Source organism: Haladaptatus ordinarius (assembly GCF_054177595.1).
In genome coordinates this window covers 1-103834 of record NZ_JBPEHH010000003.1, presented here as the reverse complement: position 1 = coordinate 103834, position 103834 = coordinate 1, and the positions used below count along the sequence as shown (strand labels likewise).

General features: G+C 62.6%; 107 protein-coding genes and 3 pseudogenes. 53 read left to right on the top strand and 57 right to left on the bottom strand.

Annotation, left to right across the window (positions count from 1 at the left end):
* A pseudogene (locus ACR3FF_RS02700) lies at window positions 1-560 on the bottom strand (RNA-guided endonuclease TnpB family protein); the annotation flags it as partial.
* Window positions 561-898: 338 nt separating this feature from the next.
* On the opposite strand from ACR3FF_RS02700, the gene ACR3FF_RS02695 reads away from it, so the two are divergent.
* Entirely contained in the window at window positions 899-1666 is a 768-nt protein-coding gene (locus ACR3FF_RS02695) for an HVO_0234 family beta-propeller protein (RefSeq protein ID WP_458185813.1), read from the top strand.
* Here ACR3FF_RS02695 and ACR3FF_RS02690 read toward each other — a convergent pair.
* The gene (locus ACR3FF_RS02690) at window positions 1660-1818 is read right to left on the bottom strand and encodes a hypothetical protein (RefSeq protein WP_458185811.1); all 159 of its coding nucleotides are present in this window, start codon (window positions 1816-1818) and stop codon (window positions 1660-1662) included. The genes ACR3FF_RS02695 and ACR3FF_RS02690 overlap by 7 nt on opposite strands.
* 425 nt (window positions 1819-2243) lie before the next feature.
* On the opposite strand from ACR3FF_RS02690, the gene ACR3FF_RS02685 reads away from it, so the two are divergent.
* From ACR3FF_RS02685 to ACR3FF_RS02675, 3 genes are all read left to right on the top strand, one after another.
* Window positions 2244-3095: a ribose-phosphate diphosphokinase gene (locus ACR3FF_RS02685; protein ID WP_458185809.1), complete on the top strand. Its 852-nt coding sequence runs from the start codon at window positions 2244-2246 to the stop codon at window positions 3093-3095.
* Window positions 3096-3215: 120 nt separating this feature from the next.
* On the top strand, window positions 3216-3503 hold the full coding sequence (locus tag ACR3FF_RS02680; RefSeq protein ID WP_458185807.1) for a HalOD1 output domain-containing protein: 288 nt from the start codon (window positions 3216-3218) through the stop codon (window positions 3501-3503).
* Window positions 3504-3586: 83 nt separating this feature from the next.
* Window positions 3587-4369, top strand: coding sequence for a TrmB family transcriptional regulator (locus tag ACR3FF_RS02675; protein WP_458185805.1), 783 nt, complete (start codon window positions 3587-3589; stop codon window positions 4367-4369).
* 18 nt (window positions 4370-4387) lie between these two features.
* Here the strand turns inward: ACR3FF_RS02675 and ileS are convergent, their stop codons facing one another.
* On the bottom strand, window positions 4388-7579 hold the full coding sequence (gene ileS / locus ACR3FF_RS02670; RefSeq protein ID WP_458185803.1) for an isoleucine--tRNA ligase: 3192 nt from the start codon (window positions 7577-7579) through the stop codon (window positions 4388-4390).
* 224 nt (window positions 7580-7803) lie between these two features.
* On the bottom strand, window positions 7804-8280 hold the full coding sequence (locus ACR3FF_RS02665; protein ID WP_458185801.1) for a hypothetical protein: 477 nt from the start codon (window positions 8278-8280) through the stop codon (window positions 7804-7806).
* A gap of 147 nt (window positions 8281-8427) precedes the next feature.
* Between ACR3FF_RS02665 and ACR3FF_RS02660 the strand changes: the two genes are divergently transcribed.
* Both ACR3FF_RS02660 and ACR3FF_RS02655 read left to right on the top strand, forming a co-directional pair.
* Window positions 8428-8823, top strand: a complete 396-nt coding sequence (locus tag ACR3FF_RS02660; RefSeq protein WP_458185799.1) for a DUF6176 family protein — start codon at window positions 8428-8430, stop codon at window positions 8821-8823.
* A gap of 160 nt (window positions 8824-8983) precedes the next feature.
* On the top strand, window positions 8984-9760 hold the full coding sequence (locus ACR3FF_RS02655; protein ID WP_458185798.1) for a nucleoside phosphorylase: 777 nt from the start codon (window positions 8984-8986) through the stop codon (window positions 9758-9760).
* Between the two features lie 34 nt (window positions 9761-9794).
* Here ACR3FF_RS02655 and ACR3FF_RS02650 read toward each other — a convergent pair.
* From ACR3FF_RS02650 to ACR3FF_RS02630, 4 genes and pseudogenes are all read right to left on the bottom strand, one after another.
* A pseudogene (locus tag ACR3FF_RS02650) lies at window positions 9795-10316 on the bottom strand (DUF7978 family protein).
* A 99-nt stretch (window positions 10317-10415) separates the two neighbouring features.
* Complete coding sequence (locus ACR3FF_RS02640) at window positions 10416-11003, bottom strand: uracil-DNA glycosylase (RefSeq protein ID WP_458185793.1); 588 nt, start codon at window positions 11001-11003, stop codon at window positions 10416-10418.
* 24 nt (window positions 11004-11027) lie between these two features.
* On the bottom strand, window positions 11028-11588 hold the full coding sequence (locus ACR3FF_RS02635) for an endonuclease dU (RefSeq protein WP_458185791.1): 561 nt from the start codon (window positions 11586-11588) through the stop codon (window positions 11028-11030).
* 1 nt (window position 11589) lies between these two features.
* Window positions 11590-11775: a DUF5786 family protein gene (locus tag ACR3FF_RS02630; RefSeq protein ID WP_458185789.1), complete on the bottom strand. Its 186-nt coding sequence runs from the start codon at window positions 11773-11775 to the stop codon at window positions 11590-11592.
* A gap of 84 nt (window positions 11776-11859) precedes the next feature.
* Between ACR3FF_RS02630 and ACR3FF_RS02625 the strand changes: the two genes are divergently transcribed.
* On the top strand, window positions 11860-12468 hold the full coding sequence (locus ACR3FF_RS02625) for an MBL fold metallo-hydrolase (RefSeq protein ID WP_458185787.1): 609 nt from the start codon (window positions 11860-11862) through the stop codon (window positions 12466-12468).
* Between the two features lie 45 nt (window positions 12469-12513).
* On the opposite strand, the gene ACR3FF_RS02620 is transcribed toward ACR3FF_RS02625, so the two are convergent.
* Together ACR3FF_RS02620 and ACR3FF_RS02615 are read right to left on the bottom strand one after the other, a co-directional pair.
* Window positions 12514-13572 (bottom strand): AAA family ATPase, encoded by a 1059-nt coding sequence (locus ACR3FF_RS02620; protein WP_458185786.1) that lies wholly within the window; start codon window positions 13570-13572, stop codon window positions 12514-12516.
* An 85-nt stretch (window positions 13573-13657) separates the two neighbouring features.
* The gene (locus tag ACR3FF_RS02615) at window positions 13658-15556 is read right to left on the bottom strand and encodes a DUF7282 domain-containing protein (protein WP_458185785.1); all 1899 of its coding nucleotides are present in this window, start codon (window positions 15554-15556) and stop codon (window positions 13658-13660) included.
* 296 nt (window positions 15557-15852) lie between these two features.
* On the opposite strand from ACR3FF_RS02615, the gene rnz reads away from it, so the two are divergent.
* From rnz to ACR3FF_RS02600, 3 genes are all read left to right on the top strand, one after another.
* The gene (gene rnz / locus ACR3FF_RS02610; RefSeq protein ID WP_458185820.1) at window positions 15853-16779 is read left to right on the top strand and encodes a ribonuclease Z; all 927 of its coding nucleotides are present in this window, start codon (window positions 15853-15855) and stop codon (window positions 16777-16779) included.
* 420 nt (window positions 16780-17199) lie between these two features.
* Window positions 17200-17721: a hypothetical protein gene (locus ACR3FF_RS02605; RefSeq protein ID WP_458185784.1), complete on the top strand. Its 522-nt coding sequence runs from the start codon at window positions 17200-17202 to the stop codon at window positions 17719-17721.
* 43 nt (window positions 17722-17764) lie between these two features.
* Window positions 17765-19756, top strand: coding sequence for a DUF460 domain-containing protein (locus tag ACR3FF_RS02600; RefSeq protein ID WP_458185782.1), 1992 nt, complete (start codon window positions 17765-17767; stop codon window positions 19754-19756).
* 6 nt (window positions 19757-19762) lie between these two features.
* On the opposite strand, the gene ACR3FF_RS02595 is transcribed toward ACR3FF_RS02600, so the two are convergent.
* Window positions 19763-19963: a hypothetical protein gene (locus tag ACR3FF_RS02595; RefSeq protein ID WP_458185780.1), complete on the bottom strand. Its 201-nt coding sequence runs from the start codon at window positions 19961-19963 to the stop codon at window positions 19763-19765.
* A 79-nt stretch (window positions 19964-20042) separates the two neighbouring features.
* Between ACR3FF_RS02595 and ACR3FF_RS02590 the strand changes: the two genes are divergently transcribed.
* Window positions 20043-21020 (top strand): tyrosine--tRNA ligase, encoded by a 978-nt coding sequence (locus ACR3FF_RS02590; protein ID WP_458185778.1) that lies wholly within the window; start codon window positions 20043-20045, stop codon window positions 21018-21020.
* A gap of 28 nt (window positions 21021-21048) precedes the next feature.
* Here ACR3FF_RS02590 and ACR3FF_RS02585 read toward each other — a convergent pair whose 3' ends face one another.
* Together ACR3FF_RS02585 and ACR3FF_RS02580 are read right to left on the bottom strand one after the other, a co-directional pair.
* Window positions 21049-21252 carry a DUF7470 family protein gene (locus ACR3FF_RS02585; protein WP_458185776.1) on the bottom strand — a complete coding sequence of 68 codons (204 nt, stop codon included), beginning with the start codon at window positions 21250-21252 and terminating at the stop codon, window positions 21049-21051.
* A gap of 49 nt (window positions 21253-21301) precedes the next feature.
* Complete coding sequence (locus ACR3FF_RS02580; protein WP_458185775.1) at window positions 21302-21721, bottom strand: GNAT family N-acetyltransferase; 420 nt, start codon at window positions 21719-21721, stop codon at window positions 21302-21304.
* A 100-nt stretch (window positions 21722-21821) separates the two neighbouring features.
* Between ACR3FF_RS02580 and eif1A the strand changes: the two genes are divergently transcribed.
* The 5 genes from eif1A to thsA all read left to right on the top strand — a co-directional run bounded on the left by eif1A (window position 21822) and on the right by thsA (window position 27438).
* Window positions 21822-22106, top strand: coding sequence for a translation initiation factor eIF-1A (eif1A, locus tag ACR3FF_RS02575; protein WP_458185774.1), 285 nt, complete (start codon window positions 21822-21824; stop codon window positions 22104-22106).
* A gap of 887 nt (window positions 22107-22993) precedes the next feature.
* The gene (locus ACR3FF_RS02570; RefSeq protein ID WP_458185772.1) at window positions 22994-23659 is read left to right on the top strand and encodes a nitroreductase family protein; all 666 of its coding nucleotides are present in this window, start codon (window positions 22994-22996) and stop codon (window positions 23657-23659) included.
* Between the two features lie 41 nt (window positions 23660-23700).
* On the top strand, window positions 23701-24564 hold the full coding sequence (rio1, locus tag ACR3FF_RS02565) for a serine/threonine-protein kinase Rio1 (protein ID WP_458185770.1): 864 nt from the start codon (window positions 23701-23703) through the stop codon (window positions 24562-24564).
* Window positions 24565-24981: 417 nt separating this feature from the next.
* Window positions 24982-25530 carry a KH domain-containing protein gene (locus ACR3FF_RS02560; RefSeq protein WP_458185769.1) on the top strand — a complete coding sequence of 183 codons (549 nt, stop codon included), beginning with the start codon at window positions 24982-24984 and terminating at the stop codon, window positions 25528-25530.
* A 231-nt stretch (window positions 25531-25761) separates the two neighbouring features.
* On the top strand, window positions 25762-27438 hold the full coding sequence (gene thsA / locus ACR3FF_RS02555; RefSeq protein WP_458185819.1) for a thermosome subunit alpha: 1677 nt from the start codon (window positions 25762-25764) through the stop codon (window positions 27436-27438).
* A 72-nt stretch (window positions 27439-27510) separates the two neighbouring features.
* Here thsA and ACR3FF_RS02550 read toward each other — a convergent pair whose 3' ends face one another.
* The 3 genes from ACR3FF_RS02550 to lrp form a co-directional block, all read right to left on the bottom strand.
* Window positions 27511-27831, bottom strand: coding sequence for a DUF7344 domain-containing protein (locus ACR3FF_RS02550; protein ID WP_458185767.1), 321 nt, complete (start codon window positions 27829-27831; stop codon window positions 27511-27513).
* A gap of 113 nt (window positions 27832-27944) precedes the next feature.
* On the bottom strand, window positions 27945-28601 hold the full coding sequence (locus ACR3FF_RS02545; protein WP_458185766.1) for a helix-turn-helix domain-containing protein: 657 nt from the start codon (window positions 28599-28601) through the stop codon (window positions 27945-27947).
* A gap of 38 nt (window positions 28602-28639) precedes the next feature.
* Entirely contained in the window at window positions 28640-29098 is a 459-nt protein-coding gene (gene lrp / locus ACR3FF_RS02540; RefSeq protein WP_458185764.1) for an HTH-type transcriptional regulator Lrp, read from the bottom strand.
* 124 nt (window positions 29099-29222) lie between these two features.
* Between lrp and glnA the strand changes: the two genes are divergently transcribed.
* Window positions 29223-30593: a type I glutamate--ammonia ligase gene (gene glnA, locus ACR3FF_RS02535; RefSeq protein ID WP_458185762.1), complete on the top strand. Its 1371-nt coding sequence runs from the start codon at window positions 29223-29225 to the stop codon at window positions 30591-30593.
* On the opposite strand, the gene ACR3FF_RS02530 is transcribed toward glnA, so the two are convergent.
* Genes ACR3FF_RS02530 through ACR3FF_RS02520 form a run of 3 tightly spaced genes read right to left on the bottom strand, consistent with a single transcriptional unit; the run spans window position 30590 to window position 33831 of the window.
* On the bottom strand, window positions 30590-31441 hold the full coding sequence (locus tag ACR3FF_RS02530) for a phosphatase PAP2 family protein (RefSeq protein ID WP_458185761.1): 852 nt from the start codon (window positions 31439-31441) through the stop codon (window positions 30590-30592). The two genes, glnA and ACR3FF_RS02530, sit on opposite strands and share 4 nt — an antisense overlap.
* Window positions 31442-31443: 2 nt before the next feature.
* The gene (locus ACR3FF_RS02525) at window positions 31444-32688 is read right to left on the bottom strand and encodes a YihY/virulence factor BrkB family protein (RefSeq protein WP_458185760.1); all 1245 of its coding nucleotides are present in this window, start codon (window positions 32686-32688) and stop codon (window positions 31444-31446) included.
* 36 nt (window positions 32689-32724) lie between these two features.
* The gene (locus tag ACR3FF_RS02520; protein ID WP_458185758.1) at window positions 32725-33831 is read right to left on the bottom strand and encodes a tRNA (guanine(26)-N(2))-dimethyltransferase; all 1107 of its coding nucleotides are present in this window, start codon (window positions 33829-33831) and stop codon (window positions 32725-32727) included.
* Between the two features lie 791 nt (window positions 33832-34622).
* On the opposite strand from ACR3FF_RS02520, the gene ACR3FF_RS02515 reads away from it, so the two are divergent.
* The gene (locus tag ACR3FF_RS02515; protein ID WP_458185757.1) at window positions 34623-34967 is read left to right on the top strand and encodes a hypothetical protein; all 345 of its coding nucleotides are present in this window, start codon (window positions 34623-34625) and stop codon (window positions 34965-34967) included.
* Between the two features lie 11 nt (window positions 34968-34978).
* On the opposite strand, the pseudogene ACR3FF_RS02510 reads toward ACR3FF_RS02515, so the two are convergent.
* A pseudogene (locus ACR3FF_RS02510) lies at window positions 34979-36220 on the bottom strand (RNA-guided endonuclease InsQ/TnpB family protein).
* Window positions 36221-36545: 325 nt separating this feature from the next.
* On the bottom strand, window positions 36546-37208 hold the full coding sequence (hisH, locus tag ACR3FF_RS02505; protein WP_458185755.1) for an imidazole glycerol phosphate synthase subunit HisH: 663 nt from the start codon (window positions 37206-37208) through the stop codon (window positions 36546-36548).
* Window positions 37209-37521: 313 nt separating this feature from the next.
* On the opposite strand from hisH, the gene ACR3FF_RS02500 reads away from it, so the two are divergent.
* The 3 genes from ACR3FF_RS02500 to ACR3FF_RS02490 all read left to right on the top strand — a co-directional run bounded on the left by ACR3FF_RS02500 (window position 37522) and on the right by ACR3FF_RS02490 (window position 41576).
* Window positions 37522-39735 carry an outer membrane protein assembly factor BamB family protein gene (locus ACR3FF_RS02500; RefSeq protein WP_458185753.1) on the top strand — a complete coding sequence of 738 codons (2214 nt, stop codon included), beginning with the start codon at window positions 37522-37524 and terminating at the stop codon, window positions 39733-39735.
* Between the two features lie 57 nt (window positions 39736-39792).
* Window positions 39793-41064, top strand: a complete 1272-nt coding sequence (locus ACR3FF_RS02495) for an inorganic phosphate transporter (protein ID WP_458185751.1) — start codon at window positions 39793-39795, stop codon at window positions 41062-41064.
* A 68-nt stretch (window positions 41065-41132) separates the two neighbouring features.
* Complete coding sequence (locus ACR3FF_RS02490) at window positions 41133-41576, top strand: universal stress protein (RefSeq protein ID WP_458185749.1); 444 nt, start codon at window positions 41133-41135, stop codon at window positions 41574-41576.
* A gap of 56 nt (window positions 41577-41632) precedes the next feature.
* On the opposite strand, the gene hisG is transcribed toward ACR3FF_RS02490, so the two are convergent.
* Complete coding sequence (hisG, locus tag ACR3FF_RS02485) at window positions 41633-42481, bottom strand: ATP phosphoribosyltransferase (RefSeq protein ID WP_458185817.1); 849 nt, start codon at window positions 42479-42481, stop codon at window positions 41633-41635.
* 96 nt (window positions 42482-42577) lie between these two features.
* Here hisG and ACR3FF_RS02480 point away from each other — a divergent pair, with 96 nt between their 5' ends.
* The 3 genes from ACR3FF_RS02480 to ACR3FF_RS02470 all read left to right on the top strand — a co-directional run bounded on the left by ACR3FF_RS02480 (window position 42578) and on the right by ACR3FF_RS02470 (window position 46143).
* Window positions 42578-43870 (top strand): amidohydrolase, encoded by a 1293-nt coding sequence (locus ACR3FF_RS02480; protein ID WP_458185747.1) that lies wholly within the window; start codon window positions 42578-42580, stop codon window positions 43868-43870.
* Window positions 43871-44061: 191 nt separating this feature from the next.
* The gene (locus tag ACR3FF_RS02475) at window positions 44062-44727 is read left to right on the top strand and encodes a hypothetical protein (RefSeq protein ID WP_458185746.1); all 666 of its coding nucleotides are present in this window, start codon (window positions 44062-44064) and stop codon (window positions 44725-44727) included.
* A 132-nt stretch (window positions 44728-44859) separates the two neighbouring features.
* Entirely contained in the window at window positions 44860-46143 is a 1284-nt protein-coding gene (locus ACR3FF_RS02470; RefSeq protein ID WP_458185744.1) for an adenosylhomocysteinase, read from the top strand.
* A gap of 68 nt (window positions 46144-46211) precedes the next feature.
* Here ACR3FF_RS02470 and ACR3FF_RS02465 read toward each other — a convergent pair whose 3' ends face one another.
* The gene (locus ACR3FF_RS02465) at window positions 46212-47045 is read right to left on the bottom strand and encodes a formate/nitrite transporter family protein (RefSeq protein ID WP_458185742.1); all 834 of its coding nucleotides are present in this window, start codon (window positions 47043-47045) and stop codon (window positions 46212-46214) included.
* Between the two features lie 89 nt (window positions 47046-47134).
* Here ACR3FF_RS02465 and hjc point away from each other — a divergent pair, with 89 nt between their 5' ends.
* Window positions 47135-47623, top strand: coding sequence for a Holliday junction resolvase Hjc (gene hjc / locus ACR3FF_RS02460; protein WP_458185740.1), 489 nt, complete (start codon window positions 47135-47137; stop codon window positions 47621-47623).
* Window positions 47624-47676: 53 nt separating this feature from the next.
* Here hjc and ACR3FF_RS02455 read toward each other — a convergent pair whose 3' ends face one another.
* Window positions 47677-48357, bottom strand: a complete 681-nt coding sequence (locus ACR3FF_RS02455; protein WP_458185738.1) for an SWIM zinc finger family protein — start codon at window positions 48355-48357, stop codon at window positions 47677-47679.
* A 305-nt stretch (window positions 48358-48662) separates the two neighbouring features.
* Between ACR3FF_RS02455 and ACR3FF_RS02450 the strand changes: the two genes are divergently transcribed.
* Window positions 48663-48890, top strand: a complete 228-nt coding sequence (locus ACR3FF_RS02450) for a DUF7472 family protein (protein WP_458185736.1) — start codon at window positions 48663-48665, stop codon at window positions 48888-48890.
* Window positions 48891-48941: 51 nt separating this feature from the next.
* On the opposite strand, the gene ACR3FF_RS02445 is transcribed toward ACR3FF_RS02450, so the two are convergent.
* Window positions 48942-50021, bottom strand: coding sequence for a DNA primase large subunit PriL (locus ACR3FF_RS02445; RefSeq protein ID WP_458185734.1), 1080 nt, complete (start codon window positions 50019-50021; stop codon window positions 48942-48944).
* Between the two features lie 144 nt (window positions 50022-50165).
* Between ACR3FF_RS02445 and ACR3FF_RS02440 the strand changes: the two genes are divergently transcribed.
* Complete coding sequence (locus ACR3FF_RS02440) at window positions 50166-50753, top strand: DUF7474 family protein (RefSeq protein ID WP_458185732.1); 588 nt, start codon at window positions 50166-50168, stop codon at window positions 50751-50753.
* Between the two features lie 20 nt (window positions 50754-50773).
* Here the strand turns inward: ACR3FF_RS02440 and ACR3FF_RS02435 are convergent, their stop codons facing one another.
* Window positions 50774-51517: a DNA polymerase sliding clamp gene (locus ACR3FF_RS02435; protein WP_458185815.1), complete on the bottom strand. Its 744-nt coding sequence runs from the start codon at window positions 51515-51517 to the stop codon at window positions 50774-50776.
* Between the two features lie 197 nt (window positions 51518-51714).
* Here ACR3FF_RS02435 and ACR3FF_RS02430 point away from each other — a divergent pair, with 197 nt between their 5' ends.
* Window positions 51715-51864, top strand: a complete 150-nt coding sequence (locus tag ACR3FF_RS02430) for a hypothetical protein (RefSeq protein WP_458185730.1) — start codon at window positions 51715-51717, stop codon at window positions 51862-51864.
* Between the two features lie 117 nt (window positions 51865-51981).
* Window positions 51982-52740 (top strand): RlmE family RNA methyltransferase, encoded by a 759-nt coding sequence (locus tag ACR3FF_RS02425; protein WP_458185728.1) that lies wholly within the window; start codon window positions 51982-51984, stop codon window positions 52738-52740.
* A 5-nt stretch (window positions 52741-52745) separates the two neighbouring features.
* Here the strand turns inward: ACR3FF_RS02425 and ACR3FF_RS02420 are convergent, their stop codons facing one another.
* The 3 genes from ACR3FF_RS02420 to ACR3FF_RS02410 are packed head-to-tail and all read right to left on the bottom strand — an operon-like array spanning window position 52746 to window position 56153.
* Window positions 52746-53471 (bottom strand): queuosine precursor transporter, encoded by a 726-nt coding sequence (locus ACR3FF_RS02420; RefSeq protein WP_458185727.1) that lies wholly within the window; start codon window positions 53469-53471, stop codon window positions 52746-52748.
* Window positions 53464-53637: a ribbon-helix-helix domain-containing protein gene (locus tag ACR3FF_RS02415; RefSeq protein ID WP_458185725.1), complete on the bottom strand. Its 174-nt coding sequence runs from the start codon at window positions 53635-53637 to the stop codon at window positions 53464-53466. Before ACR3FF_RS02415 ends, ACR3FF_RS02420 begins: the two co-directional genes overlap by 8 nt.
* A 47-nt stretch (window positions 53638-53684) precedes the next feature.
* A complete protein-coding gene (locus tag ACR3FF_RS02410; protein ID WP_458185723.1) occupies window positions 53685-56153 on the bottom strand; it encodes a twin-arginine translocase subunit TatC in 2469 nt (822 codons plus the stop codon).
* 94 nt (window positions 56154-56247) lie between these two features.
* Between ACR3FF_RS02410 and tatC the strand changes: the two genes are divergently transcribed.
* The gene (tatC, locus tag ACR3FF_RS02405; RefSeq protein ID WP_458185721.1) at window positions 56248-57105 is read left to right on the top strand and encodes a twin-arginine translocase subunit TatC; all 858 of its coding nucleotides are present in this window, start codon (window positions 56248-56250) and stop codon (window positions 57103-57105) included.
* A 238-nt stretch (window positions 57106-57343) separates the two neighbouring features.
* Here tatC and larE read toward each other — a convergent pair whose 3' ends face one another.
* Window positions 57344-58219, bottom strand: coding sequence for an ATP-dependent sacrificial sulfur transferase LarE (gene larE / locus ACR3FF_RS02400; RefSeq protein WP_458185719.1), 876 nt, complete (start codon window positions 58217-58219; stop codon window positions 57344-57346).
* Between the two features lie 103 nt (window positions 58220-58322).
* On the opposite strand from larE, the gene ACR3FF_RS02395 reads away from it, so the two are divergent.
* The 4 genes from ACR3FF_RS02395 (at window position 58323) to ACR3FF_RS02380 (ending at window position 62283) form a co-directional block, all read left to right on the top strand.
* The gene (locus tag ACR3FF_RS02395; protein WP_458185717.1) at window positions 58323-58658 is read left to right on the top strand and encodes a hypothetical protein; all 336 of its coding nucleotides are present in this window, start codon (window positions 58323-58325) and stop codon (window positions 58656-58658) included.
* Window positions 58659-58749: 91 nt separating this feature from the next.
* A complete protein-coding gene (locus ACR3FF_RS02390) occupies window positions 58750-60768 on the top strand; it encodes a MutS-related protein (protein ID WP_458185716.1) in 2019 nt (672 codons plus the stop codon).
* A 152-nt stretch (window positions 60769-60920) separates the two neighbouring features.
* Entirely contained in the window at window positions 60921-61079 is a 159-nt protein-coding gene (locus ACR3FF_RS02385; RefSeq protein WP_458185714.1) for a DUF1059 domain-containing protein, read from the top strand.
* Between the two features lie 73 nt (window positions 61080-61152).
* The gene (locus ACR3FF_RS02380; protein ID WP_458185713.1) at window positions 61153-62283 is read left to right on the top strand and encodes an ORC1-type DNA replication protein; all 1131 of its coding nucleotides are present in this window, start codon (window positions 61153-61155) and stop codon (window positions 62281-62283) included.
* 329 nt (window positions 62284-62612) lie between these two features.
* On the opposite strand, the gene ACR3FF_RS02375 is transcribed toward ACR3FF_RS02380, so the two are convergent.
* Window positions 62613-63299 (bottom strand): SDR family NAD(P)-dependent oxidoreductase, encoded by a 687-nt coding sequence (locus ACR3FF_RS02375; protein ID WP_458185711.1) that lies wholly within the window; start codon window positions 63297-63299, stop codon window positions 62613-62615.
* 85 nt (window positions 63300-63384) lie between these two features.
* Between ACR3FF_RS02375 and uvrB the strand changes: the two genes are divergently transcribed.
* A complete protein-coding gene (gene uvrB, locus ACR3FF_RS02370; protein WP_458185709.1) occupies window positions 63385-65451 on the top strand; it encodes an excinuclease ABC subunit UvrB in 2067 nt (688 codons plus the stop codon).
* A 93-nt stretch (window positions 65452-65544) separates the two neighbouring features.
* Here uvrB and ACR3FF_RS02365 read toward each other — a convergent pair whose 3' ends face one another.
* Window positions 65545-65751 (bottom strand): hypothetical protein, encoded by a 207-nt coding sequence (locus ACR3FF_RS02365; RefSeq protein ID WP_458185707.1) that lies wholly within the window; start codon window positions 65749-65751, stop codon window positions 65545-65547.
* 388 nt (window positions 65752-66139) lie between these two features.
* Between ACR3FF_RS02365 and ACR3FF_RS02360 the strand changes: the two genes are divergently transcribed.
* Together ACR3FF_RS02360 and ACR3FF_RS02355 are read left to right on the top strand one after the other, a co-directional pair.
* A complete protein-coding gene (locus ACR3FF_RS02360) occupies window positions 66140-66583 on the top strand; it encodes a glycoside hydrolase family 32 protein (protein WP_458185705.1) in 444 nt (147 codons plus the stop codon).
* A gap of 179 nt (window positions 66584-66762) precedes the next feature.
* The gene (locus tag ACR3FF_RS02355; protein WP_458185703.1) at window positions 66763-67731 is read left to right on the top strand and encodes a TSUP family transporter; all 969 of its coding nucleotides are present in this window, start codon (window positions 66763-66765) and stop codon (window positions 67729-67731) included.
* Window positions 67732-67772: 41 nt separating this feature from the next.
* Here the strand turns inward: ACR3FF_RS02355 and ACR3FF_RS02350 are convergent, their stop codons facing one another.
* From ACR3FF_RS02350 to ACR3FF_RS02325, 6 genes are all read right to left on the bottom strand, one after another.
* Window positions 67773-68924 (bottom strand): SPFH domain-containing protein, encoded by a 1152-nt coding sequence (locus ACR3FF_RS02350; protein WP_458185701.1) that lies wholly within the window; start codon window positions 68922-68924, stop codon window positions 67773-67775.
* A gap of 177 nt (window positions 68925-69101) precedes the next feature.
* Window positions 69102-69548 (bottom strand): MOSC domain-containing protein, encoded by a 447-nt coding sequence (locus tag ACR3FF_RS02345; RefSeq protein WP_458185700.1) that lies wholly within the window; start codon window positions 69546-69548, stop codon window positions 69102-69104.
* A 79-nt stretch (window positions 69549-69627) separates the two neighbouring features.
* Window positions 69628-70791 (bottom strand): acyl-CoA dehydrogenase family protein, encoded by a 1164-nt coding sequence (locus ACR3FF_RS02340; protein ID WP_458185699.1) that lies wholly within the window; start codon window positions 70789-70791, stop codon window positions 69628-69630.
* 156 nt (window positions 70792-70947) lie between these two features.
* Window positions 70948-71382, bottom strand: a complete 435-nt coding sequence (locus ACR3FF_RS02335; protein WP_458185697.1) for a DUF7344 domain-containing protein — start codon at window positions 71380-71382, stop codon at window positions 70948-70950.
* 39 nt (window positions 71383-71421) lie between these two features.
* Window positions 71422-72156, bottom strand: a complete 735-nt coding sequence (locus tag ACR3FF_RS02330; RefSeq protein WP_458185695.1) for a type 1 glutamine amidotransferase — start codon at window positions 72154-72156, stop codon at window positions 71422-71424.
* Window positions 72157-72390: 234 nt separating this feature from the next.
* Complete coding sequence (locus ACR3FF_RS02325; RefSeq protein WP_458185693.1) at window positions 72391-73764, bottom strand: class I adenylate-forming enzyme family protein; 1374 nt, start codon at window positions 73762-73764, stop codon at window positions 72391-72393.
* Between the two features lie 992 nt (window positions 73765-74756).
* Between ACR3FF_RS02325 and cofC the strand changes: the two genes are divergently transcribed.
* The gene (cofC, locus tag ACR3FF_RS02320; RefSeq protein WP_458185691.1) at window positions 74757-75368 is read left to right on the top strand and encodes a 2-phospho-L-lactate guanylyltransferase; all 612 of its coding nucleotides are present in this window, start codon (window positions 74757-74759) and stop codon (window positions 75366-75368) included.
* A gap of 42 nt (window positions 75369-75410) precedes the next feature.
* Here cofC and ACR3FF_RS02315 read toward each other — a convergent pair whose 3' ends face one another.
* Window positions 75411-76898 carry a sodium:solute symporter family protein gene (locus tag ACR3FF_RS02315; protein WP_458185689.1) on the bottom strand — a complete coding sequence of 496 codons (1488 nt, stop codon included), beginning with the start codon at window positions 76896-76898 and terminating at the stop codon, window positions 75411-75413.
* A complete protein-coding gene (locus ACR3FF_RS02310) occupies window positions 76895-77107 on the bottom strand; it encodes a DUF3311 domain-containing protein (RefSeq protein WP_458185687.1) in 213 nt (70 codons plus the stop codon). Before ACR3FF_RS02310 ends, ACR3FF_RS02315 begins: the two co-directional genes overlap by 4 nt.
* A 340-nt stretch (window positions 77108-77447) precedes the next feature.
* On the opposite strand from ACR3FF_RS02310, the gene dnaG reads away from it, so the two are divergent.
* On the top strand, window positions 77448-78830 hold the full coding sequence (gene dnaG / locus ACR3FF_RS02305) for a DNA primase DnaG (RefSeq protein WP_458185685.1): 1383 nt from the start codon (window positions 77448-77450) through the stop codon (window positions 78828-78830).
* Between the two features lie 36 nt (window positions 78831-78866).
* On the opposite strand, the gene ACR3FF_RS02300 is transcribed toward dnaG, so the two are convergent.
* Both ACR3FF_RS02300 and ACR3FF_RS02295 read right to left on the bottom strand, forming a co-directional pair.
* Window positions 78867-79289 carry a GNAT family N-acetyltransferase gene (locus tag ACR3FF_RS02300; RefSeq protein ID WP_458185682.1) on the bottom strand — a complete coding sequence of 141 codons (423 nt, stop codon included), beginning with the start codon at window positions 79287-79289 and terminating at the stop codon, window positions 78867-78869.
* Window positions 79286-80602, bottom strand: a complete 1317-nt coding sequence (locus ACR3FF_RS02295; protein ID WP_458185681.1) for a DUF92 domain-containing protein — start codon at window positions 80600-80602, stop codon at window positions 79286-79288. The genes ACR3FF_RS02300 and ACR3FF_RS02295 overlap by 4 nt, the downstream gene beginning before the upstream one ends.
* Window positions 80603-80740: 138 nt before the next feature.
* Here ACR3FF_RS02295 and ACR3FF_RS02290 point away from each other — a divergent pair, with 138 nt between their 5' ends.
* Window positions 80741-81349 carry an undecaprenyl diphosphate synthase family protein gene (locus ACR3FF_RS02290; protein WP_458185679.1) on the top strand — a complete coding sequence of 203 codons (609 nt, stop codon included), beginning with the start codon at window positions 80741-80743 and terminating at the stop codon, window positions 81347-81349.
* A gap of 48 nt (window positions 81350-81397) precedes the next feature.
* Here ACR3FF_RS02290 and uppS read toward each other — a convergent pair whose 3' ends face one another.
* A complete protein-coding gene (uppS, locus tag ACR3FF_RS02285) occupies window positions 81398-82315 on the bottom strand; it encodes a polyprenyl diphosphate synthase (protein ID WP_458185677.1) in 918 nt (305 codons plus the stop codon).
* Between the two features lie 135 nt (window positions 82316-82450).
* Between uppS and ACR3FF_RS02280 the strand changes: the two genes are divergently transcribed.
* The 8 genes from ACR3FF_RS02280 (at window position 82451) to ACR3FF_RS02245 (ending at window position 87401) form a co-directional block, all read left to right on the top strand.
* Window positions 82451-82645, top strand: a complete 195-nt coding sequence (locus ACR3FF_RS02280; RefSeq protein WP_458185675.1) for a cold-shock protein — start codon at window positions 82451-82453, stop codon at window positions 82643-82645.
* 115 nt (window positions 82646-82760) lie between these two features.
* Complete coding sequence (locus ACR3FF_RS02275) at window positions 82761-83162, top strand: DUF5778 family protein (RefSeq protein WP_458185673.1); 402 nt, start codon at window positions 82761-82763, stop codon at window positions 83160-83162.
* Between the two features lie 96 nt (window positions 83163-83258).
* Window positions 83259-84557, top strand: a complete 1299-nt coding sequence (gene hemA / locus ACR3FF_RS02270) for a glutamyl-tRNA reductase (RefSeq protein WP_458185671.1) — start codon at window positions 83259-83261, stop codon at window positions 84555-84557.
* A 314-nt stretch (window positions 84558-84871) separates the two neighbouring features.
* The gene (locus tag ACR3FF_RS02265; RefSeq protein ID WP_458185670.1) at window positions 84872-85204 is read left to right on the top strand and encodes a DUF5789 family protein; all 333 of its coding nucleotides are present in this window, start codon (window positions 84872-84874) and stop codon (window positions 85202-85204) included.
* 481 nt (window positions 85205-85685) lie between these two features.
* A complete protein-coding gene (locus ACR3FF_RS02260) occupies window positions 85686-85961 on the top strand; it encodes a 4a-hydroxytetrahydrobiopterin dehydratase (RefSeq protein WP_458185669.1) in 276 nt (91 codons plus the stop codon).
* A complete protein-coding gene (gene lwrS, locus ACR3FF_RS02255; protein WP_458185667.1) occupies window positions 85961-86332 on the top strand; it encodes an LWR-salt protein in 372 nt (123 codons plus the stop codon). Before ACR3FF_RS02260 ends, lwrS begins: the two co-directional genes overlap by 1 nt.
* 142 nt (window positions 86333-86474) lie before the next feature.
* Window positions 86475-86948 carry a pyruvoyl-dependent arginine decarboxylase gene (locus ACR3FF_RS02250; protein ID WP_458185666.1) on the top strand — a complete coding sequence of 158 codons (474 nt, stop codon included), beginning with the start codon at window positions 86475-86477 and terminating at the stop codon, window positions 86946-86948.
* A gap of 57 nt (window positions 86949-87005) precedes the next feature.
* Window positions 87006-87401, top strand: a complete 396-nt coding sequence (locus tag ACR3FF_RS02245) for a DUF5811 family protein (RefSeq protein ID WP_458185664.1) — start codon at window positions 87006-87008, stop codon at window positions 87399-87401.
* Here ACR3FF_RS02245 and ACR3FF_RS02240 read toward each other — a convergent pair.
* Window positions 87382-87633 carry a DUF8015 family protein gene (locus ACR3FF_RS02240; protein WP_458185663.1) on the bottom strand — a complete coding sequence of 84 codons (252 nt, stop codon included), beginning with the start codon at window positions 87631-87633 and terminating at the stop codon, window positions 87382-87384. The two genes, ACR3FF_RS02245 and ACR3FF_RS02240, sit on opposite strands and share 20 nt — an antisense overlap.
* Before the next feature lie 54 nt (window positions 87634-87687).
* Complete coding sequence (infB, locus tag ACR3FF_RS02235; protein WP_458185662.1) at window positions 87688-89487, bottom strand: translation initiation factor IF-2; 1800 nt, start codon at window positions 89485-89487, stop codon at window positions 87688-87690.
* Between the two features lie 222 nt (window positions 89488-89709).
* Here infB and ACR3FF_RS02230 point away from each other — a divergent pair, with 222 nt between their 5' ends.
* Together ACR3FF_RS02230 and ACR3FF_RS02225 are read left to right on the top strand one after the other, a co-directional pair.
* Window positions 89710-89955, top strand: coding sequence for a PRC-barrel domain-containing protein (locus ACR3FF_RS02230; protein ID WP_458185660.1), 246 nt, complete (start codon window positions 89710-89712; stop codon window positions 89953-89955).
* Entirely contained in the window at window positions 89955-90419 is a 465-nt protein-coding gene (locus ACR3FF_RS02225) for an NOB1 family endonuclease (protein WP_458185659.1), read from the top strand. Before ACR3FF_RS02230 ends, ACR3FF_RS02225 begins: the two co-directional genes overlap by 1 nt.
* Here ACR3FF_RS02225 and ACR3FF_RS02220 read toward each other — a convergent pair.
* The 4 genes from ACR3FF_RS02220 to pan2 all read right to left on the bottom strand — a co-directional run bounded on the left by ACR3FF_RS02220 (window position 90416) and on the right by pan2 (window position 94924).
* Entirely contained in the window at window positions 90416-91180 is a 765-nt protein-coding gene (locus ACR3FF_RS02220) for a CPBP family intramembrane glutamic endopeptidase (protein WP_458185658.1), read from the bottom strand. The genes ACR3FF_RS02225 and ACR3FF_RS02220 overlap by 4 nt on opposite strands.
* A 32-nt stretch (window positions 91181-91212) precedes the next feature.
* Window positions 91213-91890, bottom strand: a complete 678-nt coding sequence (locus ACR3FF_RS02215; RefSeq protein ID WP_458185656.1) for a BGTF surface domain-containing protein — start codon at window positions 91888-91890, stop codon at window positions 91213-91215.
* Window positions 91891-91977: 87 nt separating this feature from the next.
* The gene (locus ACR3FF_RS02210) at window positions 91978-93270 is read right to left on the bottom strand and encodes a glucose-6-phosphate isomerase (RefSeq protein ID WP_458185655.1); all 1293 of its coding nucleotides are present in this window, start codon (window positions 93268-93270) and stop codon (window positions 91978-91980) included.
* A gap of 433 nt (window positions 93271-93703) precedes the next feature.
* Window positions 93704-94924, bottom strand: coding sequence for a proteasome-activating nucleotidase Pan2 (gene pan2 / locus ACR3FF_RS02205; RefSeq protein WP_458185653.1), 1221 nt, complete (start codon window positions 94922-94924; stop codon window positions 93704-93706).
* Between the two features lie 234 nt (window positions 94925-95158).
* On the opposite strand from pan2, the gene ACR3FF_RS02200 reads away from it, so the two are divergent.
* On the top strand, window positions 95159-95923 hold the full coding sequence (locus ACR3FF_RS02200) for a M14 family metallopeptidase (protein WP_458185651.1): 765 nt from the start codon (window positions 95159-95161) through the stop codon (window positions 95921-95923).
* A 7-nt stretch (window positions 95924-95930) separates the two neighbouring features.
* On the opposite strand, the gene ACR3FF_RS02195 is transcribed toward ACR3FF_RS02200, so the two are convergent.
* On the bottom strand, window positions 95931-96971 hold the full coding sequence (locus tag ACR3FF_RS02195) for a dipeptide epimerase (protein WP_458185649.1): 1041 nt from the start codon (window positions 96969-96971) through the stop codon (window positions 95931-95933).
* Entirely contained in the window at window positions 96968-97981 is a 1014-nt protein-coding gene (locus ACR3FF_RS02190; RefSeq protein WP_458185648.1) for an N-acetyltransferase DgcN family protein, read from the bottom strand. The genes ACR3FF_RS02195 and ACR3FF_RS02190 overlap by 4 nt, the downstream gene beginning before the upstream one ends.
* 133 nt (window positions 97982-98114) lie before the next feature.
* Between ACR3FF_RS02190 and ACR3FF_RS02185 the strand changes: the two genes are divergently transcribed.
* A complete protein-coding gene (locus tag ACR3FF_RS02185; RefSeq protein ID WP_458185647.1) occupies window positions 98115-98999 on the top strand; it encodes a homoserine kinase in 885 nt (294 codons plus the stop codon).
* A gap of 38 nt (window positions 99000-99037) precedes the next feature.
* On the opposite strand, the gene ACR3FF_RS02180 is transcribed toward ACR3FF_RS02185, so the two are convergent.
* From ACR3FF_RS02180 to ACR3FF_RS02170, 3 genes are all read right to left on the bottom strand, one after another.
* Window positions 99038-99925, bottom strand: a complete 888-nt coding sequence (locus ACR3FF_RS02180; RefSeq protein ID WP_458185646.1) for a Vms1/Ankzf1 family peptidyl-tRNA hydrolase — start codon at window positions 99923-99925, stop codon at window positions 99038-99040.
* A gap of 58 nt (window positions 99926-99983) precedes the next feature.
* Complete coding sequence (locus ACR3FF_RS02175) at window positions 99984-100220, bottom strand: hypothetical protein (RefSeq protein ID WP_458185644.1); 237 nt, start codon at window positions 100218-100220, stop codon at window positions 99984-99986.
* A 94-nt stretch (window positions 100221-100314) separates the two neighbouring features.
* A complete protein-coding gene (locus ACR3FF_RS02170) occupies window positions 100315-100848 on the bottom strand; it encodes a DUF5815 family protein (protein WP_458185642.1) in 534 nt (177 codons plus the stop codon).
* 177 nt (window positions 100849-101025) lie between these two features.
* Here ACR3FF_RS02170 and ACR3FF_RS02165 point away from each other — a divergent pair, with 177 nt between their 5' ends.
* On the top strand, window positions 101026-101265 hold the full coding sequence (locus ACR3FF_RS02165; RefSeq protein WP_458185641.1) for a hypothetical protein: 240 nt from the start codon (window positions 101026-101028) through the stop codon (window positions 101263-101265).
* Window positions 101266-101286: 21 nt separating this feature from the next.
* On the opposite strand, the gene ACR3FF_RS02160 is transcribed toward ACR3FF_RS02165, so the two are convergent.
* The 3 genes from ACR3FF_RS02160 to ACR3FF_RS02150 are packed head-to-tail and all read right to left on the bottom strand — an operon-like array spanning window position 101287 to window position 103411.
* A complete protein-coding gene (locus ACR3FF_RS02160; protein ID WP_458185639.1) occupies window positions 101287-102954 on the bottom strand; it encodes a bifunctional N(6)-L-threonylcarbamoyladenine synthase/serine/threonine protein kinase in 1668 nt (555 codons plus the stop codon).
* Entirely contained in the window at window positions 102954-103088 is a 135-nt protein-coding gene (locus tag ACR3FF_RS02155; protein ID WP_458185638.1) for a 30S ribosomal protein S27ae, read from the bottom strand. The genes ACR3FF_RS02160 and ACR3FF_RS02155 overlap by 1 nt, the downstream gene beginning before the upstream one ends.
* Entirely contained in the window at window positions 103088-103411 is a 324-nt protein-coding gene (locus ACR3FF_RS02150; protein ID WP_458185636.1) for a 30S ribosomal protein S24e, read from the bottom strand. Before ACR3FF_RS02150 ends, ACR3FF_RS02155 begins: the two co-directional genes overlap by 1 nt.
* Window positions 103412-103834: the final 423 nt, after the last annotated feature.

The following is a 103834-nucleotide window of genomic DNA, read 5'->3' as shown; positions in this document are numbered from 1 at the left end:
AGTTTGGATTCACCGATATCGAAACCAATCGGAGTTGGGTCGTCCGGTACGTCTGGTTCCGCAACTTCGTATTCGACGGTGACATGCAAGACCCAGTTCTTCCGGTGTTCTTGGAGTCGAAACTCGCCGACCGTCACATCGTCGTTGAACAAGTCCGTCCACAGCTCCCGCTGAGCGGGGTTAATACGGAGCGGAATCCAGAAAGCGTTGCCACGGCCTGCCTGAGGAACGCGCCAACAGAACTCGTGCGTTCTGTCGTCGGACTGGTCGATATTCCATCCTTGGTTCGTGAATCGAACAGGATGGTCGTCTTCTATCTCCTTCGCGTTGTACGTCTTCCGAAGTTTTGGGACGTAACTTTTGAGGGCGTTTTTCGCATGCCCCGTCAGATTGTACGGCGTGACGATATCGTTGACCGCCGTTTGCGTGTCCGCGCCACTCTCGAAAGCGTCGTCAAGAGCGCGGCGGTACGTCGCCACGGTACGCTGAAGCCGATGCTCTTTGTGCGCCGTTGGTGGCGCGAGCGTGGCTTGGAGCGTTTTCGTGGCGGTTGCGGTCACACTTCACAGTACGAGTTAGTAATAGTTAAGACTATCTAATCACTAATCAAGAATAGAGATGCCAAACCTCAACGTCGAAGTAAGCGACGAAGAATACGAACAGCTAAGCGAAGTGAAAGACGCACACGGTCTTACGTGGCGTGGGTTGGTTATTCAAGGCGCGAAGGCCTTGGACACCGACGGACCGCTTAAGTAGGACAGACAGCCGGGCGACACACGTGCAAATGCCCAGCTAAACGAACGCGATTCAACCCCGCGCTAAAGCACGGGGTTTTCTCGCTACCACAAGATAATCGAAAACCCGAACGCTTTCCCTGGTTCGTGTCGCTCCATCGTGTATGAGCAGTATCGAGGAAAAGCGCGTCTACGGCGATCAGGTGGGAACGACTACCGTCTCCGTCGCCACCGAACTCGGTGTCGCTCGCGTCGAAGTCTCCGCGGACATCGTCGGTGAGTTCTCGATAGCCCATCGCTGTGTCGCCCGCGACGTGGCCGGAGGGGTCGGCACGCTCGCGGTCGCGACCGACGAAGACGTACTCGACGCCGAGTTCTCCCCGCTCAACTTCGGTTCCGCAGTTGCCGTCGGGTTCGATGGCGACGACCTGCTCGCAGCGGACGACGAGGGTCGACTCGCACGCTACGACGGTCAGTGGCACGAACTGGCGTCGCTCGCCGACGTGCGGGCTATCGACGGGAATCTGGTGGCGACCGCTGCGGGGGTCTATCAGGTCGCAGACGACGGTGTCCGGCACGTCGGACTGGACGACGTCCACGATGTCGCGACCGATGGCGTTCCACTCGCCGCGACGAGTGACGGTCTCTACTGGCTGGGCAACGGCTGGATGGACGCCGTAGACGGCGATTTCCGCGTCGTGAGCGCGACGAAAGAGACCGCCTACGCGGCGACCGACGACGCCCTGTTCCGTCGACACAACGACGAGTGGCGAGCGGTCTCGCTTCCGGTCACCGAACCGATTGCTGACGTGGCGTTCGGTGACGGGGTGTACGCAGCGACCGAGGACGGGACGTTTCTGGCGACGGTCGGGGACGGCTGGCGACGTCGCCATCTCGGCCTGAGCGGCGTGACGGCACTCGCGGTTCACTGATTCACGCCGAGTTCGTACAATCCTCGGTGTACCTTCCGAACGAGACCGAGACGGACGAGGTCACGCAGTCGGGTCTTCACCCACTCCTGTGTCACGCCGAGTTCCCGCGCGAGATAGGCGGGTGTCCCCCGACCGTCGGCGAGGAGGTTCAAGATTCCTCGTTCGACCGGCGAGAACTCGTCGTCGAGGCGGAACGTCTACTAGTAGTCTTTCCGTTTCCCGATATCGCGCCGTGTTGTCCGTCTCACCGAGGCGAAGTTCGTAGAGACCGCGGTACGGCTTGTCGGACATTTTTATTTTCATCAATACAAATATAATAGTACCGGGCAAAATAATATTTTGTAAGTTTCCTAAATGATTACTGCCTCGGCTTCTGGTCAACCAATACACTTTTGTTCCATAGATATTTATATTACATATACGATGGGAAGTATAGAAAATACACGAACGAAACAGGACGAAGACGAATCTGCGTCGAGCCGTCGTACACGACGTCACGTCGGAACCGTCCTCGGGCCATGAGGTCCGGGCGCACCGAGTGAAAACGAGTTTAACCCGGGATATCCAGTTCTTTCGTATGATACTCAGTGGGTCTGCCTCGCAGTCGCTGGCGGCCACACTCGCCGACGAACTCGACGAACCACTCGCGCCCGTAGAGTACCGGTCGTTCCCGGACGGCGAACTGCTCGCGAGTGCGCCCGGATTCGAAGGTGACCGTGCCATCGTCGTCGCGTCGACCGTCTCCAGCGACACGCATCTCGAACTGCTCCAGCTTCAAGATGCCGTCCGCGAGTGGGGTGCCCGAGAAGTCGTTACCGTCGTCCCGTACATGGGCTACGCCCGTCAGGACAAAGCGTTCGAACGCGGCCAGCCCATCTCCGTCCGGGCAGTCGCTCGCGCCATCAGCACGACCACGGACCGCGTACTCACCGTCAATCCCCACGAGGACGCCGTCTGTGAGTTCTTCGACGTGCCCGCCAGCCCCGTGGACGCCGCGGGCTGTCTCGCCACCCCGCTTCCCGCCGACCTCACCGACCCCGTCTTCCTCTCGCCGGACGACGGTGCGCTCGACATCGCCGAGACGGTGCGGGATTCGTACGGCAGCGGTACGACCGACTACTTCGAGAAGCGACGCCTCTCCGGGACTGAAGTCGAGATCACGCCCAGCGACACCGACGTCACCGGCAGAGACGTGGTCGTGACCGACGACATCATCGCCACCGGTTCGACCATGAGCGAAGCCGTCTCCCTCCTTCAGGACCGCGACGTGGGTCGCGTGTTCGTCACCTGCGTTCATCCCATGCTCGCGCAAAACGCCCGAACGAAACTCGCCCGGGCCGGCGTCGAAGCAGTGTACGGGACGGACACAATCGAGCGAGCAGTGAGTCAGGTGTCGGTCGCCCCCGCCATCGCGGATTCACTCTTTTGAATCGTTCACTCGCGGGCTCAATCGAACGCCGTTCACCAGGAAAATCACAAAACGTTCATACCAATGGGGGCAGTATGGTACACAGAATACACAGGTGGGAGACACCGCCGCATTAGTGCCATGATAGAAGATACAAACGAGTACGACGGAGAGATCGTCTATCGAGGTGAGTGGGATGACGAAAGCACACTCACCCCGAGTACGGGCGTCGCAAAAGCTCTCGAAGAACTCACAGACGCCAGCGCACCGTCGCTGTACGACGTCGTGAATCCGGATTCGCTCGACGCGCTGTTCCGCCCTCGGCACGACGGAAGTCCCCGAAGTTCCGGCCGAGTGAACTTCGATTACGACGGGTTCGCCGTCACGGTCGATGCGGACGGGTCGTTCGTCATCGAACGACCCGAGTAAGGCATTTTCGTCGTTCGTTACCATCGTTATCGAGTGTAACGAGCCGTCAGTGGCATATCCCCGTCTGCCTTACTCTGGAGGGAATGACCGATGCTGGATACGAAACTGAAACGGTCGAACTCCTCTCCGAACTCGGATTGACCGAGTACGAGGCCCGGACGTTCGTCGCGCTCTTGCAGTTGGGGGAGGGGACGGCGAAAGACGTCAGCGACGTCTCCGACGTTCCTCGAACGCGGGTGTACGACGCGGTCGAGCAGCTACACGACCGGGGGTTGGTGGACGTTCAGTACGGGTCTCCGCAGAAGTTCTGGGCCGTCTCGCGCGATACGAGCGTGCGAAAGTTCCAGCGTCGGTACGAGGGGAACATCGAGCATCTGTCCGACCTGCTCTCCGAACTCGAAACCGTCGAACGCGGTAGCCACGAACAACCCGGTGTCTGGACGGTCACGGGTCGGGAATCGGTCGAAGACCGCATCCGGGAGTTTCTGGACGAAGCGACGGCAGAAGTCGTCTGTATCTGTACCGACGAACGACTCACCGACGACATAGTCGAGAAACTGATCGAACTGAACGATGCTGGAGTCGACCTCCATCTCGGTGGCGTATCGACGAACCTTCGGGAACGAGTCGACGCCGACGCGCTCGACGCGACCGTCTTCCATTCGCCGTGGAAGTGGTCCGAAACGGCGGTCTCCCGACTGCTGATGGTCGATGGTGAGACGACGCTGGTCAGCGTGAAGGTCGACTCGTCGGACGCCGAGACTGCAATCTGGGGAACCGGGGAAAAGAACAGTCTCGTCGTCGTTCTGAAGGCGATTCTCTCGCATCGAATCCCGGACGATGGCGATTCGGACGCGACAGAGTGAGAACGGGCGGCGCTTCGATTACGCTTCGGCCCCGGCCAACGGCGCGATGGCGATGGTCATCTCGACGCCTTCGACGTCCCACTCCTTGCGGTGGCCGTCTTCGACCGACCCGACGCTCTCCGCGCGAACCTCCTCTGTTACGAGGTCCATGTGCCGCTCCACGAGTTCGGCCACGCGGTCGTCGTGGACGGCGAGTTCGAGGTGGATGCTTTCCTCGATGTCGAGGTCCAACTCCTTGCGCATCTCTTGGACGCGACGGATGACCTCGCGGGCGTAGCCCTCGCTCTCGATGTCCTCCGTGAGCGCCGTATCGACGTAGACGACGCCGAGGTCGTCGCCGTTCACGTCGAACGTCGTGCCGGTCACGTCGTCGGGCGTCTGCGTGACGAACTCGACCATCTCGTCGTCCAACTCGACTGTCTCGCCGAGGGCATCTTCGACCGCTCCTTCGAGCGCGGCCAGCGTGGGTTCGGTGACGCGCGCTTCGTTGAGCGCGTTCATCACCCGTCCGGCGTCGTCGCCGAACGTCGGGCCGAGCACGCTCATGTCCGCCTCGGCGCTGTAGGCGAGTTCGCCCCACTGCTCGTCCGGGGAGACCAGTTCCACCTCGCGGGCGTTCAGCCGGTCGGCCAGCAGATCGCTGTGATTCTCGACGGCCCGAACCACGCGTTCGTCGTCCGCGTCCACCACGATTCGAGAGACGGGCCAGCGGAGTTTCCGTTCCGCCTGCTGGCGGGCGTTCGCACCCGCTTCTTCGACGGCGCGGAGCACCGACACGTCGGTTTCCATCTCCTCGTCGAGCCAGAACTCGTCAGGTTCGGGCCAATCGAGCATGTGAACGCTGTCCGCCCCGTCCTCGCCCGTGAGATTCTGGTAGATCTCCTCGCTGACGAACGGGGCGTAGGGGGCGAGCAGGGTGACCACCTGCTGTAGGACGTGGTAGAACGTCGCGTAGGCGGCCTGCTTGCTCGTGCTGTCCTCTTCTTCCCACATTCGCTCGCGGACGACCTGGATGTAGAACCGGGAGACGTCCTCGACCACGAAGTCGAGGAGCACACGGAGCGCCCGGTCCTGGCGGTAGTCCTCCCACTGGTCGGTCATCTCCGTGGTCACGGTCTGGAGCCGCGAGAGCAGCCACTCGTCGACCAATTCGAGGTCGGCGTCTTTCACGTCCACGGCGTCCGGGTCGAACTCGTCGAGACGCATGTACGGCAGCGGGAACCGGAACACGTTCCAGAGGATGTTCAGGCTCCGTTGCATGTTCTGCATCTCGTCCCACGAGAAGCGCATGTCCTCGCCCTGCGGGTTCTGCGAGAGGAGGAACAGGCGCATCGGGTCTGCGCCGTGGCGCTCGATGGCTTCCTCCGGTGCGACGATGTTCCCGATGGATTTCGACATCTTGCGCCCGTCTTCCGCGAGCGCCCAGCCGTGCATCAGCACCTCGTCGTACGGCACTTCGCCGAGTGCGGCGGTGCCCATCCCGAGTTGCGACCAGAACCAGCCGCGCGTCTGGTCGTGGGCCTCCATGATGAGGTCGGCGGGCCACAGTTCCTCGAAGTCGTCTTCGTTGCTCGGGTAGTCGAGGGTGCCCCACGACGCCACGGAGGAGTCGAGCCACACGTCGAACACGTCGGGGACGCGGGTGTAGGTCGTGCCGTCTTTCGTGATGGTCAACTCGTCGACCGTCGGCCGGTGGAGGTCGACTTCCTCGGGGTCGACGTCTTGGTCTACCTGCTCGGCGAGTTCCTCACGGCTGCCGACGACCACCACGTCGTCCATGCTCCCGTCCCAGTCCGCGGGCGTCCAGATGGGGATCGGCACACCCCAGTAGCGCTGGCGCGAGACGTTCCAGTCCGGCGAGTTCGCCACGAAGTTGTAGAACCGCTCGTCGCGGGCCTCCTGTGGATGCCACTCGCTGTCCTCGATGTTGTCGAGGAGTTCGTCTTTGATGTCGGTGACCGTGATGAACCACTGGTCGGTGACTATCTGGAGGACGCCCGTGTCACACCGCCAGCAGTGGCCGTAACTGTGGGTCACGGTGCCGGACGAGAGCAGGTGGCCGTTCGCGTCGAGGTCGGCCATAATGTCGTCGTCGGCGTCCTTGACGAACTGTCCGGCGTACTTGCCGGCCTCTTCGTGGTAGACGCCGTCGCCGCCGACGGGACAGAAGATGTCGAGACCGAGTTCCGTCCCGCGTTCGAAGTCCTCCTCACCGTGACCGGGCGCGGAGTGGACGAGTCCCGTCCGGTCGGCTTCGACGTAGTCGGCGGTGTAGACCTGTAGCGTGCCCTCGCCTGCCGGGTGTTCCGGCACTTCTTCGTCCAGCGGATGGTCGTACTCCCAGCCGACCATCTCCTCGCCCGTGACCTCCTCGACGACCTCGTAGTCCTCGTAACGGCCTTCCTTCAGGACGCCTTCGACGCACTCCTCGGCGACGTAGAGGACCTCGCCCTCGCCGTCTTTTCGGGCTTCGACGCCGACGTAGTCCAACTCGCCGTCGACGGCGACGAAGGTGTTCGCCGGGACGGTCCACGGGGTGGTCGTCCAGATGACCAGGCTCCCCTCTCGGTCGCGGAGAGGGAACTTCACGTAGATGGAGGGGTCTTCGACGTTCTCGTACTCCACCTCGTTGTTGGCGATGGCGGTCTCACAGCGCGGGCACTGGCTGATAGAGCGCATCCCCTGCTCCACGAGGCCGCGCTCGTGCGCGCGTTGGAATCCCCACCACGCGGCTTCCATGTACTCGGGGTCGACCGTCTTGTACGGGTCGTCCCAGTCCATCCAGACGCCGAAGGACTTGAAATCGTCCTGGAGGCCGTCGAGCTGGTCTTCGGCGAACTCCTTGCACTCCTCGATGAAGTTCTCCATCCCGAACGCCTCGATGTCCTTCTTGTTCTCGAAGCCCATCTGCTCTTCCACCTTCGTTTCGATGGGAAGCCCGTGCATGTCGTAGCCGGGGCGGTCGGTCACGTCGTAGCCGGACATTCGAAGGTAGCGGATGTAGGCGTCCTTCAGCGACTTGTTCCACGTCGTTCCCATGTGCGCCGCGCCGGAGGTGTACGGCGGGCCGTCCACGAAGAAAAAGCGCTCTTCGCCCTTCCTGTTCGCCTTCGTCTTCTGGTAGGCGTCCACCTCGTCCCAGTACTCGAACACTCGGTCTTCGACCGAATGTGGTTCGTACTGGTCGTCTACTTCCTCGAATCTGCTCATGTGCGATGTGAGTGCTCCCGGCAATAAAGTGAGTTCGGTTATGCAGTCGACCTGTAATCCCCACCTCGGCGACTCTCGGCCGCCGCCGAACGGCCAGCGAACGGAGGCGGCGGTGCCAGCCAGGTGGAACTGTGCGCCGAGACCAGCGGTGACCCACGCCGATTTCGTGGCCTATCGACGGTCATCGAGAGGCCCTTTCGAGTGAACATATCAAGAGTGAGACCTCACTGGTAGCGGATCACGCTGGACTTTGCATTCACCGGAACGTCGCAGCGGTGTTCGTGTTCGTCGATGACGTACGTCGCGTCGACAGTTGCCGGCGTTGCCGCGACGAGCGCCTCGAACTCGATAGTCGACTCGCGGACGACCTCTCCCTCCCGGTCGAGGACGGTTTCGACCGAGACGAACGCGGCCCGGTCATCGCCCTCGACGGCGGACGTGATGCCACTGCTGACCTCGTCGGTGTCGTTTTCCTCGATGTACTCGACGTTCTCGTCGTCCTCGACCGTTCGAACCGTGACCTCGACGTCGTTTTCTCCCCGGGTGGGACCGTGCACTTCCCGCGTCGATTGTGACTCGTCGACCGCGTCGTCTCGAGAACCCGCCCGGGAAGGGCTCCCGAGGTATTCACCGAGAGAGCCACTGATGAGGGGGACTGACAGGACACTGCCCACCGTGGTCAGGTACGTTCGTCGTCCCATTAGTAAACTAAATGATATGATAGAGTATATGTTTTCTGTCGGAAAGGACCCCCGTCCTCTCATCCACACCGCCGAATCGCTCGTCGACAGAGAGCGTATCCACCGTTGCAAAACCTCTATCGTTCTCCGGAATCGACACGTAGGCCAATGACCGAGATTTTCATCCGGAAACAGAAGATTCGTCCCGGCAAGACAGAACGACTTCGCGAGTGGATCGGTGAGATGAACAGCAAAGCCGAAGCAGACGAACGAGGGGTTCGTGACATCTGGGCGGAAGAGAGCCTTCACACCATCTCGTTGTTCGTCGAACACGCCGAGGATGGGGATTACTTCGTCTGGTATCTCGAAGCCGACTCGATGGAGCAACTGATCGAGGCCCGGCGTGCCTCGACACACCCGCTGCACGACGTCGAAGACGAGATGATGCAGAAAGTGCTGGAAGACCCGTCGGAGGTCGGCGAGTTCGAACCGTTACTTCACGGCGTGAGTCCGGAGCGCTCTGCTGCGTTCGACGTTCGGCAGTACTCCGAGAGCACTCAGTAGACTCCCGGTCCGGATATTTCGCCGTGACGACGACGGACGTATCGAACGACGCGGATACTGACGGCGTCCGAACGAGTACTATCCCCTTCCGAACGAAGCCGGCACAGCCATCGCCCGTGCAAAAAATACATTACTGCGCTATCTGTATCTTCTCCGACAGATGACGTTTCCGAACCTGCCCGGGAAACACGCGGCAGAACCACTCGTCACCCCACAGAAGAACGCGGAGTACAAACAGAACAGAAGCGAGGGAGAGCTGAAAGAACCGCCGGAAGCGGTCGTCCTCTGTTACAGTCGCGGACTGATGGACTACTTCGTCGAGACCTACGACGGACGGGAGGTCGGCCACTACTACGGCAGGCTCTACAGTTTCGAGGATACCGACCACCGCGTCGGCGTCCTCGGAAACTTCGGCATGGGCGCCCCGACGACCGCGATGCTGATGGACGAACTCATCGCGGACGGCGTCGAAGCGTTCCTCTCGATTGGATTCGCCGGCTGTCTCGACGAGTCCATCGAGATGGGCGATTTCATCGTCTGCGAGAAGGCCATCCGCGACGAGGGGACGTCCCATCACTACGTCGAGTCCGAAAAGTACGCCCACGCGAGCGAATCGCTCACAAACGAGACGAAACGGCTGTTAGAACGCCGCGACGAACCGTTCCACGTCGGCCCCTCGTGGACGACCGACGCGCTCTATCGGGAGACGAAAACGGAAATCGAACGGTACGCCGACGAGGGCGTTCTCACCGTCGAGATGGAAGCGTCGGCGGTGTTCGCGGTGGCCGCTCACCGCGGCGTGGACGCGGGTTCGATGTTCGTCGTCAGCGATTACCTCGGGCGCTCCGACTGGGAGCCGAAGTTCCACCTGACGAGCGCCGATATGCAGCGTCTGGGCGATACCGCAAAAGAGATTCTCACGACCTACGCGAACTGAGGTCCGACGTCGCCCCGCTCACGCAGGCACGCTCTCAGCTCCGAGTGGCGACCGCTTTCCCGCCCATCCCGCCGAGACCGCCGAACACCGCGGGATAGACGACGCCGGCGAGCAACACCGCAGTCACGACGTCCGGTGCAATCGTCCCGTCACCGATTCCGTATCCGAACGCGAACGCGCCGGCGACCGCGAGCGGGAGATACCCGACGACGACGAGTGTGCCGACGACGCCACCGGCGTTCGGTGTCTCGATTCCAGAGAGGTACGCGACGGCGAACCCCGCCCCGAGGAGGAATAACGGTGGGAGCAGGTAGAGGTGGGTGAGCGACCCGTCGTCCGCGCTCGCGATGAAGTTCTCCGTGCGAGTCCCGCCGAATCCGGGAATCTCGGTGTCCACGAAGTGAGCGTTGTAAAAGAGCCACCCGACCGCTTGCTAGGCCAGAATCGGCTCGCCGCCGAACAATTCCGTGACGAAGTTGAACCCACGCAGTTGCTCCTCGACGGACCCTCGTTGCGTGACGTAGACAAGGAGGTAGCCCAGAAGGTAGGCTGTCACACCGACCGCCGCGCCGATTCCCGCCTTTCTTCCATCGACCCGTCGGTTAGACTCATGCAAATACATCCCTGGCAGACGAGAAATACCCAGCGACTTGCCTCAGAAGTCCCCGAGGCTCGATTGGCCGCCTTCCGCACCCGCCACCTTCGCCGCCTTCTCGATGGTGTTCTCGAACGTCGACTCCTGACTCCTGTCGTAGAGGGTCGCCGCCGGATGGACGCAGACGAGTACGTCGCGAACCTCGCCGCCGAGTTCGGCGTGTGCTATCGAACCTGCCTCGTTCGTCACTGCCACGTCGCGTTCGAGGAGGTGTTCGCTCGGAACTTTGCCGAGCGTGACGACGACCTCGGGGTTCACCTGCTCGATTTCCCGTTCCAGATACTCCCGGCAGTTGTCGAGTTCCTCCTTCGTCGGGTCGCGATTCTCCGGCGGCCGACAGCGCACGCAGTTGGTAATTCGCACGTCGGCCCGAGTGAGGCCGTGGTCGCGGAGCGCGTCGTCTAGCACCGACCCGCTTCTCCCGACGAACGGTTCGCCCTGTTCGTCCTCTCGTGCGCCCGGTGCTTCGCCGACGAACAACACGTCCGCGTCCTCTCGCCCGACGCCGTTGACGATCTGACTTCGGCAGTCGACCAGCGCTGGACACCGCTCGCACTCGATGACGTCCAGTCCCTCCATCGTTCCCATGCCCGTGGAGACGAGTGGAACCTATTAAATCTCCTCGGCCTGCCACTCGTCGGCGGCCCGCGCCGCCATTCGCGCGACCCGAAGCGGTTCTGGTCTGCCCCCTTCTGGCGTGAACGCCCGGACGATGTCACGCGCTTCACGCTCGTCTACGCCGACGCTCCTGACGAATATCGTCTGGTCGTTGACGGCGAGTTCTCGGCGCGAGGGCTGTCTGCGGTAGCGTTCGCGTCGCTGGGCGAGTTCGTCGCCCGAAAACTCGGCTTCGAGTGCGGCCTGGAGACCGTCGCTCTCCTCGAAGGTGACGGAGATGACGGGGCGTTCGACCGCCCGGTGGATGCGGTGCATATCGAGGACGTTGTACCACGCCAGCGCGATGCCACCGACGAGAACGTAGCGGACGTCTTCGCGGTCGAGACGCTCTGCGAGGTCGATTACCGACTCAGTTACGTCCGTCCCACCGACGGTGCAGGTTCCAAAAACGAAGCCATCGACGACTCTGCTCGCGCGAGTGACGACACCTGCGAGCGTGCTGGTCGAGCCATTGTACGACTCTGCGACCCCCAATGCCCGGATGCCGGGTTTCACGCTACTCGTCTTCTTCTTCTTTGATGTCCGAGAGCCGGTCCAAAAGCTCGTCGTTCGACGCACCAATCTCGAAGTCGACGCTCCCCTCGTGGGTGTGTTCCGACGTGTTTACGCCGTTGTCGTCGTCCAGGTCAGCGTCGTACTCTCGATTCTCTTGCTCGGACTCGTCGTAGCTCCCAAAACCCATGTGTACGTGACAGTAGGTTCTTCGGATACAAAAATTGCACGCCGCCCATCAAATCTTTGGAACGCGAGGGGGAAACGACTCGTCGTGCAAGTAATCAACGTCACTGCCGACGCCGAGACGTTCACCTGTAACGCCTACCTCGCGCTCGGCGACCACCCCGTCCTCGTCGACGCCGGAGCGATGCGGGGCGTCGTCGACGTGGTCCGTGAGCACACGGAGACGCTCGATACGGTCGTACTCACCCACCAGCACGGCGACCACGTCGAGCGACTCGACGCTGTGCTGGACGAGTTCGACGCCGACCTCGCCACGTACGGTCCACATCCCCGCCGCAGCGTCGCCGTCGAAGACGGTGACGCCCTCGAAATTGGTGACGAGGAGTTCGAAGCCATCCACACGCCGGGTCACGCCGACGACCACCTCGCTTTCGTTAGCGACTCGACCATCTTCAGCGGTGACGTGGTCGTCCACGACGACGGTGCCTTCGACTACGGGAGTTTCGGTCGTACCGACATGCCCGGGCAGTCTCGCGAGACACTCATCGAGAGCATTCGAAAAATCCTCGATAGGATGCCCGACTCGGTAGAGCACATGTACGCCGGACACGGCGGCGAGTTCCACGGAGACGTACGCGACGTCGTCGAAACGGCACTCGACCGTGCCGAGAAGCGCGAACCGAAGTATCCCGAGTGACGGGAACCTCCGTATCGAAACCGACTTCGACGCTCGTTCGTCTCGCTACTCCGGACCGAGTTCGGCCAACAGATGCGAGATGTGAAGTCTGTCGTTGGTCCCCTGCGCCAGGTCCCTGTCGGTCGCTGCTGCGAGCAAGATGGCCCCCGCGAGTGAATCTCCAGTGTACCGATTCGAGCGCCCGAACGCCTCGATAATCTCTTCGAGCACCTCCTCGCCGCTGTAGCCGTCGTCGATGAGGAGTTCGTCGAGCGCCTTGCGAGCGTCCGTGAACTCTCCGCGCTCTGCCTGTTCTATCATCTCTTCGACGCGTCCACGGATGCCGAACTCCCGAAGTACCTGGTAGGCGTCCGTGGTGACCGCACCCTCCTGTTCGTAGAGGAGTTGTGCGCCCAGAATCGCTTTTCTGAGGTCGCCTTTCGCGTAGCCCGCGACGAATCGCAACCCCATCTCGTCGTACTCCGCACCCTCGGCGTCGAGAATCGGTTCGAGGACGCCGACGATTTCGTCTTCGTCGGGTGCACGCATCGAGACGGGGAAACACCGCGATTTGATGGGCGGGATGAGCTTCGTCGGCTGGCGCGTCGTGATGACGAACTGCGTCGTCTCGTGGTACTGTTCCATCACCCGGCGGAGCGCCTGCTGGAAGTCCTCGCGGATGGCCTCGGCGTTGTCGAGCACGATAGTCTTGTACTCGCCGGAGGAGGGAGCGTAGCCCGCGTACTCTTTGAGCACGTGGTTTATCATCTCGCGTTTCGACCACTGGCGCTTGTACTTCTTGGACTTGCCCGACCCGCGGCGATACTGCTTCGAGAACTCCGTCTCGCCCTGCAGGAAGTTCGAGAACCGTGGGTCGTCACGAATCTCCTTTTTCGTCCGGTCGAAGAAGTCGGCGACGTTGATCTCCACGAGGTCGTTGTCCGGGTCGTCGTGTGCCTCGCGCGCAAGCGCCCGCACGGCGGCGGTCTTCCCGCTCCCCTCCGGGCCGTAGAGTACGAGGTTTATCGGCTCGTCTACCGCCCGCTCCAGATAGTCGCGTACCTCCGGCTGGGGTAGTTCGGAGAGGTCGGGCGCGTACGTTTCGGTCCACAGCGGCGACTCCATCGGACCATCCTACTCGGTCGTCGGACAAGAATCGGTCGGTTGCGCCGCGTGAAAGATGGTGCTGTCGAAAGCCGAAGCGACTCACTTACGCGGTCGTGGTCTCTTCAGCCGTCGTCGTCTCGTCGTCCGCGGCGGTGGTCGTCTCCGCAGCCGCCGTGGTCTCTTCTGCAACAGTCGTCTCTTCAGCCGCGGTCGTCTCCTCTGCAACAGTCGTCTCTTCGGCGACGGTCGTCTCTTCTGCAACAGTCGTCGTCTCTTCAGCCGCGGTCGTCTCCTCTGCAACAGTCGTCTCTTCAGCCGCGGTCGTCTCCTCTGCAACAGTCGTCTCTTCGGCGACGGTCGTCGTCTCTTCAGCCGCGGTCGTCGTCTCCTCTGCAACAGTGGTCGTCTCCGCTGCTGTCGTCGTTTCGGCGGGCGTGGTCGTCTCTTCTTCTTCCAGCGTTATCGCCGCGATTTCGCCGAAGTTGCGCGTGTAGACGCCGTGGGTGAAGGTACCGGGGTCGAGGTCGCTGGTGTCGACCTGGTAGGTCACGTCCACGCTTTCACCGGGACCGAGCGTGACGTTCTTGCGCTGAACCACCGTCCCCTCCAGCCGGAAGTCCACGGGTTGCGTGAGCTCCTGGTCGGTGGGATTGGTGACCGTCACGTTCACTTCGAGCGTGTCGCCGATGGTCGCGTTGAGCGGTGCTTCGAGGTTCTCCACGTCGAGGGACGGTCCGAGGTCGGAGACGTTCTCCACCTGACCGACCTCTTCTTCAGCCGCGGTCGTGGTCTCCTCGGCCGGTGTCGTCGTTTCCTCTTCTGCCGGCGTGGTGGTCTCCTCTTCAGCAGCCGTCGTGGTTTCTTCTTCAGCCGTCGTGGTCGTCTCTTCCTCTGCAGCCGTCGTGGTTTCTTCTTCTGCTGCCGTCGTGGTCGTCTCTTCCTCTGCAGCCGTCGTGGTTTCTTCTTCTGCTGCCGTCGTGGTCTCCTCGGCTGGTGTCGTCGTCTCTTCTTCAGCCGTCGTGGTTTCTTCTTCAGCCGGCGTGGTCGTCTCTTCTTCAGCCGTCGTGGTTTCTTCTTCAACCGGCGTGGGTTGCATCGTCGAAACGTTCAGGCTCGGCGGCAATTCCACGACGAACGTCACGTTCGAGATGGTGATGTCACGGAGGACGACGCGAACGGTGTCGAGGTCGCTCGGCACCGTCACCCCTTCGTCTTCCGCCATCCGTTGTGCTTCCTGGGCCGCCTTCTCGGCGTCTTCCTGTGAGACGTCCTGTCCACGCTGGACGATCTCCTGCGTCGATTCGTTCTCGAGCAGGGCCGTCAGGTTGACGCGAACTGTCTCGTCGCGCAGGTCCACATTGCTGACCGTCTCGGTGCGGTCGGGTTCGGTGCTGTCACCGACGACGAACGACCACTCCGCGATGCTCAGCGATTCGATTTGGAACACGAGCTGCTCGGGAAGCTGTCTGTCTGCCGCCGGCTCTTCGGGTTCTTCGACCAGGATTCGAGCGTCGTTGACGACGGCCGCTCCGTCCATGGTGTACGGACCGTCGACGGTTCCGTTCCCGATGACGAAGTCGTACACTCGGTTCTCGTTGGTGTCCTCGTGCGGCATCGCGATGAGCGTCGTGTTCTCCTCGATGGGGCGCGCGAGCGTCACGGTGACGTTCTCGTGTGTTCCCGGTTCGAGATACACGGAGTTACCGAGGACGCTCCCGATAGCATCCCCTTCGATTAAGGACTCGTCGTGGATAGCGACGAAACCGCCCTCAGGGACGGTCACCGACGAGATGACGACGGTTTCACCGTCGCTCTGCTGGTCGTCGAACGTTACGTTCGCTTCGGATTCGTTCGATTGAGATTCCTCCTGCAGGTCCGTAACCTGCGTTTCGTGTGCTGTATTCGTCTGCCCTGTGGCTCCCAGTGATACTGCAACACCGCCAGCGAGTATCACGAGAACTGCCACGATTGTGGCACTAACTGTTCTCGGAATGCGTGTCATATCTCCCTCCTCATCTGCGAACGAGGAGACGACGAGACGCCGGATAAACAGCTTCGACCGTTCACGGGATAGGCTGGCGATTCGAGCGGTTAGGGCAGTCCTGTCGCCGGACGGTCAGAAAACGACGGCAGGCAGAAACGCTGGCTTATAGCGTCGGACGACTGTTGGGGACGACTGTCGGTGTGCCCTCTAGGGAGTCCGCGAGCGTCCGCACCGACTCGTGTCCCGCAGTGTATCCCTCGCTGGCCCGACGCTTTCGAAGGCTGTTTAGTCGTCGGGGTTCGAATCCCGAAGGGATGTCGATGCGCGTGACCTTCCTCGGAACCAGCGGGGCAGTGCCGACGACGGAGCGAAACCCGAGTGCTATCCTCGTCAACCGAGAAGGCGACCGGCTCTTGTTCGACGCCGCCGAGGGCACCCAGCGCCAGATGATGCGCTTTGGAACCGGGTTCACCGTCTCGGACCTCTTCGTCACCCACCTCCATGGCGACCACGTCCTCGGGATTCCGGGACTCGTCCAGACGTGGGATTTCAACGACCGCGACGAACCGCTCACGATTTACACCCCGCGCGGAACCGGCGACGACATCGACACGCTCGTTCACGCCGTCGGCAACCAGCCCTCCTTCCCGATTCACATCACGGAAGTTTCGCCCGGCGAGGTGGCCGTCCAACGCGACGACTACGAAGTCCGCGCGTTCCGACCCGACCACGACACGAACGCCCTCGGCTACGCGCTGGTCGAAGACGACCGGAAAGGGCGGTTCGACCGCGAAAAAGCAGAAGAACTCGGCGTTCCGGTCGGGCCGAAGTTCCAGCAACTCCACGCGGGCACCCCGGTCGAACTCGAGGACGGTACGGTCGTTCGGCCCGAACAGGTCGTCGGCGACCCGCGTCCCGGTCGGAAGTTCGTCTACACCGGCGACACCCGACCCTCCGAGCAGGTCGTCTCGGTGGCCGAGGCGGCCGACCTGCTCGTTCACGACGCGACCTTCGCGAGCGACAGGGCCGACCGTGCGCGAAAGACCGCCCACTCGACCGCCGAACAGGCCGGGGAGGTCGCTCGGAAGGCCGGTGCAGTCCGACTCGCACTCACCCACGTCTCCTCACGCTACGCGGGTAACGTCTCTGCTCACCTCCGGGAAGCCCGCGACGCCTTCGACGGTGAGGTGTTCGTCCCCGACGACGGCGAGCTAGTCGAAGTTCCCTATCCCGACCAGTAGGACCGTGCCGGACGAGTACGTTGCTCCTCGTCGGATTTACCTGAATTGCAGGCGGGTAAGGCCCCTTCCGCAAGGAGCGCCGAAGGCGCGAGGAGGGAGGGGATACGCCCGCCGTCTTCGTTGTTCTTAGACGTGCGATAGCTTGATGTACTATCGACGAGAACTGGTACGGTGCGTGAGAGTAGAGGAGTTGAAAACGCAACTCCTCGCACGCACTGCGCAGTGCGGCAACGTAGGCATGGGACGGGCCGAGTCCACGCCTCCGGAGATTGAGACCGCTGTGGATTCCCAGTGAATCTGCAAGTCTTATCGTTGAACGAGGAAGCCCCCACCTCAAGAAGCGAGGGGTGAGTGACCCCGAGCGCGGTAGGTGGGGGTAGTTCACTGAAGACTTATGATTATTCGGTGACACGGTGGCTCATGCGCCGAGTCTACGGACTGGTCGGTTTCGGCGGCGTACTCGCGACAGCCATCGGCTACTTCTTCGGTGGGTTCGACGCTGCTGCCGTTTCCTGCGTCGGTTTCCTCCTCGGTGTCTGCGTCGTCTGGGCGTTGTTGGTCGTCGTCACCGTCGTCGGCGGAACACCGGAGAAGACGTCGCCGTGGCCGATACTTCCGCTTTCGTTCGGTCTGTTCGTGCTGGTCGTGTTCTCGGAGCTTTCGCCGTCGTTCGGTGCAGTACTGTCGTTCGAGCACGTCGTCGTATCGTTCCTCGTCGCCGGACTCGCTCTCGGGCGAGTGCGCGGTGCTCGGAGTGGCCTCCGTGACGGCATCGTCGTCGGTGGAACCGCCGGCGTCTGTTTCGTCTACGTCGCGATCTACAGTTCGTTTACGGCACAGCCGGGACTCTGGCTCGTCGTCCTCGGCTCGGGTGTCGTCGCACCGCTCGCCGGAGCCACACTCGTCGCAACGAGTGGGTTCCTGGGCGGTCTCGCACGGTGATTTCCGCGCCGGATTTATATTTCGAGGGTTCCTATCACGAACCGTGAGCGAGCGAACCAGCGCTCTTGACGCCCTCGTCTTCGGAGTCGACATCCAGAGCGGGGACGTACGGGGCGATTCTCCCTCCTACGCGCTCGTCGTCTACGACGGCGAGCAGATAGACCGCGACGTCGTCTCCGGTCGGAAACTCCGGCGACTCGTAGAGCGCGACGAACCCGCGCTCGTCGCGACCGACAACATGTACGAACTCGCCGCCGACAAGGACGCCCTCGTCCACTTCCTCCGAGGACTCCCCGCCGGAACTCGGCTGGTGCAGGTGACCGGCGCGGAGCGACCGGAACCTCTCTCACGGGTCACGTCTCGACACGGCGTTCCCTACGGAAAAGAGCCCATGCGCGAGGCGGAAGCGGCCGCCCGTCTCGCCGCGATGAACGTCGGCTACGAAGTGTCGGCGTTCACCGACACTACCCGCGTCAAGGTGTCGCGGGGGCGCTCGACCGGAAAAGGTGGGTGGAGCGAAGACCGCTTCACCCGGCGAATCCACGGCTCCGTGAAGGAGTGTTCTCGTGACGTGGAGTCGAAAATCCGGAGTGCGGGACTCGACTACGAGCGCGAGGTGACCGAGAAGTACGGCGGCTACGCGAACGCGGTCTTCGAAGTCGATGCCCGGCCCAGCGACATCCCCGTCTCGTCGCTCCGCTCGGGCGACGTGCGCATCGAAATCGACCGTCTCCGTCGAGACGGTATCGAGTTCGAACCCCTCGTCAAGCGCAGAGACCACGTCATCGTCGGTATTGACCCCGGGACGACGACGGCGGTCGCCCTGACCGACCTGGACGGTACCCTGCTCGACGTGTGGAGCACGCGAACCGCCGACACCGCCGACGTCATCGAGTGGATAATCGAGCGCGGGCGGCCCGTCGTCGTCGCGGCGGACGTGACACCGATGCCCGAGACCGTCGAGAAGATTCGCCGGAGTTTCGACGCCGCCCCGTGGACGCCGGAGAAAGACCTCCCGGTGGACGAGAAACAGCATCGAACGCGAAACGACGACTACGACAACGACCACGAACGCGACGCGATGGCCGCCGCACTGTTCGCGTTCGACGGTTACGAAGACCAGTTCCGGCGTATCGCCCGGAAGGTGCCGGCGCAGATGAGTCGCGGCGACGTGACCGCCCGCGTGGTCGCAGGCGACGAGAGCGTCGAAGCGGTGCTCGCCGACCTCTCGGACGACCCGGAACCCGAAGCGGACGACCCGGAACACACCCCCCGTGAACTCACCGCCGAGGAGAAGCGAATCAAGCAACTCGAATCGCAGGTCGAACGCCTCCAATCGCACACCGACGACCTGCGCGAGACGGTCGAGACGAAAGACGAGCGCATCGAGGAACTAGAACGCAAACTCTCCGAGGCCCGGCGGGAAGAACGCCGACAGGTCCGCGAGCGTCGGGAGATATCCCGACTCGAACGCGAGAACGACCGACTGGAGCGTGAACTCGACGAGCGTGACGAGACGGTGGCAGAACTGGAAGGCAAACTCGCTCGGCTCAAGGAACTGTGGAAACTCGACCACTCGAACTTCAGTGACGTCGCCGAGAAGAAAGCCGGACTCGTCGCGGTCAAACCCATCGACAAGTTCACCAACGATGCCATCGACGCGGCCCACGAGAGCTACGGGCTCACCGAGGACGACGTCGTCTACCTGCGGGACGCGAGTGGTGCGGGACGGTCGACTGCCGAACGGCTGGCCGACATCGACCCCCGCGTCGTGCTCAAGGCAGGCGGCATCTCGGACGTGGCAGACGACGTGTTGTTCGAACACGAGATACCGGTCGGCCCGGCGAGCGAGGTGACGATTCAGGAGGTAGACGAACTCGCCGTGGCGCGAGAGTCGGAAGTCGAGGCGGTCGTCGACGACTGGCACGAGCGGGCGGAAGCGCGACGGAAAGCGGAGAAGACCGAACAACTCGACCAGCTCATCAGCGAACACCGTGCAGAACGGCGGGCGGACGGACGCGGGTCGAGCAGGTAGATCGGATTAGCTCGTCCACTCGCCCGTGAGCGTTCGGAGGACGCTCAATCCCCAGACGACGACGCCGAAGCCGACCATCAGTATCGCTGCGTACAACAGGACGTACTCGTTCGTCGTGGTCCCGAGGTCCTGCCCGAGTCGGACTGCGGGGTACAGCGCGAGACCACCGACGACGACCAACCAGAGTCCGATTCGTGACGCGTTCATACTCCGCGTTTCGTCCCCGCCGACTTGTTCCTTGTCCAATGACGTAACCCTAAAGCCGCTGAACCATCTCTTCCCGCGCATGGATACCTACGAGCTAATCTCCCGGAACGCCGAGGAGTTGGTGACCGAAGAGGAGGTACGCGAACTCGCAGACGACCCCGACGGAAAGCGTGCCTACGTCGGCTACGAACCATCCGGCGTGCTCCACATCGGGCACATGCTGGGTGCGAACAAGCTCATCGACTTACAAGAGGCGGGCTTCGAAATCGTCATCCTGCTCGCGGACGTCCACGCCTACCTGAACGACAAGGGGACGTTCGAGGAGATACGCGAGACGGCAGACCGGATGAAAGAGCAGTTCATCGCCTACGGGCTGGACGAGGAGAACACGGAGTTCCGTCTCGGCTCCGAGTTCCAGATGGACGACGACTACGTGCTCGACTTACACTCGTTGGAACTGGAGACGACGCTCAACCGAGCAAAGCGCGCGATGGCCGAGATACAGAGCGGTGAGTCGACGAAAGTCTCGCAGGCCGTCTACCCCCTGATGCAGGCGCTCGACATCGTCTACCTCGACTTAGACCTCGCTATCGGCGGGATGGAACAGCGGAAAGTCCACATGCTGGCCCGCGATACCCTCCCGAGTATCGGCTACGACGCGCCGACCTGCCTCCACCACCCGCTCATCGCAGAACTCTCGTCTGGCGAAGGCAAGATGTCTTCGAGCGAGGGCGTCACCATCTCGATGCAGGATTCGACCGAGGACATCGAGGAGAAGGTCAACGACGCGTTCTGTCCGCCGACCCGCGATCCCGAGGGCGACCTCGAAAACCCCGTCCTGCAAATCTTCGAGTACCACGTCTTCCCGCGCTTCGAGCGCGTCGTGGTCGAACGCCCCGAGAAGTACGGCGGCAACCTGGAGTACGACGACTACGAATCGCTCGCCGTCGACCTGGAGAGCGGCGAACTGCACCCGGCGGACGCCAAGGGCGCGCTGGCGACGTACCTGGATGAACTCATCGAACCGGGGCGAAAGAAGATTCGACAGACGGAGTAAACGGTCGCAAGTGGAGAGTAACCGTCTTCTACTCGTATCCACCACCCATCATCCCCGCCATTCCGAAGCTCTCTAACAGTCCAGAAACCAATCCCCACGCGGTCAGGACGAAGCCGACGACGACGAGGGCGATTCCTGCTGCGATGACGAGACTTTCCACCGCGATAACACCGATTCCGCCGAGGAGTACGAGCAGGCCAACGACGCCCTTCGCACCTAGTTTCCCGAACATAGCGCGGAGTGTGTGTGGAACGGCCTTAAAAGTGGCAGTTACGGCGAAGCTACAACTCGGTCTCCATCACGTACCCCCATCGCTTCACACCGTTTTTCTCGTAGAACTGCTGGGCCTCTTCGTTTTCGAGCCGAGCGGCCAGTGCCACGTACTCGCACTCTCGTCGGCGTGCCCACTCCTTGACTTCCGAGAGGAGGGTCGTCCCGTATCCATCGTCCCTGTGTTCTTCGTCGACGACGAAATCGTGAATCCACGCGTGGCGGGCGTGGTGGAGCACTCGTTGGATGGAGACACCAGCGACGCCGACCAACTCGTCGTCCGCGAACAGCCCGACGAGTCGGTATCCCGATTCGTCTCGCCACGAGAGAATCTCTGATTCGCCCGCGTCCGTCCACAGTTGCCCGAGAATCGGAACTGCGTCCATCCAGTCGTCGGTCGTCGTCAGTTCTTTCGTCTCGGTGGTTGCCATGTCCGATACGATTTTTCTCCCCTTCCGTGACTCTTCGGATGAAGGGCTAGTCGTCGCACAGGACGGCGGATTTAAAGGTATCCCGCGCAAATACTGAGCCATGAGCGACAACAGCGGACGCAAAAACCTCCGCATGCCAGACGACGACGAGGTGTTCGCAACCGTCACGAACATGCTCGGTGCGAATCGCGTCAAAGTACGCTGTGCAGACGGGAAAGAACGAACCGCCCGGATTCCGGGGAAGATGCAAAAGCGCATCTGGATTCGGGAGGACGACATCGTGCTCGTCGAGCCGTGGGACTGGCAAGACGAGAAGGCCGACATCACGTGGCGCTACGACAAGCAGGACGCAGACCAGCTGCGAGAAGAAGGGCACATCCAATAGCACCTTTTTCTGCGGTCGGGAGGCGAGACGAACGCCGCGCGGCGTTCGTCTCGCCCTGCCTCCCTGGAAAAATCTGCACCAAAAGCCTTCGTCACCCCCTCCGGGGGTTCCTCGGCCCGGAAGATCTCCGATTTTCCGGTGAATCGCTCGCTCTTGGCGTCTGTGTCGCTTGCCGATTTCTGGCTGTCGTGTCACCTGCCGATTTCCGGTGGTCGTGTCGTCCATCTCTCGTCCCGTTGCTCGGTTTTTCGTTCGTCTCCTGTCGTCGCTTTCGACCAGTTCGAATCGACTCGCCATCTTCGAGGCGTTATGTAGAATCGAGGAGAAAGCCTCGCCCTTTTGCGCGGGGATGAATCCGACAAAGTACTCGACAACCGCCGCCGATAGCAGGGCCGGATATTCCACGAACGGTAAGATTAAGCGTTCTCCCGCCGTATCTATACTACCGACGTTCCCCGGTTTCGAGTTCCGGTCTTCGACCGTTCGACGGCTTCGTCGTCTCACTCGCCCGGGTAAGAAAGTCGAAGCCCAGTCCACCACGTCCGGGACTCCAGGTCGTCTGACGCTGCTGGTGGTACCCAGCAGGCTGAATACCCTGTCGCAGAGGGACGGACGGTATTCCGTCCCGATGAAACGCCCATTGAACATGGGTGGGAAGGCCGCTTGACACGGCTATACGCGCTGGAACGCACGTCCCTGGTCATAATTGGACGGCAACCGTTGAGGGAGGACGCGAAAGCGTACTTCGCTCCCGAGGAAACGCGCAACCTTAATATCCCCTTCGAGGAATCCTCGCGCTTTAGCGCGGGGAGGATGTCAACACACCCCAATCGGAAAGTGCCGCCGTTTTCCGGCTTCGGTTAACTGCGGAGCGCCTGGGTTCCGGTGTGTCTAGTGAACTCTCCTTCGAAGACCGTGAGATAGCCCACGACGCGGAGTTTCCCGACGCCATCGAGGCGCTTCGAACCCGCCGGTCGGGGCACAACTTCGACCCCGATGTCGATCTCGACGACGAAACGCTGGAGGAACTGATTCGAGATGCGGCACTCGCCCCGTCGTCGTACAACCTCCAACCCTGGGAGTTCGTCGCGGTCCAGGACGAGGAGCGACTGGACGAAATCGTGGAAATCGCCTACGGCCAAGAGCACATCCGAGATGCGGGTACCGCCATCCTCGTCGTCGGGCACACCGACGCGAAGACGGCAGACCGCGTCTTCGAGGAGTGGGTTGAGGCGGGACGGATGGACAGGGAGGCGGCCGAGCAGACGAAAGCGCAGTCGGTCGAGATGTACGACGACGACCGGTTCGGACGAGATTACGCGATTCGAAACGTCTCGCTCGCTGCCGAAAATATACTGCTCTCCGCGCACGCACGCGGGCTGGCCGCCACACCGATGATCGGATTCGACCAGGAGCGCATCGCCGAGTTTCTCGGCCTGCCCGACGACGAGATTCCGGTGATGCTCGTCGCAGTCGGTCCCAGCGGTGGCGAGGAGTCGGCGCGTCTCCCGCGGCGGTCGGTCGAAGAGATCCTCCACCGGGAGACGTACTGACGGGCCACGCTTTTACCCCTCCTCCTCATAGTCATGCGTAGATGAACGAGGAGTACGGATTGCTCGACCAGGAGAACGCGGAGACCCCCGGCGACGAGTGGGAGGAGATAGACGTTTCCGACACCGAAGCCGACCGAATCGCGCGTCGCCGTGACCGCGAGTTCGACCAGTTCAGAAAGCGGGTCAAAGACTCCGAGCAGTTCAAAGTCGAGCAGTCCGTCTTCGACGACGCGACCCTCGCGGCGCTCTACAAACTCGTTCAAGACGGATACGTCCAGGCGTTCGGTGGCCCCATCTCATCCGGTAAGGAGGCGACCGTCTACAACGCACTGGGCGACGACGACCACGAGGAGGTCGCGGTCAAAATCTACCGCATCAACGCCAGCAACTTCCGCGATATGCGCGAGTACCTCGTCGGCGATCCGCGTTTCGAGGAACTCGGCGGCGACAAAAAGCGCATCGTCATCGCGTGGGTTCGAAAGGAGTTCGCCAACCTCAAACGCGCCCGGAACGCCGGGGTTCGCGTTCCGGAACCCATCGCAGTCCAGCGAAACGTACTGGTGATGGAGTTCATGGGAAACGACGGCAGGCGCGCGCCCACACTCGCGGACGCGCGACTCGAAAACCCGGAAACCGCATTCGGCGTCGTTCGGGAGTACATGCGCCGACTGTACGACGCGGGTCTCGTCCACGGCGACCTCTCGGAGTACAACATCCTCGTCAGCAACGGCGAACTCTGTCTCATCGACGTCGGGCAGGCGGTCACCTTCCACCACCCCAACAGCGGTGAGTTCCTCACGCGGGACTGTGCGAACATCGCGTCGTTCTTCCAGCGACAGGGACTCGACGTTCGGGGCGACGAACTCGAAGCGTGGATTCGAGAGCACGCCGACCCCGAGAAGTAATCCCTGCGGAATCTCCTCGAAGGCCGAACCACCACGTTCGACGGCGAACGAGCACCGCGATTGAGCGATAGGCCGGTGACACAACCGCCAGAGTCGCCTGGTGACACAACCGTCAGAAATCAGCAAGCGACACGACCACCAAGAGCCAGCATACTCACCGGAAAATCGGAGATTTTCCGGGCCGACGAACCCCCGAAGGGGGTGAGGAGTGTCTTCGTGAGCGACGCGAGCGAAATGGCTCGGAAGTCGCACGCCCGCGGATCGTCAGCGAGCAGGAACGTCTTCCGGTGCTCTTGGTCCAGATTTTGCCAGGGAGGAAGGCCGAAACCAGCACCACGCGGCGCTGGTTTCGGCTCCCGACCGCAGCAAAAGGTGGCTAGGGAAGGGCTTAAACCGTCCCAGGTGGTAGGATTTTCCATGAAACACGTGACGATTCCGCAGGACCGAATCGGTGTTCTCATCGGTGAAGGTGGTGAAACGATGCGCGAAATCGAGAGCCGTGCAGAGGTGCGCCTCGATATCGACTCCGACGACGGGTCGGTTCGGGTCGAACAGACCGGTGACCCGGTTCGCGGGCTGAAAGCACCGGAAATCGTCAAAGCGATCGGCCGCGGGTTCGCGCCGGAAGACGCCCTGACCCTGCTCGAAGATGACCTGATGCTGTTCGACATCGTGAACATCGACGCCGCCGCCCGCAACAAAAACGACCTTCAGCGCCAGAAAGGCCGCCTCATCGGCGAGAACGGAAGAACACGCCAACTGATGGAGGAACTGACGGGCGCAGACGTGGTCATCTACGGGACGACGCTCGGCATCATCGGCCAGCCGAAACAGGTCGAAACGGTCAGAAGCGCCGCTGAGATGATTCTCGACGGGGCTCCTCACGGTGCAGTGTACTCGTTCCTCGAACGCAAGCGCAACGAGATGAAACGACAAGGGATGGAGTATCACCAGTATACGGGCTGACCGCTCACTCTCCCTCTCGCACGAAGCGTACCACCTGTTCGGCGACTGAAGACCGACACCGTCACACCGACCGCTACCACCGATTCGCGTCCTCTCCGTTTTCACTTATAAACCCTCTCTGTGACAGAGTAACACTCGCTTCCGTGCCACGTTTGGGGTGGACTCGCTGGTTCTTTCGGAAAGGTTTATATAGAATCGCAATCAACGAATCTGATGACTATGTCACAGCCAATGGGTAATCAGCCCCTCATCGTTCTTTCGGAGGACAGCCAGCGAACCTCCGGGCGCGACGCCCAGTCCATGAACATCACCGCCGGAAAGGCGGTTGCAGAGGCCGTACGTACCACACTCGGCCCGAAGGGAATGGACAAGATGCTCGTCGATTCGATGGGCGATGTCGTCGTCACGAACGACGGTGTCACCATCCTCAAAGAGATGGACATCGAGCATCCGGCGGCCAACATGGTCGTCGAAGTCGCCGAGACCCAGGAGGACGAAGTCGGTGACGGAACGACCAGTGCCGTCGTCGTCGCGGGCGAACTACTCCAGAAAGCTGAAGACCTCCTCGAACAGGACATCCACGCGACCACGCTCGCGCAGGGGTACCGTCAAGCCGCCGAGAAGGCCAAGGAAGTCCTCGAAGAGATGTCCATCGACGTGGACGCCGAGGACTCCGAGTACCTCCAGAAGATCGCCGCCACGGCGATGACCGGGAAGGGCGCAGAGAGCGCCAAAGACCACCTCTCCGAACTCGTCGTCGACGCCGTCCAGAGCGTCGCCGACGACGAGGGCATCGACACGGACAACATCAAAGTCGAGAAGGTCGTCGGTGGCACCATCGACAACTCCGAACTCGTCGAGGGCGTCATCATCGACAAAGAGCGCGTCCACGACAACATGCCGTACTTCGCCGAGGACGCCGACGTCGCCCTCATCGACAGCGCACTCGAAATCAAGGAGACGGAGATCGACGCCGAGGTCAACGTCACCGACCCCGACCAGCTCCAGCAGTTCCTCGACCAGGAAGAAAAACAGCTCCGCGACATGGTCGACGAACTGGTGGACGTCGGTGCGGACGTCGTCTTCGTCGACGGCGGCATCGACGATATGGCCCAGCACTTCCTCGCACAGGAAGGCATCCTCGCCGTCCGCCGCGCCAAATCCAGCGACATGGAGAAACTGGCCCGCGCGACGGGTGCTCGTCTCGTGAGCAACGTCGACGACATCACCGAAGACGACCTCGGCTTCGCCGGTAGCGTCGCCCAGAAAGACGTCGGCGGCGACCAGCGCATCTTCGTCGAGGACGTCGAAGAGGCCAAATCGGTCAGCCTCATCCTCCGCGGCGGTACGGAACACGTTGTGGACGAAGTCGAGCGCGCCGTCGAGGACAGTCTCGGTGTGGTTCGCGTCACGCTCGAAGACGGCAAAGTGCTCCCCGGCGGTGGCGCACCCGAGACGGAACTCGCCCTCGCCCTGCGTGACTACGCGGACAGCGTCGGAGGCCGCGAGCAGTTGGCCGTCGAAGCGTTCGCCGACACGCTCGAAATTATCCCGCGCACCCTCGCCGAGAACGCGGGTCTCGACCCCATCGACTCGCTCGTCGACCTGCGTAGCAAACACGACGGCGGCAACACAAGTGCAGGCCTCGACGCCTACACTGGTGACATCGTCGACATGGAAGAAGACGGCGTCGTCGAACCGCTCCGCGTGAAGACCCAGGCAGTCGAGAGCGCCACCGAAGCGGCCGTCATGCTCCTCCGCATCGACGACGTCATCGCTGCAGGCGACCTCAAGGGTGGCAGCACCGACGACGACGACGACGAAGGCGGCGCCCCCGGCGGTGCCCCCGGCGGCATGGGTGGCATGGGCGGCATGGGCGGTATGGGTGGCATGGGCGGTGCGATGTAACGCCGAGGATAGGTTTCACCCCCTCGTCGAAGACGCACTGTCCGACCGACCGTTCTCTCGTTTCGAACGCGATTATTTTTTCGGCGTTTCGTCCCCCGTCAGTAGAAGGTACGGTTCGATTCCCGCGCCGTATTCGGTAAGCGTGACGTCGGTTCCATCGACGAACACGAGGCCGGCGGCTTCGAGTTTCGGAAGGTGGGTGTGGTGGAGTTCGCCAGCAATCCGTCTGCGGTCGGCGTCCGGTTGCTCGCGTTCGATACTCCGTCGGAGGTTCGCCACGCTCACCGACCGCCCGTGGTCGAAGAGTTCACGGAGCACGATTCGTCGTCGTCGGCTAGCGAGGATGGAGAAACTGACGGATGGCGTGAGGGAGTCGGATTTCGTTGGTCGCATTGGTGGGCCGTCTGTCGCTGGAGACCATATGTGTCCGAGCGTCTGTCGACGGGCGAGAAATAGTAGTTACGGTAGCGCCCTTACTGTTGTCCTTACAAATCGGGGCTTTTATATTAGGGGTCCTCTCCCCCTTCGATAACTGTCTCCGCGACGAGGCGTGATTGTGCGCGTCGCAACCGCTCGGAAACGGATTGTTTGCTGACGCCGAGTTTCGAACCTAAATCCGCGAGCGTCGCGTTCCGCGGCACGTCGAAGTATCCGCCCTGGTGGGCGGCGACGAGTGCTTCCCGCTGTGGTTCCGTCAACTGAAACAGCATCTCGTCGTCGTTCGGCGTGTAGAGTCGCTTGAGGGAGAATTCGATGTCCTCGTGTTCACAGAACTGTTGGAACTCGACCAGTGCAGTCCGGTCGGGAAATCTAATTCGTCGTCGCCAGACGCCCGCCTTGCCGTGTCCCGCCATCGGAACGGCACCGAATTTCTGGTAGGCGGGATAGACGGGAAGGAGGTTCTCACGGTCGAGTTCGAGCCGATACAGTTTCCGCGCTTCGAAGTCTTCGACGACGGTGTGTGAGGCGATTGTGTCGTCACGGCGCAGGGCGTCGTCGAACGCCTCGAAGTCGCCTCCCGTCGCCCACACGATGAGCAGTGGCGTGTAGGCAGTCGCGACCATCTGCTGTTCGAGTTCGACGGTCATCTCCGGAACCGATTCGAGCGTCGACGTTAGCACGAGGGCCGGCGCACGAATCGTAAACTCCGCGATGACGCCCATGCGTAAAACGTCACGTCCGGTGACCTAAGAACTATTGGTCATTCGTCCACTTCGAGTTTGAACTGTTCGTGCTCGCTCGGCGCGTTCAACACGACGCTCGTGTTGCTCTCTTTGATATCGGGGTCGATGAGGAGCGTCTTTATTTGTTCGTTCATCCCGTCCGTATCGCGGAACTTCCCGATGGCGATGATGTCGTAGTCCCCCGTCACCTCGTAGACGCTTATCATCTGGTCGTGGTCTTGCAGTCGGTCGGTCACTTCGGGGAGCGCGTTTCCTTCGACTTTCAACTGGATGATGGCCGTCACGTCGTATCCCAGCGCGTCGTAATCGATGCGAGGTGTGTACCCCTGAATGACACCATTCTCTTCTAAATCCGCCAGATGATTCGAGATAGTCGTCACCGACACGTCCAGTTTCTCGGCGAGGCTTCGCAAACTCGCCCGTCCGTCACCGAGGAGTTCGTTTACCAGTCTCGCATCCAGATTTTCGTACGTCATTACACCAACCAACCCACTCCTCACATTAGAATTTAACGAATATCCAATTCTGGCCCAAAATTGCACAGTTGACCAACCGTTACTGTTTTAATGGTGGATGTATTTGCGTACAGTGTCGATAAAGATGACAGATGGAAATATTGCCACCAAAAAGGAGGCAGGCTTATCGAAAGAAGAGCAGGAGGTTCTAGACGAACTGGAGCGCGAGAACGTCGACTTCGTTCGCCTCCAGTTCACCGATATCACGGGGACGGTCAAGAACGTCAGCATCCCTGCCCACCAGGTCGAGAAAGCTTTCGACGAAGGAATCTGGTTCGACGGTTCGAGCATCGAGGGGTTCGCCCGTATTCAGGAAAGCGACATGCGCCTCGAACCCGACCCGTCGACGTTCACCGTTCTCCCGTGGCGCTCCGACGGCGACACGGCGAGTGCTCGTCTCATCTGTGACGTCGTGAACACCGACGGAACGCCGTTCGATGGTGGCCCCCGGCAGGTCTTGAAGCGCGTCCTCTCGAAGGCCGAACAGATGGGCTACACCGTCAGTATCGGCCCGGAACCCGAGTTCTTCCTGTTCGAGAAGGACGACGAGGGGAAAGCGACGACCATCCCCCACGACTCGGGCGGCTACTTCGACCTCGCACCCAAGGACATGGCGAGTGACGTGCGTCGTGAGGTCATTTTCACGCTGGAACAGATGGGCTTCGAAATCGAGGCCAGTCACCACGAGGTCGCAGACGGCCAGCACGAGATCAACTTCAAATACGACGACGCCCTCTCCGCGGCGGACAACATCGCCACCTTCCGCGCCGTCGTTCGTGCCGTCGCCGAACAGAACGACATCCACGCAACGTTCATGCCGAAACCCATCGCCGAAATCAACGGGTCGGGCATGCACTGTCACATCAGCCTCTTCGACGAGGACGGCAACGCCTTCGCGGACGACGACGACGAGTTCAACCTCTCCCAGACGGCCTACCACTTCATGGGCGGCGTCCTCGACCATGCCAAGGCGTTCACCGCCATCACCAACCCGACCATCAACTCCTACAAACGTCTCGTCCCGGGGTACGAGGCCCCCGTCTACATCGCCTGGAGCGACGTGAACCGCTCGGCGCTCATCCGCGTCCCCGACGCCGCCGGAACGAGTTCGCGGTTCGAGATTCGCAGTCCCGACCCGTCGTGTAACCCGTATCTCGCGCTGGCGGCCATCATCGAGGCGGGCCTGAACGGTATCGAAAACGAGTCCGACCCTGGCGACCCCGTCCGCGACGACATCTACGAGTTCGACGAGGAGAAGCGTGAAGAACACGGTATCACGATGCTCCCCGGAAGGCTCATGAGTGCGCTGGACGCGCTCGAAGAAGACGACGTCGTCCGGGAAGCCCTCGGCGACCACGTCACCGAGAAGTTCATCAAGGCCAAGAAATCCGAACACGACGAGTACAAGATGTACGTCTCCGGCTGGGAGAAAGAGAAGTACCTAGAGAAGTTCTAACTCGGTTCCTTTTCGACCGCTTTTCTACCGGCAATCTTCGGATACGCCAGTATTCCACCCTGCACGACCGCGTTGACTGCGAACACCGCGACTATCGGTAGCGACACTTCGAGACCAAGATACGACAGTCCGCCGAGTGCGAGAACGCCGCCGACCATTCTAGGAGCAGCGACCGCTTCCTCCGGCGGGCCGAGCGTCCACCACGTCAGGAGCGCCCCGGTCGTTCCGCCGAGTGCCGCGACCGAATCGAAAAGCGAGTCGAACGCGTGGGGGGTCTCGGAGGGCGTACTGAATGCGATTGCGGCGGCCGCGAGCGCGCAGACGACGGCGAGGCCGAACGCAGAGAGTGGCCGCCGGTTCAACCCCACGACGAGAACGACGAGGTAGGCGATTCCGACTCCGATTCCGAACACCACGTCGACGGTGAAGTGAACACCGAGAACGAGACGCGAGAAGGAAACGAGGCCGACGATGCCGGCCGCCGCCACCACTCGCATTCGCCGCGCCCAGTGGTCTATCGTCACCGCGAGCGACCCCCAGAACACGGTCGAACCGATGGCGTGTCCGCTCGGAAAGCCGTAACCGGTGGCGTAACCGAACTGGAGTGCACTGCGTGGACGGGGGAGCGCGAAAAACTCCTTCAGCGCGAGGGTGAGCGCGAGCGCACCAATCGTCGCGCCGATGACGAAACCGAACCGTTCGCGGTCGTCACTGAACCAGTAGAGGAGCGCGCCGACGAGGAACAGAAACCATGCGTCACCGAGTTGCGTTACGAACACGAACAGTTCCCGCGACCACCCGGGCAGAACGTCGTGAAGCAGTTCGACGATACCCCATCCTCTGGTCATCGTTACGAGCGCCAGTTTCGGATAGTTCCGCCGACGCGCGCCGGCATGCCCACCGCACTGACGCCGAAGCCGACCAGCACCATCAGGGTGTACAGGCCGAGCGTCGAGAGCCAAACGATGAGCATGGCGGCGATAGCCCACCCTCCGTCCAGATAGCGGAACGCCCCGACCGTCATCAGGGTTCCGTACAAGAGGACGAGGTACGGCCCCCACCCCCGCGCGTGCCCGCGCCGCATGCGCTTGCGGACGTATCGTTTCAGTTCCGACTCGAGTTCGGGTTTCTGAACCGTTCGCTCGTCGACATCGTGCTCGAACTCCTCGAACTCCGAGCGAAGACGTTCCACGTCGTCGTGCAGTTCGAGAATGTCCGGTGCGGACTGCTCTGTATCGTCGTTCATGTGCTCTCCTCGGTCTACCTGCTGTCTTTTCTTGGTTTCTCCCACGTCTTTAGTTTTCCTGAAGCCACTTCCGGCGAGGACGGCGTTCACGACTGCACCGAGAAGGAGGATTATCGACCCGAAGTAAAGCCACGTGACGAGCAGGAGGGCACCGCCGAGCACCCCGTACGCCGAAAACTGCGCCGCCGATTCGACGTACATCTGAAAGGCCACCTGCAGCCCGGTCCAGCCGACGGTCGCCACCACGGCACCGGGAACCGCCTCACGAAGCGTCACGTCCGTGTCCGGAAAGAAGTAGTACAGCGGGAGAAACACCGGCACGAGTGCAAACAGGAGGACGAGCGAGGTGAGCGTCCCCGTGAACGGAATCCACGAGAGCAGAGAGAGCACGAGATTGACGAGCGTGATACCACCGACTGCGAGGGCGATGACGACCAGCACGACGAGGGCGTCGTGAACCGTCTCGACGAACGATTCTTCCGGGTGGACGCCGTAAGCCCGCGAGAACGCTTCGTCGAGACCCCGAAACACCTTGAGGGTACTCCACGTGAGGACGAGGGCCCCGAGGACCGTCGCACTGCCACGTCCCGAGGCGTTAGAGAGGGCCTTTTGTACCGTGTCCCGTGCCTTGGGTGAGAGAAAGCTCTGGACGAGGCCGACGACGTCGGTGGCGAACGCGTCGCCGCCTACGAACGACGCGAGCGCGAGCGCCAACAACAGCGCAGGCAGTATCGAGACAAAGGCGTAGTAGGCGATGCTGGCGGCGAGAAACGTTATCTCCTGCTCACGCGCCCGCGATACGATCGCGCGTGCTGTTGCTGCTGCGCGTACTGGTGCTCCGAGATTCACGGGCAGTGTTTCGTCGAAATCGCACTAAAAATTTCGCTACGGTCGCGTCGCGTCTCGAATCGCCGCGACGCTCGCTTTCGTCTTGAACGTCGTCCCGCCGTAGTGGGTGCGCGAGGCATCGTACCCCGCGTCTCGCAGTCGGGCCAGGAACTCGTCCATACCGGAAGCTGACCGCGTCCACTCCTTGCAGAGGCGATGCTGGTCGTAGTGTGTCGGTTCGTGGAGTTCTCCTTCGAGCGTGTTCAGGAGCTTCGTGGCCCGTTTCGCGGTTCCCATCTCCTCGGCCACCGCTTCGCGGACGGAGGCGACGAACTCCGCGTCGTGGGTCGCGCCGAGCCAGACCGGCCCCGCGGTGACGACGCGGGTGCTCTCGCAGGCCGGACAGCGTTCGGGTGGGTCGGCGACGAGTCCGTGGTCGTACTCGCGGTGGAGACAGTCCTCGCAGTGGTAGAGGTGGCCGAGTTCGTCGACGGCGGCGTTCGCGTCGGTCGCGCTGTGGTCGAGTTCGAGGTAAGTGCGAACGTAGTGGTTCGTCGCGTGCGTGAGCAAGGGCGTCACACCGGCGTCGTAGCGCGCGGCGGTGCGCGCGAGCGCGGAGAGGAGGATGCGTACGCCCATCTCGGCGTGGTAGTCGGTGTTCCGCGGGATGGCGCTGTACTTTCTGACCCCGCTGTGGAAATGTGCGCCACAGAGCGGGGCGGTGTCGGTGGCCGTGACGCAGACGAGGTCGCGCGTGTTGGCGAACGCGGCGTCGGCGAAGGGGATGGGCGTCCCGAAGGGGTCGATGTCCACCACGTCGAACACCGACTCGTGCATGAGCGCATTGGCGTTCCGGTGGACGACCTCGCCCGAGAGGTCGTTGCGCGCGAAGTTCTCGCGGCAGAGTTCGACCGCCTCGGGGTCGATGTCGGCGCAGGTCACGTCCCACTCGTTCGCGGCGGCCCGAACCCCGCGAATGCCCGAGGCGGCCATCGCGTCGAGGTAGCTCTCCGCCCGCGGTTCGCGGTCGCGGTAGGTTCGCAGGACGGCCACCGTCAGGTCGCGGTTCAACTCCTGTACCGGGTTGAAGAACACGTCGTCGGTGATGGAGTCGCCCTCCTGTTCGGGGACGACCACCTCGACTCCTCCCTCGCGGACGTTCATGGTTCGCAGTCCGGGTCGCGGCGCGAAAAGGCATGCGGGTTCAACCGCGACAGCGATGGGAAAAGTCGTCTGGTGCTCGAGCACAGTCACGTTCACTGGGACGAGCGGTGATTGGGAACCGAGGACGAGGAGATAAACCAAACAGGGCTGTCGTGACTGCTGATGCTTGAGCAACGCCACGCTCTCACTCGGTCGGTCACTCGTGGCTACGCCGCTCGTTCCCTCCGTCGTTCACCCGTTGCCTCCAGGCCGCCAAAGTCGAGTCGGGCCGCTCGCGGCCCGACTCGGCACGTACCAACGGGATTCAGTGTGGCGAATGGCCGTCCTGCCACCGCGAGTCGCTGGCCGAGCAACCGCCAAAAGCGGCTGGTCGGCTTAGCTTGGCCGGGCGCGCTGGAGCGCGCCCGGCCTGCGGCCTGGAGGCAACGGGCGAACGAAGGGACGGACGGAGGAGGCGCGAAGCGCCTCCAAGGGGAGTTCCTGAGTGAGGGCGTGGCATTGCTTAAGCACTAGCACCGAACACGACTTCACCAAAACGGTCTCACACAGCAAGCGCCAACTCGTCCGGGCAGTACATTCCAGTACGTATCAGTACACTTCAGCACAGACGGTTCGGCTCACCGTCACCGATTACGTGACCAAAACTCGGCCCCTCTCCCCAGAAACGTCAACACCGAAGTGAACTTCTACCCGCTACCGGAACGAGTTTATTTCGCCCCTTCGAACCGATGGCCCGTGCGTTCGCTGTGTAACCAGGTTCGTCGGCCGCGCTCGCCCAGGGAGGGACCGCCGTGACTCCCGTCGAGCAGTGGCAAGTCGAACTGGCCGACGTCGGCAAACTCACGCCGGACGTCGTCCAGCATATCCTCGCGGTGCACGACGACCGGGGACGACAGGCCATCGAGGCGGTCTCCGAACGGCGAGTCAAAGAGTACCGGGATTTCGTGGTCGTCGTCGGCTTCGAGGACGAGTACATCGTCGAGGACGGCTGTACGTGCCGGGACAGCGAGTACAATCTCGACCCCGACGACCCAGCGGCGCTGTGTTGGCACGTCATCGCCGCGAAAATCGCTCGGCGAATCGGCGTGGTAGACCACCACGATATGTGGTACTCGGACGTACGCGAGTTCCTGTGAACTACCCTACCCTACTCGCTCACGGCTGACGCCGTTCGCTCCTTGAGGGTAGGGCTTCCTGCTTCCACGACGCGCTTTGCAGATACAGGCGTATCCACAGGGAGTGCAGTCTCCACAGGCGTTGATTCGGAGTATCCCACTCCTATGTCTTGCAGACCGCGAGAAAGAATGTTCCACGCCGCGTTCGCGTCCCTGTCCGCCTCAAACCCGCAGGCGGGACAGGAGTGTTCACGGACCCACAACGGTTTCTCCGTCGAAACGCCGCAGGACGCGCACTCGTTGGTCGTCCCTCTCGGGTTGACCGCCACGAAGTGCGTCCCCTCGCGCTCGCACTTGTATTCAAGTAACGAGAGGAACGTCCGCCACGCGGCGGAGGCGGTGTTACGACTGTTCGACGGAGACTCCATCATCCCTTTGACGTTCAGGTCTTCGACCGCTACGAGGTCGTACTCCCGAGCGTAGTAGTTCGAGAGCTTGTGCAAGAGGTCGCGGCGCTTCCGTCGGAGGTCGGCGTGACACTTCGCAACGCGCCGCCGTTGCTTCTCGTAGTTGTTCGACCCGTGTTGCTTCCGTGAGAGCTTCCGTTGCTCTCGCTCCAAGCGTTCACGTTCGTCCGAGAGGTTAAGTGACTCGACCGCCGTCCCGTCGGTGTCGTGAGCGTACTTGAGGATACCCACGTCGATACCGGCGCACTTCTCGGGATTCTCGGGCGGTTCGGGTGGTTCACGGTCCATTTCGACACCGAACGTGGCGAATCACTCGCCCGTCGGTTCCTTCTTGACCGTGACCTGCTTCACGGTGGCGTCGTTGGGGATGGCGCGGTGGAGTCGTATCGGTATGTCCGCGAGTTTCGACAGGGACAAGACAGTCTGACCGCCCTTCTTGTCAGGCTTGAAGCCAGACTGACTGTACGTGAAACTGAGAAACTCGCGTGGCGGCTTCCATTTGAGTTGGCCGACGCCGTAGCCGTTCTCTTTGAGCTTGGAGAGTCCTTTGAGGTTGTCGAACAGACGTTCCACGACGGTTTGGAGAACCTTCGAGTACACGTCCGTGAGGTCGTCCCACCACTTCTTGAGGTCGGGTAGCTCCGACCGCAGGGTGGTCATGGACGGCAGCTCATCGTGTTCGTCTTGGTACTCGTTGAGGCGGTAGAGCGTGTGGTTGTACAGTTGCCTACAAATGTCTCGGTGGCGGTCCAACTCCTCGCGGTGGGCGTCAGACGGCTTGAGACGGTACTTGTAGGCGTAGTACATAGTGCTACTCGTATTCCTCGATGTACTCGTCAAGTCGCTCGCGGATGAACGAGGAGAGATTCAAGTGGTGTTCCTGAATCCACTCGTGTTGGTCTTCTCGGAGCGTGATTGTGGTCCGTTTCACCGTATGCATAGTATATACTCTATGCACAAAAGTGTTGCGACTGTGGTGGCCTATGGGCCGGCCACCGAGGAGTGTATGAGAACTGTGCGGCGCTGTATCCCCTCCCTACTCCCTCGGCGCTTCGCGCCTCGGTCCTTGAGGAAGGGGATTAGCGCCTCAATTTAGCTAACTGGTCGTCGTTGGTTCGGAACCTGCGTCGCGTTACCGAGCGTTTTCACAGATGTCGACGAAGTTTCGGAGGATTCGAAGCCCCGTCTCGCCGCTCTTTTCGGGGTGGAACTGCGTTCCGAAGACGGTTCCCGACTCGTCGGCGACGATGCTGGGGAACTCGGTTCCGTAGTCGGTCGTCGCGACGATGGCGTCGTCGTCCTCGGGGATGGCGTAGTAGGAGTGGACGAAGTACGCGTACTCCCCGTCGACGCCGTCCACGAGTGGATGGTCACGCTCGACCGAGAGTTCGTTCCAGCCCATGTGTGGGACCTTCTGTTCGTCGTCGAATCGGACGTTCCGTCCGGGAATCAGGTCGAGTCCGGTCACGTCTCCCTCCCCCGCGTGTTCGGCTTCCTCGCTCGTCGTCAACAACATCTGCATGCCGAGACAGATGCCGAACACAGGGGTCCCGTCTTCTGCGGCATCGACGAGCGCACCACGATACGGTCCGGCGTTCTCGACGCCCTCGCGGAACGCACCGACGCCCGGAAGGACGATGCCGTCCGCCGTCTCGAACCGAGCGGGGTCGTCGGAAACCTCCACGTTCGCCCCCGCGCGTTCGAGCCCTTTGACGGCACTTCGGAGATTACCGAGTCCGTAATCGACGACGACGACCGATGCCGCTCGTTCGCGCTGGGCAGAACTCGCTTCCATGTCTGAGAGGACGGCTCAAGTTGGCAAGTTCTTTCCGCTTCACGAACGTCCGGGTGTCCGGTCTTCGTCGCGTCTTGACGCGCAGACGACTCCCCCTTCGTCGTCGGCACTGGGGGTCTCGGGACGTCCACCAACCTGTGTTTGTGGGCTGTCGGTGCATCCCCGCTCGCATCCCGGCGACCACGAGCGCACTGGCCTCCTCGATTCCGTCCGTGACCTCGACGACGCGCATCGGTGGTTCGACACCGATGCGAGACATATTTTTCGCCGAACATCTCTACCTCTAAATAACTCGACACCGTTCGATGCGAGTATGAATCCCTCGTCACCGCTGCTCTCCAGACGCGGATTTCTGACGGCTTCCGGAACAGTCGGCGTTGCCGCCGCAGTGGGCCGTGCCGAGACGACGCCCGCGAACGATTCGACAGGTGATCCACCGAAGCCGAGGTGGACGATACCGAGGCGGGATGGGTTCTTCCGGACGGTCGTAGCGGACGGGACGGTGTACGCGCTCGCCGCGTCGTCGACCAGGGCGGGCGACCCGAACCGCGCGAACGCCTATGCGGTCGATCTGTCGAGCGGCGAGAAACGGTGGTCGTCCACGTACCCGTCCGCGTCCACGCTCTCCGTCGAGGATGGCGTCCTCTCTCTCGTCGAGAGCGAGACCGACGAGCGAGGACCCAGGAATACCATCGTCGTGCTCGACGAGAAAAACGGTGAGGAACGCTGGCGACACTCGCTTTCGGGACGTCCCTCGCAGGTCGTTTCGGGACCCTCGAAGGTCGAAGTCGCAAACGGAACGGTCTTCGTGGGCGCCGAGTCTACGGTCGTCGCACTCGATGCGGAGTCGGGAGAGAAACGCTGGGAAGTCACACCGGAGGGAGACCGCGTCTACCGATTCGTTCACACCGAGTCGACGCTCTACGCCGGTACCGAAGACGGTGTCTACGCCTATTCGATTGCCGACGGAACGGAACGCTGGAGTTCGAACGACTCCGACCGGCACGACCTCTTTTTGCTGCTCGCGGACGAAAAACGGGTGTACTGTCTCGATACGAACGGACGGAACGTCTACGCCCTCTCGACCGAAAACGGCGCTGAGCAGTGGTTCGTCTCCCTCGGCAAGGAATCGTTTGCCTTTCCCATCTTGCACGAGGGAACGCTGTATCACTGGGGGAGCGTCCTGTCGGCGATAGACGTGACCGACGGGACGATGCGCTGGCAGTACGACGTGCAGGCCGAACGGGGTCTGCTCCGTCCCATCGTGGCCGACGGGGCGATATTTTCCAGGTCGTACGACGGTGTCGTCTACGCCGTGAACACCGACGGGTCGGAGCGGTGGACGTTCGACACGTCCGATTCGGACGTTCGCTACTACTGGGGCGACGTTCGTGACGGCACTGTCTACGTTATCAGTGACGGCGGTCTCTCCGCGCTCGCTGCCGACGACGGCACCCGTCGGTGGTTGTTCGAAACGGACTCCCCCGCGATGACGGTGAGTGTCACGGAAGAGTACGTCGTCCTCGGGACGCGAGACGGACTCTACGGCTTCGACCGCTCGAATCCGATTCTCTCTACCGTGCTCGACGGAACGACGGATTTCCTCACGTCCGGCGTCGGCCTCGCCCTCTCCGGAGTGCTGGTCGGAACCGGCGCGTTCGCGGCGTATCGCCGACTAAACGAGCGGGAAGGGTCGCCCCACGAACCGAACCCGGAACCCGACCTGGAGTACGGTCGCCTCGAACGCATCGACGAGGACGCGGTCACCGAAACCTACCGCGTCAGAAAGCGCACCGACGACGGCCCACGAGTCGTGTGGAAGAGACGCCTGACCGACCCGACGCTCGCCGAACCGTTCCGCGCGGCGGTCGAACGCTGGGCCGACCTGGGCGACCGGAGGGGCGTCGTTCCAGTGTGTGATTTCGGCGACGACTGGGTCGAACTGCCGGCCTACGAGGACGGGTCGCTGGCCGACTGTGACCGACCGCTGGCGGAGCGAATCGACGCGCTCTCCGCCGCCAGCGCATCCATCCACGAAGCCCACCGCGACGGACTGGTTCACGGCGGACTCACCCCCGAGACGATTCTCCTCGACGGCGACACGGTCCACATGAGCGACTGGGAACTCGCCACCGCACTCGCTGAACACCGCGACCCCTCGCCGTACGACGCCCCCGAACAGGTCCACCCCCGTGACAGTGACGGTAGCGGAGACAGTGGAGGTGGCAGAGACTGTGGTGGCGGAGATAGTGACGGAGCTGTCGACAGTGATGGCGGTCGTGAAGGGGATGTCGAGGGAGACCGCTCGGTGGACGAACGGACCGACGTGTATCGTCTCGGCGCTATCGCTCACTTCGTGATGACCGGGAAGGCCCCCGCCGACGGTGACCCGGACGTCGAGGACCGACCACTGTCGCCAGAGGTAGACGACGTGCTTTCGACGGCGATGGCGGACGACCCGGACGAGCGCTACCGGTCGGTCGTGAAGTTCGACGACATGCTCCGGTGGGCGGCGTTCCGCGCGTGACTCGGCGAGAAAGAACGAAATAGCTCGAAACCGTTGTCCGGTTCGGGGGTATTCAGTGTGGTCACTGCGTTACTGATAGTCGGTCTGTTCGTCGCTGCGTTCGTCGGGTACAACATCGGCGGTTCGTCCACGGGGGTCGCGTTCGGCCCCGCCGTGGGGAGTCGTATCATCGGCAAAGTCGGAGCGGCCGGTCTCTTCACCGTCTTCGCGCTCTGGGGTGGGTGGACGGTGGGGCGAAACGTCATCCAGACGATGAGCGACGGCATCGTTCCGGCGGGTCAGTTCACCCTGGAGACGAGCATCGTCGTCCTCTTTTTCGCCGGCTTCGCGCTCCTCATCTCGAACCTCTTCGGCGTGCCCGCGTCCACGTCGATGACCGCCGTGGGTGCTATCGTCGGGTTGGGACTCGCCGGCGATTCGTTGAACGAGTCGCTTATGTTCACCATCGTCTCGGCGTGGATCGTCGCACCCCTGACGGCGTTCTGGGTCGGATTACTCATCGGACGCTACCTGTATCCGCATCTGGACGCCCACTTTTCGTTCTCGCGAATCGAGGACGGATTGTTTCGTATCGACCGCTCGGGGCCGATTCCCCGGCCTGCACTCGGCCGTGGCGTCGGTACGCAGGACGCGGTAGGAGCACTGTCAGTGCTCGTCATTGCCTGCTACATGGGCTTCAGTGCGGGAGCGTCGAACGCGGCGAACGCGGTCGCACCCCTCGTCGGCAACGGGTCGATAACCATCGAACAGGGTATCTTGCTCGCCATCGGTGCCATCGGTCTCGGTGGGTTTACCATCGCACGTCGGACGCTCGACACCGTCGGCGACGGTATCACCGACCTCCCCATCCTGGCGGCGCTCATCGTCTCGCTCATCGGCGCGACCATCATCACCGTGCTCTCGCGTCTCGGTATCCCGGCGAGTCTGGCGGTGAGCACCACCTCCTGTATCATCGGTCTCGGGTGGGGACGGGCCAGTCGCGCGGTGACGCTCGCGGAGGCGGCGGATGTTGCGATGCAGCCGGAACAGACCCCCGACTTCGACCTCTCGTCCGGTGCGCTCACCGCCGAGACCAGCGAGACGGAGATGCCACCCGGCCCGACCATCGGCGAGGTCGCAGAGGGCGAGGTGCCCACCCCGCCCGCGTCGCGCGACGGGGGTGAGACGCCCGAGGTACCACCAATCGGCGAGGAGGAGTTCGAAGAACTAGCGGCCGAGAGCCTGTTCGACCCTGCGGCGGTGAGTCGAATCGTCGTGCTCTGGATACTCTCGCCGACGCTCTCGGCGGTCGGGTCGTACCTCCTCTTCGAACTCTTCTTGCTCGACTGATTCCGCGCCCGACTCGTGTCACTGACAGAGAAAATCGTTTTACTGGCTCGCAGTCGTCACCCCCCTACATGGGGGAACACGTTCTCGTCCCGCTCGATGGCTCACCAGCGGCCGAAGCCGCACTGGAGTACGCACTGACGTTGCCGGACGTGGAGATAACCGTCCTCACCGTGGTCAATCCGTTCGACATCGACCCGCTATCGCCCGGCTATCAGTCGCCACTGGGGAAGGCGGGGATGCCCGCCTACTCGACCGAGTGGTACGAAAAGGAGTGGGAGAACGCGAAGGAACTCCACGAGGAGATGCGCGAGATGGCGGGTGACGTGCCCTTCGAGAGCGTCGTCCTCATGGGACAACCGGCGAAACAGATAGTCAAGTACGCCCGCGAACACGATGTCGACCATGTCGTCATGGGGACACACGGGAAAGAAGACCTCGCGAACGTCCTGCTCGGGTCCGTGGCGGAGAAAGTTGCACACCGCGCCCCCATGATGGTCACTATCGTTCGTTGACCGGGGCAAGCGACCCGAGAGAGGAGACGCCACGCGTCGAACCGCGACTTCGTCGCTCAATCCACGAGACGCTCGATTTCGGTGACCAGGATGCCACTCGCACCGAGTTGCTTGACCTCGTTTATCGTCTCAAACACCTCGCGTTCGTCCACGACGGTGTGGATCGCAACTTTTCCGTTTCCGGCGATGTCCATCACGGTCGGGCCGCCGAGACCGGGCATCACGTCCCGAATCTCGTCCAGTTTGTCCTCGGGTGCGTTCATCATCAGGTAGCGTTTCCCCTCGGCGGAGATGACCGACTGGAGCGCCATCACCACCTGTTCGACCTTCTCGTCGTCGGCGACGTCTTCGCGGGCGAACAGTCGCACAGAACTCGACAGCACCTCGTCGATGATGGCGAGGCGGTTGACCTTCAGGGTCGTCCCCGTGCTCGTGATGTCGATGATGGCGTCGGCCATGTCGACGTGTGGAGTGAGTTCTGTCGCGCCACTGACCTCGACGATTTCGGGGGACACGTCGGTCTCGGCGAAATACTGTGCCGCGATGTTCGGAAACTCGGTGGCGACGGTCTTGCCCGCGAGGTCCGCGACGGCGTCGATGTCGCCGTCTTCGGGTGCGGCGAGCACGAGGCGACACTGCCCAAACTCGAGGTCGAGCAAATCTTCGACGTTACCGGGGCCTGCCTCCCGCATCTGGTCGAGGCCGGTGATTCCGACGTCAGCCGCGCCGTCGCTCACGTACTCCGGGATGTCGGCTGCACGAGCGAACAGCAGCGTCACGTCCGGGTCGACCGTGTTCGCGTACAGTTTTCGGTCTGCACCGTCCACGGTATGTAATCCTGCGTGTTCGAGCAGTTCCATCGACGGGTCGTGCAATCTGCCCTTGTTGGGGACGGCGATTCGCATCATCTCGGCGTCTGTCGGCCAGACTGATTACTCTTGCTTTCCCGGCGTGAACTGCAATCCACCAGAGTCATGCGCCGGGGCGGTCAACCTGGGAGCATGACGACACTTCGAATCACGGACGGGCAGGTGCTCCGACCGGACATGACCGTCGACCGGGCCGACGTGCTGGTCGATCAGGACGCGGGGACGATTCTCGCCGTCGGCGACGTTCCGGCGGCCGACGAGACGCTCGATGCCAGCGACGGCCTCGTGATTCCCGGCCTGGTCAACGCTCACTGCCACGCCGCGATGACGCTGCTCCGTGGTTATGCAGACGATAAACCCCTCGAATCGTGGCTTCGTGAGGACATCTGGCCGGTCGAAAACGCGTTGACGCCCGAGGACGTGCGCGCCGGCACCGAACTCGCCCTGCTGGAGATGATTCGGTCCGGTACGACGGGATTCGCGGACATGTACTTCCACGTCGAGGAGGTGGCCGACGCGGTCGAGAACGCCGGAGTCCGCGCTCGAATCGGTCACGGCGTCGTCACGGTCGGAAAGGACGAAGAGGCCGCCCGCGAGGACTTCGAAACCAGTCTCGAAATCGCTCGGCGATTCGACGGGGCGGCGGACGGACGCATCTCGACGGCGGTGATGCCCCACAGCCTCACGACCGTCGGTGAGCGATACCTGAACGAGTACGTCCCTCGCGCTCGCGAGATTGGCGTCCCGCTTCACTACCACGCGAACGAAACGCAAAGCGAGGTCAGGCCGCTCGTCGAAGACAGTGGTTTACGGCCGATGGAGTACGCCCGTGAGGAGGGGATGGCCGACTCCGAGGACTTCGTGGCACACGGCGTCCACCTGAACAGTACCGAAATCGACCTGCTCGCCGAGACGGGCACCGCCGTCGTCCACTGCCCCGCCTCGAACATGAAACTCGCCAGCGGGATGGCTCCCGTGCAGGCGATGCTGGACGCGGGCGTCACCGTCGGACTGGGCACGGACGGGACGGCTTCGAACAACGACCTCGATATGTTCGGCGAGATGCGCGACGCGGCGATGCTCGGAAAACTCGCCGCCAACGACGCCAGCGCGGTCAGAGCAGAGTCGGTCGTGGACATGGCGACCGCGGGGAGTGCCACCGCCCTCGAGTTCGCCAGTGGTCGCGTCGAGGAGGGTGCGAACGCCGACCTCGCGGTTCTCGACCTCTCTGCGCCCCACCTCACCCCTCACCACGACCTCGTGAGCCACCTCGTTTACGCCGCGCGTGGCAGCGACGTGAGACATACGATGTGTGATGGGCGCGTCCTCATGGAGGATAGAGACGTAGTAACTATAGATGACGAATCAGTGCGAAAAAATGCCGAAAAACGTGCGAAAGCGGCTGTAGGGCGCGCTACTGAGTGATTTTGTTTTTGATCAATATATTATAATTATTTTATTATAGGATATTATAGTAAATCCATATAAAGATGGAATTTAACGATTATGTCGTATTTTAAACTCTCTCTCTGACTATCTGAGCTGTCTATGTATGGATATAACAATCCAGAACGAGAATCGGGGTTTATGCTGTCGACCCCGCTTGGGGAATTTGCATGAATCCGAAAAGACTTGCACCGATACTCGCGGTGGCGCTCGTCCTCTCCGTCGCCGCACCCGCGTTCGCAAGTACCGGCGAAGAAGGAATGACGGTCGGCGTCTCTCAGAGCGACGTCGTCGTCGTGACGGTGACACAGAACGGGACCGCCATCGAGAACGCCTCGGTCAGCGTCGAGGCACTGAACAACTCCAACTACGCGGGTGAGGGTAGCTACACCACCGACGCGAACGGGACGGTTTCCCTGCCGACCCCCGCGAACAACACGACGGTCGAAGTCGCCGCGACGAAAGGCAACGTGAGCGATTCGACCACTGTGAGCCTGCTCGCATCGGAGGAGGAGTTCAACGACGACGCGTTCGGCCAGCAGGTTTTGGCCTTCGTCCACAAACTTCTCTCGGGTGAGGACGTGAAGCATCCGGGCCGCGTCATCTCCGACTGGGTGACCCAGAACACCCCCGGCGCTGACAAGAAACCCGACCACGCAGGGCCGAGCGACCACGACGAGAAGAACGGCGAGGAGAAAGCCGACGACCACCCCGGTAACGGACACGGGAAGGACAAGCACGACGCCGAGAAAGACGACGATGACGGTGAGGAAGACGACGATTCCAAGAAGGGAAACGGCAAGAACAACGGCCACGGTCACGGAAACGACCGCTGAAACTGACCGTCCGCTGACCGACTCCCGAATCCGACGGTCGGTATCGTCGAACGACTACCACACTGATAGTTTTCGACACGAGGGCTGACAGCCTTCGGTAGCGTTTTGGGTGCGGTCACCCATCTCCGAGACATGGCAGAGTATCCATCGATAAGCGAGCAGCTAGACGACGTCGAGACTGCTCGCGTCGAAGGACATCGGAAGATGGACTGGGCGCGCCAACACATGCCGATAATGACGGAGATTCGAAAGGATTTCGAGGCCGAACGACCCCTCGACGGCCAGCGAATCGGCATGGCGATGCACGTCGAAGCGAAGACCGCCGTGCTGGTCGAGACGCTCGCAGAAGGAGGCGCGGAGGTAGCCGTCACCGGCTGTAACCCCCTCTCGACCCACGACGATGTGAGCGCCGCACTGGACGAACACCCCAACATCACGAGCTACGCGAAGCGTGGCGTGGACGACGACGAGTACTACCAGGCCATCGAGGCGGTCATCGACCTCGAACCCACCGTCACGGTCGACGACGGGATGGACATGGTCGCCGCCATCCACGAAGACCACCCCGAACTCATCGACAGCGTCGTCGGCGGCTGTGAGGAGACGACCACGGGCGTCCACCGACTCCGCGCGATGGACGCGGACGGCGCGCTCGACTACCCCGTCTTCGCCGTCAACGACACGCCCATGAAGCGCCTGTTCGACAACGTCCACGGTACGGGCGAGTCCTCGCTCGCCACCATCGCCATGACGACTAACCTCTCGTGGGCCGGCAAGACCGTCGTCGTTGCTGGCTACGGCTACTGTGGCAAAGGCGTCGCCAAGAAGGCCGCCGGCCAGAACGCGAAGGTCGTCGTCACCGAAGTCGAACCGCGTCGCGCCCTCGAAGCCCACATGGAAGGCTACGAGGTCAAGCCGATGGCGGAAGCCGCGAAAGAGGGCGACGTGTTCGTCACGACGACCGGCAACCGGGACGTCGTCACCGAAGACCACTTCGAGGAGATGAAAGATGGCGTCTTGCTTGCCAACGCGGGCCACTTCGACATCGAAATCGACCTGACTCAGCTCTCCGACCTCGCCGTGGCCGAGCGAGAGGCCCGCGACGGCGTCCGAGAGTACGAGATGGAAGACGGCCGACGCCTCAACGTGTTAGCCGAGGGCCGACTGGTCAACCTCGCCGCTCCACTCGCGCTGGGCCACCCCGTCGAAGTAATGGACCAGAGCTTCGGCGTGCAGGCCGCCTGCGTCCGCGAGATGGTCGAAAACAGCGCGGAGTACGACGCTGGCGTTCACGACGTGCCGGACGAACTCGACAAGGAGATTGCGGAAATCAAGCTCGACGCAGACGGCGTGGAGTTCGATTCGCTCACCGACGAGCAAGCGGAGTACATGGGAAGCTGGCAGCACGGGACGTGAACTGCCTCGGGTCGCCCTGCGGCACTCGCCTCGCTCGCCCGTAAGCCGCAACTGCACCCGTCTCTTTCCTACTCCCCTCCGCGCACGACGTGTCCGTATTTCAACAGCGCGACGAACGTCGAACCCCCGATAGCGTTGCCGACCGTCGCGAGGACGAGGAACCGTGCGTAGTCGAGCAGGGTTATCGACGGTGAGAGAAACATTCCTGCGAGCACCTCCACGTTGCCCGCGATGGAGTGGGGGAGGTGGGCGAGTCCGATAGCCGTCGCGATGAGCCAGACGAAAAAGACGCGGGCGAGGGTCTCACGGGCCGCCGTAACGAGCCACGAGAGCAGTCCCATCAGCCACCCCGCGAGGACACCACCGACGAGCAAGAGCGGTGCGCTGTGGTCGAGGAGGTTCTTCGCGATATCGACGAACGCTCCCGATTCGGCGATTCCGTAGGCTGGTGCCAAAACGACCGCGACTGCCGCGAAGATGCTCCCGCCGACGACGTTGCCGAGGTAGACGAGTCCCCACAGCCGACTCAGCTGTCTGATCGAGGCCTGTCCGTCGAGTACGGGCAAGACGGCCAGCGTCGTGTGTTCCGTGAACAGTTCGGAGCGCCCGAGAATCACGAAGATGAATCCGATAGCGTAGGCGTTGGCCACAACGATTTCGGTGAGCGGTTCTCCCCACGCCGATGCGACCAGGGTCGTCAGCGCTGCCATGAACAGCGGGCCGAAGCCGATGTCCAACCCTGCGGATAGCCCCGACAGGAGCAGTCCGTCACTCGGTCGTTCGAGTTCGTTCAGTCCCGACTCGATCTCCTGTGCGAGGATGGTCTGGCCGGATTTCTGGTCGTCCGGTACGGGCTGGTCGCCGTGGTTGCGGTCGCTATCGAGCCCCTGTTGTTCGGCCACTGTCGATAGTTTCGAATCGTGAACGCAAAAACGAGGTGGCCGTTCCGCTTCGACCGCTATATATGTCGGGAAGCGGTAGTGAGAATCGAATGGCGAACACGAAGGGCGACCGTCGGGAGCGCGAACTCGTCAACAGACTGGACGAGGCGGGATTCGCCGTCATGCGGGCACCCGCGAGCGGGGGTGCGACCCAGCGCGAACTGCCAGACGTGCTGGCGGGGAACGGAAACGTCTTCTACGCGATCGAGGCGAAATCGAGTTCCGGCGACCCTATCTACCTCTCTGGCGAGGAGGTCGAGGCGCTGGTGTACTTCTCGCAGAACTTCGGCGCGAAACCGAAAATCGGCGTGCGATTCGACCGCGAGGACTGGTATTTCTTTCACCCGGCGGACGTCCACCAGACCGACGGCGGCAACTACCGGGTCAAAAAGGAGACCGCGCTGGAAGAGGGCGACTCGATGGACGACCTCTGGAGCGACGGCGAGGACGACGAATCGGACCACGACGTTCGGGATATCCTCAACGCGGTCGCGGCGGACGTCCTCTCGGTCGAGGAAGCAGCGACGATACTGAAGTAACCACTCGGGACGAAAAGCACCCTTCTCCAGACGGCCGAAAATATATCGCTCGACTACTTCGTCTCCGGGAAATCCGTCAACTCGGACTGGTCGCCCGGCCGCTCGGGGCGTCGGAGCCGTGAGCGCGGGAACGAGTAGCGACGGAGGTGACGCGGTTGTACCTGCTCCGGTCGGAGTCCCGACGGAAGCGGGTAGACGACTTCGACGACCGGGTCGTTTGCCGGATAGTTCTCGTTCCCCGGATACTCGGCGACGGTGGTGTCCTTGCCGGGCACCTCGACGTCGTCGGCGCGGAAGCCGGGCATCTGAACGACGAGGAGCAGGTCCCCAGTCACGCGGTCGACGACGGCCTCACCGGGCTGGAGTTCGCAGTGGTCACAGAACTGCACCGCGTCGGCTTTTCGTTCGTCCACGAAGACGACCGACTCGCAGCGGGCGCACTCGACGGCCTCCTTCCCCGGCGGAGGCGTTCGCCCTTCGTTGATTTCGATGGCTACTCGGCGGATGTGCTTGCACCGTACGCCACGCATCATGTGGTCGGGGCAGGTACAACGCCCGCCGATGAGGTCGACGAAGTACGTGTGGTCGCTCTGGCTTTCGACTTCGTAGAGACCGCCACCGAGCGGCGTGACGGCCATCTGCTCCGCTCTGGCGCGCTGCGAGCGAGGGTCGGCCTCGCCAGTGTCGGCCAGCGGAGCGAGCGATACTTTTCCGGAAGCGGCTGTGTTCGTCATGGGGTGCTTCCTCCTACGCGAAACGTGAACGACGAAAATCGGCGCGTTCCAACACCTCTGCGGCCGTTTCTACGTGATTGACTGTACGCGTTCCATTAACCTAAGACTTTCACCTGTTCTCGCAAGCTGGCGGGTTCTCGCGTGTAATTTCGGCGGTATCGGCTCGTTACGACCGGGGACGAGCGTTCGACGTCGGATTTCTCTCGATTTGCCGACCTTCACTGGCGGTGGTGTCCGAAAGGTCCACCTCGCGGTCACGATACCGACGACTCACACGGTACCAACTTCGAAACGGAGAACTTTTGATGGAACCGTGGGAAACCTCGGGCATGAATCTCGAGGGCGAGACGCTCCGCGACATCGTCGTTTCCGTCGGGTCGGTCGGACTGTTCATCCTAGCCACGCTCATCGTCGGCAGCCAGTTCGACAGCGGCGGACTCACGGAACAGGGAGCACTCGCTCTCGTCGGCGTCATCGTCGGCTTCGTCTTGCTCATGACCGGTGTGGGGCTCTGGCTGGCGAACCAGCACTGAGCAGTCAGAACGACGTTCCACTCCCGTCTCTCCTGTGGGACCCACGTCCGGTCACGCCAGTCGGCTATCCTCTCTCTCGCGCCAGTCGGTGACGGTTCCGGTCTCGTCCAGCGCCTGCTCGTAGTACGCGAGCGGATGCTGTATCGACTCACACCGGTCGTCTGGGTCGCAGTCACCGTAGGCTTCGAGCGTCGCACAACTCGGTGGCGCGTACTGGGCGCTGCGTTCGTCGCGCAGTCGATCGACCCGGTAGCGCAGGCGGTCTGCCCGCGAGGAGGTACGCACTTCACAGAGCGCCAGAATATCGTCGGCGTTGAGGCCGATGCTGGTCAGAAACGAGGCCAGCGCGAACTCGGAGTAGACGGGAAGCGTCTGACCCTCTCGTACCGCCGAGAGCAGGTTCTGCATGCACGGCGGGAAGAGGTCGGGCGCGAGCGTGTCGATGTCGTGTGAGAAGTCGGCGTCGGTGAACGACGACTCCAGTTCGGCTATCTCTTCTGCGAGCGCGTCACCGAGCTCCTCCGGCACGGAGAGCGGGAGGTCGTCGGCGACGCGCGACTCCACCGCCGTCCGGAGCAGTTGGTGTAGCTCCGCTTCCGAGACGACGACCACGCCGTCCGTGAGTTGGCGCGTGACGAGTCGCCAGTCGTCGCCGGCGCCGTCGAGGAGTGAGAGGTAGGTGCCGACCGCCACGCCGAAATCGTCGCCACGCCTGACGACTGTCTCGGTGAGGTCGAAGTCGGCGAGCAGGGTGTCGAGAGCGAGCGACGTTCCTCGCGTGCTCTTCAGACCGTCGTCGGATGCCTCGAAGTCGGCAGTGAACCGCTCGTAGGCCGTTCCCGCTTCCGCGCTGGCGTACTTCTCGACTGCCCCCGGCGCGTCGAGCAGCGACACCAACATACGTGCGATAGGGTACGAGAGCACCTCCGCAGTCGTCCCCCACCGCCGACCGTCCTCGGGAGGCCGAACCGTTCCGTCCAACAGTGCCCGGCGCACGCGCTCCACGCCGCGCTCGACTGCAGGGTGGCGGTCCCCCTCGCCAGCGACGACTTCGGCGATGTCGAGATTCGCGTCCCGAACCGCCTCGCGAGCCGATGCGAGGAAGGGATAGCGGGCGTGGAGTGAGTTCATCGTTCGACATTACGACCGATGCCCGATAAACGCGACGGTCGCTCGGTAACGAGCGATTTCCCGACTGTGGGTGAAAGAAACGCGGCGTTTCCGCTCCGTTCTGAAATCCAATCATCTATTACCACAGCGTGAGAACGGGGTTCCGTGCCACGCTTCGATTATCCGTGTCCCGATTGCCGAACCACGACGAACCTCCACGGCCCGGACTGCCAGTTCGACGGGGAGCCGTGGACGGACATCGAGAAAGCGTACACGGACGTCGTCGCGGTACTCTCGACCGACTCGCACACCAAAGAGGAACTCCGTGAATCGGTTCATGGCCGCTGGGACGCCCTCCACATGGCGGCACTCGACCGCCTCCAGCACGAGCGACGGGTCGTCGAGAGCGACGGGGCGCTTAGACTGCTCACCGCAGACGAGTTCCGGGAGACGGTCTCGGAGCCGACCTTCGAGCCGATGCAGACGATATACGAGAAAGGAAGCGTGCCCGGCTGTCACGATAACGCCGTCTTCGCCATAATCGCGTGGTACGAGATGGTCGGCCTATCGTGGCCCGAGACGCGAGAGAACGTCGTCGAATGGCTCCACGACAGCGGAACGTGGGCGAGGGGCGGGTTCGAGGAATCGACGCCGGAAGAACTGGTCGAGAACAAGCGCCACGTCTACGAGGCCGGTTACGGCTGGAAAGAGAAGGCCGAGGCCGCGAAAGCGGTCATCGACCGGAATCTGTAATCCCCCCGAGAGAGACGCCCTCAGTCGCTCTGGATACGCGGTGCGAGCATGTACGTGACCTCGCCCATGCCCTCTGCGATTTCGAAGTGAAGTTTCAACGGGAACTCCTCGCCGAGGTCGATGGTCACCTCGCCGTTCTTCGGGAGTGCTTTGTTCATGTCTTTTAGATAGTCGAGGCTGAACAGGGAGTGGGCGGGACCCGCCGTGAGATTGATGAGGTCGTCGGTGTCGAGTTTCAGGTCGACGTTGTCGGTGTCTCCCTCCGCTTCGATGTAGAATACGTCCTCGTCTTCGTCGACGCCGAGCGCGATGTGGTCGGAGACCATATCGGCCGCCTTGACCGCGCGGTTGATGTCGGAGCCTTCGACGATGATGGTCGCGGGGAGGTCTAAGTCCGGGATGTCCGGTTCCTGCCGGATGGAGTCGGGGTCGATGAGTGCGAGAGTGTATTCGAGCCCGTCGATTTTGATGTGGAGTTTGCGGGTCTCCTCGTCCAGTTCCATCTCGACGAGTTGTCCCGAACTTGCCATGCCAGCGATACTTTCGAGACGGTCGAGATTGACGCCGATGATGCCTCCGTTTGCCTCGTAAGATTCGAACGCTTCGGCGTCGAGCTGGAGGTCGACCATACCGACGTTCGCAGGGTCGACGGCTTTGATAGCGAGGCCATCCTCGTCGAGGTGGATCTTACATTCATCCACCAGAACGCCCACGGAATCAATCGTCGTCCGGAGCGTCTCTGCGCTCACGATAGCCTTGAACATGTTGACGATGGCTACGAAACCGTGCCATAAAAAGAATCCGTTCGCGCGCGCGGCGTGTGCGTGCGGAATCCACTGCGTTCTCGGACTCTCCCGACTCTCGTCGGTCACCGGTACTCGGTCTCGTCTCCCGATTATTACAATCGATAATAACCAGATTTTTGATAAACGTTTTAGTGGTGAAGGTATTCTAAGAGGATATGTCGCAGGAGTGGCGGCCAGACGGATACATGCTCGACGAAGACGACCCCCGGTGGGGTATCTGTGAATACTGTAACAAGAAGGTCTTCGTCGGCGGGAAGAACAAATCCGACCTTGTCCGCCATCAGGACGAGTGCGAACATCGCTGACGAGACGTTTCGCCAATCGTTCATCGAAACCGACCAATAGCGACACGCCACGCCGATACCGGTGTGCGCTGACGCCGAGTCGAAGCCCGTAAACGAGTCTGTATCGTATCCCGACTAATGACTGGGAAAGACCACTACTACAACAAATCTAAACAGGAAGGGTATCGCTCTCGGGCGGCCTACAAACTCCAGCAGTTGGACGAGTCGGCTCACCTCATCGACGAGGGCGAGACGGTCGTCGACCTCGGGGCGGCCCCCGGCGGATGGCTACAGGTCGCCGCCGAAAAAGTCGGAGACTCGGGGACCGTCATCGGGGTCGACCTCCAACGAATCGACGACCTGGACGGGGTCGAAACCATCCGGGGCGATATGACCGACGAGGAGACTCGTGAGAAAGTCCGTGAGGTCGCGGGCTCTGCCGACGTGGTGCTCTCGGACATGGCACCGAACATGACCGGCGAGTACAGTCTCGACCACGCCCGCTCCGTCTACCTCGCTCGGCAGGCGTTCGAGACGGCACTCGACGTGCTCGAGTCCGGCGGCGACCTCGTCGTGAAGGTGTTTCAGGGGCCGGACCTGGCGGACCTGCGCGAGGACGTCGAGGGGGAGTTCGAGTACGTCAGAACCATGAGTCCGGACGCCTCACGCGACGAATCCTCCGAAGTCTACCTCGTCGCACGGAACCGTCTCACGGCCCCCGTCAGGGCTGGCGATACCCTCGAGGTGACCATCGAGAGCGTCGGAAGCGAGGGCGACGGAGTGGCGAAAGTCGAAGAGTATACGCTGTTCGTGCCGAACGCCGACCAAGGTGAGACGGTCGAAATCCGGGTCGAAGAAGTGAAACCGCGGTTCGGATTCGCCCAGCGTCTCGACTGACGGCTTCAGTCCGCCGTGCTCGGTGACGTCGGTGCGTGACCTCGCGAACGCAGGTACCCCACCACGGCGTAGACGAGCGGCGTGTCCAGGAACGCGATGAGCAGTTTCAGGAGATACTGACCGACGATGAGCGAGAGGATGATGTCCGTGGGAAGTTTCGGCCCGATGCCGACGTACTGTGGCATGACGAAGAACGCCACGCCGACGAAGATGACCGTGTCGATGGCCTGACTGCTGGCGGTCGAACCGATGTTTCGCGCCCAGAGGTGTGCGCCGTCGGTGAGGTCGCGTATCTCGTGGAACACGATGACGTCCCAGTTCTGGCTCATGAGGTAGGCGAGGAGGCTTCCGACGACGATGTTCGTGCTCGCACCGAGGACGGTGCGGAACTTCGCCGGGTCGACGCTCGACTGGGCAGCGGGCGCGGCGATGGTCGACCACACCAGCGCTAGCATGACGAAGTTCATGGCGAACGCGACGTTCACGAGTCGCTGGGTCGCCCGTTTGCCGAACAGTTCGGCGTAGCAGTCCGACGCGAAGAAGGTGAGCGCGTAGGCTAGCGCCGCCCCCGGAAGGACGAGCGCGTTTCCGGTGACGGGAAGGGAGACGGGGATAGTAAACTCCAGCACTTTCGCCGCAGTGAGCTGGGCCGTCACGAGTGCCGTGACGAACAGTGCGACGATAGCGAGTTGCCCCGTCGTCAGCGTCGAACGTGGCATCTCGTCAGTCATCTTCGAGTCTTCCGTGTCGCTCGTCGATCTCGTCCAGCAGGTCCAACATCTTCCGAATGGACGCCCGAACCGCCTCGCTCCGGTTGACGAACTTTCCGTCGTCGCCGACGTGTTCGTCTAAATCCGCGAGCAGTTCGTCGGGTATCTCGACGCTTATCTTACTCATACTCGAAGATTATCAGAAGAATATCTTAAATCGTTCGGGAGGTGTCGTCAGCGCCGTCGCGTCCGGTGGGCCTGCACCGCGTACGCCAGCAGACCGCCGACGAGCGAGAGCACCGCGACGGCCGCCGACACGACGGTCGTGGCGGTCGTCCGGGGACGACCGAGGAGTTCGTCGACCACCAGCGACTCGGGCCGGATCGCGGTCGGCAACGCGGGTAGGAGGGCCTGGTTCAGCCACACGTCGCCACCGGCGAGGAGGGCGGCGTACGCCGCGAGGAAGCCGACGACGGCGATTCCGAACAGCTTCAGACCCTTCGTCTTCACGAGGCGACTGGAGCCGAGCATCGCCAGTCCGAGTCCGTACGCGAACGAGACGGGGATGGCGACGAGGAACATCGTGTAGAGGCTGTCCGGCGTCACCAGCCCTGCGATGGCGAAGGTGCCGACGACGAACACCCGCCAGCGCTCGCGCATGGTCTCGTACGAGAGGATGCCTCCCGCGTGGAACAGGAGCATCGAGAGCGGGATGTCCGCGAGCAGGCCGACACCGACCGTGGTGAGGAAGACGAGCCAGAAGAAGCTCTTCACCCGGTAGTAGATGACCATGTTCGCTTGATTCGCGTCGGTGACCAGCCAGGAGATGATTCGCGGCGCGACGAGACCGTAGCCGATGGCGCTGCCGACGAGCAGACCGACGAAGAGCGTGCCACCCCAGAGGAAGAAGACGTTCCGGTTCCCCCTGACGAGTTTGCGCTCTTTCATCGCCGGCCAGCCGTAGTACAGCACCATCGGAAGCACCGAGACAGCGGCGAGCAGGGTACTGACTTTCACCTCGAAGATGAGCGCCTCGACGGGATGGAGCGTGACGATGTTGAGGAAGTCACCTTCCCCGACGACCTCCTGTGGAACGCGCCGCGTGAAGTCCTCGTTGATGACCTTCATACCGCCCTGGTACAGCGCCACGAACACGCTGGCGAGAACGAGCATGAACACGCCGACGATGCGGAACATCTTCGACGTGAGACTCTGGAAGATGAAGGCGATGTCGTAGTAGTAGCCGCCGATGTCGTCCTCGGTCGTCTCGTCTTCCGTGAAGGCGTTCGCCATCCCCGCGGCAGTGCTCTGGACGACGTTGCCGTCGTCTTCCTCGCTGGGCTGTTTGGCCGCGTCCTCGGCCAGCGGTGCGCCGTCTGCCTCGTCGACGTCGGCCTCGTCTTCGTGGACTTCGTCCCACCGGTCGAAGATGGCCTGTGCCTTCTCCGGTTGGTCGTCGGCCATCGCCGCGCGGGCGTAGTCGAGCGACTCTCCCTCGCTCATCTCCCTGAACACTTCCGGTGGGGCCGCGCGAACTCCCGCGGCGTTGAGTTCGCCGACGTCGATTGCGGCCGGTGCCCCCGACCGCCGCCCCGCGGTCGACCCCGCTTCGAGCGAGGCAAACAGGTAGTAGAGAACGGCGACGACGAGCACGAGGAGTCCGACACCAGCCACGGCAACCAGGATGGCCGTCTCACGCGGAACGCCGAGCAGTTGTTGGAGCGTGGGGATTTCGTTCACGGGCCGGTACTTTGCGGGGAGCATCGGGAGCAGTCGGTTCTCGACGTAGGCTCCACCGCCACGCGAGATGAACAGGTAGGTCCCACCGGCGGCCAGAAGTGAGTATCCGAGAATGTGGTTCCACTGCTGGCGAACCGTTCTCCCGATGCTCACGTCCTCGCTCCCGCGGCGGAGGGTGACGACGATTTTCGTCAGATAGAGGCTGAATCCGTAGAGGACGAGCAGCGGTGCGGCCCACATAATCTGCGTGAACGGGTCAGGGGGCGAGAAGAACGCACCGAAGGTGAAGATGCCGAGGACTGCGTATCGCCACTTGTCACGGAACGTCTCGTAGGGGACGATACCAGTGTAGCCGAGGCCGCTCATGATGAGCGGCATCTCGGCGGCGAGTCCGAACGAGAGCGTGAGCACGAGCACGAACTCGGTCCACTCCACGATACCGTACTTCGGGCTGAACCCCGCGTTGACTGCGTTTTTCGCGAGGAAATTGAACATCAGCGGGAAGAAAAGCGAGTAGCCGTACGAGAGTCCGCCGACGAACAGTGCAATCGCGAGGCCGACCAGCGGAAGCACCTTCCAGTAGGAGATAGAAAAGTCGGGGTACCAGTCGCGTTGTCGGAACGAATCGCGGGCGAAGTAGAGTAAGACGGGGATGGCGAAGATGACGCCGGCAACCATCGCTATCTTCGCCTGCAACAGGATGACGTCGAACGGCGTTACTGCGACGATGTCGACCCTGTTCATCACCGCGTCCGGCATTCCGGAGGTCGTCACCTCTTTCAGGAACGGCCAGACGAACGTCGACATGGCGTAGAACGTTCCGATGAAGCCGATGACGAATGCAATGAAGACTTTCTGGAGATGAGTCTGGGCAGTCGAAAGCATCGAGCCGAGGGCCTCACGGCCGCTGGCGACTGTTTTTGCGGTATCCTCGTCGATGACGCTGCTCCCCGAGGTAGACATTCCTTGCGAATGGTAACCCCGTCCCAGTTATCAATCTTCTCGTCTCGCAAGATGAAGAAAGCCTATAATAACCGCGACGCCTAGCACCGGGTGAATGGGCGAAGAATCGGAGGCGACGGCCGGAGACAATCTGTCGAAGGCATCAACCTCGGAGGAGGCACCGGAGCCACCGGAAGAGGAAGAGTTGTACACGCCTGAAGACCCCGAACCGCCGGTCGAGCAGCCGAGCCAGCCAGTGAGCGACGAGGAGATGCCGCTCGCAGATCACATTGAGGAGATGATAAAACGGCTGGCGGTCGTTCTCATCATCGCGGGCGTCGTGAGTGTCGTCGTCCTCCCACTGTCGGACACCGTGATCAACTTCCTCTGGAACTCGATTCTGCCGGTCGGGCCGGAAACGCGGCCGCGCCTCTACCACCCGCTGGCGCTCGTCATGACGGAACTGAAGGTCGCCAGTCTCGCGGGAGTCATCGTCGCCCTCCCCGTGATGGTGTACGAGACGTATCTGTTCATGCGCCCCGGACTGTACCCACACGAACGTCGTTACTATCTCGCCGCGGTGCCGACCAGCCTCGTCCTCGCCCTCGTCGGTGTGAGCTTCGCGTACTTCCTCATCCTGCCCGCCATCTTCACGTACTTCCTCTCGTACACCCAGGAGGCGAACGTCCTCGTCGCGTTCGGTCTGACGAAGACGTTCAACCTCATCCTGATGATGATGGGCGTGTTGGCGGTCGTCTTCCAGATTCCGCTCCTCATCATGCTCGCCATCATGATGGGGCTGACGACGCGCCGGTGGCTCGCCAGCCGCCGCCTCTACTTCTGGGGTGGCTTCCTCGGTTTCGCGTTCCTGTTCAGCCCCGACCCGACCGGGATGGCCCCCTTCCTCGTGGCGCTCACGATGGTCGGACTGTTCGAGGGAACCTTGCTCCTCCTGAAGTGGACGGGCAGATGAGACGTTCTCCTCGCGTATTTCGCCGCGAACCCGTGTACAATGGTCGCTTGCAGTACCCGTAATCGGTATATAACTAAGGGGATAGCTTTCGAAGTCGGTAGTAGCGTTCGCGCCTGCCCTTAGCTCGCGTGCCAGCAGCTACAGACCGCAGTTCGCGTGCCAGCAAACTGCCACCCTTTAGGTGCGAACGCATACGCTCGATTTCTCACGATGACCCGGAAAACGGCTACCGGCCGGTTTACCGACCGTCGGTGGGGTACTCCACCGAGAACACGTCTTCGACCAGTGGTTCGTCGGCCATTGACTCGTTCTCTGGACTCACGCTGCCCGTCTGATACCCGTGCAAGTCGAGCGTGACGTGGTCGAAGCCGAGGCCCGTGAAGTGTTCGCGGGCGGCGTGGACGAACTCCTCGTCCAGCGCGCGTTCAAGTTCGTCGTCACCGACCTCGATTCGGGCCAACCCGTTGTGGTCACGGACGCGAAACTGGGAGAACCCCCACTGACGCAACAGCGATTCGGCGCGTTCGATGCGCGACAGTCGTTCCTCGGTCACTTCGAGTCCGGTCGGAATGCGCGAGGAGAGACACGCCATCGAGGGTTTGTCGGCCACGGAGAGCCCGTATCGGTCTGCTATCTCGCGGACCTCCGCCTTCGTGATGCCGTGCTGTAAGAGCGGCGAGTAGGCGTCGAGTTCGTCCACCGCGCGCAGGCCGGGCCGGTGGCCCGAACTCGTGTCGTCGGCGTTTGTCCCGTCGCAGACGACGTCGATGCCGAGTCGGTCTGCGGTTTCGAACATCGTGCCGAGGCGCATCGTCCGGCAGTGATAACAGCGGTCGTCGTCGTTGGCGACGAACGCGGGGTCGTCCAGTTCGCTGAACTCGGCGATTTCGTGTCTGATTCCGATTTCGTCGGCGACGCGAGTCGCGTCTTCGAGTTCGGCGTCTGGAAGCGTCTCGCTCTTCGCGGTGCAGGCGACGGCATCGTCGCCCAGTGCGTCGTGGGCGACGGCGGCGACCACGCTCGAATCGACGCCACCGCTGAACGCGACGAGCACGCCGTCGCGGTCGGCGAGGTCCGCCTTCATAGCGGCCAGTTTCTCCTCGATGGTCGGCATACCTCTTCGTCTCTGTTGGACGGGCAAAAGCCTCTCGTGACGAACGTGTCTCGAACACGTCCAGCCACTATTTTGAATTACACCCGCGTCGATACGCCCGACGATGCCCGACTACTCAGTCCACCAACCCGAGTACTCGGGGACGACCACAGACGAGTGGAGTTCGCCACAGGAAAACGACTTCGACACCGACGACCTCTCGACCATCGCCGACCACTTTTTCCTCTCGTCGTCGGGGTTCCCGCCGGACGATTTCACCGACCTGAAACTCCCGGTCGTCGACCCCGACGGTGAACTGAACCTGAACGCGCTCGAAACGGCTCACGGCGGCGCACACAGCGTCGAGGCGGTCGACGGCATCGACGACGACACGAAACGACGGGTGAATGACAGTATCGAAGACCTTGCGAACGACGAGTTCGACCACGAGATAGACTGACTCGGTCACCGCTCCGGTCGGTGAGAGACGAACGGTCGACGTCGCCCGCGTCGGGAACGTTTTTTATGTATGACGCAATACCTCGGAGCGAATGGATTTCGAGGCGATACCGGGGGTCGGCGCGAAAACGGCTGACGCGCTCTCCGAACTCGACGACTCGGAGCGCGCACTGAAGACCGGCGACGTCGCCACGCTCGCACGAGCGCCCGGCATCACGGACGGGCGTGCTGCAGCCATCGCGCGCGCCGCCATTCAGGTCCGACACGACGACGACGGTGACTTTCTGGCGACCGACAGGGCACGCGAACTGTACCGAGACGTCCTCGCGCTCTTGCAGGCGCGAACGGTCACGAACTACGCGGAAAAGCGCCTCGAAACGCTGTATCCCAGTGCGACCGCGTCCCGTATCGAAGAAGTCCGCGAGTTCACCGGTCGAGCGATGGACCGCGACCCGACACCCGAAGTGCAGGAAGCACTGGCCGGCGTCGAACCGCTCTCTGCACCACGAGGTGTGCGAGTGCGCGACCGTTGTTTGGCGACGACGGACGCCGAGCGATACGCGAAAGCACGCGAGGTGGTGCCCGAACTGCAGGTCGAAGTGGTCGACGACGCCCGCGAGTTGGCCGAACTCGCGCGAGGGTACTCGACGGTCGTCGCGCTGGACGAGACGTTCTCTGGCGTCACCGTCGATGGCGACGTTCGCGTCGAACCCGACGCACTCGACCGGCCGGCAGAACTCGTTCCGGAACGCCCGCTGGCCTTCTTCGCGACGAATCGCGACACCCTGCTCGCCGCCGCAGACGTTCACCGCTCTGCCGGATTGGACGCGCCTCTCGACCTCGAGACGTTGGAGTCAGCGCTGAGCCGGGTCACTCCGAACGGCGACGTCGCGGGCGACGACGAACTCGACCGACTGACGACCGCGATTTCGGACCTGGACGCCGCCGTCTCGATGGCGGAGAACGTCGCCAACGACCGGATGCGCGACGCGATTCGCGAGCGCGACGTGACCATCGAAGGGGCGGACTTGCTCTCGCTGGTCGAGCGCGGCGCTGGCGTCGATTCGCTCCTCTCGCGCGAACTGGCGGACGAGTACGACGACGCCGTGGACGCCGCCCGCGACCACCTCGTCGAGACGCTGGCGCTGGACGCGGGTGAGACGGAAATCGCCAAGCAAGCGTTCCCCGACGACCCGACGTTTCCGGTCGGCCACGACGAGAGCGTGGTTTCGCGGCTCCGCGAGGAACTGCAGGCGGAGAAGTCCCGCCGCGCAGAACGCCGCAAGCGCAAACTCGCGCGAACGCTCGCAGACGAACGCGAGGCCGCGGAGACCCTCGTTCATGCCGCGCTCGAACTGGACGTGGAACTGGCCGTCGCCCGATTCGCCCACGATTTCGACTGTGTGATGCCCGAGTTCGATGACGAGGAAATCGAGGGTGGGCGCTTCGACACGGGGGAGGGCGAATGCACGGGATTCGACATCGTCGGCGGACGTTCGCCGCTCCTCGACGTTCCCTTCGCGGAGGTGGAACCGGTCGATTATCGCGTTTCGGGCGTGGCGCTCCTCTCGGGTGTCAACAGCGGTGGCAAAACCTCGACGCTCGACCTCGTGGCCCTCGTCGTCATCCTCGCGCAGATGGGCCTCCCCGTCCCCGCCGAATCGGTTCGACTCCGGCGATTCGAAGAACTTCACTACCACGGCAAGACGCAGGGGACCCTCGACGCAGGCGCGTTCGAGAGCACGCTCCGGGAGTTCGCGGCGCTCGCCGACGGAACCCCCGGTCGACTCGTACTGGTGGACGAACTCGAAAGCATCACCGAACCCGGCGCGAGCGCGAAAATCATCGCCGGCATCCTAGAAGCGCTGGGTGAACGCGACGTGACCGGGGTATTCGTCTCGCACCTCGCCGACGAGATTCGAGACGTGGCGGACTCCGACGTCGCGGTGGACGGCATCGAAGCGAAGGGGTTGGTCGACGGGGAGCTAGTCGTCGAACGGTCGCCGGTGAAAGACCACCTCGCGCGCTCGACGCCCGAACTCATCGTCGAGAAGTTGGCCGACACGGGCGACAGCGGGTTCTACGAACGACTGCTGGAGAAGTTCGACTAGAGACGGTTCACACGGGGTGTTTCGGTACCGATTTCCACGAAATCGGCCGGACGTCGTGCCGTAATGGGTCGACTGGCTCGCTCGCGTAGCCAGAAACGTTACCTACGAAGGTGTCGTCAGCACTGCTACCCCAGCGTGGGGGGAGGAACACTATGGCACACCAGTTCGAATGCACACAACAGGATTGTGAGTTCATGATTCGGGCGAACGACGAGAACGAAGTCATCGACATGGTCCAGGAGCACGCACAGGAGAAACACGGTATGTCGATGGACCGAAACGACATCCAGGGTGCGATACAGCAGCGATAGCCGACGCCGCTAATTCGCCGTCTTCTTTGTCTCTGGCGAAGGATTAAGTATCTCGGGAAGCGTGGTGAAAGTGATGGCTGACGACCCCGACGAGGGGATGTTGTCGTGGGACGAGTCGGTGTTCCGCGAGGAACACGTCTTCGAAATCGACTACGTGCCGGAGACGTTCGAACACCGCACGTCCCAGATGCAAAGCCTGCAGTACGCGCTCCGCCCGGCAGTTCGCGGCTCGCGCCCCCTCAACGTCATGGCACGCGGCCCACCCGGGACTGGCAAGACGACTGCCGTCCAGAAGCTGTTCGACGAACTATCGGCACAGACCGACGTGCGAACCGTGCGCGTCAACTGCCAGGTCGATTCGACGCGCTACGCTATCTTCTCCCGTATCTTCGAGGGCATCTTCGAGTACGAACCACCCTCCAGCGGCATCTCGTTCAAGAAACTGTTCCGCCAGATTACGGACAAACTTGTCGACGACGACGAAGTGCTCGTGGTCGCGCTCGACGACGTAAACTACCTGTTCTACGAGGGTGAGGCTTCAGACACCCTCTACTCGCTCCTCCGGGCTCACGAGGCCCACAGCGGGGCGAAGATCGGCGTCATCGTCGTCTCCTCCGACCTCAATCTCGACGTCATCGAGGAACTCGACACCCGCGTCCAGAGCGTCTTCCGGCCCGAGGACGTCTACTTTCCGGTGTACGACCGCACCGAAATCTTCGACATCCTCGGCGAGCGCGTCAAGCGCGGCTTCCACGAGGGCGTCATCGGCACGGAGGTGCTCGACCGCGTGGCCGAACTCACCGCCGAGAGCGGCGACCTCCGCGTCGGCATCGACCTGCTCCGTCGGGCGGGTCTCAACGCGGAGATGCGCGCCAGCCGAACCGTGAGTCTCCAGGACGTGGAGGACGCCTATGAGAAGTCGAAGTTCGTCCACCTCAGTCACAGTTTGCACGCGCTTTCTGACAACGAGGTCGCGCTCGTCCGGGTCATCGCCGAACACGACGGTGAACAGGCGGGCGACGTGTACGAGGCCTTCCACGACCAGACCGACCTGGGGTACACACGCTACTCGGAGATTATCAACAAGCTCGACCAGCTCGGCATCATCGACGCCACGTACACCAACGTCGAAGGGCGTGGGCGGTCGCGGTCACTGTCCCTGCGCTACGACCCGGATGCGGTACTGGCTCGACTGGACGACTGAGGCGTTTTAACTGCTGTTTTTGTCCCTCTCGTTCACTTGGCTGGGTAGTGTGTCTGGTTCAAGTATCTGATAAAAACGTTCGCCCTGCGACGAGACTGTTCCCCGCTCGATAGCGAATCGGTGAAACCACGACGGGTGGGAATGAAAGGGGCCGCTCGCTCGCGCTCGTTGTAGTCGACTCAGTGACCACTCTCGGCGTGCGGGTTGCGCTGAGATGTCGCTGAGCGACCGCGAGCAAGCGGGGGCTTTCTGGGACGATGCGAGTGGTCCGTCTCTGGCCACCGTCTCACCACCCTCCCATAATCACGGTTGTCTACTCCGTCATCGACTCAGAACTCCTCGACGTGCGGGCGCAGGTCGAGTTCGAGCGTCCACGCGCTCCGGTCCTGTTCCACTAGATGCCAGTAGGATTCGGCGATGGCCTCCGGGTCGAGGTACTCCTCCGGCGAATCGACGTCCGTGTCGGGCGGGAGAATCCCGCCGTCGATGACGACGTGGGCGACGTGGATTCCCTCCGGGCCGAGTTCTCGGGCCATCGACTCGGCCAGGCCTCGAACCGCGAACTTCGCGCTGCTGAATCCGACCGCTCCCCCGCGACCGCGAATCGCCGAGGTCGCCCCGGTGAACAGTATCGTGCCGCCGTCGTCTCGCATGTCCGCGAGGGCTTCCTTCGAGCAGAGGAATCCACCGTACGCCGCGACGCGCCACGCCTGCTCGAACTCGTCCGCAGAGCAGTCCTGGAGTCCGTGCCAGGGCGCGCCGCTCGCGTGGTTGACCAGTATCTCGACGGGGCCGAGTTCGTCTCGAACGCGCTCGAACCCTCGCGCGACCCACTCGGGGTCGGTGATGTCTACTTCGGCGGCGACGGCAGGTGTCGGCAGTTCGTCTGCGAGCGATTCGACGTACCCACGAGACCGGGCGAACAGACCGACCGAACAGCCTTCAGCGGCGAACTTCCGGGCCAGCGACGTGCCGAGACCCGGTCCGACGCCGGCGACGATGGCAGTGCGTGACATACCGGGTGTACGTCGCTAGTCGATAGAAGCGTACTGGTCGGGCAAACGACCGTCTCAAGTAGCTCGAATCCCTATCGGGGATACCATGAGTGATACCCAGTCAGGCCCACTCAGGCCGGACGACCCGGACGCCGAAACCGAGTTCCGGGTGGACGCCCCGTTCGACCCGGCGGGCGACCAACCCGAAGCCATCGAGCAGTTGGCGGCGGGGTACAACGAGGGAATGGACAAACAGACCTTGCTGGGCGTCACGGGGTCGGGGAAGACCAACACCGTCTCGTGGGTGGTTGAGGAGATACAGAAACCGACGCTCGTCATCGCACACAACAAGACGCTGGCGGCGCAGTTGTACGAGGAGTTCCGCAACCTCTTTCCGGACAACGCCGTCGAGTACTTCGTCTCTTACTACGACTACTACCAGCCAGAGGCCTACGTCGAGCAGACCGACACGTACATCGACAAGGACGCCTCCATCAACGACGAAATCGACCGCCTGCGCCACTCCGCTACGCGCTCGCTTTTGACCCGCGACGACGTCATCGTCGTGGCCTCCGTGTCGGCCATCTACGGACTGGGTGACCCGCGAAACTACGAGGAGATGAGTCTCCGCCTCGAAGTCGGTCAGGACATCGGGCGCGACGAACTGCTCGCCCACCTCGTCGACCTAAACTACGAGCGAAACGACGTGGACTTCACGCAGGGTACCTTCCGCGTCCGGGGCGATACCGTCGAAATCTTCCCGATGTACGGTCGCTACGCGGTGCGCGTCGAGTTGTGGGGCGACGAGATAGACCGCATGGTGAAGATAGACCCCCTCGAAGGCGAGGTCAAATCCCAGGAACCCGCCGTGCTCGTCCACCCGGCCGAGCACTACTCGATTCCGGAACAGACAATGGAGCAAGCTATCGCGGAGATCGAATCCGACCTCGAAGACCGCATCCGCTACTTCGAACGTAACGGCGACCTCGTGGCTGCCCAGCGCATCGAAGAGCGCACCACCTTCGACCTGGAGATGATGAAGGAGGCGGGCTACTGCTCGGGTATCGAGAACTACTCGGTCTACCTCTCGAACCGCGACGTGGGAGACGCACCCTACACCTTGCTCGATTACTTCCCCGACGATTTCCTCTGTGTCATCGACGAGTCCCACCAGACGGTCCCCCAGATTCGCGGGCAGTTCGCGGGCGACAAGTCGCGCAAGGATTCGCTCGTGAAGAACGGTTTTCGCCTGCCCACGGCCTACGACAACCGCCCGCTCACCTTCGAGGAGTTCGAGGAGAAGACGGAGAAGACGCTGTACGTCTCCGCGACGCCCGCCGATTACGAACGAGAAGAGAGCGAACAGGTGGTCGAACAGATCGTTCGTCCGACACACCTCGTCGACCCCAAGGTCGAAGTCAGCGACGCGTCCGGCCAGATAGACGACCTGATGGCACGCATCGATGCTCGGGTCGAGAACGACGAGCGCGTGCTGGTGACGACGCTAACGAAGCGGATGGCCGAAGACCTCACCGAGTACCTAGAAGAGGCGGGGGTCGCCGTCGAGTACATGCACGACGAGACGGACACGCTCGAACGTCACGAACTGGTTCGAGGTCTCCGTCTCGGCGAGTTCGACGTGCTGGTCGGCATCAACCTGCTCCGCGAAGGGCTGGACATCCCCGAGGTGTCGCTGGTCGCCATCCTCGACGCCGACCAGCAGGGATTCCTGCGCTCTGAGACCGCGCTCGTCCAGACGATGGGACGCGCGGCCCGGAACGTCAACGGTGAGGTCGTCCTCTACGCCGACGAAGTGACCGACGCGATGGAATCGGCCATCGACGAGACCCAGCGCAGGCGACGCATCCAGCGGGAGTTCAACGAGGAACACGGTTTCGAACCCAGAACCATCGACAAGGAGGTCTCTGAAGCCAACCTGCCGGGCAGCAAGACCGACACGAGCAGCGTCACCGGAACCGCACCCGAGACCGACGAGGAGGCCGCCCGGTACATCGCCGAACTCGAAGACCGGATGCAAGAAGCCGCCAGCAACCTCGAATTCGAACTCGCCGCCGACATCCGCGACCGCATCCACGACTTGCGAGGGGAGTTCGAGGTGAACATGGGTGTCGAACCCGAAGGTGGCGTCGAACCCGAACTGGACGAGTTCTGACTCGGGGCCTCGGACGGTCCGTTTTCGACACGCTGACGAACTGTCGTTTCAGCCTGGCCGCGCGAACAGCAAAAAGAGCGACACCACGACGGTTCAGAACGGAGCGTCGAGCGATTCGACCGTCGCGTTCCCCGTGCCGTCGATGACTATCGTCGGTCTCGGGCGAGTGTCTCGTTTCACCGTCGTCGTCTCTCCGATAGTGGTCGTCGCCGTGGGTGCAGGGTCGGACGTCGCAGGCGGTGTGCCGGGCCTTACGGTCGGACCGGCCGACGTCGTCGTGGGCTCGATACTGGTCGTCACGAACGTCTCACCCCTCGAAATGACCGGTGGGTCGAACTGGTTGCCGAAACCGGCCCGGTCGCCGTCCGTCGGTGAACGACGAACGTATACCAGATGGTCAATAAGATGAGCAACGACAGTACGACGGTGAGGACCGTCTTTTCCGGAAGATGATGGTTGTCATTGGTGTCGCCTCCGTCTGGATTCACAGGTAACCGTTCGCCGACAGCGAGCATATTCACACACGTCCTATCGGACAGCTTTCACCTATCTCGGTAGCCCTGGACGGTAGCCACGCCAGTATGTCGCACAAAAAATTTAAACAATCAGACATCGAACACACCAAATATCAACTATACATGATTATATATGAAACTAAAATCAGTAGACATAAAACGGGCGCTATCGGGTGAGGCTACCACCCCTACTCGTGACGCTCAACGGCCCGGCCAACCCGCAGTGGAACCGCACCGGCTGGAGCGGCTCGCGCAGCAACAACTTCGACATCGTGGTGAACAACCAGCCCGCCGACGCGGACGTGGGCGGTGAAGGCCAGGCCGAAATCGACGGCGAAAACCAACAGCCTGGCGGGGACGGCGACCCCCAGAAACTTCGCCTGACTTACATGCAAGGGACGAACGGGCAGTTCCGCGTGCGTAACGAGAACCCCGCGAACACCAACCCCATCGACTTCACCTGGGACGTAGCTGGTGGCAGCGAAACCGGCTCCGGAACCGTCGCCGGCGGGGCGGAGACGTTCTTTGCCGTCTCGGCGAGTGGCCCGGTGACCGTTCGCCTGTTCGTCGATGGAACCCAGGTCGACGTCAAAGCGGGTCAGGGCGTGGCCGCCTGAGCCGCCCGACCGGTATTGCATCATCGTTTTCCACACTTTGGTCGAATATCAAACCTTTTCAGGCAGTTTCCGGTTAGCCCGGACACCGATGTACTCAGAGCGACTGCGAGCGAACGCGTCGAACCGTTCTTCGAATCAGACCGGGCGCACGTCGCTGCCGAACGAGGGGGTCATCTGAGATGGCCCTGCCGCTCGGATTCTCGACGGTCGGTCTCGTCACCTTCGTCCTGATGACGTTCCTCATCGCCACGACCGTCAACACCTTCGCGATGGAGGCGGCGGTGTTGTTCACGCCCGCCTTCCTGTTCGTCTACCCCGAGATCGTTCCGGCGTTCCCGGACCTCGCGCTCCAGGGTGCGATTGGGCTTGCGCTGTTCGTCGAACTGTTCGGCTACACGAGCAGCGTCACGGCCTACTGGTACCGCGGGCAGGTCGATTGGAACATCGCCAAAACCATCCTCGTGATCAGCGTCCCGGTGGCGGTCGTCGCCCGAACGGTGTCGTATTTCGTCCCCTCGTCCGCGCTCAAGGTGCTGTTCGGCGGGATGTTGCTCGTGCTTTCGGCCGTCCTCTTTCAGGCCCACCGTCACGGTTCGTCGGTCTCGGACTGGGTCGCCGGCACACCCTTCGAGAAGTTGCTCCCGAGCGATTCGTCAGAACTCCGCTCCGACGGTGGTGAGCGTCTCGACGAGACGCGAGGGACGTCGGAGCTTCGCTCCGACGGTGGCACACCCGCCGTGACGCCCTTCGACCGCTTCGACAAGATCATCGCGGGAATCGGGGGTGCGATGGCTGGCCTCGTCGGCATCGCTATCGGCGAACTCTCACAGACGCTCCTCACCGTTCGCAAGCGCATCCCTATTCGCCTCTCGACCGGGACGAGTGCGCTCGTCCTCCACGGCACCATCGTCTCCGCGCTCGTGACGAACCTCTTCTTGTTGCATTACGCCCCGGCGTCGCTCAGCGGCCACCACTTCACCGTCCCGTTCGGGTTCGGCCTCATCGCCGGACTGGCCTGCACAGCCGGCGGACAGATGGGTGCGTTCCTCAACAGTCGCGTCCCCGAGAGACGCACCATCCAGACGATGATGGTCGCGTACTCGCTCGTCGGTCTCCTCACCCTCGTTCGCGTCTTCTTCCTCGGCTGACGCCGAGTCGACTTTCGTCCCTGATTTTCGGCTTCACCGGATCACTGTGACTTCTCGGCCGACTCGCGTTCACCTTCGCGCTCGCTCTCCTCGCGGAGTTCTCGCGCGTCGTCTGCCACATCGCTGTCGAACTCCGCCAGCGTCTCCTCGATGTCGTCCAGTCCGAGCAGTGCCCTCGTCTCCGGGTCGAACTCGTTCGGTTCGAGCATCGCCCCGTCGCCGCGAACGTCGCTTCCCGTGAGGTGTTTCCCGAAGCGCCCGAAGAGCGAGGTGAGTTCCTGTGGCAAGACGAACGTCGTCGAGTCGCTCGTGCCGATTCGCTGTAGCGACTCCATCCCTCGGTCAACGATAGCGCGTTCGCCCATCGATTCGGCGGATTTCGCCCGGAGGACGGTCGAAACCGCGTCACCCTGTGCTTCGAGAATCTGGCTCTGTTTTGTACCCTGTGCGCGGATGACGTTCGACGCCTTCTCGCCTTCGGCCTTCTCGACGGCGCTCCGGCGTTCTCCCTGCGCTTCGAGAATCATGGCACGGCGTCGGCGCTCGGCACTGGTCTGGCGCTCCATCGATTGTACGACGGGCGGACTCGGGAGCACTTCCTGTACCTCGACGCTCTCGACGCGAATCCCCCACTCGTTGGTCGGTGCGTCGATTTCTTTCTGGAGGCGGGTGTTGATCTCGTCTCGGCGACTGAGCGTCTCGTCCAACTGCATGTCGCCGATGACCGCCCGAAGCGTCGTCTGGCCGAGATTTCTGACCGCCTTCTCGTAGTCGTCGACGCCGAGGAACGCGCGCTCTGCGTCCATCACCCGAACGTAGAGCACGGCGTCTGCGGTCACGGGCGAGTTGTCCTCCGTGATGGCCTCCTGTCGTGGCACGTCGAGGACGCGCGTCCGAACGTCGAATCGGTGGGTGGCGCTGACGAACGGCGGGATGAAGTGGATACCGGGGTCGAGCAGTCCGCGGTACTCGCCGAACACCGTCAGCGCCCGTTTCTCGTACGGGCCGACGATCTCCACCGCACTGTTTACCGTGACTGCCGCGAGCACGAGCAGGAGGACGCCCGCAACCGCCACCGGGTCGAGAAACGGGAGAGCGAGGAGGAAAAAAAGCACGAGACCGACGGCGAGGAGGACCTTAGCTGCGCTCACTCCCCGGGTGAGTTTACCGAGGATGTAGAAGGGATGCTGCATACGTGAACTATATACACACCAGTCGCTTAACAGTTCCGTGCTAGCGACTGGCAATCGGTGCGTGCTCGCGTCGAGACGCCCCCGTCAGCACAGCAGTCGTGGGCGTGATGGCTTCCTTCGAACTGAGAAGACAGCGCGGTGTGAAACCCCGGCGGAGAGGCCGATTCTTTCGGCAGGTCACAGCGATTCGACCGAATCTCCGACCCGTAGCGCTCCGTCTTCGACGACGACGGCCCGAAGCCCGCCCCTGTGAACCAGTGCGGAAAGCGTCCCCTCCTGCGTGAGCGACTCCAAATGCGAACACGGTTCACAGAGTTCGACGCCCTCACACACCACTCCACCCACGCGAAATCGCTCGCCGACGAGGTGGTTCAGCGCGACGTCGCGGGTCGTCACGTTCCGGCGGTGGGCCCCCGGTTCGAGCGAGATGCCCGCCTCCCGTTCGATGGCGGAGAGCGCCTCCGCCTCGATGAGGGTGATGTCGTCGCCCGACGAGTCGGGGTCGAAGTGGCGGTCGCCGCGCAGGCCCGCTCCCGCCACCGCTTCGACCGCCTCGACCGCTTCCGTTTCCGCCGCCGACTCGGACGCAACGTGAATCGCCTCGACTTCGCCCGTCCCGTTCATGTTCGCCAGTTGCTCGGAGACGGTATAAAATCGTGGTTGGCGGTAGTTCGGACGGCTCTACGTTCTTCGACAGTACCGCCTATTCGAAGGCGGCGATGCCAGTGAGATCCTGCCCGAGAACCAGCGTGTGGATGTCGTGGGTACCCTCGTAGGTGTACACCGTCTCCATGTTCGCCATGTGGCGCATCGGCGGGTAGTCCGTCGTGATGCCGTTGCCGCCGAGCATCTCGCGGGCGACGCGGGCCTGGTCGCGGGCCATCCGGACGTTGTTGCGTTTCGCCATCGAGACGTGCTGGGGGCGCAGGTCGCCGCGCTCTTTCAGGTCCGCGAGGCGGTAGGCGAGCAGTTGGGACGTGGTTATCTGGGTCGCCATCTCCGCCAGCTTGTCCTGTTGAAGTTGGAATCGGGCGATGGGGCCGCCGAACTGCTCACGGTCGGTCGCGTACTGTCGAGCCGTCTCGAAGCAGTCGCGGGCCGCGCCGACCGCGCCCCACGCGATGCCGTACCGGGCCTGCGTGAGACAGGAGAGCGGGCCTTTCATCCCTTCGACGCCCGGCAGGACGTTCTCCTCCGGAATCGTCACGTTCTGGAGGCCGATCTCGCCCGTGATGGACGCGCGGAGCGAGAGCTTCTCGTCTATCTCGTTCGTCGTCACGCCGTCGCGGTCGGTCTCGACGAGGAAGCCACGAACCGGGTCGTCCTCGGCGGAGCGGTCGCGCGCCCAGACGACTGCCACGTCCGCGATGGGCGAGTTGGTTATCCACGTCTTCGACCCGTTGAGGACGTACTCGTCGCCTTCCTTCTCCGCGGTGGTCTCCATCCCCGACGGGTTCGACCCGTGTTCGGGTTCGGTCAGCCCGAAACAGCCGACCGCCTTTCCCTCCCCGAGGTCGGGAAGCCAGCGTTCTTTCTGTTCTTCGGACCCGTAGGCGTGGATGGGGTACATCACGAGCGCTCCCTGCACGCTCGCCATCGAGCGCAGTCCGGAGTCACAGGCTTCGAGTTCCTGCATCAACAGCCCGTAGGCCGTCTCGCTCAGGTTCGGTAGGCCGTATCCGTCCAGGTTCGGCGCGTAGAAGCCGAGTTCTCCCATCTCCGGGATTATCTCTTCCGGAAACGTCCCGGCCTCGAAGTGGTCGCCGATGTCGGGTCTGACGTGTTCGTCCACGAACTCGCGGGCGGTGTCCCGAACCATCCGCTCTTCCTGTCCGAGGTCGGCTTCGAGTTCCACGTAATCGAGCATGGGAAACTCTCCGGAGAGGAAGCTAAAAAGCTCTCCTACTCCGAGAGCGAACGAGGGGTCGCTGGCTTCGAGATCGTCGCGGCTCGGCGTCGGTGAGACGACGCGCTCGCCGGAACACGCTCTATCGAACCGGCGTCACGGGCCGCAAAATATCACTCAGTCGTCCGTCGGTACCGCGTCGTCGCGCTCCACCGCGATGTCGAGGTAGGCGTCGGCCTGCTCGGCGTGAACGCCCTGGTCTACGAGTTCCCGGTCGTCGTCGTACTGGACGAGTCCGGCCATCTCGAGCTTCGGCAGTTGTGTGTGTTTCAGCGACATCGAGACGTTGTGGCGGTGCTCGTTGGAGACGAGGTCGATAGATTTGTTCGTCTCCCACGCGGCGACGGTGTCCACGAGGTCTGCAAACGTCACGGGCGTCTCTTCACACCGCAGGTGGTGGAGGATGTACCGACTCCGGCGAGATGCGAGCGCGTCGAACAGGGCGTCCTGAGACAGCGGCGGCATGTTCGGGTTCGGGCCACTCGGGGTCGTGGTCGATTGTGACGGGGCCTCGTCGTCGCTCGCCCCGTCCTCAGTCGTCCGATTTGCCATGGACTATCACCACGTCTGGGAGAGGGGTGACTCTGGTGGCTAACTATTCAGGTCATTTATATCCTTATCGCTGGAATAGGTCACTCTACGGCCATTTTTTTGCACGGTACGGACGTAGTCGGTGAAATTCTCGAAGACGAGTTTGGCCTCGGACGCCGCGGCGTAGTTCTCCTCGTTGATGCCGTCCAGTACCCGTTGGAGCCGCGCTTCGGGGAGGTCTTTGCCGCGCGTGACCTCCTCGGCCGTCTCCATGTCGTACTCGGGGTGGAACTGCACGCCGAACACGTCCCCCTTTCGAAACGCGTGGTTCGAGTAGTCGTTTTCCGCGAGCGACTCTGCACCGGGCGGGAGTTCGGTGACTTCGTCGGAGTGGGTCGTGAACGCGACGAATCGGCGGTCGATTCCCTCGAACAGCGGCGAACCGCCGACGTGTTCGACCTCCCGATAGCCGATTTCGTACTCGCCCATGTCGCGGACGTCTCCGCCGAGGACGTCCGCTAACAACTGGTGCCCGTAGCAGATGCCGAGCATCGGCATCCCATTCTCGGCCGCTACTTCGAGCCACTCTTTGAGCGGCGGTATCCACGCCTCGTCCCAGTAGACCGACGACCGCGACCCGGAGACGACGGCGGCGTCGAACTTGAAGTGGTCTGGAAGGTGACCCTCGGTCACGTCGAACTCGGCGAGATCCGCGTCGAGTTCCCGTCGGAAGTTCCGCCGCGTGTTCTCGTCCCCGTGCGCGGCGTTCAAAAATGCGATCCGAAGTCGACTCATTACACGCCACTAGCGACCGGAACCGACAAGTGAGTTTCGCTACCGGGAATTTCGCCCGTGTCCCGTCACCCGGAGTCGCTGGCCCCGAAGGACGAGGACCGACCACGACGAAGACTGCACCGTTCCAGTCTGAGAACCGTCTCGAAATTCTGAACTGTTCGTACGGGATGGATTCTGAACGGTTCATACGGGGTGATTACGTCGTCTGCGTGGCGGTCGGTGACCGCTCGATGCTCACCCCGCCCCGAACCGTTTGCGGAGCGTCCCTCGGTCGAGTTCCCCCGTCCCGCGCCGAGGGAGCGAGCCGACCAGTTCGACCGCCCGCGGCACCTCGGAGGCGGTGAGTCGTTCCTCCGCGAACTCCCGGAGTTCGCCGGGCGAAACGTCGCCGACGACCACCGCCTTCGGTGCGGTCCCACCGGTTTCTGTGGCAGTCTCGATGACGCCCGCGGCCCGGACCGCGGGATGCGATTCGAGGACGGTCTCGACGGCGTCCGGATGGACTCGTTCGCCCTCGCTCTCGAACGGTTCGTCCGCCCGCCCGACGAAGACGTAGCCGCCCGCATCCCGTCGGAACAGGTCGCCGGTCGAAACCCACTCGCCGAACGCATCGCCGCCGAGGTAGCCACTCGCGGTGTGCGGGCCTCGGACGGAGAGTTCACCCGTCTCGTCCTCGATTCGAACGTCACAGTCGGGAAACGGTCTGCCGACGCGCTCGTCACCCGGCGTTCCGCGGAGGACGTTCGGCCCGGTTTCGGGTCGACCGTAGACGCGGACGACGGGAATCGGAAACGTCTCGCGCACGTCGGGCGGGACGCGTGCGTGCGTCGCCAGCCAGTCGAGCGAGTCCAGCGAATCGAACGACGAGGAGTCTGTTCGGCCGTCGGCGTCGGCCACCTCGCGGAACTCGGTCGGCCCCGCAGCGAGACAGGTCACTCCGTGACGGTCGAGAGCGGAAAGCGTGCGGTCCGAATCGAACGCGCGCTGGAGGACGACGCGCCCGCCGACCGTAAGAAGCGGCAGGACGAATCGAAGGAGACAGTCGGAAAGCGCCAGCGGCAGGAGGGTGAGCGTGCAGTCGTTCCTGCCGAGCCCCCACCCCGAGACGGCGGTGGTGCAGTTGCGCTCGATAGCCCGGACCGAAAAGCGAACGACCCGCGTTCCGCCGTCGGTGTGAACGAGGAGACAGTCGTCGGTTCGCGCTCTCTCGACCGGTTCGTGTTCCGCGGGAGTGACGTGTTCTAGCTCCTCGAACGAGCGGGTCTCCCCGAACGAGCGAACGAGGTCCCGCTGGGCCGATTCGAACACGACGAGGTCAGGGTCGATTCGGTTCACCGGGCGTGAAATCGTCGCGGGCGTCAGGCGGTGTGAGACCGGCGCGAACACCCCGCCGACTCGCCAGACGGCGAACAACGTGACGAGCACTTCGATGCGGTTTCGAGAGACGACGACCACGGGGTCACCTTCCTCGACGCCCAGCGTCGCGAGTCTACCCGCCGCGACCTCAACACGTCGGGCGAGGTCGTCGTACGAAAGCGTCTCGTCCCCGTCTACGACTGCAGGCCGGTCACCCCAGAGGTCGGCGCGTCGCGCCAGTGTGAGTGACATACCTCTCCTGCGACGCGCAGGACGTTAGCCGTTCTGCGGAGATGCGCTCGTGAAGTTGTCGACGGAGCACACCCGAACGTAACCCTCGTTCTATCATCCCGTATAAGATACATTGTTATGCAAGGCGCATGTTGAAACTACACGGTATGGCTACCAAGGACGACGACCCCGAACAGGTGTTAGAGGAGTGCACCGAGTGCGGTGAGGAGGTACTGGCAGTCTACCTCGAAGATGGAGTCTGTCCGGACTGCCGGGAAGAACAGTAGTCGACACTGCCGGGAGACGTTTCTCCTCTTACCGCCGTCTAGTTCGCGCCGAGGGGAGAATAGCGACGTCGCCAGTGCTATCGGCGGTATGAGTCGTTTTTACGTGAATTCGAGGAGAAAGCCTCGCCCTTTTGGGCGGGGATGAATCCGACAAAGTATTCGACAACTGCCGACGATAGCAAGGCCGGATATTCCACGAGCGGTAACGTTATGCGTTTTTCTGCCGTATCTATACTACCGACGTTCCCTCGTTTCGAACCACTGCCTTGGGCAGTTCCAGTACTTCGTACTGATTTCGAACGTAGTAACAAAGTCGATGCCCAGTCCACCACGTCCGGGCCAACTGGTCGTCTGACGCTGCTGGTGGTACCCAGTAGACTGAATATCCTACCGTGGACGGGAATGCTATATTCCCGGTTGATACGCCGGTTGCACATCGGTGGGAAGGCCGCTTTGACACGGCTCTACGCGCTGGAACGCACGTCCTCGGTCATAATTGGACGGCAACCGGTGAGGGAGGACGCGAAAGCGTACTTCGCTCCCGAGGAAACGCGCAACCTTAATATCCTCTTCGAGGAATCCTCGCCGTTTACCGCGGGGAGGATGTCAATGGTATCGCTCCCAACAACAGAACAACTACCGACTGCGCTGATTCGGCGATTCGCTAGCTGTCGTTTCGACGCTATTTTCGCAACGCCTTAACGCACCAACCGAGTAGCCCCGTCTATGCAGGTGGTGGTGCCGTTCGCGGCAGACGAACCGAAGACGCGACTCGCCGACGTGCTCGCGCGCGACGAACGCCGCGAGTTCGCCCGCGCGATGCTCGACGACGTTCTGTCCTCGATTCGGGCAACCGGCCGCGACCCCACGCTGCTCACCACCCGTCGAATCGACGTGTACGCGCCTCAGATAGTCGACTCACGACCGCTGACGCCCGCCGTGAACGCACTGCTGGCCGAGGAGGGCACCACCGCAATCGTGATGGCCGACCTCGCGCTGGCGACGCCGCACTCGCTCGAACGACTCTTCTCTGCGACGGGCGACGTGGTGCTCGCGCCAGGTCGGAGTGGCGGGACGAACGCTCTCGTCGCGCGCCATCCCGAGTTTCGCGTCGATTATCACGGCACGTCGTATCTCGACCACCTTCGCATCGCGGGGGACGTAGGTGCCGCCGTCGCGGAAGTGGACTCACACCGACTGGCGACGGACGTAGACGAAGCGTCCGACCTCGCGGAGGTGCTGGTGCACGGCGATGGCGTGGCCCGCGACTGGCTCAGAGACGCGGGATTCTCCCTGGCGGTGACGGACGGACGCGTCGAAGCACGACGCGAACAGTGAAAAGTTCTCACTAGGGAAACACCGCGAGGCAGTGAAACGCGGTCAGTCGGCCTGGAGGTCGAAGTAGAGGTTCGCCCGTTCGTTCGGCGCGGGGGAGGTCAGAGCCGAAACCGAGACCGTCAGCACCAGTCCGACGACCATCCCGACGACCATGGGGAGCCAGCCGCCGTACAATGCGGCCGCGTTCTCGATGGCGAAGAGGTTCTCGACGGCGAAGACGTTGAAGAGGTAGAACCCCTGACTGCCGACGATACCGACGTACATCCCGGCTCGCGTCACCCGCGACCAGTAGAGTGCGACGATGACCGGGAGCGCGAGTTGTGCGAACCCGCCGAAGGCGGTCGAGCCGATTTGGACGATGGTTCCGGGCGTGTAGAGGCTGGCGACGAACGCGGCGAGTGCGAAGACGGCGACGCCGATTCGTCCGAGGGTGTCCTCCCAACTGTCACTCGCGTTCGGATTGACGAACGGGCGATAGAGGTCGCGGGTGAAATACGACGACCCCGAGAGGAGCATCGAGTCCGAGGAGGACATCATCGCGGCCATCGCGCCTGCAATGACCAGCGCGGCGAACCACGCCGGGGCGTACTCCGCGAGGAGGATGGAGAGAACGTTCTGGCCTTCGGCGTCGATGGGAAGCCCGCGCGCCCAGGCACCGAGCATGAATGCCGGGACGAAGAGGAGGACGACCATAATCGGCCAGAGCGAGAACGTTCGCTTGAGCACTTTCTTCGACCCGGCGACGAAGAATCGCTGGTTGACCTGCGGGAACATCGCCACGCCGAAGGCGATGCCGATGGCCTGCGAGAGCATCCACTGCGGGGAGTACACTCCGCCGCCGAGCGAGAGGAACTCCGGATTCGACTCGGCGAGTCTCGCGGTTGCGGCACCCATCCCACCCAGTTCGGCGAGCACCCAGAGCACGGCGGCCCAGACCATCACGAGCATGAACGCACCCTGCAGGGTGTCGGTCCACGCGATACCGCGCATCCCCGCAAGGACGACGTAGGCAATCATGAAGACCGTAATGATGCCCGCACCGGCGGCGTACGAGAGTTCGCCGCCGGTGAGCGCTTCCAGTGCGGTTCCGGCCCCGACCTGCTGGAGCATGACGTAGGGAAAGAGCCAGAACAGGCTGATTACGGCGACCAGGCCACGGAGCAGGGGCGACCCGAATCGGTCGCCGAGCATCTCGCCGAGCGTGACGTAGCCGTGCTCGCGTCCGAGGAGCCACTGTTTGTAGCCGACGACGTACCACAGGATGGCAAAGAGGACGCCGTCCATCAGCCCCATCACGAGAATCCACTCCGGCCCGGCACCGTAGGCGAGGTTCGGCCCGCCGAAGAACGTGAACGCCGAGAGCAGCGTCGCAAACGTCGTGAACAGCAAAACGACGGTGCCGAGGGTTCGGCTGGCGAGGTAGTAATCTTCGGCAGTTCGGTCGGTGAGCCGATACGCCACCAGGCCGACGAGCAACGTGAGGACGAGGTAGCCACCGACGATGCCCAACTGCAGGCCGGTCTGACTCATGCTCCCTCCTCGATACCGAGCCCCCACGCGCGGTTGGCGAACGCTCTGAAGACGAGTGCCACGAGCACCATCCAGCCGACGTGCCACCAGAGCCACAGCGGGAGACCGTACGCGACCCGTCCGTCTCCCCAGAGGAACCACGGAATCGTCAGCGCGACGAGCACCGCGAAAACGACCATCCAGCCGATTCGTGTCGATACGTCTCTCATCGTCCGAACGTTCACTACCACGACGTGATAAGAGTTACTAATCGTGCTCAATACAGGCCTTCGAAGAAAATTCGTCTTCAAAACCCCGTTCGATCGGTGAATTCACACCGTCGGTCGGAGACGGTCGAAGCGAAAAAGCGAGTGAGACGCCGAGCGGCGAAGCGAGGTCGGTCCGTTCACGTTCTGATTTATTTTAATGTAATAATCCACACCAGATTCGGGCGAGAGAGTGCCAGTGACGACAGGTATTTGGGTATTCGAGTGCCAAGAACGCACGTATCCATGACAACGCGCATGGACACATCACAATCACGCCCTGCACAGGGGCAGTTCATCACTCATGGACGATACAGCGAAATACCTCATTCACGCAGACATCACCGCCGACGGGGTGGTAGAACGGAGTGACGTCGTCGGCGCCATTTTCGGCCAGACCGAAGGGCTCCTCGGCGACGACCTCGACCTGCGAGACCTCCAGCAGTCCTCGAAGGTCGGTCGTATTGACGTTCACGTAGAGAGCAAGCGCGGACAGTCGTTCGGCACGGTCACCATCGCCAGCAGCCTCGACAAGGTCGAGACGGCGATTCTGGCCGCGTCGCTCGAAACCATCGAGCGCGTCGGCCCGTGTCGTGCCAGCGTCAGCGTCGCAAACATCGAAGACGTTCGGGCCGCCAAGCGCCGGGAGGTCGTCGAACGCGCGAAAGAACTGCTCTCGTCGTCGTTCGACGAGAGCGTCATGACCAGCCGGGAGATTCTGGACGAGGTTCGCCAGAGCATCCGCGTCGAGGACATCACGGAGTACGAAGGCCTTCCGGCGGGACCGAACGTCACCGCCAGCAACGCCATCATCGTCGTCGAAGGCCGGGCCGACGTGTTGACCCTGCTCCGCTACGGCGTGAAAAACGCCATCGCGGTGGAGGGAACGAACGTCCCCGACGCCGTCGCCGAACTCACGCAGGACCGCACGACGACGGCGTTTCTCGACGCCGACAGGGGCGGCGACCTCATCCTCCGCGAACTCGAACAGGTCGGGGACATCGACTACGTCGCCATCGCACCGCCGGGGCGGTCGGTCGAAGACCTCTCGCGCGACGAAGTGATGTCCGCCCTGCGCGAGAAGCGCCCCTTCGACCGCTTCGAAGGCGAGGATACCGCAATCACTGCCGCGACTGACGGAAGCGCACGCCCCGCTCCCGAAACGGATTCCGAAGACACTGCCGACACCGAGCGTCCGGCAGAGCCGTCCGTCGACGTGGACGAATCGATAGCCGACGAAACCGAGGAGAACCCGGCGGTGGGGACCGACGAGTCTTCGGAATCGAATTCGGCGACCGAACCGCCGGACCACGAATCGGAGGCGTCGGCTGACGCCGAGTCGGGTGACCGAACGGCGCGTGAATTCGACGGTGAAAGAGAACTCGAAGAGCGCGAACCGGAGACCCTCCGAGGACACGCCCGAGCGGTTCTCGACGACGATTCCGAACTCGTCCGACTGCTGGACGACGACTTCGGCATCCTCGCCGAAGCACCCGCAGACGAGACGTTCGACGCCATCGAGAACGCCGACACCGTCCCCCACGCCGTCGTGTTCGACGGAACGCTCGACCAGCGCATCCTCGACGTCGCGTCCCAGCGGGCGGTCGAACAGATCGTCGCCCGCGACGAGGGGGAGTTCGTCAAGAAACCGACCACGGTTCGTATCCTGACCGCGGACCGTCTCTGATTCGGTTTCGAACGCGAGTCCGTCCACACGGACTCGCTAACACTCTCGTCCGAGCACGAGCGCAGTCCCGCCATCGGCGTAGTAATCCGGTTCCGTTTTCCACACCTCGAAACCGAGCGATTCGTACAGCGCTCGCGCCGACTCGTTTTGCTCGTGGATCGTGAGTCGCACGCGCCCGCATCCCTGCTCGCACGCCGCCGCGAGGGCAGTCCGTAACAATCCAGTCGCGCGTCCCTCACGGCGGTAGGCCGGCTCGACGACGAGTTCGGCGACGTACGCATCCGCTCCGAGCGTCGTGAGCACGTACCCGACCGGCCGCCCGTCGGCGGTCGAGACGAGGACGAATCCGGAACCGGAACCTGAGAGGGTGGCTTCGAGCAGGCCGTGTGTCGGTTCGGAGAGCCACGTCCGAACGTGGCGAAGCTGTGAGAGGTCGTCGGCCGTGGCTGGCCGAATCACGTCGGAATCCCGGCGAGCAGTGCCAGACCGGCACCCAGGAGCGCCCCGGAGAAGGTAGCGAGGAAGTTCACGCTCTGGTTGCCGAGTTGTTCGCCCTCGACGGTCGCACCGAGGAGGCTATCGACCGTCATGCCGCCGACGCCCGCCAGCGCGATGACGGCCCCACCGAGCGGGCCGACCGACCCAAACAACAGCACGGCGATGAGCGCGACGACGCTCGCACCCAGGATTCCGGCCACCTCGCCCTGCCATGTGACGCCCCCATCCGTGCCGGGTTCGACGCGTTCGAGCGTCGTGATGAGTCGTGGTTGGTCGAAGACGCCGCCGATTTCGCTGGAGAGCGTGTCGCTCATAGCAGTCGCGATGCTGCCGGCGAACGCGAACAGGAACACGTCGCCAGCGACGGGAAGGCGCGTTCGGGCGGCGAACGCCAGCACCGCGACCAGTGCGACTGCGGCGTTGCCGAGGACGTTGCCGCCACCGCGCGCACCCTCGTTGGCCTCCGCGACGCCGTTCTTCCGTTTCTGTTCGTAGCGGAATTTCGTCGAGAGCCCACCGAGGGCGAAAAACGATATGAGGACGGCGAACCACGGGTAGCCGCCGAGGACGATGGTGAGCAACGCGAGGAGTACGCCCGTGAGCATCCCGGTGACCGACGCGGTGTCGAGTGCCCACGAGAGGTAGCCGAACCCGGCGGTGATGGCGATAGCCAGCGCGACTTCCGTCGGCGTCACCGTCACCGTCAGGTCGGCGAAGAGCCAGAGGAGGAACGCCACCGAGAACATCACGAGGGGGTCGTCGCGCTCGAACAGCACCGAGCGGAGCAGACCGGCCAAGAGCGCACCGCTCGCTGAGAGGAAGACGAGTTCGGGCACGACCGGTTCGATGGGCTCGCCCGAAACGCCGAGCACGACGGCCTGGGCGGCGACGGCGGCGAGAAACCCGCCGACCGTGAACCCCGCCGTCGCGGTGATGGCCGCATCGCTTCGGGTCCGGGCCACCTGCTCGACGAGGTTTCCGTAGGCGAGCAGACAGACGGCGGCGACCAGCACCTGCGTCGGAAGACCGACGAGCATGACGAGCATGGCGAGACCGGCGGTGGCGAACGCGAACGCGGCAAGACCGCGGAGCCGTCCTTCACGGCGGTCGCTGGGACGTGCGAAGAGGTCGAACACCGGCCCGCCGTCCACGACGAGCGCCAGCGCACCGACTGCCGCGAACAGCGCGGCCACACCTGCCACCAGCACCGACGCGGCGAGTGCGAGCGTCCCCACCCCTGCGAACGCTGCTGCCCGTCGAATGCTCATTGTCACGGTGAGGATTTTCGGGGACGAACACTTAATCTTCCCGAACGCGCAGGGCGCGACGGTCGTGATTCGCAGATGATGCGTCGGTCGCCGTTCGATGGCGGTGCGTGACGTTTATTATTCGATGGTGGCAATTCCGGGTCAGTGGGACTTTACGACCGCTACCTCTCCGCTCGCGTCCGCAGACACGAGGCCGACCCACCCAGTCACATCGCCGTCGTCATCACGGAACGCGACCTGCTCGAACAGGGCGCGTATCAGACGCTCGAGGACTTCTTCGAGTGGGCGTTCGACTACGGCGCAGCGCGCATCACCGTCTACGTCAGCGTGCTCGACTCCGGGGCGGTGCCGACCCTTCAGCGCGAACTGGAGAACGTGCGCGCACCCAGGACCGTCGCCGTCCGTGGCCCCGACGACCTCACGCCCGCCGACGCCCCGGTCCAGGTGAGCATCGGTCTCGGCGGGAAACACGAGTTCGCCGAGGCGGTGCGGGCGGTCGCGGAGGACGTGGAGTCGGGCACCGTCTCGGCGGACGACGTAGACGAGTCGGAGATAGAGTCGAGGCTGGTGTTCCCGACCGACCCTGACCTGGTCATCAAGACCGGCGCGGAGCGCCTGTCGGATTTCATGATATGGCAATCGGTCTATTCAGAACTGTACTTCACCGACGTGAACTGGCGGGATTTCCGGCGACGGGACTACCTGCGAGCCATCCTGGATTACAAGAATCGACAGCGACGATTCGGGCGGTAAGACGGCCGATAGTCACCCGTCGGGGACTGCTCTCGGTGAGCTCAGAGTTCAGTCTACCGTCTCGCTCTCGGCTTCCAACTCCTCTACGGCCGCTCCATCGGGCACATACTCTCGGAACTTCTGGATGATAGAGCGCGCTTCGTCTAACTCCACGCCACCCACTGCCCGAACGAGTGCCAGCGCGCGCTGGACTTTCGCCTGCCGGAACGACTGTTCGCGGGACTCGTAGGTTCGCACCGCGCGGAGGAAGTCGATTTTCGAGAACTCGGGCCAGTAGGGGGTACAGAAGAACACCGCCGCTTCGTTCCCGTTGGCGTGCCACGGAAGGAAGTTGCTGGTGCGCTCGTCGCCGCCCGTGCGGATGATGAGGTCGACGTCGCGAAGCGGGCGGTCGTAGAGCTGTGATTCGATGGTTTGCACGGAGATATCGTCGGGACGCAACTCGCCCGATTCGACCTCGCGGGCGACGTCGCGGGCCGCACCGAGCAGTTCGTTTCGCCCGCCGTAGGCCAGCGCGATGTTGAGGACGAAGTTGTCGTAATCGCGGGTCCGGCGCTCGGCGTACTCGATCGCCTCGCGCACGCGCCCGGGGAGTTGTGGTACGTCGCCGATGACGCGGATGCAGACGCCGCTCTCGTGGACGCGGTCGGCGTCCGCGAACTCGTACAGTTTCGTCTCCAGGAGGTCGAAGAGCGCCTCTCGCTCGTCGGGAGGGCGCTCGAAGTTCTCGGTGGAGAAGGCGTACAGCGTCAGTTCCTCGACGCCGAGGTCTTCACACCAGTCGAGCACGCGCTCGGTCGTCTTCGCACCTGCACGATGACCGTCCGGGGCGTCCTCACCTTGCTTGTCGGCGTATCGCCGGTTTCCGTCCTGGATGACCGCGACGTGGGCCGGGGCTCCCGAGATACTCCGTCGCAGTTGTCGTTGGTAGGCCGTCTCCAGCTGTCGCCGAACCCGCGTCAACATCGTCTTGTTCGACCTCACTCATCCAACCGGTATCAGCCTTATCCTCCGCGTCCGTGCCACGTGTTCACGAATCTGTTGCTTCAGCGAGGACAGTTGCATACCTTTTTAACTATGCGATTACTTTGGTAGAACGCAATGGCGAAAGGTACGGTTGACTTCTTCAACGAGACTGGCGGTTACGGATTTATCGACACCGAAGATGCTGACGAAGACGTTTTCTTCCACATGGAAGACGTCGGTGGCCCAGACCTAGAAGAGGGCCAAGAAGTCGAATTCGACATCGAGCAGGCAGACAAAGGTCCCCGAGCGACTAACGTCCAGCGCCTGTAAACGGAATCGGTTGCGACTAATCCTCGCGGGAGTTCACGCTGCCGCGTGAAAACTGATATTTTTGAGTGCCGGCTACAACCGTAGGTCGTATAACGACTGGTGCGTATCCTCGACTATGGACAGCGTCATCGACGACGACCTCTATCAGCGGACGAAGCGACTCCTCGAACCCGGTGAAATCGAGCTCAACGGCGTCATCGTACACACCGACCTCGGGAGCGACGAGGACATCGAGATGCATCAGGCCTCGGTCGATATCGGTGACACCATCGCGGAACACGCGGGCCACGACCCGCGCGACACCTACGTCTACTCCGGGACCGACGACCCGGAGTTCGCGTCCAACCAGCATCAGGGACTCACGCTCGACGACGAATCGTTTATCTGGGAGTGCCAGCAGTTGCTCCGTGACGGGACGTTCGACGTCGTGTTCTACTACGAGGCGAGTGCCGACCAGCAGGCAATCGAAGAGGACGTCCGCGACCTCGGGTTCGACGTTACGGGCGTCGAAGGGTAAGTTAGAAGGCTTTACATGCAGGCCATTCTAACCCCCTGATAGAAACGGTCGGTATCATATGAATCGTATGTTCTATCTTCCCCGGGGGCGGAACCCGTGACGCCGAGCACCGGCGTCATCTCCGGCGTGCGCGTCTCTCACGACCGGGCGAGTCTCGACGACGTAGCGACGGCCTGCCACACGGACGAGGACAGCGTCGTGGGGCGTCTCATCGACGAATCGGGCGTCTCAGAGGCGTACGCACTCCAGACGTGCAACCGCTTCGAGGCCTACGTCGTCACCGACACCCCTGCGACGGGACGGGCAGTCCTCGCCGACTTCGCACCCGACGTCGGTTCACACTCGGTCGTCGAGATGAGTCACGAAGAGAGCCTTCGTCACCTCCTTCGCGTCGCCGCAGGACTGGAATCCATCGTCCTCGGCGAAGACCAGATAATCGGGCAGGTGCGCGATGCGTACAAATCCGCACGGGCGGTCGACGCCATCGGGCCGATGCTCGATGCCGCACTGACGAAGGCACTGCACGTCGGCGAGCGCGCTCGCACCGAGACGGCCATCAACGAGGGCGTCGTCTCCATCGGGAGCGCCGCCGTGACGCTCGCCGACGACAGGTACGAGTTGGACGGGGCGACAGCGCTCGTCGTCGGCGCAGGCGAGATGGGAACCATCGCGGCCCACGCCTTCGCCGACGCGGGCGTCGAAACGCTCGTCGTCGCGAATCGGTCGGTCGAACGCGCGGCCACGGTCGCGGAGTCGGTCGAAATCGCCGACGTACGGTCAGTCGGGTTAGACGCACTGCCGACCTACGTCCCGCGTGCAGACGTCGTCGTCACCGCGACGGGTAGCGACGGGCACGTTCTTGATGCCGACGTTCTCTCGGACTGCGGCGAGACGCTGGTCGTGGACATCGCCCAACCGAGAGACGTCTCGCCCGCAGTCGGGGCACTCGACGGCGTGGTCGTCCACGACATGGCGGAACTGGAGTCGGTGACGAACGAAACGCGGGCACGGAGACGGGTCGCTGCCGAGTCGGTCGAGGCGATGGTCGACCGCGAGTTCGAGAACCTGCTCGAACAGTACAAGCGAAAGCGTGCGGACGAGGTCATCGCCGCGATGTACGAGGGTGCAGAGCGAGTCAAAGAGCGCGAACTGCAGACCGCACTCTCCCGACTCGAGGCCCGTGGCCTGGACGACGACCAGCAGGCAATCGTCGAGGCGATGGCCGATTCGCTGGTCTCACAACTGCTCGCACCGCCAACGAAGAGTCTGCGAGACGCCGCCGCCGAGGACGACTGGACCACCATCAACACCGCACTGCAACTGTTCGATCCCGAGGTCGACGACGAACCGCCGGCCTTCGTCGCGGAGCAACTCGAATCGGCGGCCGACGACTGACTGGGATTTTCGACGCGAATTCACGACAGCCCGATAGCTGCCGGTGAGACGACCGCCGGGGGTCGGCCGGTGACACAACTACTAGAAGTCGGCTCTGTTGAAACTCTCAGCAGCTGATGGAATCGCGTGCTGCATACAGAGTATGTGCAGTAGACGGTCATCGTTCGTTTTATTAGAGACGAAACAGCCGTTAGGTTGGTGTGCGTATGTATCGGTCGCAGGATAGGTTCAGTGAGGCGATTACGCGATGTGCTCAGGATGGCACACCGATGAGCGACCACACCCTTATCCGAATCAGTCTCCTAATAGAAGGCATGATAGACGACAAACAGAGCCGAGACGAAAAAGCGGATGACGAAGAGCGACGCCAGCCAGAGCGGGAGCGAGAGGAGGTACGTAACCGTGCCAAGGAAGACGAGCCGAAGCAGGGCAACCAGAGTAATCAGCTTGGTGATCTAGATAAAGCACTCGAAACCCAGAACTATCCAACCGCGACGGATGAACTGGTCGAAGCCTATGGCGACTATGTGATCCAAACTCAGCGCGGGGAGAAATCCCTTGAGGACGTGCTTGCCGCAACCGATAACCAAACGTACGACTCTGCCGATGACGTTCGAAGGCGGATACTGGGACTAATACATCGCTAATAAATACGATCCAACACCCCCGTCTCGTTAGTTGAGCATCCCTTGAACTGAGACAGACACCTCTGTATGTCACCGATATCCGAGAAAACCGTGTGACCGATACGCGCCCTCTATTCGGCACGACCTCGTCAAATTATCACTGGTTGAGGGTTTCAACAGAGCCTAGAAATCGGCAATCGACACAACCGCCGATAAAACCCCGGTGACACGACCGGCAAAGGCCAGCTCACTCACCGCGAGCGAAGGAGCAGCGCGACTGAGCGAGCGGGCGCAAGGCCGACCACAGGGAGGCCGTCGCGCTTTTGATCAACCGTTTGCCGGAGGCAGGCCAGCGGGTGCGTGCCGTCGCGCGCACCCGCTGGCACTCGACCGTGGTCCGAAAATCGGAGATTTTCGTCATCACGAAAGGGCTTCGCTCTTTCGTACGACAGCAAAAGGTTGGGCGAGAGCTTTTATTTGATTTCCACACGTCCCCCCGCGTATGGCAGACCTGCTTTCCGACGACGAGATTCAGACTCGCATCCCGAGCGGTTGGGAGCGAGACGGCGACGAAATCGTCCGCGTGTACGAGTTCGACGACTACCTGAAAGGCGTCGCGTTCGCGTCCGAAGTCGGTGAAGTCGCGGAAGAGGAGTTCCACCACCCCGAAATCGTCGTCCGATACGAGGAGGTCGAGGTGCGCCTGACGAGCCACGAAGAGGGAGGAATCACCGACAAGGACGTGGAGATGGCAGAACGGTTCGACGACGTGCGCTGATGGACGCCCGCTACGTCTTCGCGGTCCGCTTCCGCGTCGAACCGGCCGCCTCGGGTCTCACGCTCGAACCCCAGGAGTTCGAGACGCGTCTCTCGCGACGGGCCGACCCGCCGGGCGAGGACGGTTGGCTGTTCTTCCGCGACAACCTCTGGCGCGGGAACATCGGTGACGACCGCTACTTTCGAAAACTGACGAGCGAGGCGCTGGGTGTCCAGGTGACGAGCGTGGAGTACCGGGCGCTGGAGACGGACGAAGAGTACTACGAGACGCTGCAAGACCGGATTCACGAGGACCTAGAGGACTTCAAGGCCGACTCCGTCTCCGAGGTGATTTCGAAGTACCTCGGCAGTTCGGTCGAAGTAGAGCACTGAGTGGGCGTTCTCCTGAGAGTTTCAGTTCGACAGGTCGCTTCGTTCCCATCACCGAAACGGCATCCATCCTGCGACTGAAGGCGATTTTCCACGCGTCCGAAGAATCGACAGACCCTTTCCCGCGAAAATCCGACCCCAGTACATGAGTACGATTCGGGTCGTCTGGGGAACCGCGAGTGGGCCGACGAAGATGTCGTCCTACGACGCCGCGCTCGCGAGGGCGAACGTCCACAACTACAACCTCGTCGCCGTCTCGTCGGTCATCCCCGCCGACGCAACGGTCGACCCCGTCGGCACCGCCCCCGACCTCGGCCCCGCCGGAGAACGGCTGACCGTGGTCGAAGCGCGGGCCACGCGCGCCGGACCGGGCCACGTCTCCGCCGGACTGGGGTGGACGGAGGGCGACGGACCGGGACTGTTCTACGAGGCGGCAGGAGAGACCGACGCCGTAGAAATCGAAGACCGCGTCAGAGCCGGCCTCGAAGCGGGTCGGGCGCTCCGCGACTGGGAGTTCGCGGGCGAACAGACCGAGACGGTGAGCGCGGACGCCGAACCGGGCACGTACGTCACGGCAGTCGTGCTCGCGGTGTACGGCGAGAGTGAACCAATCTGTTAGGTTCCGTGGGCGACGGGTTTATACCTCGTTCGAACTTAACGAAGGGTAGCAGACCGCATGAATGGAAATACTCCTTACGCTGGTATTCCCGACGTGACGCAGGCCGGACAGCGCGCGTCTATCGACGTCGAAGAACTCTCTCCCGACCAGAAGCGTGCACTTCGGGACAGCGTCTCCGACATCGCCACGCTGACCCGCAAGTTCCTTCCGGACGAGTACGTCATCGGGTCGCAGGTCACGAACGGCGCTACTGGGCCGCAGGCGACCGTCTCGGTGCAACCACCGGTCGGTCACGTCGTCAGCGCGGGGTTCGAACCGGAGAACGAGGACCTCGACGCCGACGAACTCATCGACGCCGACGACCGCGACGAGGTCGCCCGTGGACTCGCAGCGAGCGCCGTCTTGCAGGTGAAACAAGCCGTCGAAGACCAGATTACGCCGACCGCCCGCTAGGCGGTCGGTTGAAAATCGCGTCGGCGAGAACGAACGCCGAGACGATTCCTGCCGTCAGTACGCCGACGTGACGCGAAATCGCCAGCGTTTCGCTCACTACCAGGCCAGCGAGTAGCACGGTCGGCAGGGTGAACAACACGAGGTCGTAGTAGGAGAGCGACCAGCGGGAACGACGAAGCGAGCAGAAGAGCCGAGTCCATCGACCGATGCGACTCGAGAGTTCGTTTTTCACACTCATACTCCGTCACCACTCGGTACTATCGAGTTCGAAAACTAAAATATAACGCTACTTGCCCCAGAACGGATCGCGTTTTCGCTGTTTGTCAAGGTACATCTGGAGGGCTTCGAGTTCGTCGGTCGGGATGTCGTCCGAGAGTTCCTGTTCCAAAATTTTGGCGTGTTTTTCGGGCAGTTCGATCCAGAGTTCGTCGCCCTCGTCGATCTGCCGACCGACCGTCGGCCCGTCTATGGCCACGCTGACCCGGTTTCCGCTTCGGGCTTCGCTCACGTCTTCGCCCTGGTCTTTCACTCCTTTGATGGTCCCGACCCGCGTCGGTTCGTTTCCGTCGAACTTGGCGACGAAGGAGTTGTTCTTCACCGTACCCGAGAGCACTTCGATACCGACGACTGCGGGATTGTTCTGCCGGAAGACGTGGTCTTCCAGGATTCGGAATCTGGCGGGTCGCGTGATGTTATCGAGGACGGTCTCCTGTTGGGCACGCTCCATCTCCTCGACGTACTCTTCGTACTCCTCGATGAGCTGGTAGATGACGTCGCTGTCGAAGATTCGCACGTCTCGTTGCTCGGCTTCGTCCGCGGCGTCGGCGAGCGTATCTACGTTGAACGCCAGAATCGTCTCGTGTTTGGGTTCGTCTGCGGTCGTCGCAAAGCGCACGTCACGCGGTGCGACGTCGCCGACTTCGGCACGCATGACCGGTATCTCTGCCTCTTCGAGCGTGCTCACTATCGCTTCCAGACTTCCGAGCGTGTCGGCCTTGACGACGATACCTTCCTCTTGCGTGCTCACCTCGACTTCCGCGAGTTCGGCCTCGACGTCCGAGATGACGTCTTCTATCTCCCGGTCGCGGACGACGCGGACCGGCGCTCCCGCCATTGCATCGTCCAGGTCGGGCGCGGCGATTTTCACTCCTGCCGCCGCCCCGATCGAATCGACTTTCTCGAATCGGTCTTCGGTTCGAATCTCGGCGAGTGGTCGCGGTTTCAACAGGGCGCGGACGTCCGTCACGATGGGTTTGTTCGTCCCGCCGACGACGATGGTGTCGTCTTCGCTGACGGTGCCGTCGTACAGGACGACGTCGAGGGTCGTTCCGAAGCCTTTCTCCTCTTTGACTTCGAGCACCGTCCCCGCACCCGGTCCGGCCACGTCGATTTCCATGTCGTCGCGCATGTACCGTTGGGCGAGTCCCATCAACACCGTCAGCAGGTCCGGGACGCCTTCGCCCGTCTCGGCGCTCACGGGGACGACGCCGACGTTGTTTTGGAAGTTCTGAACCCGCCAGTAGAGGTCGGCGGAGAAGCCAGCGTCGCTGAGTTCGCCGATGAGTTCGTAGAGACGCTGGTCGAGCGTCGAACGCGCCCGGTCGCTCTGGGCCTCGTAGGTCTGTTGAATCGGCGTGTCCTGCTGGGGGTTCCATCCCGGAGTCGTGTCTATCTTGTTCGCCGCAACGACGAACGGGGTCTGTGACTGCGTGAGGATGTTGATGGCTTCCTCGGTCTGCGGTTGGAAGCCGTCGTTGACGTCCACGACGAGGATGGCGATGTCCGCGAGGGCACCGCCGCGCGACCGAAGGGTCGTGAACGAGTGGTGGCCCGGCGTGTCGATGAATAGCAATCCGGGGAGGTCGAAGTCGTCCGGGTCGACCAACCGTCCGGCGACTTTCGACACCACGTCGAGTGGCACCGCCGTCGCGCCGATGTGTTGTGTAATCGCGCCCGCTTCACCCTCGATGACCGTCGACCCGCGAATCTTATCGAGTAGACTGGTCTTCCCGTGGTCGACGTGGCCGAGAACGGCGACGATGGGAGTTCTGAGAGTTTCCGTCTCGTGTGAATCTGTGTCCGACATACCTACCACCCGGGAGAAGTCCTTATCACAGAACAACCCGGCACGACATTTAACTCCATCGCCACGTCGGTCAGACGGGCGATGACGGAGTCGCCGACCGCAAGGTCGATAGAGTGAAATGACACTTCGCCATCCGACCGTCTTCCGAGGTGTAGAGTGGGAGAGGTCGTTCTAGCACGAGCCCCGTGGAGTTTATATACCAGCGGTCGGTAACCCCCACGTATGTCCGACATACTCGCGGAGAATCTCTCGGGGAAGGCCGTCATGGGGTCTGACGGCACGGAACTGGGGATGCTCTACAACATCACCATGAACCTAAAGACGGGGGAACTATCGAGTCTCGTCATCGAACCAGACGAACAGATCGACACCGCCACTATCGACCTCGAAATGGACGATGACGGTCACTTCGAACTGCCGGTCAACCGGGTACAAGCGGTCAAAGATTACATCGTCGTTCAGCGGTAATGTACGTCCTAGACGCCTCAGCTTTTATCAACGAGTATCACACGACCGAACGAACAGCGTCGATTCCGATGGTTCACGAGGAACTGGAGGGCGAACACGCCTACCGGTTCGACGCGATGGAAGGTTCCGGGATGCACATCCATCTCCCGCGCGACGATACGGTCGAGAAGGTACGCCGGGCCGCCGGCGAGACGGGAGACCGAGACGTGCTCTCTGACACCGACATTCGACTCGTTGCGGCGGCGTTCGAACTCGACGGAACGCTCGTCACCGACGACTACGCGATGCAGAACGTCGCCGACAGGATGGGCGTCTCCGTCGACGTCATCGCACAGGACGGCATCGAAGAACAGCGAAACTGGACGTTCCAGTGCGCTGGCTGTGGGCGGGAGTTCGACGAGAACAAAGACCGCTGTCCGATCTGTGGCAGTCCGCTCTCACGAAAAAACCCCTCGAACGCTTAGCCGGCGAACTGGAGGTACATGAGACCGAAGAGAATCGCGTCGAACGTACCGTGAACGAGGGCCGAGACGGTGAGATTGTCCGTTTTCAGATAGACGAACCCGAGCACGAGCGAGAGGAAGAAGATGACGACGAGCGTCCCGGCGGTTGCCGTCAGCGTCGACCCCGTCGCGTACGCGGGGATGTGTGCCAGCGCAAAGACGATACTCGCGACGACGACTGCACTATACTCCGAGAAGGTTCCGTAGAGCGATTTCTGGATGATGTTCCGATACAGTAGCTCCTCGCCGGGGCCGATGATGAGCCACGCAGCGGGAATGAGCACGAGGAGAATCTCGGGGTTGCCACGACTTGCCGTCTGCTCAATGTTGTGGTCTGCAGTGCCGACGCCGAGTTGTGTGAGCGCGACCGCGATAGCGATCTGCAACACGAACAGTGCGACGACGCCGAAGGCGATGTAACCGAAATCACGTCTGTCCGGGAGTTTGAAATCGAGGAACGAGAGGCCGTGTCCTCGGCCAACCATGAAGATGAGGGCGACCGTTCCGGTTCCGAGGCCGAGTGCGAGCGCGGAGAGAGCGAGTTTCTGCATCGGCCCGAGGCTATCGGGGCCGAAAACGAGGAGGATGGCGCTCGCCCAGAGAGAGATGGCGAACAGCCCCGAGAATCCGAGAACTCCGCTCCGGAAAACGGCGAACACCATCTGTCCGAGCGAACCCCCGGTCGGAGACTCGCCACCGACGCCCGCTGTACCATCTGCCATACGAGTGGAAAGGGGCTACGGTAGTAAATGTGCTACGACCGATAGCGGCGGCGAAAGAGGAAGGCACTACCGGCGAGGGCGGCCAGCGCGACCACGAGACCGAAGCCGGGTTGTCCGCCGCTTTCGCTCGCGTGGGTAGTCGTCGTAGTCGTCTCTGCGATGGCTTTCATTTCGGTGGTGGCTTCGCCGTCGCTGACGGCGGTCGCGGTCGTTTTCGTCTGCTTGTCTGTCGTCGTAGCGAGCGTCGTCGTCGTCGTCGGTGCCGACGCATTTCGGAGGACGCCTTCGACGACGAGGAGGGGTTTCGAACCGGTCGAGTTGTTACCAGCGAGCGCGACTATCACACCGAACTCGGTTCCGTGTTCGTACTCTTCGAAGTCGAACGTCGCGTTGAACGTCCCGTTCGGTTGGACCGAGACCACCGTCGATTTGAAAAACGTCCCCGTGGCGTGTACCTGGACGCTGAGGTTCGTGCCGGAATCGAGCGTCGAGGTGCCAGAAATCGTTTGATTGGGCGCGTTGTCGAGAACCACCTTCTCCCCCTCGTAGTCGAGCGAAACCGAACTGTTGTTCGCGTCGCTCGTATCGTGGTCGAAGGTTGCACCGTCGACTGATTCGACCGAGTGGCTTGCCAGTGCAGCGGTCCCCCCCGCAGAGAACGAAGCTACGACGAGCACTGCGAGCAGCATCGAAATGTACTTGAGCCTCATTATACTGGGTTGCGCCTGTCCGCCGGTGTTCGACGCAATAGACAGTCAATTACACTGCCCCGTCCGGTAAATGCTTTGTGAACGCGGTTATCGGATTTTTAACGTCGTTTTATCAGAAACAGCGTCGGTTTCTTCGAAGTCGCCACCACCGAGCAACCCACGGGCCGCGCGCTTGCCCCACTCGACGGCGGGCTGGACGAACGTCTCGACGCCGGAGAGTTCTCCGACGAGGACACAGGCCGCCTCCATCCCGTAACAGAGTGCGCCGAGTCCATGCTCGTCGACGCGGTCGATTTCGACTCGGACGTTCGGTTGCCCCGATTCTGCGAGGCTGGCTTCGGTCGCCTCGAACTCGGCGTCCAGGAGCGTCCCGAGGTGCTGTCCACCGAGGTACGCCAGCCCCGACAGGTCGGTTTCGGGAATCGGACGGTCGTCTCGTTCCGTCGGACGGACGAAGGTGACCATCTTGTCGCGTGGGCCAGCGCGATACAACTGGAGTTGGGAGTGCTGGTCGGTCGCGCCGAGCGCCCGCACCGGCGTCTGACCGAGACCGTCTTTTCCGAGGCTCTCGGCCCACAACTGCGCGAACCACTCGGCGAACGTCTCCAGCGATTCGGCGTAGGGCATCATCGCGTTGACGCCCGCGCCGCGTTCGTCCAGCGCGTAGCAGGCCGCGCCGTACGCGTAGGCCGGCGACTCGAGTAGCGATCCCGCGAGGCGGTCTGCTTCCGCCTGTGCGCCAGCGAGTACCGCGTCGATGTCGTGGCCCTGAATCACGGCACAGGCGAGACCGACCGTCGAGAAGACGGAAAATCGACCCGGAACGCCATCGGGAACGTCGAGCGCGGGCAGGTCGTGACGGTCTGCGAGACTGCGGAGATTGCCTTCCTCGCCGGTCGTGACGAAGGTTCGGTCCGTCCAGTCCACGTCTGCCGATTCCATCGCGTCGCGGACGACGAGGAAGTTCGCCAGCGTCTCCGCCGTCGTGCCGGAGCGAGAGACGACGTTGACCGCGGTGTCGGCGAGTGAGATGCTATCGAGCAAGCCGGAGACGTGTTCCGGGTCGACGTTGTCGAGGAAGTAAGCGTCCACGTCGGAGTCGAGACCGTCGGCCAGCGTCGCCGCACCGAGCGCGCTGCCGCCGATGCCCACCGTAAGCACCGTCTCGGCGTCCGCGAAGGGTTCGACCGCCGACCGTATCTCGTCGGTGTCGGTCGTCTGCGGGAGGTTCAGGGCTTCGTAGCCGTGTTCGTGGTTCGCGCGTCCGGCTTCGATTCGCTCGTGGGCGTCGGCCACGCGCTCGTCCAGTCGGTCGAGCGCGTCGCGCGAGACGCCGGGTGAAGCAACGGTGTCGAGGGCGTTGCCGAGGTCTACTCGCATAGGAGAGTCGGCATCGTCGGAGGTGAAAAAGCCACCCTCTTCGCCGCGTCGGAGACGAGTTGCTACTGGTGATAGTTCTCCATTCGAAGGGTTCGGAAATTTCGGGATTTTTCTACAACGTGCGTTCGACACTGGCGACGACTCGCTGGTTTAAATACCGCACCCCTGATGCCGACATCATTGGTTGAACTCGTCTCACTGCGGAAAGTCGGCGGGTGACACGACTGCCGAAAAACAGAATCTTCACAACCGCCAGCGACCAGCACACTCTCCGCGAGCGAAGGAGCAACGCGACTGAGCGAGCGGGCCGACGACTGAGCGGAGCAGCGCGAAGCGAAGGAGGAGTGCTTTTGGTCGAGCTTTTACAGGGAGACGGGCGAGACCTGCACGAATCGCGCAGGTCTTGCCTCTCGACCGTCGTAAAAGGTCGTGGTTAGTACGCGTACCGCAGGTTCGGGACCGCCGTATCGCCGTCTTCTATCTTGTCCAGCGCGTCCTCGAAGTCCTGCATCGTCACCTCGGTACGTCCGTCGCGGATGGCGAACATGCCGGATTCGGTGGTCAGGCTGGCGATTTCGGCACCGCTGAAGCCATTCGTCTCGTCGGCGAGGCGGTCGAAGTCCACGTCGTCTGCGAGATTCATGTCGCTGGTGTGGATTTCGAGGATGCGGTGGCGACCCTCGACGTCCGGGTTCGGCACCTCGATGAGGCGGTCGAACCGACCGGGACGCAGGATGGCTTTGTCGAGCATGTCGAAGCGGTTCGTCGCCGCGATGATGCGGATGTCACCCCGGTCCTCGAAGCCGTCCATCTCGGAGAGCAGTTGCATCATTGTCCGCTGGACCTCGGCGTCACCCGACGTCTTCGAGTCGGTGCGGCGGGAAGCGACGGCGTCGATTTCGTCGATGAAGATGACGGCTGGTTCGCGTTCCGAGGCGAGTTGGAACAGGTCGCGGACGAGGCGGGCACCCTCGCCGATGAACTTCTGGACGAGTTCCGACCCGGCCATCTTGATGAACGTGGCGTCGGTCTCGTTGGCGACGGCTTTCGCCAGCATCGTCTTCCCGGTTCCGGGCGGGCCGTGCAAGAGAACGCCGCTCGGCGGTTCGATACCGGCGGCTTCGAACTGCTCGGGGTTGACGAGTGGCTCTTCGACCGCTTCCCTGACCTCACGAATCTGCTCTTCGATGCCACCGATATCCTCGTAGGCCACCTCGGGCGAGGCGTCGACTTCCATCGCCTGTGCACGCGCGTCCGTCTCCGAGTCGAGCAATGTCTCGATGGTGAACGAGTCGTTGACCGCGACTCGGTCACCTGCTTCGATGTCGTTTCGAAGCTGCACCGCGACTTCGGTCAGCACTTCCTGATTGTTGCCGTGTTGTTTGATGATGACGCCGTCGTCGGTCACGTCCTCGACCGTGGCGACGTACAGCGAGGTCGTTTTCAGCGTCTCGTTCTCGCGCTGGAGACGGTCGACTTCCCCCGCGAGATCCTCTCGACGTTCGGCAGCAGCCTCGACGCGCTCGTTTAGCTTTTCGTTGACCTTCTTGATGTCCGTAAAGTGCTCCTGAAGCGCGCTCAAACGCTCCGCATCGGACATATCCGGGTCGAGTTCGAGCGTTGGTCGATCTGGGACAGATGGACTGCGCGACATTTCTTGTTCATGTGTATGTCCCCACATTTAAAGTGCCTTTGGGTCGCGGAGGGTGCGGAGTCGACGATTGGTCGGCTGCTGGTGACGGTTTTTCGGGGATTTCGCGGTCTCGAGCCGTATTCGACGATAGTGTTCGAAAATAAATAGTTCGATGCCATCGTTCGGGCAACGTCGCGACCGAGTGTTCGGGAACCACAGAATCAAGTCGTGGGCCTGCGTCTTCTCTGACCATCGATGCGCATCGAAACCGTCGGCGATGGGACGCCCGAACTCGCAATCGTTGCGTGCATTCACGGTGACGAGTCGTGCGGGAGAGCGGCCATCGAGCGCGTGCTGGCCGAGAACGGCGCGTTCCACCGACCGGTTCGATTCGTCCTCGCCAACGAGCAAGCGATGGAGAAGAACGTCCGATTCGTCGACGAGGACCTGAATCGCGCGTTTCCGGGCGACGCCGACGGGCCGACACACGAATCCAGACTCGCGGCGAGACTCCTCCCGAAACTACGCGACTGTGGAGTTCTCGACATCCACTCGACCCACTCACACCCCGCACCGTTCGCACTCGTCTCGCGACTGAACGAGCGGACGAAACGACTCGTCCGGGCGACCGGCGTCGAACGCGTGGTCGACATCAGCTACGTCGCCGGCGGTCTCGTCGATCACGTCGAAGGCGTCGCCGTCGAGTGTGGCCTGCACGGGAGCGAGCGAGCAGCGGCCAACGCAGAGCACGTTCTGCGTAACTTCCTCGGGGCGACGGGTGCACTCGATACGCTCTCGGAGACGGGGACGCCCGAACTGTATCGTGTGTTCGATGCGGTGACAGGTCGGGACTACGAGTTCGTCGGCGAAAACTTCGTCCGCGTCGAGAACGGAGCAGTGTTCGCACGGATAGACGGCGAAACGTTACGTGCCGACCGTCCGTTCTATCCGGTGTTGATGTCCACCGACGGCTACGACGACCTGGTCGGGTTCCGGGCCGAGCGCGTCGGGAAACTCTGAGGGTCGATTACTGACCCTTTCGCACGCCCGTTCCGACCCGTCCGGTTTCGAGGTCGATTTCGCCGTTCGGCATCGGAACGCCCTCGTACTCGTCTTCGGCGAGCAGGAGCGACCCGTCCAGGTCGGCGTAGTCGAGCAGCGGTGCGAGGTGGCAAGCGGCGGCGATGCTGGCGTTGCTCTCTACCATACAGCCGAGCATCACCTCCAACCCGTGGGCGTTCGCCGTGTGAATCATCCGCATCGCCTCGCGGAGACCGCCACACTTCATCAGTTTCAGATTGGCGATGTCGGCCTGACCGGCGATTCGTGGCACGTCTTCGAGCGTGATGCAGGATTCGTCGGCCGCGATGGGCAGGGCGGCACGCTCTCTGACGAATCGCATCCCATCGGGGTTTTCGGCGGGAACTGGCTGTTCGACGAACTCCACCCCGTACTCGGCGAGTGCGTCTATCTTTCGAACCGCCTCGCGGGGACTCCAGGCCTCGTTGGCGTCCACGCGAATCGTCGCGTCTGGGGCCGCGTCCCGAATCATCCCGACGATTTCCTCGTCGCGATCGGTGCCGACTTTCACCTTCAATGTGCTGTATCCGGCGTTGACTGCTTCGGCGGTCTTCTCACGCATCGTCTCGGTCGTGTCGATGCCGATGGTGAACGAGGTCTCGACGGTGTCTGCGGGGTCGAGTCCCCAGTAGCGATAGAGTGGGAGGTCGGCGCGTTTGGCCACGAGGTCGTGGAGCGCGATACTGACGGCACACCGAGCCGCAGGATTTCGGTTCACCGTCTCGCGCATCTCGCGTTCGATTCGGTCGAGTGCGTGCGGGTCGTCGACCGATTCGACCACGTCAAGGAGGTCTGGCAGGACCGTTTCGACCGTCGCTGCCGTCTCGCCGTAGTGTTCGGAGGGCGCGGCCCCGCCGATGCCGACGTTCCCCGCGTCGTCTTTGACCCTGACGACGACGTTCTCGGCGGTGGTCTGGGTCCCTCGCGAGATAGTGAAGGCGTGTTCGAGCGGAAGCGAGAGTCGCTCGAACTCGGTCGTGAGACTCACAGTATCGCCTCCAGCACGTTGTCGGCGTCGAAGCGAACCGGGTCGGTCGCGGGCGCACCGAGCGACGATTCGTACGACTGCACCGCATCGCGGGCCGCGTCGTCGTCCTCGATTCCCGAGGTGTTCATGGCACCGGCGACGACTTCGGTCTCGTAGACCGGTCCGGCGAGGTCTTCGTAGAGCGAGACGTACTCCGGAATTGACGGCAGTGAGAACGACTCGTAGCCGTGGATGACCTCTTTGCCCGCTTCGTGACAGAGAACGAGTTCGTCGGCCATCGACCCGTGGAGGATGCCACAGGTCACGGCGGAGTAGGCGGGGTGGACGATGCTCCCCTGGCCCTCGACGAAGAGGTAGTCGTAGTCGTCGCCGCGCTCCAGAATCATCTCCTCTACCGCCCCGGCGGTGAAGTCGCTCACCACGCGGTCGATGGGGTTACCCCACCCATCGATCATGATTCCCGTCTGGCCGGTGGGGACGAACCCGGCGTCGACACCGCGCTCTCGGGCCGCCTCCAGCAGTTCGAGCGTCGTGGTCATCTTCCCGACCGAGCAGTCGGTGCCGACCGTGAGCACGACCTCGGCGTCGACGTCCTTCGCCACGCCCTGACTCACGGTGAGGTCGTCGTGGGGTTTGCGCACGTCCCAGATGTCACAGTCGTTTGCCTCGGCGAGTCGGGCGAACTCCTCGTCGTCTTCGAGGAAGTAGTGGAGACCCGAGATTACGTCGTGACCGCGTTCGAGCGCGGTGCGAACGTCCGAGCGCCACGATTCGTCGAAGCCGCCGCCGATGGGGGCGATACCGACGACGAGCGCGTCGACGTCCGGCACGTCGTCCATCCCGGCGACGATGGGTGCGTCTTGTACATCCGGTAGCGAGTCACTGACGCGCTCACCGGCCCGGTCGCGGTCGAGGATAGCGACCACGTCGTAGTCGGCATAGCGCAGGATACCGACCGCCGTCTTCGCGCGGTCGGGAAACTTCTCGTGAGCGAGTATGGCCACCTGCATGCGTTTGCGGTGGTTGCACGGGTGCTTAAAGCCGTCCTTCGCGGTAACGCGTCGGTCGATCGAAACGGAGCACAGAACGGAGACGGTTCTGGCCGAAGCGAAGGTTTTTGGCCGTGCTTTCGAGACCTACCCCATGGTCACAGTGCGGGCACCGGCGACGAGCGCCAACCTCGGGAGTGGATTCGACGTGTTTGGACTGGCGCTGGCACAGCCCGCCGACGTCGTGCGGGTCGAACGAGCGTCCGAGACGACCATCGAGGTGACGGGGGTCGGAAAACAGTACGTTCCCGAAGCCCCGGCGAAAAACACCGCCGGCGTCGTCGCCGAGACGCTCGGCGCACCTGCACATATTCGAATCGACAAAGGCGTTCGCCCCTCCTCCGGGTTGGGGTCGTCCGCCGCGAGCGCCGCCGGTGCCGCAGTCGCACTGAACGAACTCTACGACTGTGGACTGACTCCCCGCGAACTCGTCCGGGTCGCGGCAGAGGGGGAAGCGGCCGTCTCCGGCGAAGCCCACGCGGACAACGTCGCGCCCGCCATCCTCGGCGGATTCACCATCGTCACCGAGGACGACATCACGCAGGTCGACGCCTCGATTCCGGTCGTCGCCTGCCTGCCGGAACTCGTCGTCTCCACCCGTGACGCACGGCAGGTCGTCCCCCACTCGGTCGACATCGACGAACTCGTCGAAACCGTCGGAAACGGCGCGACGCTCACGGCGGGAATGTTCCGCGACGACCCCGAACTTGTGGGGCGAGGGTTACGGGACAACGCGGTTACCGAATCGCGAGCGTCGCTCATCGACGGGTTCGGCGGGGTTCGAACGGCGGCCCTCGAAGCGGGAGCGACCGGCGTCGCCGTGAGCGGGGCCGGGCCGAGCGTCCTCGCCATCTGCCGCGAGGGGACACGAAGCGCGGTTGCGAGTGCGATGCTCGATGCGTTTCTCGACGCGGGCGTCCAGGCACGAGCCTACCAGACCGCGATTGGAGACGGAGCGACGGTAGAGCACGGAGAGTGACGAGCGGGCCGTCAAAAGACAGAGCAGGCAGCGAGATGTCAAATCCGGTATAGACGCGTCGTCCAGAACTCGTAGAACGCGTCGGCCAACGCCTCCTCGGGGGAGCCAGTCGCATCAACCGGTTTCGTCCGGTCTGCCAGTTTTCGAAACTCCGAGAGGAGCGTCCGCTGGCCGACGACGTACAACCGCTCTGCGTCTCTTCCTTCGATTTCGTCCCGGCAGCGGTCCAGATGCGTTTCTATCTGGGCGTCTCGCCTGCGCTCGAAGCGGGCCTGTGAGAACCCGCCTTTCGAGTGGTCGCCTTTCACGTCGCTCTCAAATCCCGAGACCGACTGCAGTTCGCGTCCATCGTACTCACCGATGGCGAACAGGTCGGAGCGAACGAGCGCCAGCGCGAATCGCCCCTCGGGGCGAAACCAGTCGGATGCGACCTCGAAACCCTCGTCCCACGCGACGAACGACGCCGGCGGGTTCGACGGAACGAGGGCGGCACTGACCAGACCGGCGTCGTCGGCCAGGACCAGACACGGCACGACGCGGGCGACCAGCGACGCGTGGTCACCGAACGCGTCTCGCACGTCGTCGGGGAGGTCGCTGTCGACCATCGCGGTCAGCGCGCCCTCGGGGCCGGTCTCGAAACTCGAAACGCGGTCAAGGAGTTCGTCCAGTCGCTCCCCGTGGAGCGTTTCGACGCCACGGAAGTCGAGGTCCGTCTCGTCTCCCTGCAGTCGGTCGACTCGGTCTTCGAGTTCCGCGATGCGGTCTTCGAGTCGGTTGACTCGTTCTTCGGCCTCCTGGCGGCCGGTGACGGCCTCCGCTCGACGCTCTTTTTCCGCTTCGACCCGTCGTTCGAGATGGTGTTTCTCTTCTTCGAGCGTCTCGATTCGCTCTTTCAACTCCGCACGCCCGAGCAACTCGTCCAGCATCGACTCGAAGGGCGTGTTCAGGGCTATTGAACGTTGGTGTGTTCGAAAATAGAGAACGTTACACGCTCTCGCCGGGGTCGCCGATAGCGTATCGGTAGGGTGACGAGCGAATCACGGTCACGTCACCGTGTCGTGCCCGTCGCCCGAGCACCGTCGCAACTTCGTGTGCACTCTCGAACGCCTCGCCGTGGTCGTCCAGCAGGTCGAGAATCTCACGTGCCGTGAGAGGTTCGTCGGGTTCGGTCTCCGTCACGACGCTTCGGATGCAGTCGAATTCTCTCCCCCGAGCGTACATATAAAATACGATAGTTGTCTGCTCACTTAAGATTCAGTCAGACGCGCGTCAGACGCAGGGAGGGCGTGCAGACCTGCAGTAGGCGCTCGGAACCTCACGCCGGGCGGTCGTGTGGCCCGGTGAAATCGCGTTCGCGTCGGTACTGGTCGACGAACGTCGCCACGTCGAAGTTGAGCATGTCCGCTTCGAACTGACTCATTGCTTCCTCGTCGTCGGCGTGGCTGACGGCGTGTTCCATCAACTCGACGACGAGTTCCACGACGATTTCGTGGAGTCGCCGCGAGTCGAAGTCGGTGACCCACACCATCGCGTAGCCGACGTCGGGGTCTTCTGCGACGTCCTCGCTCACCACGTCTTCGGGGAACTCCTCCAACACGACGCCCATGATGTGCATCGTCCCGAACTCGCCGTGGTCGTCCGAGGTTTCGATGGTTTCGCGGAGGACGTCGACGAGAAACTCCGGGACGAACCGGGAGGGTGGGTGGATGTCCATCACGACTGCGTGCGAATCGCCACACTCACAGTCGTACTCGCGCATCCCCATGTCGAGGTCGTGTGTCCGCACCGACTCGCCACAGGGAAGGTCGAGCGCCACACCTCTGTCCCCCGGTACGCGCGGTTCTGACATGGTCGTGGGTTCGTCCTTTACGAGTTTAAACGGCGTGATTGTGCGTCGGGGGGGAGTTGACATATTACATACATAATCGATACGGAGAGGTAGCGCTCGATAGTTCTCCGGACGGGGTGTCCACGGTACGTATCCCTCTTAGCGAGGTACTTGTTGGCGGTGAAAATACAGACGGGTATGGCACAGGTCAGTAGGATTCCCGACCGACTGCGGCCGATAGACGAACGAATCCTCCGACTGCTCGACACCGAGGGGATGCAGGTGCGACTCGACATCGAACGACGGCTTTCGCTCGCCGGGTGTGTGACCGCGAATCGGTGTCGTCACCTCACGGAACGCGGACTCGTCCGAAACACGAACTGGTGTTGTTACGAGATTACTGACGCCGGACGCCGACACCTGCGCAAGGCCTGCTGACGCGGGCGTCCAACCGACGGGTCACTGGTATCGTCCGCGGCCTTCGATTTCTCGCAACTGCTCTATCACGCCTTCGTCGCCCGTCTCCGCGTAGACCGACTCGAACGCCCGCCAGAGTTTCGCCGCCTCGTCGGCGGTTCCGGTGAGACTCTGTGAGAAGACGTGCAGGTCCATCGCGTAGTCTTCGACGTCGTCGGAGTAGTAGCCGAGTCCGAAGTCGATGAAGTAGGTTCGTTCCGCAGAACACCGAACGTTCCGGGTCGTCGGGTCGCCGTGAACGATTCCCGCACGGTGCATCGTCCCGAGGTGGCGACCGACGTCGCGCACCCGGTCGGTGGTCAGTTCGTCCCGGAGGTCGGCGTCGCCGACGCGTTCGAACTCGATGACGCCCGTCTCCGGGTCGACGTCGTACACGACCGGCGTGGGCACGCCGACGCGGCGGGCGTCGCTCGTCAAGCGCGCTTCCAGGGTCGTCCGTTCTTTGCGGAGGCGGGCGTCGAGCGCGGGATGTCGGTACGATTTCGCCACTCGACGTTTGGTCACGCGCTCCGTGCCGATGGTGACGGTCGCCTCGGCACCGCGAATCTCGCGCTCGCCGACGTCGCGGAACACCGCGTCCCGGTCGTCGCGCCAGTTCACCGCCACCTGGTCGGGACGGAAGTTCGGGTCTACCGCCGATTCTTCGACGGAGATGGTCTCGCCCGCAGCGAGCATCTCTGCACCGAGTACGGCAATCATCCCGGCGTTGTCTCGCAAAAATCGCGGGTCGGGCGCAAAAAAGTCCGCACCGCGCTGGTCGCACATCTCCGCCAACATCTCGCGGAGGCGGGCGTTCTGGCCCACGCCGCCGCCGAGGACGAGTTCGTCCCGACCGGTGAGCGAGAGGGCGCGCTCTGCGACCTCGGTGAGCATGGCAAAGATGTTCTCCTGTAAGGAAAAACAGACGTCTTCGATGGCTTCGCCCTCGTCGTACGCCTGCTTCGCCGCGCTCATCAGCCCCGAGAAGGAGAAATCCATTCCCTTCACGACGTACGGTAAATCGACGTACTCACCCTCTTTCGCGGCCTCCTCTACCTTCGGCCCGCCCGGGTGCGACCAGCCGACGTGGCGGGTGAACTTGTCGATGGCGTTGCCCACGCCCGTGTCCATCGTCTCGCCGAGCACGCGGTATCGTCCGTTTCGGTAGCCCAGCACGTGGGCGTTCGCACCGCTTGCGTTCAGACAGACCGGCGAGTCGAACCCCGACTGCTGGCGACCGATTTCGAGGTGCGCGACCATGTGGTTCACACCGACCAGGGGCACGTCCAGCGTCTGTGCCAGCGCGCGCGCGGCCGTCCCGACGATTCGGAGACACGGGCCGAGACCCGGCCCGCGCGAGAACGCGACCGCGTCGACGGGCGACGCCCGTTTGCTCGACGAGCTTCGCTCGTCGGCGTCGACCTCCCCGTCTACCTCCGCCAGCGCCGTCTCGATGACCCGCGGAATCGCATCGCTCATGTGCTCTGCCGCCTCGCGCGGGTGAATGCCGCCGCTCTCCGGTTGGTAGGCGTCGGTTTCGATAAAAACGGAATCGGTGTTCGTGTCGTAGATGGCGTCGGAACCCGCTTCCGACGTATCGCCGTTCGACTCGGTCGTGTAGACGGCCGCGCTGGCCGCCCACGCGGTACCCTCGACGCCGAGGATTCGCATCACTTCCACTCGGTATAACTACACTTGCCGCAGTGGAGGCGGTCGCCGTGATCCGCGAGGAACGAGTCGCCACAGCGCGGGCACTGCTCGCGGTCGGTCGTCCCGTCCTCACCGTACAGTTCGTGCCGCGGCATTATTCAGCCTCCTCAGCTTCCGTGTCGGCCTCGGCGTCGGAGTCGGCGGTGATCTTGTTGCGTTCGAGCATGTAATCTTGCTCGACGTCGCGGGCGTGTTCGGGGCTGTCGTAGACTTTCGCGTAGCCGACGGTCTTTCGCATCCCGAACTTCGTGCTCATCTCGTGGACGACGACTTCGTCCGCGTCCTTGTCGAGTTTCGCCGCGAGACTGTCCCGCACCGAGAGGCGCGAGGGCGTTGCCTCGTCGTGAACTATCTGGAACCGCACTTCGGTCCTGTGGAGCATTGGATTTTGCTCCTGTGAGAGGATTTCGACTTCCATGTGTATCACTCAGTTATACTCCTTTTCTCCCCGTAGCGTGTAAAAGGATTTCGAAGTAGCCGATTCCGCGCGTGAGCGGTGCTTACAGTGGGGACGACGGTGAATGCAAGTGCCGGTGAGCCACCGAAAGCGCGTACGTCCATCCCACCGCCCGAGACGCTACGACTCGTCGAGCGCGAGCGGTCACCGGTCTCACGGTCTCGGAGATTACCTGAATTGCAGGCGCTAAGGCCCCTTCCTCAAGGAACGACCGAAAGGATCGAGTAGGGAGGGGATACAGCGCCGTCATCGTCTGTCCTACATGCATTCGTATTCGGTTAAGACGTAAAACCAGCATACAGTGCTGCATTCACCTCCTCAAGAAGCGTCTGGCGTGACGGAGCTGGTTGTCTCGCCTCTCGATACCACGTGTTCGGGAGATTC

Excerpts from the sequence above, each read along its gene's own strand:
- ACR3FF_RS02480 (WP_458185747.1), top strand. The coding sequence starts at position 42,578 with ATGACGACACTTCGAATCACGGACGGGCAGGTGCTCCGACCGGACATG.
- cofC (WP_458185691.1), top strand. The coding sequence starts at position 74,757 with ATGCAGGTGGTGGTGCCGTTCGCGGCAGACGAACCGAAGACGCGACTC.
- ACR3FF_RS02545 (WP_458185766.1), bottom strand. The coding sequence starts at position 28,601 with ATGGGCGTCATCGCGGAGTTTACGATTCGTGCGCCGGCCCTCGTGCTA.
- ACR3FF_RS02455 (WP_458185738.1), bottom strand. The coding sequence starts at position 48,357 with ATGACGAACACAGCCGCTTCCGGAAAAGTATCGCTCGCTCCGCTGGCC.
- ileS (WP_458185803.1), bottom strand. The coding sequence starts at position 7,579 with ATGAGCAGATTCGAGGAAGTAGACGACCAGTACGAACCACATTCGGTC.
- ACR3FF_RS02590 (WP_458185778.1), top strand. The coding sequence starts at position 20,043 with ATGGATACCTACGAGCTAATCTCCCGGAACGCCGAGGAGTTGGTGACC.
- infB (WP_458185662.1), bottom strand. The coding sequence starts at position 89,487 with ATGTCGGACACAGATTCACACGAGACGGAAACTCTCAGAACTCCCATC.
- ACR3FF_RS02330 (WP_458185695.1), bottom strand. The coding sequence starts at position 72,156 with ATGAGTCGACTTCGGATCGCATTTTTGAACGCCGCGCACGGGGACGAG.
- ACR3FF_RS02685 (WP_458185809.1), top strand. The coding sequence starts at position 2,244 with ATGATACTCAGTGGGTCTGCCTCGCAGTCGCTGGCGGCCACACTCGCC.
- ACR3FF_RS02150 (WP_458185636.1), bottom strand. The coding sequence starts at position 103,411 with ATGGAAGTCGAAATCCTCTCACAGGAGCAAAATCCAATGCTCCACAGG.
- ACR3FF_RS02435 (WP_458185815.1), bottom strand. The coding sequence starts at position 51,517 with ATGTTCAAGGCTATCGTGAGCGCAGAGACGCTCCGGACGACGATTGAT.
- ACR3FF_RS02665 (WP_458185801.1), bottom strand. The coding sequence starts at position 8,280 with ATGGGACGACGAACGTACCTGACCACGGTGGGCAGTGTCCTGTCAGTC.
- ACR3FF_RS02425 (WP_458185728.1), top strand. The coding sequence starts at position 51,982 with ATGACTGGGAAAGACCACTACTACAACAAATCTAAACAGGAAGGGTAT.
- ACR3FF_RS02210 (WP_458185655.1), bottom strand. The coding sequence starts at position 93,270 with ATGCGAGTAGACCTCGGCAACGCCCTCGACACCGTTGCTTCACCCGGC.
- ACR3FF_RS02245 (WP_458185664.1), top strand. The coding sequence starts at position 87,006 with ATGAATGGAAATACTCCTTACGCTGGTATTCCCGACGTGACGCAGGCC.
- hisH (WP_458185755.1), bottom strand. The coding sequence starts at position 37,208 with ATGGAAGCGAGTTCTGCCCAGCGCGAACGAGCGGCATCGGTCGTCGTC.
- ACR3FF_RS02630 (WP_458185789.1), bottom strand. The coding sequence starts at position 11,775 with ATGGGTTTTGGGAGCTACGACGAGTCCGAGCAAGAGAATCGAGAGTAC.
- ACR3FF_RS02530 (WP_458185761.1), bottom strand. The coding sequence starts at position 31,441 with ATGACCAGAGGATGGGGTATCGTCGAACTGCTTCACGACGTTCTGCCC.
- ACR3FF_RS02560 (WP_458185769.1), top strand. The coding sequence starts at position 24,982 with ATGAAACACGTGACGATTCCGCAGGACCGAATCGGTGTTCTCATCGGT.
- ACR3FF_RS02215 (WP_458185656.1), bottom strand. The coding sequence starts at position 91,890 with ATGAGGCTCAAGTACATTTCGATGCTGCTCGCAGTGCTCGTCGTAGCT.
- ACR3FF_RS02155 (WP_458185638.1), bottom strand. The coding sequence starts at position 103,088 with ATGCCGCGGCACGAACTGTACGGTGAGGACGGGACGACCGACCGCGAG.
- ACR3FF_RS02550 (WP_458185767.1), bottom strand. The coding sequence starts at position 27,831 with ATGCGACCAACGAAATCCGACTCCCTCACGCCATCCGTCAGTTTCTCC.
- lwrS (WP_458185667.1), top strand. The coding sequence starts at position 85,961 with ATGGACGCCCGCTACGTCTTCGCGGTCCGCTTCCGCGTCGAACCGGCC.
- glnA (WP_458185762.1), top strand. The coding sequence starts at position 29,223 with ATGACAGATGGAAATATTGCCACCAAAAAGGAGGCAGGCTTATCGAAA.
- ACR3FF_RS02225 (WP_458185659.1), top strand. The coding sequence starts at position 89,955 with ATGTACGTCCTAGACGCCTCAGCTTTTATCAACGAGTATCACACGACC.
- ACR3FF_RS02675 (WP_458185805.1), top strand. The coding sequence starts at position 3,587 with ATGACCGATGCTGGATACGAAACTGAAACGGTCGAACTCCTCTCCGAA.
- rnz (WP_458185820.1), top strand. The coding sequence starts at position 15,853 with ATGTCGATGCGCGTGACCTTCCTCGGAACCAGCGGGGCAGTGCCGACG.
- ACR3FF_RS02385 (WP_458185714.1), top strand. The coding sequence starts at position 60,921 with ATGGCACACCAGTTCGAATGCACACAACAGGATTGTGAGTTCATGATT.
- ACR3FF_RS02420 (WP_458185727.1), bottom strand. The coding sequence starts at position 53,471 with ATGACTGACGAGATGCCACGTTCGACGCTGACGACGGGGCAACTCGCT.
- ACR3FF_RS02185 (WP_458185647.1), top strand. The coding sequence starts at position 98,115 with ATGGTCACAGTGCGGGCACCGGCGACGAGCGCCAACCTCGGGAGTGGA.
- ACR3FF_RS02470 (WP_458185744.1), top strand. The coding sequence starts at position 44,860 with ATGGCAGAGTATCCATCGATAAGCGAGCAGCTAGACGACGTCGAGACT.
- ACR3FF_RS02275 (WP_458185673.1), top strand. The coding sequence starts at position 82,761 with ATGGACAGCGTCATCGACGACGACCTCTATCAGCGGACGAAGCGACTC.
- ACR3FF_RS02265 (WP_458185670.1), top strand. The coding sequence starts at position 84,872 with ATGATAGACGACAAACAGAGCCGAGACGAAAAAGCGGATGACGAAGAG.
- ACR3FF_RS02605 (WP_458185784.1), top strand. The coding sequence starts at position 17,200 with ATGCGCCGAGTCTACGGACTGGTCGGTTTCGGCGGCGTACTCGCGACA.
- ACR3FF_RS02355 (WP_458185703.1), top strand. The coding sequence starts at position 66,763 with ATGGCCCTGCCGCTCGGATTCTCGACGGTCGGTCTCGTCACCTTCGTC.
- hisG (WP_458185817.1), bottom strand. The coding sequence starts at position 42,481 with ATGCGAATCGCCGTCCCCAACAAGGGCAGATTGCACGACCCGTCGATG.
- ACR3FF_RS02595 (WP_458185780.1), bottom strand. The coding sequence starts at position 19,963 with ATGAACGCGTCACGAATCGGACTCTGGTTGGTCGTCGTCGGTGGTCTC.
- ACR3FF_RS02395 (WP_458185717.1), top strand. The coding sequence starts at position 58,323 with ATGCCCGACTACTCAGTCCACCAACCCGAGTACTCGGGGACGACCACA.
- ACR3FF_RS02620 (WP_458185786.1), bottom strand. The coding sequence starts at position 13,572 with ATGGAGTCGCCGCTGTGGACCGAAACGTACGCGCCCGACCTCTCCGAA.
- ACR3FF_RS02445 (WP_458185734.1), bottom strand. The coding sequence starts at position 50,021 with ATGAACTCACTCCACGCCCGCTATCCCTTCCTCGCATCGGCTCGCGAG.
- ACR3FF_RS02315 (WP_458185689.1), bottom strand. The coding sequence starts at position 76,898 with ATGAGTCAGACCGGCCTGCAGTTGGGCATCGTCGGTGGCTACCTCGTC.
- thsA (WP_458185819.1), top strand. The coding sequence starts at position 25,762 with ATGGGTAATCAGCCCCTCATCGTTCTTTCGGAGGACAGCCAGCGAACC.
- hjc (WP_458185740.1), top strand. The coding sequence starts at position 47,135 with ATGGCGAACACGAAGGGCGACCGTCGGGAGCGCGAACTCGTCAACAGA.
- ACR3FF_RS02345 (WP_458185700.1), bottom strand. The coding sequence starts at position 69,548 with ATGAACGGGACGGGCGAAGTCGAGGCGATTCACGTTGCGTCCGAGTCG.
- dnaG (WP_458185685.1), top strand. The coding sequence starts at position 77,448 with ATGGACGATACAGCGAAATACCTCATTCACGCAGACATCACCGCCGAC.
- ACR3FF_RS02520 (WP_458185758.1), bottom strand. The coding sequence starts at position 33,831 with ATGAACGTCCGCGAGGGAGGAGTCGAGGTGGTCGTCCCCGAACAGGAG.
- ACR3FF_RS02200 (WP_458185651.1), top strand. The coding sequence starts at position 95,159 with ATGCGCATCGAAACCGTCGGCGATGGGACGCCCGAACTCGCAATCGTT.
- ACR3FF_RS02175 (WP_458185644.1), bottom strand. The coding sequence starts at position 100,220 with ATGTACGCTCGGGGGAGAGAATTCGACTGCATCCGAAGCGTCGTGACG.
- ACR3FF_RS02450 (WP_458185736.1), top strand. The coding sequence starts at position 48,663 with ATGGAACCGTGGGAAACCTCGGGCATGAATCTCGAGGGCGAGACGCTC.
- ACR3FF_RS02585 (WP_458185776.1), bottom strand. The coding sequence starts at position 21,252 with ATGTTCGGGAAACTAGGTGCGAAGGGCGTCGTTGGCCTGCTCGTACTC.
- ACR3FF_RS02695 (WP_458185813.1), top strand. The coding sequence starts at position 899 with ATGAGCAGTATCGAGGAAAAGCGCGTCTACGGCGATCAGGTGGGAACG.
- ACR3FF_RS02580 (WP_458185775.1), bottom strand. The coding sequence starts at position 21,721 with ATGGCAACCACCGAGACGAAAGAACTGACGACGACCGACGACTGGATG.
- ACR3FF_RS02325 (WP_458185693.1), bottom strand. The coding sequence starts at position 73,764 with ATGTCACTCACACTGGCGCGACGCGCCGACCTCTGGGGTGACCGGCCT.
- ACR3FF_RS02180 (WP_458185646.1), bottom strand. The coding sequence starts at position 99,925 with ATGCTGGACGAGTTGCTCGGGCGTGCGGAGTTGAAAGAGCGAATCGAG.
- pan2 (WP_458185653.1), bottom strand. The coding sequence starts at position 94,924 with ATGTCGCGCAGTCCATCTGTCCCAGATCGACCAACGCTCGAACTCGAC.
- ACR3FF_RS02230 (WP_458185660.1), top strand. The coding sequence starts at position 89,710 with ATGTCCGACATACTCGCGGAGAATCTCTCGGGGAAGGCCGTCATGGGG.
- ACR3FF_RS02655 (WP_458185798.1), top strand. The coding sequence starts at position 8,984 with ATGACGTTTCCGAACCTGCCCGGGAAACACGCGGCAGAACCACTCGTC.
- ACR3FF_RS02410 (WP_458185723.1), bottom strand. The coding sequence starts at position 56,153 with ATGTCTACCTCGGGGAGCAGCGTCATCGACGAGGATACCGCAAAAACA.
- ACR3FF_RS02390 (WP_458185716.1), top strand. The coding sequence starts at position 58,750 with ATGGATTTCGAGGCGATACCGGGGGTCGGCGCGAAAACGGCTGACGCG.
- uvrB (WP_458185709.1), top strand. The coding sequence starts at position 63,385 with ATGAGTGATACCCAGTCAGGCCCACTCAGGCCGGACGACCCGGACGCC.
- ACR3FF_RS02165 (WP_458185641.1), top strand. The coding sequence starts at position 101,026 with ATGGCACAGGTCAGTAGGATTCCCGACCGACTGCGGCCGATAGACGAA.
- ACR3FF_RS02170 (WP_458185642.1), bottom strand. The coding sequence starts at position 100,848 with ATGTCAGAACCGCGCGTACCGGGGGACAGAGGTGTGGCGCTCGACCTT.
- ACR3FF_RS02640 (WP_458185793.1), bottom strand. The coding sequence starts at position 11,003 with ATGGGAACGATGGAGGGACTGGACGTCATCGAGTGCGAGCGGTGTCCA.
- ACR3FF_RS02490 (WP_458185749.1), top strand. The coding sequence starts at position 41,133 with ATGGGGGAACACGTTCTCGTCCCGCTCGATGGCTCACCAGCGGCCGAA.
- ACR3FF_RS02680 (WP_458185807.1), top strand. The coding sequence starts at position 3,216 with ATGATAGAAGATACAAACGAGTACGACGGAGAGATCGTCTATCGAGGT.
- lrp (WP_458185764.1), bottom strand. The coding sequence starts at position 29,098 with ATGACGTACGAAAATCTGGATGCGAGACTGGTAAACGAACTCCTCGGT.
- ACR3FF_RS02160 (WP_458185639.1), bottom strand. The coding sequence starts at position 102,954 with ATGCGAATCCTCGGCGTCGAGGGTACCGCGTGGGCGGCCAGCGCGGCC.
- ACR3FF_RS02430 (WP_458185730.1), top strand. The coding sequence starts at position 51,715 with ATGTCGCAGGAGTGGCGGCCAGACGGATACATGCTCGACGAAGACGAC.
- ACR3FF_RS02350 (WP_458185701.1), bottom strand. The coding sequence starts at position 68,924 with ATGCAGCATCCCTTCTACATCCTCGGTAAACTCACCCGGGGAGTGAGC.
- ACR3FF_RS02340 (WP_458185699.1), bottom strand. The coding sequence starts at position 70,791 with ATGCTCGATTACGTGGAACTCGAAGCCGACCTCGGACAGGAAGAGCGG.
- ACR3FF_RS02250 (WP_458185666.1), top strand. The coding sequence starts at position 86,475 with ATGAGTACGATTCGGGTCGTCTGGGGAACCGCGAGTGGGCCGACGAAG.
- ACR3FF_RS02335 (WP_458185697.1), bottom strand. The coding sequence starts at position 71,382 with ATGGCAAATCGGACGACTGAGGACGGGGCGAGCGACGACGAGGCCCCG.
- ACR3FF_RS02280 (WP_458185675.1), top strand. The coding sequence starts at position 82,451 with ATGGCGAAAGGTACGGTTGACTTCTTCAACGAGACTGGCGGTTACGGA.
- ACR3FF_RS02190 (WP_458185648.1), bottom strand. The coding sequence starts at position 97,981 with ATGCAGGTGGCCATACTCGCTCACGAGAAGTTTCCCGACCGCGCGAAG.
- larE (WP_458185719.1), bottom strand. The coding sequence starts at position 58,219 with ATGCCGACCATCGAGGAGAAACTGGCCGCTATGAAGGCGGACCTCGCC.
- rio1 (WP_458185770.1), top strand. The coding sequence starts at position 23,701 with ATGAACGAGGAGTACGGATTGCTCGACCAGGAGAACGCGGAGACCCCC.
- ACR3FF_RS02220 (WP_458185658.1), bottom strand. The coding sequence starts at position 91,180 with ATGGCAGATGGTACAGCGGGCGTCGGTGGCGAGTCTCCGACCGGGGGT.
- ACR3FF_RS02660 (WP_458185799.1), top strand. The coding sequence starts at position 8,428 with ATGACCGAGATTTTCATCCGGAAACAGAAGATTCGTCCCGGCAAGACA.
- ACR3FF_RS02310 (WP_458185687.1), bottom strand. The coding sequence starts at position 77,107 with ATGAGAGACGTATCGACACGAATCGGCTGGATGGTCGTTTTCGCGGTG.
- ACR3FF_RS02380 (WP_458185713.1), top strand. The coding sequence starts at position 61,153 with ATGGCTGACGACCCCGACGAGGGGATGTTGTCGTGGGACGAGTCGGTG.
- ACR3FF_RS02615 (WP_458185785.1), bottom strand. The coding sequence starts at position 15,556 with ATGACACGCATTCCGAGAACAGTTAGTGCCACAATCGTGGCAGTTCTC.
- ACR3FF_RS02500 (WP_458185753.1), top strand. The coding sequence starts at position 37,522 with ATGAATCCCTCGTCACCGCTGCTCTCCAGACGCGGATTTCTGACGGCT.
- eif1A (WP_458185774.1), top strand. The coding sequence starts at position 21,822 with ATGAGCGACAACAGCGGACGCAAAAACCTCCGCATGCCAGACGACGAC.
- ACR3FF_RS02415 (WP_458185725.1), bottom strand. The coding sequence starts at position 53,637 with ATGAGTAAGATAAGCGTCGAGATACCCGACGAACTGCTCGCGGATTTA.
- ACR3FF_RS02260 (WP_458185669.1), top strand. The coding sequence starts at position 85,686 with ATGGCAGACCTGCTTTCCGACGACGAGATTCAGACTCGCATCCCGAGC.
- ACR3FF_RS02375 (WP_458185711.1), bottom strand. The coding sequence starts at position 63,299 with ATGTCACGCACTGCCATCGTCGCCGGCGTCGGACCGGGTCTCGGCACG.
- ACR3FF_RS02475 (WP_458185746.1), top strand. The coding sequence starts at position 44,062 with ATGAATCCGAAAAGACTTGCACCGATACTCGCGGTGGCGCTCGTCCTC.
- tatC (WP_458185721.1), top strand. The coding sequence starts at position 56,248 with ATGGGCGAAGAATCGGAGGCGACGGCCGGAGACAATCTGTCGAAGGCA.
- uppS (WP_458185677.1), bottom strand. The coding sequence starts at position 82,315 with ATGTTGACGCGGGTTCGGCGACAGCTGGAGACGGCCTACCAACGACAA.